This window comes from Kribbella sp. CA-245084, from assembly GCF_050942355.1.
GTDB lineage: Bacteria > Actinomycetota > Actinomycetes > Propionibacteriales > Kribbellaceae > Kribbella.
The window spans coordinates 4,627,485-4,738,670 of sequence record NZ_CP192053.1; the positions used below are offsets into that span (position 1 = coordinate 4,627,485).

The 111,186-nt window shown below is 68.3% G+C and carries 109 protein-coding genes, 1 tRNA gene and 1 riboswitch (2 of these 111 running past the window's edge); of the genes, 41 read left to right on the plus strand and 69 right to left on the minus strand.

The window, feature by feature from the left end:
• Positions 1-40: the 5' portion of a VOC family protein gene (locus ACQPYH_RS22225; RefSeq protein ID WP_130448344.1), read on the minus strand. Its footprint begins 377 nt before the window's first position; the window shows 40 of its 417 coding nt (coding positions 1-40); it begins with the start codon at positions 38-40; its stop codon lies off the left edge, out of view.
• A 181-nt stretch (positions 41-221) separates the two neighbouring features.
• On the minus strand, positions 222-884 hold the full coding sequence (locus ACQPYH_RS22230) for a CGNR zinc finger domain-containing protein (protein ID WP_432874484.1): 663 nt from the start codon (positions 882-884) through the stop codon (positions 222-224).
• A 51-nt stretch (positions 885-935) separates the two neighbouring features.
• Here ACQPYH_RS22230 and ACQPYH_RS22235 point away from each other — a divergent pair, with 51 nt between their 5' ends.
• Both ACQPYH_RS22235 and ACQPYH_RS22240 read left to right on the plus strand, forming a co-directional pair.
• Positions 936-2,135 (plus strand): MFS transporter, encoded by a 1,200-nt coding sequence (locus ACQPYH_RS22235; protein WP_432874487.1) that lies wholly within the window; start codon positions 936-938, stop codon positions 2,133-2,135.
• A 74-nt stretch (positions 2,136-2,209) separates the two neighbouring features.
• A complete protein-coding gene (locus tag ACQPYH_RS22240) occupies positions 2,210-3,664 on the plus strand; it encodes a beta-N-acetylhexosaminidase (protein WP_432874490.1) in 1,455 nt (484 codons plus the stop codon).
• Here ACQPYH_RS22240 and ACQPYH_RS22245 read toward each other — a convergent pair.
• Positions 3,661-3,936, minus strand: a complete 276-nt coding sequence (locus tag ACQPYH_RS22245) for a protealysin inhibitor emfourin (protein WP_432874493.1) — start codon at positions 3,934-3,936, stop codon at positions 3,661-3,663. The two genes, ACQPYH_RS22240 and ACQPYH_RS22245, sit on opposite strands and share 4 nt — an antisense overlap.
• Positions 3,937-4,350: 414 nt before the next feature.
• On the opposite strand from ACQPYH_RS22245, the gene ACQPYH_RS22250 reads away from it, so the two are divergent.
• Positions 4,351-4,560: a cold-shock protein gene (locus ACQPYH_RS22250; protein WP_134115893.1), complete on the plus strand. Its 210-nt coding sequence runs from the start codon at positions 4,351-4,353 to the stop codon at positions 4,558-4,560.
• A 71-nt stretch (positions 4,561-4,631) separates the two neighbouring features.
• Complete coding sequence (locus tag ACQPYH_RS22255) at positions 4,632-5,120, plus strand: DUF6328 family protein (protein WP_432874497.1); 489 nt, start codon at positions 4,632-4,634, stop codon at positions 5,118-5,120.
• Here ACQPYH_RS22255 and ACQPYH_RS22260 read toward each other — a convergent pair.
• The 9 genes from ACQPYH_RS22260 to whiA form a co-directional block, all read right to left on the minus strand.
• Positions 5,101-5,955: an LLM class flavin-dependent oxidoreductase gene (locus tag ACQPYH_RS22260; protein ID WP_432874500.1), complete on the minus strand. Its 855-nt coding sequence runs from the start codon at positions 5,953-5,955 to the stop codon at positions 5,101-5,103. The two genes, ACQPYH_RS22255 and ACQPYH_RS22260, sit on opposite strands and share 20 nt — an antisense overlap.
• Positions 5,956-5,965: 10 nt before the next feature.
• The gene (locus ACQPYH_RS22265) at positions 5,966-6,937 is read right to left on the minus strand and encodes an SMP-30/gluconolactonase/LRE family protein (RefSeq protein ID WP_432874503.1); all 972 of its coding nucleotides are present in this window, start codon (positions 6,935-6,937) and stop codon (positions 5,966-5,968) included.
• Positions 6,938-7,027: 90 nt separating this feature from the next.
• On the minus strand, positions 7,028-7,336 hold the full coding sequence (locus tag ACQPYH_RS22270; protein ID WP_202887965.1) for an RNA polymerase-binding protein RbpA: 309 nt from the start codon (positions 7,334-7,336) through the stop codon (positions 7,028-7,030).
• A gap of 64 nt (positions 7,337-7,400) precedes the next feature.
• On the minus strand, positions 7,401-7,634 hold the full coding sequence (gene secG / locus ACQPYH_RS22275; protein WP_130448352.1) for a preprotein translocase subunit SecG: 234 nt from the start codon (positions 7,632-7,634) through the stop codon (positions 7,401-7,403).
• On the minus strand, positions 7,631-8,449 hold the full coding sequence (tpiA, locus tag ACQPYH_RS22280) for a triose-phosphate isomerase (RefSeq protein WP_432874508.1): 819 nt from the start codon (positions 8,447-8,449) through the stop codon (positions 7,631-7,633). The genes secG and tpiA overlap by 4 nt, the downstream gene beginning before the upstream one ends.
• Positions 8,450-8,454: 5 nt before the next feature.
• Positions 8,455-9,648 carry a phosphoglycerate kinase gene (locus ACQPYH_RS22285; protein WP_432874511.1) on the minus strand — a complete coding sequence of 398 codons (1,194 nt, stop codon included), beginning with the start codon at positions 9,646-9,648 and terminating at the stop codon, positions 8,455-8,457.
• 95 nt (positions 9,649-9,743) lie between these two features.
• Positions 9,744-10,751, minus strand: a complete 1,008-nt coding sequence (gap, locus tag ACQPYH_RS22290) for a type I glyceraldehyde-3-phosphate dehydrogenase (protein WP_432874514.1) — start codon at positions 10,749-10,751, stop codon at positions 9,744-9,746.
• A gap of 203 nt (positions 10,752-10,954) precedes the next feature.
• A complete protein-coding gene (locus ACQPYH_RS22295) occupies positions 10,955-11,335 on the minus strand; it encodes a hypothetical protein (protein ID WP_432874517.1) in 381 nt (126 codons plus the stop codon).
• 91 nt (positions 11,336-11,426) lie between these two features.
• Positions 11,427-12,410: a DNA-binding protein WhiA gene (gene whiA, locus ACQPYH_RS22300; protein WP_137256843.1), complete on the minus strand. Its 984-nt coding sequence runs from the start codon at positions 12,408-12,410 to the stop codon at positions 11,427-11,429.
• Between the two features lie 138 nt (positions 12,411-12,548).
• Between whiA and ACQPYH_RS22305 the strand changes: the two genes are divergently transcribed.
• Both ACQPYH_RS22305 and ACQPYH_RS22310 read left to right on the plus strand, forming a co-directional pair.
• Positions 12,549-13,055 carry a SigE family RNA polymerase sigma factor gene (locus ACQPYH_RS22305; RefSeq protein ID WP_432874520.1) on the plus strand — a complete coding sequence of 169 codons (507 nt, stop codon included), beginning with the start codon at positions 12,549-12,551 and terminating at the stop codon, positions 13,053-13,055.
• Positions 13,052-14,497, plus strand: coding sequence for a hypothetical protein (locus tag ACQPYH_RS22310; protein WP_432874523.1), 1,446 nt, complete (start codon positions 13,052-13,054; stop codon positions 14,495-14,497). Before ACQPYH_RS22305 ends, ACQPYH_RS22310 begins: the two co-directional genes overlap by 4 nt.
• Before the next feature lie 4 nt (positions 14,498-14,501).
• Here ACQPYH_RS22310 and ACQPYH_RS22315 read toward each other — a convergent pair whose 3' ends face one another.
• The 3 genes from ACQPYH_RS22315 to uvrC are packed head-to-tail and all read right to left on the minus strand — an operon-like array spanning position 14,502 to position 18,336.
• Positions 14,502-15,443 (minus strand): gluconeogenesis factor YvcK family protein, encoded by a 942-nt coding sequence (locus ACQPYH_RS22315; protein ID WP_432874526.1) that lies wholly within the window; start codon positions 15,441-15,443, stop codon positions 14,502-14,504.
• Positions 15,440-16,306: an RNase adapter RapZ gene (gene rapZ, locus ACQPYH_RS22320; RefSeq protein WP_130448361.1), complete on the minus strand. Its 867-nt coding sequence runs from the start codon at positions 16,304-16,306 to the stop codon at positions 15,440-15,442. The genes ACQPYH_RS22315 and rapZ overlap by 4 nt, the downstream gene beginning before the upstream one ends.
• The gene (gene uvrC / locus ACQPYH_RS22325; protein WP_432874529.1) at positions 16,306-18,336 is read right to left on the minus strand and encodes an excinuclease ABC subunit UvrC; all 2,031 of its coding nucleotides are present in this window, start codon (positions 18,334-18,336) and stop codon (positions 16,306-16,308) included. The genes rapZ and uvrC overlap by 1 nt, the downstream gene beginning before the upstream one ends.
• 82 nt (positions 18,337-18,418) lie before the next feature.
• On the opposite strand from uvrC, the gene ACQPYH_RS22330 reads away from it, so the two are divergent.
• Both ACQPYH_RS22330 and ACQPYH_RS22335 read left to right on the plus strand, forming a co-directional pair.
• Positions 18,419-18,874 carry a DUF6194 family protein gene (locus ACQPYH_RS22330; RefSeq protein ID WP_432874532.1) on the plus strand — a complete coding sequence of 152 codons (456 nt, stop codon included), beginning with the start codon at positions 18,419-18,421 and terminating at the stop codon, positions 18,872-18,874.
• A 149-nt stretch (positions 18,875-19,023) separates the two neighbouring features.
• A complete protein-coding gene (locus tag ACQPYH_RS22335; RefSeq protein WP_432874535.1) occupies positions 19,024-20,253 on the plus strand; it encodes a S8 family peptidase in 1,230 nt (409 codons plus the stop codon).
• 44 nt (positions 20,254-20,297) lie between these two features.
• Here ACQPYH_RS22335 and ACQPYH_RS22340 read toward each other — a convergent pair whose 3' ends face one another.
• The gene (locus ACQPYH_RS22340) at positions 20,298-20,876 is read right to left on the minus strand and encodes a Rieske (2Fe-2S) protein (RefSeq protein WP_432874537.1); all 579 of its coding nucleotides are present in this window, start codon (positions 20,874-20,876) and stop codon (positions 20,298-20,300) included.
• A 215-nt stretch (positions 20,877-21,091) separates the two neighbouring features.
• Here ACQPYH_RS22340 and ACQPYH_RS22345 point away from each other — a divergent pair, with 215 nt between their 5' ends.
• Positions 21,092-21,988: a hypothetical protein gene (locus ACQPYH_RS22345; protein WP_432874539.1), complete on the plus strand. Its 897-nt coding sequence runs from the start codon at positions 21,092-21,094 to the stop codon at positions 21,986-21,988.
• A gap of 11 nt (positions 21,989-21,999) precedes the next feature.
• Here the strand turns inward: ACQPYH_RS22345 and uvrA are convergent, their stop codons facing one another.
• A complete protein-coding gene (gene uvrA, locus ACQPYH_RS22350; RefSeq protein WP_432874542.1) occupies positions 22,000-25,014 on the minus strand; it encodes an excinuclease ABC subunit UvrA in 3,015 nt (1,004 codons plus the stop codon).
• Positions 25,015-25,219: 205 nt separating this feature from the next.
• Between uvrA and ACQPYH_RS22355 the strand changes: the two genes are divergently transcribed.
• Both ACQPYH_RS22355 and ACQPYH_RS22360 read left to right on the plus strand, forming a co-directional pair.
• On the plus strand, positions 25,220-25,879 hold the full coding sequence (locus ACQPYH_RS22355; protein WP_432874545.1) for an MBL fold metallo-hydrolase: 660 nt from the start codon (positions 25,220-25,222) through the stop codon (positions 25,877-25,879).
• A complete protein-coding gene (locus ACQPYH_RS22360; RefSeq protein ID WP_432874547.1) occupies positions 25,876-26,412 on the plus strand; it encodes an N-acetyltransferase family protein in 537 nt (178 codons plus the stop codon). Before ACQPYH_RS22355 ends, ACQPYH_RS22360 begins: the two co-directional genes overlap by 4 nt.
• On the opposite strand, the gene ACQPYH_RS22365 is transcribed toward ACQPYH_RS22360, so the two are convergent.
• A complete protein-coding gene (locus tag ACQPYH_RS22365) occupies positions 26,399-27,343 on the minus strand; it encodes a S1C family serine protease (protein WP_432874550.1) in 945 nt (314 codons plus the stop codon). The two genes, ACQPYH_RS22360 and ACQPYH_RS22365, sit on opposite strands and share 14 nt — an antisense overlap.
• 109 nt (positions 27,344-27,452) lie before the next feature.
• Here ACQPYH_RS22365 and ACQPYH_RS22370 point away from each other — a divergent pair, with 109 nt between their 5' ends.
• Both ACQPYH_RS22370 and ACQPYH_RS22375 read left to right on the plus strand, forming a co-directional pair.
• Complete coding sequence (locus ACQPYH_RS22370; protein WP_432874552.1) at positions 27,453-28,001, plus strand: TetR/AcrR family transcriptional regulator; 549 nt, start codon at positions 27,453-27,455, stop codon at positions 27,999-28,001.
• An 80-nt stretch (positions 28,002-28,081) separates the two neighbouring features.
• Positions 28,082-30,256: an MMPL family transporter gene (locus ACQPYH_RS22375; RefSeq protein ID WP_432874556.1), complete on the plus strand. Its 2,175-nt coding sequence runs from the start codon at positions 28,082-28,084 to the stop codon at positions 30,254-30,256.
• A gap of 569 nt (positions 30,257-30,825) precedes the next feature.
• On the opposite strand, the gene ACQPYH_RS22380 is transcribed toward ACQPYH_RS22375, so the two are convergent.
• The 7 genes from ACQPYH_RS22380 to ACQPYH_RS22410 form a co-directional block, all read right to left on the minus strand.
• Positions 30,826-30,899, minus strand: a tRNA-Pro gene (locus ACQPYH_RS22380).
• 70 nt (positions 30,900-30,969) lie between these two features.
• On the minus strand, positions 30,970-32,337 hold the full coding sequence (der, locus tag ACQPYH_RS22385) for a ribosome biogenesis GTPase Der (RefSeq protein WP_432874559.1): 1,368 nt from the start codon (positions 32,335-32,337) through the stop codon (positions 30,970-30,972).
• Positions 32,330-33,058, minus strand: a complete 729-nt coding sequence (locus ACQPYH_RS22390) for a lysophospholipid acyltransferase family protein (RefSeq protein WP_432874561.1) — start codon at positions 33,056-33,058, stop codon at positions 32,330-32,332. The genes der and ACQPYH_RS22390 overlap by 8 nt, the downstream gene beginning before the upstream one ends.
• Positions 33,055-33,729, minus strand: coding sequence for a (d)CMP kinase (gene cmk / locus ACQPYH_RS22395; protein ID WP_432874564.1), 675 nt, complete (start codon positions 33,727-33,729; stop codon positions 33,055-33,057). Before cmk ends, ACQPYH_RS22390 begins: the two co-directional genes overlap by 4 nt.
• A gap of 32 nt (positions 33,730-33,761) precedes the next feature.
• A complete protein-coding gene (locus ACQPYH_RS22400; protein ID WP_432874567.1) occupies positions 33,762-34,826 on the minus strand; it encodes a prephenate dehydrogenase in 1,065 nt (354 codons plus the stop codon).
• Complete coding sequence (aroH, locus tag ACQPYH_RS22405) at positions 34,823-35,191, minus strand: chorismate mutase (RefSeq protein WP_130385491.1); 369 nt, start codon at positions 35,189-35,191, stop codon at positions 34,823-34,825. Before aroH ends, ACQPYH_RS22400 begins: the two co-directional genes overlap by 4 nt.
• A gap of 54 nt (positions 35,192-35,245) precedes the next feature.
• Positions 35,246-36,169, minus strand: coding sequence for a helix-turn-helix domain-containing protein (locus ACQPYH_RS22410; RefSeq protein ID WP_432874571.1), 924 nt, complete (start codon positions 36,167-36,169; stop codon positions 35,246-35,248).
• A gap of 65 nt (positions 36,170-36,234) precedes the next feature.
• Here ACQPYH_RS22410 and ACQPYH_RS22415 point away from each other — a divergent pair, with 65 nt between their 5' ends.
• Positions 36,235-37,089, plus strand: coding sequence for a phytanoyl-CoA dioxygenase family protein (locus ACQPYH_RS22415; protein WP_432874573.1), 855 nt, complete (start codon positions 36,235-36,237; stop codon positions 37,087-37,089).
• Here the strand turns inward: ACQPYH_RS22415 and ACQPYH_RS22420 are convergent.
• The 8 genes from ACQPYH_RS22420 to dop all read right to left on the minus strand — a co-directional run bounded on the left by ACQPYH_RS22420 (position 37,086) and on the right by dop (position 44,409).
• Complete coding sequence (locus tag ACQPYH_RS22420) at positions 37,086-37,928, minus strand: bifunctional 5,10-methylenetetrahydrofolate dehydrogenase/5,10-methenyltetrahydrofolate cyclohydrolase (RefSeq protein WP_432874575.1); 843 nt, start codon at positions 37,926-37,928, stop codon at positions 37,086-37,088. The genes ACQPYH_RS22415 and ACQPYH_RS22420 overlap by 4 nt on opposite strands.
• 19 nt (positions 37,929-37,947) lie before the next feature.
• A riboswitch (ZMP/ZTP riboswitch) is annotated at positions 37,948-38,033 on the minus strand.
• The gene (locus ACQPYH_RS22425; RefSeq protein ID WP_432874578.1) at positions 38,033-39,799 is read right to left on the minus strand and encodes a beta-N-acetylglucosaminidase domain-containing protein; all 1,767 of its coding nucleotides are present in this window, start codon (positions 39,797-39,799) and stop codon (positions 38,033-38,035) included. Its footprint overlaps the riboswitch before it by 1 nt.
• 32 nt (positions 39,800-39,831) lie before the next feature.
• On the minus strand, positions 39,832-40,254 hold the full coding sequence (locus ACQPYH_RS22430) for a nitroreductase family deazaflavin-dependent oxidoreductase (RefSeq protein ID WP_432874581.1): 423 nt from the start codon (positions 40,252-40,254) through the stop codon (positions 39,832-39,834).
• 22 nt (positions 40,255-40,276) lie between these two features.
• Positions 40,277-40,885 (minus strand): NUDIX hydrolase, encoded by a 609-nt coding sequence (locus ACQPYH_RS22435; RefSeq protein WP_432874584.1) that lies wholly within the window; start codon positions 40,883-40,885, stop codon positions 40,277-40,279.
• Positions 40,882-41,733, minus strand: a complete 852-nt coding sequence (gene prcA / locus ACQPYH_RS22440; RefSeq protein ID WP_432874587.1) for a proteasome subunit alpha — start codon at positions 41,731-41,733, stop codon at positions 40,882-40,884. Before prcA ends, ACQPYH_RS22435 begins: the two co-directional genes overlap by 4 nt.
• 36 nt (positions 41,734-41,769) lie before the next feature.
• On the minus strand, positions 41,770-42,612 hold the full coding sequence (prcB, locus tag ACQPYH_RS22445; protein WP_432874590.1) for a proteasome subunit beta: 843 nt from the start codon (positions 42,610-42,612) through the stop codon (positions 41,770-41,772).
• An 8-nt stretch (positions 42,613-42,620) separates the two neighbouring features.
• Entirely contained in the window at positions 42,621-42,830 is a 210-nt protein-coding gene (locus tag ACQPYH_RS22450) for a ubiquitin-like protein Pup (RefSeq protein ID WP_130448384.1), read from the minus strand.
• 58 nt (positions 42,831-42,888) lie between these two features.
• On the minus strand, positions 42,889-44,409 hold the full coding sequence (dop, locus tag ACQPYH_RS22455) for a depupylase/deamidase Dop (RefSeq protein WP_432874594.1): 1,521 nt from the start codon (positions 44,407-44,409) through the stop codon (positions 42,889-42,891).
• Positions 44,410-44,491: 82 nt separating this feature from the next.
• Here dop and ACQPYH_RS22460 point away from each other — a divergent pair, with 82 nt between their 5' ends.
• Positions 44,492-45,724, plus strand: coding sequence for a phosphotransferase (locus ACQPYH_RS22460; protein WP_432894458.1), 1,233 nt, complete (start codon positions 44,492-44,494; stop codon positions 45,722-45,724).
• On the opposite strand, the gene ACQPYH_RS22465 is transcribed toward ACQPYH_RS22460, so the two are convergent.
• The 7 genes from ACQPYH_RS22465 to ACQPYH_RS22495 all read right to left on the minus strand — a co-directional run bounded on the left by ACQPYH_RS22465 (position 45,714) and on the right by ACQPYH_RS22495 (position 54,044).
• On the minus strand, positions 45,714-48,347 hold the full coding sequence (locus tag ACQPYH_RS22465) for a serine/threonine-protein kinase (protein WP_432874597.1): 2,634 nt from the start codon (positions 48,345-48,347) through the stop codon (positions 45,714-45,716). The two genes, ACQPYH_RS22460 and ACQPYH_RS22465, sit on opposite strands and share 11 nt — an antisense overlap.
• Positions 48,344-49,108, minus strand: a complete 765-nt coding sequence (locus ACQPYH_RS22470) for a hypothetical protein (RefSeq protein WP_432874600.1) — start codon at positions 49,106-49,108, stop codon at positions 48,344-48,346. The genes ACQPYH_RS22465 and ACQPYH_RS22470 overlap by 4 nt, the downstream gene beginning before the upstream one ends.
• Complete coding sequence (locus tag ACQPYH_RS22475; protein ID WP_432874603.1) at positions 49,105-49,875, minus strand: PP2C family protein-serine/threonine phosphatase; 771 nt, start codon at positions 49,873-49,875, stop codon at positions 49,105-49,107. The genes ACQPYH_RS22470 and ACQPYH_RS22475 overlap by 4 nt, the downstream gene beginning before the upstream one ends.
• Complete coding sequence (locus ACQPYH_RS22480) at positions 49,872-50,180, minus strand: FHA domain-containing protein (protein WP_432874606.1); 309 nt, start codon at positions 50,178-50,180, stop codon at positions 49,872-49,874. The genes ACQPYH_RS22475 and ACQPYH_RS22480 overlap by 4 nt, the downstream gene beginning before the upstream one ends.
• A 269-nt stretch (positions 50,181-50,449) precedes the next feature.
• Positions 50,450-51,112 carry a 4Fe-4S single cluster domain-containing protein gene (locus ACQPYH_RS22485; RefSeq protein WP_432874608.1) on the minus strand — a complete coding sequence of 221 codons (663 nt, stop codon included), beginning with the start codon at positions 51,110-51,112 and terminating at the stop codon, positions 50,450-50,452.
• Positions 51,088-52,911: an AAA family ATPase gene (locus ACQPYH_RS22490; protein WP_432874611.1), complete on the minus strand. Its 1,824-nt coding sequence runs from the start codon at positions 52,909-52,911 to the stop codon at positions 51,088-51,090. The genes ACQPYH_RS22485 and ACQPYH_RS22490 overlap by 25 nt, the downstream gene beginning before the upstream one ends.
• On the minus strand, positions 52,908-54,044 hold the full coding sequence (locus ACQPYH_RS22495) for a hypothetical protein (RefSeq protein WP_432874614.1): 1,137 nt from the start codon (positions 54,042-54,044) through the stop codon (positions 52,908-52,910). The genes ACQPYH_RS22490 and ACQPYH_RS22495 overlap by 4 nt, the downstream gene beginning before the upstream one ends.
• 189 nt (positions 54,045-54,233) lie before the next feature.
• Between ACQPYH_RS22495 and ACQPYH_RS22500 the strand changes: the two genes are divergently transcribed.
• Entirely contained in the window at positions 54,234-54,815 is a 582-nt protein-coding gene (locus ACQPYH_RS22500; RefSeq protein ID WP_432874617.1) for an RNA polymerase sigma factor, read from the plus strand.
• The gene (locus tag ACQPYH_RS22505) at positions 54,812-55,588 is read left to right on the plus strand and encodes a hypothetical protein (protein ID WP_432874619.1); all 777 of its coding nucleotides are present in this window, start codon (positions 54,812-54,814) and stop codon (positions 55,586-55,588) included. Before ACQPYH_RS22500 ends, ACQPYH_RS22505 begins: the two co-directional genes overlap by 4 nt.
• Positions 55,589-55,594: 6 nt before the next feature.
• Here ACQPYH_RS22505 and ACQPYH_RS22510 read toward each other — a convergent pair whose 3' ends face one another.
• Together ACQPYH_RS22510 and ACQPYH_RS22515 are read right to left on the minus strand one after the other, a co-directional pair.
• Positions 55,595-55,933: a hypothetical protein gene (locus tag ACQPYH_RS22510; protein ID WP_432874622.1), complete on the minus strand. Its 339-nt coding sequence runs from the start codon at positions 55,931-55,933 to the stop codon at positions 55,595-55,597.
• Positions 55,934-56,003: 70 nt separating this feature from the next.
• Positions 56,004-58,865, minus strand: a complete 2,862-nt coding sequence (locus tag ACQPYH_RS22515) for a helix-turn-helix transcriptional regulator (RefSeq protein WP_432874624.1) — start codon at positions 58,863-58,865, stop codon at positions 56,004-56,006.
• Positions 58,866-58,992: 127 nt separating this feature from the next.
• On the opposite strand from ACQPYH_RS22515, the gene ACQPYH_RS22520 reads away from it, so the two are divergent.
• Positions 58,993-59,847, plus strand: a complete 855-nt coding sequence (locus ACQPYH_RS22520) for an alpha/beta fold hydrolase (RefSeq protein ID WP_432874627.1) — start codon at positions 58,993-58,995, stop codon at positions 59,845-59,847.
• 75 nt (positions 59,848-59,922) lie between these two features.
• Here the strand turns inward: ACQPYH_RS22520 and arc are convergent, their stop codons facing one another.
• The 4 genes from arc to ACQPYH_RS22540 form a co-directional block, all read right to left on the minus strand.
• Positions 59,923-61,668 (minus strand): proteasome ATPase, encoded by a 1,746-nt coding sequence (gene arc, locus ACQPYH_RS22525; protein ID WP_130448389.1) that lies wholly within the window; start codon positions 61,666-61,668, stop codon positions 59,923-59,925.
• A gap of 69 nt (positions 61,669-61,737) precedes the next feature.
• On the minus strand, positions 61,738-62,706 hold the full coding sequence (locus ACQPYH_RS22530; protein ID WP_432874631.1) for a tRNA (adenine-N1)-methyltransferase: 969 nt from the start codon (positions 62,704-62,706) through the stop codon (positions 61,738-61,740).
• Positions 62,707-62,746: 40 nt separating this feature from the next.
• On the minus strand, positions 62,747-63,901 hold the full coding sequence (locus ACQPYH_RS22535) for a M50 family metallopeptidase (protein ID WP_432874634.1): 1,155 nt from the start codon (positions 63,899-63,901) through the stop codon (positions 62,747-62,749).
• A 35-nt stretch (positions 63,902-63,936) separates the two neighbouring features.
• Positions 63,937-64,719 carry an intradiol ring-cleavage dioxygenase gene (locus tag ACQPYH_RS22540; RefSeq protein ID WP_432874636.1) on the minus strand — a complete coding sequence of 261 codons (783 nt, stop codon included), beginning with the start codon at positions 64,717-64,719 and terminating at the stop codon, positions 63,937-63,939.
• 121 nt (positions 64,720-64,840) lie between these two features.
• Here ACQPYH_RS22540 and ACQPYH_RS22545 point away from each other — a divergent pair, with 121 nt between their 5' ends.
• Genes ACQPYH_RS22545 through glpK (ACQPYH_RS22565) form a run of 5 tightly spaced genes read left to right on the plus strand, consistent with a single transcriptional unit; the run spans position 64,841 to position 71,420 of the window.
• Positions 64,841-65,728 carry a RecB family exonuclease gene (locus ACQPYH_RS22545; protein WP_432874639.1) on the plus strand — a complete coding sequence of 296 codons (888 nt, stop codon included), beginning with the start codon at positions 64,841-64,843 and terminating at the stop codon, positions 65,726-65,728.
• Positions 65,729-65,779: 51 nt separating this feature from the next.
• A complete protein-coding gene (locus tag ACQPYH_RS22550; protein WP_432874642.1) occupies positions 65,780-66,538 on the plus strand; it encodes an ABC transporter ATP-binding protein in 759 nt (252 codons plus the stop codon).
• Complete coding sequence (locus ACQPYH_RS22555; protein WP_432874644.1) at positions 66,538-69,060, plus strand: ABC transporter permease; 2,523 nt, start codon at positions 66,538-66,540, stop codon at positions 69,058-69,060. The genes ACQPYH_RS22550 and ACQPYH_RS22555 overlap by 1 nt, the downstream gene beginning before the upstream one ends.
• A 59-nt stretch (positions 69,061-69,119) precedes the next feature.
• A complete protein-coding gene (locus tag ACQPYH_RS22560) occupies positions 69,120-69,878 on the plus strand; it encodes an IclR family transcriptional regulator (RefSeq protein WP_130448396.1) in 759 nt (252 codons plus the stop codon).
• Positions 69,879-69,902: 24 nt separating this feature from the next.
• Positions 69,903-71,420: a glycerol kinase GlpK gene (glpK, locus tag ACQPYH_RS22565; protein ID WP_432874648.1), complete on the plus strand. Its 1,518-nt coding sequence runs from the start codon at positions 69,903-69,905 to the stop codon at positions 71,418-71,420.
• Between the two features lie 34 nt (positions 71,421-71,454).
• Here the strand turns inward: glpK (ACQPYH_RS22565) and ACQPYH_RS22570 are convergent, their stop codons facing one another.
• Genes ACQPYH_RS22570 through ACQPYH_RS22580 form a run of 3 tightly spaced genes read right to left on the minus strand, consistent with a single transcriptional unit; the run spans position 71,455 to position 75,607 of the window.
• Positions 71,455-73,167, minus strand: coding sequence for a glycerol-3-phosphate dehydrogenase/oxidase (locus tag ACQPYH_RS22570; RefSeq protein ID WP_432874651.1), 1,713 nt, complete (start codon positions 73,165-73,167; stop codon positions 71,455-71,457).
• Between the two features lie 58 nt (positions 73,168-73,225).
• A complete protein-coding gene (gene glpK / locus ACQPYH_RS22575) occupies positions 73,226-74,743 on the minus strand; it encodes a glycerol kinase GlpK (protein ID WP_432874654.1) in 1,518 nt (505 codons plus the stop codon).
• Positions 74,744-74,770: 27 nt separating this feature from the next.
• Complete coding sequence (locus ACQPYH_RS22580) at positions 74,771-75,607, minus strand: MIP/aquaporin family protein (RefSeq protein WP_432874657.1); 837 nt, start codon at positions 75,605-75,607, stop codon at positions 74,771-74,773.
• A 255-nt stretch (positions 75,608-75,862) separates the two neighbouring features.
• Between ACQPYH_RS22580 and ACQPYH_RS22585 the strand changes: the two genes are divergently transcribed.
• From ACQPYH_RS22585 to ACQPYH_RS22600, 4 genes are read left to right on the plus strand one after another with little or no spacing between them, the layout of a single operon-like run.
• Positions 75,863-77,122 (plus strand): alpha/beta hydrolase, encoded by a 1,260-nt coding sequence (locus ACQPYH_RS22585; RefSeq protein ID WP_432874660.1) that lies wholly within the window; start codon positions 75,863-75,865, stop codon positions 77,120-77,122.
• Positions 77,119-77,928, plus strand: coding sequence for an SGNH/GDSL hydrolase family protein (locus ACQPYH_RS22590; protein WP_432874663.1), 810 nt, complete (start codon positions 77,119-77,121; stop codon positions 77,926-77,928). The genes ACQPYH_RS22585 and ACQPYH_RS22590 overlap by 4 nt, the downstream gene beginning before the upstream one ends.
• A gap of 19 nt (positions 77,929-77,947) precedes the next feature.
• Positions 77,948-78,442 (plus strand): SigE family RNA polymerase sigma factor, encoded by a 495-nt coding sequence (locus ACQPYH_RS22595; protein WP_432874666.1) that lies wholly within the window; start codon positions 77,948-77,950, stop codon positions 78,440-78,442.
• A complete protein-coding gene (locus ACQPYH_RS22600; protein WP_432874669.1) occupies positions 78,439-79,614 on the plus strand; it encodes a hypothetical protein in 1,176 nt (391 codons plus the stop codon). The genes ACQPYH_RS22595 and ACQPYH_RS22600 overlap by 4 nt, the downstream gene beginning before the upstream one ends.
• Here ACQPYH_RS22600 and ACQPYH_RS22605 read toward each other — a convergent pair.
• From ACQPYH_RS22605 to ACQPYH_RS22635, 7 genes are all read right to left on the minus strand, one after another.
• Positions 79,599-80,621 carry an ABC transporter ATP-binding protein gene (locus ACQPYH_RS22605; RefSeq protein ID WP_432894460.1) on the minus strand — a complete coding sequence of 341 codons (1,023 nt, stop codon included), beginning with the start codon at positions 80,619-80,621 and terminating at the stop codon, positions 79,599-79,601. The genes ACQPYH_RS22600 and ACQPYH_RS22605 overlap by 16 nt on opposite strands.
• Before the next feature lie 52 nt (positions 80,622-80,673).
• Positions 80,674-81,744 carry an ABC transporter ATP-binding protein gene (locus tag ACQPYH_RS22610; protein ID WP_432874672.1) on the minus strand — a complete coding sequence of 357 codons (1,071 nt, stop codon included), beginning with the start codon at positions 81,742-81,744 and terminating at the stop codon, positions 80,674-80,676.
• Positions 81,741-82,754, minus strand: coding sequence for an ABC transporter permease (locus tag ACQPYH_RS22615; protein ID WP_432874675.1), 1,014 nt, complete (start codon positions 82,752-82,754; stop codon positions 81,741-81,743). The genes ACQPYH_RS22610 and ACQPYH_RS22615 overlap by 4 nt, the downstream gene beginning before the upstream one ends.
• Positions 82,755-82,849: 95 nt before the next feature.
• On the minus strand, positions 82,850-84,628 hold the full coding sequence (locus ACQPYH_RS22620; RefSeq protein WP_432874678.1) for an ABC transporter substrate-binding protein: 1,779 nt from the start codon (positions 84,626-84,628) through the stop codon (positions 82,850-82,852).
• 55 nt (positions 84,629-84,683) lie between these two features.
• Positions 84,684-85,676: an ABC transporter permease gene (locus ACQPYH_RS22625; protein WP_432874680.1), complete on the minus strand. Its 993-nt coding sequence runs from the start codon at positions 85,674-85,676 to the stop codon at positions 84,684-84,686.
• A 262-nt stretch (positions 85,677-85,938) separates the two neighbouring features.
• The gene (locus ACQPYH_RS22630) at positions 85,939-87,504 is read right to left on the minus strand and encodes an ABC transporter substrate-binding protein (protein ID WP_432874683.1); all 1,566 of its coding nucleotides are present in this window, start codon (positions 87,502-87,504) and stop codon (positions 85,939-85,941) included.
• Positions 87,505-87,570: 66 nt separating this feature from the next.
• Positions 87,571-88,224: an HAD family hydrolase gene (locus ACQPYH_RS22635; RefSeq protein ID WP_432874686.1), complete on the minus strand. Its 654-nt coding sequence runs from the start codon at positions 88,222-88,224 to the stop codon at positions 87,571-87,573.
• A 191-nt stretch (positions 88,225-88,415) separates the two neighbouring features.
• Between ACQPYH_RS22635 and ACQPYH_RS22640 the strand changes: the two genes are divergently transcribed.
• On the plus strand, positions 88,416-89,264 hold the full coding sequence (locus ACQPYH_RS22640; protein ID WP_432874689.1) for a PAC2 family protein: 849 nt from the start codon (positions 88,416-88,418) through the stop codon (positions 89,262-89,264).
• Here the strand turns inward: ACQPYH_RS22640 and ACQPYH_RS22645 are convergent.
• Positions 89,261-89,629 carry a MerR family transcriptional regulator gene (locus ACQPYH_RS22645; protein ID WP_432874692.1) on the minus strand — a complete coding sequence of 123 codons (369 nt, stop codon included), beginning with the start codon at positions 89,627-89,629 and terminating at the stop codon, positions 89,261-89,263. The genes ACQPYH_RS22640 and ACQPYH_RS22645 overlap by 4 nt on opposite strands.
• A 52-nt stretch (positions 89,630-89,681) precedes the next feature.
• On the opposite strand from ACQPYH_RS22645, the gene ACQPYH_RS22650 reads away from it, so the two are divergent.
• From ACQPYH_RS22650 to ACQPYH_RS22660, 3 genes are all read left to right on the plus strand, one after another.
• Positions 89,682-90,512 (plus strand): polysaccharide deacetylase family protein, encoded by an 831-nt coding sequence (locus tag ACQPYH_RS22650; protein WP_432874694.1) that lies wholly within the window; start codon positions 89,682-89,684, stop codon positions 90,510-90,512.
• A gap of 99 nt (positions 90,513-90,611) precedes the next feature.
• Positions 90,612-91,382 (plus strand): L,D-transpeptidase, encoded by a 771-nt coding sequence (locus tag ACQPYH_RS22655; RefSeq protein WP_432874697.1) that lies wholly within the window; start codon positions 90,612-90,614, stop codon positions 91,380-91,382.
• An 11-nt stretch (positions 91,383-91,393) separates the two neighbouring features.
• Positions 91,394-92,287, plus strand: coding sequence for a hypothetical protein (locus tag ACQPYH_RS22660; protein ID WP_432874700.1), 894 nt, complete (start codon positions 91,394-91,396; stop codon positions 92,285-92,287).
• Positions 92,288-92,330: 43 nt separating this feature from the next.
• Here ACQPYH_RS22660 and mshC read toward each other — a convergent pair whose 3' ends face one another.
• Complete coding sequence (mshC, locus tag ACQPYH_RS22665) at positions 92,331-93,551, minus strand: cysteine--1-D-myo-inosityl 2-amino-2-deoxy-alpha-D-glucopyranoside ligase (protein ID WP_432874702.1); 1,221 nt, start codon at positions 93,549-93,551, stop codon at positions 92,331-92,333.
• A gap of 101 nt (positions 93,552-93,652) precedes the next feature.
• Between mshC and ACQPYH_RS22670 the strand changes: the two genes are divergently transcribed.
• On the plus strand, positions 93,653-94,351 hold the full coding sequence (locus ACQPYH_RS22670) for a DUF6882 domain-containing protein (protein WP_432874705.1): 699 nt from the start codon (positions 93,653-93,655) through the stop codon (positions 94,349-94,351).
• Here ACQPYH_RS22670 and ACQPYH_RS22675 read toward each other — a convergent pair.
• From ACQPYH_RS22675 to ACQPYH_RS22685, 3 genes are read right to left on the minus strand one after another with little or no spacing between them, the layout of a single operon-like run.
• Positions 94,348-95,139 carry an SCO1664 family protein gene (locus tag ACQPYH_RS22675; protein WP_432874708.1) on the minus strand — a complete coding sequence of 264 codons (792 nt, stop codon included), beginning with the start codon at positions 95,137-95,139 and terminating at the stop codon, positions 94,348-94,350. The two genes, ACQPYH_RS22670 and ACQPYH_RS22675, sit on opposite strands and share 4 nt — an antisense overlap.
• Positions 95,139-95,714 (minus strand): DUF3090 family protein, encoded by a 576-nt coding sequence (locus ACQPYH_RS22680; RefSeq protein ID WP_432874711.1) that lies wholly within the window; start codon positions 95,712-95,714, stop codon positions 95,139-95,141. Before ACQPYH_RS22680 ends, ACQPYH_RS22675 begins: the two co-directional genes overlap by 1 nt.
• A gap of 12 nt (positions 95,715-95,726) precedes the next feature.
• The gene (locus tag ACQPYH_RS22685) at positions 95,727-96,440 is read right to left on the minus strand and encodes a histidine phosphatase family protein (protein ID WP_432874714.1); all 714 of its coding nucleotides are present in this window, start codon (positions 96,438-96,440) and stop codon (positions 95,727-95,729) included.
• A gap of 40 nt (positions 96,441-96,480) precedes the next feature.
• Here ACQPYH_RS22685 and corA point away from each other — a divergent pair, with 40 nt between their 5' ends.
• Positions 96,481-97,461 carry a magnesium/cobalt transporter CorA gene (gene corA / locus ACQPYH_RS22690; protein ID WP_432874717.1) on the plus strand — a complete coding sequence of 327 codons (981 nt, stop codon included), beginning with the start codon at positions 96,481-96,483 and terminating at the stop codon, positions 97,459-97,461.
• On the opposite strand, the gene ACQPYH_RS22695 is transcribed toward corA, so the two are convergent.
• Positions 97,458-98,285, minus strand: coding sequence for an undecaprenyl-diphosphate phosphatase (locus tag ACQPYH_RS22695; RefSeq protein ID WP_432874720.1), 828 nt, complete (start codon positions 98,283-98,285; stop codon positions 97,458-97,460). The genes corA and ACQPYH_RS22695 overlap by 4 nt on opposite strands.
• Positions 98,285-99,337, minus strand: a complete 1,053-nt coding sequence (locus ACQPYH_RS22700) for an LLM class F420-dependent oxidoreductase (protein ID WP_432874722.1) — start codon at positions 99,335-99,337, stop codon at positions 98,285-98,287. The genes ACQPYH_RS22695 and ACQPYH_RS22700 overlap by 1 nt, the downstream gene beginning before the upstream one ends.
• 51 nt (positions 99,338-99,388) lie before the next feature.
• Between ACQPYH_RS22700 and ACQPYH_RS22705 the strand changes: the two genes are divergently transcribed.
• Both ACQPYH_RS22705 and ACQPYH_RS22710 read left to right on the plus strand, forming a co-directional pair.
• The gene (locus ACQPYH_RS22705) at positions 99,389-100,330 is read left to right on the plus strand and encodes an aldo/keto reductase (RefSeq protein WP_432874725.1); all 942 of its coding nucleotides are present in this window, start codon (positions 99,389-99,391) and stop codon (positions 100,328-100,330) included.
• Between the two features lie 32 nt (positions 100,331-100,362).
• Positions 100,363-100,548, plus strand: coding sequence for a DUF5703 family protein (locus ACQPYH_RS22710; protein ID WP_130448421.1), 186 nt, complete (start codon positions 100,363-100,365; stop codon positions 100,546-100,548).
• Here the strand turns inward: ACQPYH_RS22710 and ACQPYH_RS22715 are convergent.
• Together ACQPYH_RS22715 and ACQPYH_RS22720 are read right to left on the minus strand one after the other, a co-directional pair.
• Positions 100,523-101,599, minus strand: a complete 1,077-nt coding sequence (locus tag ACQPYH_RS22715; protein ID WP_432874728.1) for a LuxR C-terminal-related transcriptional regulator — start codon at positions 101,597-101,599, stop codon at positions 100,523-100,525. The two genes, ACQPYH_RS22710 and ACQPYH_RS22715, sit on opposite strands and share 26 nt — an antisense overlap.
• 2 nt (positions 101,600-101,601) lie before the next feature.
• Complete coding sequence (locus ACQPYH_RS22720; protein WP_432874731.1) at positions 101,602-102,018, minus strand: ester cyclase; 417 nt, start codon at positions 102,016-102,018, stop codon at positions 101,602-101,604.
• Between the two features lie 95 nt (positions 102,019-102,113).
• On the opposite strand from ACQPYH_RS22720, the gene ACQPYH_RS22725 reads away from it, so the two are divergent.
• The 3 genes from ACQPYH_RS22725 to ACQPYH_RS22735 all read left to right on the plus strand — a co-directional run bounded on the left by ACQPYH_RS22725 (position 102,114) and on the right by ACQPYH_RS22735 (position 104,480).
• On the plus strand, positions 102,114-102,593 hold the full coding sequence (locus ACQPYH_RS22725; RefSeq protein ID WP_432874734.1) for a MarR family winged helix-turn-helix transcriptional regulator: 480 nt from the start codon (positions 102,114-102,116) through the stop codon (positions 102,591-102,593).
• A gap of 281 nt (positions 102,594-102,874) precedes the next feature.
• Positions 102,875-103,702, plus strand: coding sequence for an ABC transporter ATP-binding protein (locus ACQPYH_RS22730; RefSeq protein WP_432874737.1), 828 nt, complete (start codon positions 102,875-102,877; stop codon positions 103,700-103,702).
• Positions 103,662-104,480 (plus strand): ABC transporter permease, encoded by an 819-nt coding sequence (locus ACQPYH_RS22735; RefSeq protein WP_432874740.1) that lies wholly within the window; start codon positions 103,662-103,664, stop codon positions 104,478-104,480. Before ACQPYH_RS22730 ends, ACQPYH_RS22735 begins: the two co-directional genes overlap by 41 nt.
• Here the strand turns inward: ACQPYH_RS22735 and ACQPYH_RS22740 are convergent.
• Together ACQPYH_RS22740 and ACQPYH_RS22745 are read right to left on the minus strand one after the other, a co-directional pair.
• Positions 104,477-105,229, minus strand: a complete 753-nt coding sequence (locus ACQPYH_RS22740; protein ID WP_432874743.1) for a GNAT family N-acetyltransferase — start codon at positions 105,227-105,229, stop codon at positions 104,477-104,479. The genes ACQPYH_RS22735 and ACQPYH_RS22740 overlap by 4 nt on opposite strands.
• A complete protein-coding gene (locus ACQPYH_RS22745; RefSeq protein WP_432874746.1) occupies positions 105,177-106,394 on the minus strand; it encodes an MFS transporter in 1,218 nt (405 codons plus the stop codon). Before ACQPYH_RS22745 ends, ACQPYH_RS22740 begins: the two co-directional genes overlap by 53 nt.
• A gap of 73 nt (positions 106,395-106,467) precedes the next feature.
• On the opposite strand from ACQPYH_RS22745, the gene ACQPYH_RS22750 reads away from it, so the two are divergent.
• Genes ACQPYH_RS22750 through ACQPYH_RS22760 form a run of 3 tightly spaced genes read left to right on the plus strand, consistent with a single transcriptional unit; the run spans position 106,468 to position 110,445 of the window.
• Positions 106,468-107,328 carry a LysR family transcriptional regulator gene (locus tag ACQPYH_RS22750; protein WP_432874748.1) on the plus strand — a complete coding sequence of 287 codons (861 nt, stop codon included), beginning with the start codon at positions 106,468-106,470 and terminating at the stop codon, positions 107,326-107,328.
• 42 nt (positions 107,329-107,370) lie between these two features.
• On the plus strand, positions 107,371-107,985 hold the full coding sequence (locus tag ACQPYH_RS22755; protein WP_432874751.1) for a lysoplasmalogenase family protein: 615 nt from the start codon (positions 107,371-107,373) through the stop codon (positions 107,983-107,985).
• Positions 107,986-108,033: 48 nt separating this feature from the next.
• A complete protein-coding gene (locus ACQPYH_RS22760) occupies positions 108,034-110,445 on the plus strand; it encodes a glycosyl hydrolase (RefSeq protein ID WP_432874754.1) in 2,412 nt (803 codons plus the stop codon).
• On the opposite strand, the gene ACQPYH_RS22765 is transcribed toward ACQPYH_RS22760, so the two are convergent.
• Positions 110,442-110,747: a chorismate mutase gene (locus tag ACQPYH_RS22765; RefSeq protein WP_432874756.1), complete on the minus strand. Its 306-nt coding sequence runs from the start codon at positions 110,745-110,747 to the stop codon at positions 110,442-110,444. The two genes, ACQPYH_RS22760 and ACQPYH_RS22765, sit on opposite strands and share 4 nt — an antisense overlap.
• A 31-nt stretch (positions 110,748-110,778) precedes the next feature.
• A protein-coding gene (locus ACQPYH_RS22770; RefSeq protein ID WP_432874759.1) for a M20/M25/M40 family metallo-hydrolase crosses the window boundary here: on the minus strand, positions 110,779-111,186 show its final stretch. The gene runs 918 nt beyond the window's last position; only the last 408 of its 1,326 coding nucleotides appear in the window; its start codon lies beyond the right edge, outside the window; its stop codon occupies positions 110,779-110,781.

Sequence of the window (111,186 nt, forward strand, 5' to 3'; positions counted from 1 at the left end):
GCCCGGCAGTACTGCCCGGCTGCTCTGCCACCTGCGTCATTTGTCCTCCACATTCTGTTGCGTCAGCCTGCTTCCGAGTCTGGGGCAGGCCCGGCCAGGTCCCTCTGGTCGGAAGGCCCGGCCGCCTACGATGACAGGTCGGGGGGACAATTCGCACCTTTCGACACGCGTTCTCGACCAGTGAGCCGATCGCTGACAGTGAAGGTTCGCTCTCACTACCACTAAGACTGCGGTACGGCGGTAGCGCGCCGGCGCTCCCCGAGCTTCCGGATCTTGGCCCGGGTCCCGCAGTCCTCCATCGCGCACCAACGGCGGGAACCGTTCCGGCTGCGGTCCAGGAACAGCCAGCCGCAGCCGCCGTCGTCGACCGGACAGGCCCGCAACTGCCGCAGCTCGACGGTCCGGATCAGCTCGACCGCCGCCACCACCAGGCGGTCCGGAATGAGCTGCGCCGGCGACGTACCGACGATCAGCTCTGCGATGCCGCGTTCGCGCTGAGCATCCGGGATCAGCATGGAACGCGCGGCCGCCGCGGACCAGCGCAACATCAAGCGCTCGAAGGCGGATCCCTGGCTGCGCTTGACCCCACCCGTCGCGACGACTGCGCCGGCCGCTTGCGGCGCCAGCACGTCGTACGCCGCCTCGCGGATCTCCAGCGTCGCCCCGAGCGCCTTCGCGGCCAACTCCGGGGCGGAGCGCCAAGTGCCCTCGACGGCGCTGTAGTCACGCAGATCGATCAGCTCGATCCGGCGGCTCCAGTCGAGCAGTTCGGCCGGCGACGTGAGGTAGTCGTGCTCGATCGAGCCGCCTCGCACCCGCGGGGTGACCGTGTTCACCAGATCGAGGGCAGGGTGTCCGCCCACGACGCGAAAACTGTCGGACATGTCTGCGATGCTACCTCCATACGGAGTTTTACTGGAATCAGAGGAGAGATCATGCCCATCTCACCACGCCGGGCCACGGCGGCCCTGCTGATGCTCTCCGTCGGCACGTTCACCTACGTGACGATCGAAGTTCTGCCGATCGGCCTGCTCACCGTGATGGCCGACGACCTGCAGCGATCCCGCTCCCAGATCGGCCTCCTGGTCAGCGGGTACGCCGTGGTCGTGGTCCTCACGTCCATCCCGCTGACCCGCGTCACCGGGCGACTGCCACGGCGGACCGTTCTGGGCGGCACACTGGCGGTCGTGGCCGTCGCCAACCTGCTGGCCGCAGCTGCACCGACGTACGAGGTGCTCTTCGGCGCCAGACTGGTCACCGCGCTGTCGCAGGCGCTGTTCTGGTCGATTGCTCCCTCGATCGCGACCAGTCTGGTCCCGGAGGAGTTCCGCGGACGCGCAGTGGCCCGCATCTCGACCGGAGCGGCTCTGGCGTCGGTTCTCGGCGTACCGATCGGCACCTGGATCGGTGAGCACAGCAGCTGGCGGATCCCGTTCGTGGCAACGGCAGCACTGGGTGCCGGGCTGTGCGCGGCCGCCATGCTCCTACTCCCCCACGTCGAGGGCTCGGACGGCGTGGCCCGACGCGGCAGTGCACCCGACATGCGGCGGTACGTCGCTGTGGTGGTTACCGCGGCGATCGGGGTCACCGGCTTCATGACGTTCAACACCTACGTCACGCCGTTCCTGCTGGACATCAGCGGCTTCGGCTCCAACGCTCTCGGGCCGATCCTCCTGGCCAGCGGACTCGGCGGTGTAGCCGGAGCCGTGCTCGTAGGTCGACTGCTCGACCGCCATCCGTGGGGCGTGCTGGTGCAGGCGCTCGTACTGCTCAGTGCCGTCCTGCTCGGTCTGGCTGCCGTCGGACGGTGGCAGGTGCCGACAGTGGCCCTGATCGCCGTGGGTGGCCTGGCCTACAGCTCCATGGCCATCGCCCTGCAGAGCAGGACGCTCGTGGTCGCGCCGATGAACACCTCACTCGCCTCCGCCGGCACCAACTCGGCCTACAACCTCGGCATCGCCGCAGGTGCCTTCATCGGCGGCCTCCTCATCGACAACACCACGGTCCGCAGCGTGGCTCTCGTCGGCGGCCTGCTGCTGGCAGCCGCGACGCTGGTAGTCCTGAGCGAGCCCCTTCTGACCCGAAGGCCGGCCGGCCTGCCAGATGCTCACCGGGTATGCGAAGAGCCTGTCTGAAGCGCCACGACAGCTCTCGTCAGGAATTTTAAAGGGTCTTGACGAATTATTGGGCGGCGCGAACACTTTCGGTCATGATCCCGCAGCCCACGGCGCAGCAGGTGCTGGCCGATGAGACGTTCTTGCTGGAGGCCGACGCCACGATCGGCCTCCACGATCCCTCCGCCCAGCTGATCGCTGACCGGTTCGCAGCTCAGCTCCGTCGCTCTACCGGATACGCCCTGCCGGTCCAGGAAGGCACCGGCACGATCACGCTGTCCACCAACGGCCCGGAGTCCTTGGGCGCAGAAGGCTACGAGCTCCGCGCGGACGCGTCCGGCGTCACCGTCACCGCAGCCACCGCCGAGGGCCTCTTCCGCGGCGTCACCACGCTCCGCCAGCTCCTGCCCGCCAAGGCCGCGGCCGACACCGCTCAGGACGGCCCGTGGGAGATCGCGGGTACGACGATCTCCGACTCCCCGCGGTACGAGTACCGCGGGGTCATGCTCGACGTCACGCGGCACTTCTTCACCGTCGACCAGGTGAAGAGGTTCATCGACCTGGTGTCGCAGTACAAGCTCAACCGGCTGCACCTGCACCTGTCCGACGACCAGGGCTGGCGCATCCAGGTGGACTCCTGGCCGCGACTCACGGAGTACGGCGGCAGCCTGCAGGTGGGCGGCGGCGCCGGCGGCTACTACACGAAGGCGGAGTACGCCGACCTCGTCCAGTACGCCGCGGAGCACTACATCACCGTCGTGCCGGAGATCGACACCCCAGGCCACACGAACGCGGCGCTGGCGTCGTACGCCGAGCTGAACAAGGGCGACCAGGCGCCGGACCTCTACACCGAGACCGAGGTCGGCTTCAGCTCGTTCGCCATCGACAAGGACGTGACGTACACGTTCCTCGACGACGTGTTCCGGGAGGTGGCCGAGCAGACGCCCGGTGACTTCCTGCACCTTGGCGGAGACGAAGCACACTCGACCGAGCACACCGACTACTTGACGTTCGTGGCGAAGGCGACCGAGCTGGTCGTGAAGAACGGCAAGCTGGTGATGGGGTGGCACGAGATCGCCGACGGGCCGCTGCCGGCCGGCGCTGTCGTGCAGTACTGGGGCACCGAGGACCCGAAGGCTCAGGTACTGGCGCAGAAGGCGGTCGAGCAGGGCGCGACGCTGGTGCTCTCCCCCGCCAACCGGGCGTACCTGGACATGAAGTACGACGCTGAGACGCCGCTCGGCCTCGACTGGGCGGGTCTGGTCAGCGTCGAGCAGTCCTACAGTTGGAACCCGGCAACGCTGGTCCCCGACGTACCGGCGAGCGCGATCATCGGCGTCGAGGCGCCGCTGTGGACGGAGACGCTGGACGACCTGGAGAAGGTCGAGTACATGGTGTTCCCGCGGCTGCCGGGCATCGCCGAGCTCGGCTGGTCGCAGGAGTCCGCGCTCGACTGGACGGCGTACCGCGACCGCCTGGCCGAGCAGGGTCCGCGCTGGGAGGTGCTCGGGGTCAACTTCTACCGGGCGCCGGAGATCGACTGGCGTTAACGGCTGAGGATCCGGTCGAGCAGCCAGGCCGTGGTGGCATCGACGTCCTGCTCGGCCACGGTGTGGTGCGTGGCGTCTTCGTCCTGCGCGTCGCGCACCTCCAGCCGGTACACGTACCGGTCGGGCTGTGGCCGGCCGGAGCCCAGGTCCTTCGCGCCGAGCGCCCGGACCGCGTCCTCGAGCTTGGTCGCGTCGGGCTGGTCGCTGGTGTCCAATTCGCCCTGCTTGGTCAGCCCGGCGAAACCTCCGCTGCGGGTCACTGTCACGATCACGCTTGCCTCCTCCTCGCAGTACCTGTTCATGCCCGCGCGACACGCCGGGACGAATGATCAGAAAAATGCGTCCGCTACCCGGCGTACCGGTCATTTGTCCTTCGTTGCCATCGTGCCGCACCCGTCCGCCGCCGCGAACCAGCAGGTAGGCGCAGGATTTCGGGCTCCGGAGCAGCCCTCGCGGGGCCGCATCGGGGCGACCACAGAGCGTAACGGGCCCTGACAATCAGCGACACGTGTTTGTGGTCACCCCTACCATCACGCCGCAGAACGGCTACAGTTATGGCGTTGCAGTTTTGGACTCCCTGACTTTGCTGTGCTGCATGGCCGGTCTGTCGTCTGGGGCCTTTCGGCGACGCGTGATCCATGAGGTGTGGTTCACGGATTGTTATAAGCCATCGAGGAGATAGACAAATGGCTGTCGGTACTGTCAAGTGGTTCAACGCTGACAAGGGCTTCGGCTTCATCACCCCGGATGACGGTGGCGCGGACGTGTTCGCGCACTACTCGGCCATCCAGATGTCGGGCTTCCGCTCGCTGGACGAGAACCAGCGGGTCGAGTTCGAGATCACCCAGGGCCAGAAGGGGCTGCAGGCGGAGAACATCCGCGCGATCGGAACCTGATCACCCTTTCGTGAACCAGTAGAAGGGCCGTACACCGTCAGGTGTGCGGCCCTTCCGCTGTAATAGGGACTGTGACTGAGAGCCCGCGGTACGGCCGGCCTGACGAAGACGCCGGAGAACGGCTCGACCGGCAATGGAACGAACTCCTCCAGGAACTCCGGCTGGCCCAGACCGGCACGCAGATCCTGTTCGCGTTCTTGCTCAGCATCGCGTTCCAGAACCGTTTCCAGGACGCGGACAGCTTCACCCACGACGTGTACGCCGTCACGTTGATCGCGTCCGCACTGGCCGTCGGCCTGTTCCTCGCGCCGGTGTCGTTCCACCGGATCATCTACCGGCAGAAGCTCCGCGACCGCATGCTCCCGATCGCCAACCGGATGGCCATCGCCGGCATGCTCTTCCTGCTCGTCGCCATCGCCGGCGGCGTCCTGCTCGCCGCGGACGTCGTACTCTCCCGCCCCGTCGCGATCATCGTCACCGCCGTCGTCCTGCTGCTGTTCGCCCTGTTCTGGTACGTCGTCCCCGCGTGGGTCCGGCGTACTAACGGAGACGAGGAATGAGCTCGGTCGCGATTTCTTCCAGGACGTCCTCGGAGCCGCCGTACACGCCCTCCGCGCGCGGCCAGTGGGTGATGAGGTCGGTGAAGCCGAGGGCGGCCGCGCGGCCGGCGATCTCCTCGAAGGCGGCCGGGCTCGAGACGGCGTACTGCGCGCTATCCATCGACAGGTAGCGGTCGAGGTGGCGGCCTTCGAGGAGGTCGTCCAGGCGGTGGCTGAGGTCGGTGAGGGACGCGAACCAGGTGTCGAGGCTCGTCTTGTCGCCGCCGGTCGTCATCCAGCCGTCGCCGTGGTTGGCAGCGAAGCGGACCGAGCGCGGGCCGTTGCCGGCCAGGATGAGCGGGAGCCGCGGTTGCTGGACGCAGCCGGGCAGCGTGCGGCCGTTGCGCGTCTCGTAGTACTCGCCCTTGAAGTCGACGCCGTCGGTTGTCAGCAGAGTGTCCAGGAGTTGCACGAACTCCTCGTACCGGTCCTGGCGCTGCCGCGGTGTGAGGTCCGGGCCGCCCTGGATGGTCGCGTCCAGGCTGCCGCCGGCGCCGATCCCGCACAGGAACCGGCCGCCGGAGACGTCGTCGATCGCGAGGATGTCGCGCGTCAACGCCAACGGGTGCCGGAAGTTCGGCGAGGTCACGAACGTGCCGAGCTTGATCGTCGAGGTGACCGTTGCGGCCGCCGTCAGGGTCGGCGTCGTCCCGAACCACGGTGAGTCCTGCAGACCGCTCCAGGTCAGGTGGTCGTAGGTCCACGCGTGATCGAAGCCGTACTCTTCCGCCTGCCGCCACCGCCGTGCGGCGTCCTGCCAGCGGTACTCCGGCAGGATCGCAATCCCGAAACGCATGAGGGTCAGACTAGGGCGTCGGGAAGGTGGCCAGAGAACTGGTGCCGATGCTGCCCAGCCAGACCTTCCCGTCGCGCTCGCGCACGCCGGTCGGCATGTGGAAGTCCGGGTGCTTCGCGCGCAGGTCGTGGACCAGCTCGCCGTTCTCGCCGTACGCCTGGATCTCGATGATGTCGGCGGCCTTCGGCTTCAGCGCGTCCGGGAGGGCCCAGACGATCTTGCGGAGGACCGGCGGCTTGGGCAGCAGGAAATCGAGTACGGCGTTGCGCGGCGAACCGACCGCGACCCAGATCAGCCCGTCCGACCCGCGCGCGATGTTGTCCGGCAACCCAGGGATCGACGCGATCTGCACCGGCTCAGCGCCCTCGGTCGTCAGGTCCAGCTTGTACAGCCCGTACGTCGCCGTCTCGGCCCAGAAGAGGGTACGGCGATCGCTGCTGAGCGCCACGCCGTTCGGGAAGCCGCGGCCGGTCGCCAAGCGGGTGACCTCGCCGTCCGGCGTACGGCGGTAGACGCTGCCGGTGGTGGAATGCTCGAGCAGGTCGGCCATCCACTCGTCGATACCGAACCGGGTCGACGAGTCGGTGAAGTAGATCGTGCCGTCCTCGGTGACGTCGGCGTTGTTGCAGAAACGCATCGGACGGCCGTCAATATCGGACAGCAGCGTCGCGATCCGGTTGTCCTTGTCGAGGGTCAGCAGGCCGCGGTTCGCGTCGCAGATCAGGACCTTGCCGTCGGGCAGCCACTCGAGGCCGAGCGGCCGGCCGCCGGTGTCGGCCAGCGTGCTGATGGTCTTGCCGTCCGCGCTCACGCGCAGGATGCGGCCGTCGTACAGGCCGGTCAGGACGCTGCCGTCGTCGTCGATCAGCGTGTCCTCGGGACCCGCGCCGGGCAACGCGACAACGTCCACGTCGACGTTCTTCGGTTGCCGCACCGGCGGAGCGGGCGGCGGGGTCCAGCGCAGCGGCGCGATCGACGTCATGCCGCAGACCCTAGCGCGCTGCGTCGATCCACTCACACAACGCCACAGCCCGGACCGACGTGGTCGATCCGGGCTGAACGCAGTACTTGCTTAGAAGATGACCTCGCCGCGGGCACGACGGGCGCGCAGCTTCTCGAGTGCTTCGTCGAGGATCTCCTGGGCCTCCTGCTCGGAGCGGCGCTCCTTCACATAGGCCAGGTGCGTCTTGTAGGGCTCGATCTTCGGCGGCGGGGGCGGGTTGTTCACATCGGTGCTGGTCGGAAGACCGCACCGCGGACAGTCCCACTCCTCCGGGATCGAGGCCTCGACCGCGAACCAGGTCGCGGTCTCATGCCCGTTCGCACAGAAGAACACGATGCGCTGCCGGGGCGCGGTGTCGCCGCGCTCTGCCTCGCCCATCGGCCCGGCACCGACCCGGCTGCCACGAATCGCACTGCCACCACCAGCCACGGGAACCGACCCCTCAGCCGAGCTTGTAGAGCAGGCCGACCGCGACGATGCTGGCGAACCAGATCAGACCGACACCGATCGTGATCCGGTCCAGGTTGCGCTCCGCGACCGACGAGCCGCCCAGGCTGGACGACACACCGCCACCGAACAGGTCCGAGAGGCCGCCACCGCGGCCTTTGTGCAGCAGTACGAGCAGCGTGAGGAACAGGCTGCAGACGATCACGACGATCGAGAAAGCGAGAATCACGAGGAGTAGCCTAACTGAAGGTCCAGGTAACGGCAGATGCCGGCGAACTCGTCCGCCTGAAGGCTCGCACCTCCGACCAGGCAGCCGTCGACATCCGGTTGGGCCATGATGCCACTTGCACTGGCCATCTTCACCGATCCACCGTAAAGAATCCGTACCGAGTCGGCGACCGAGGGTGAGATCGACTCCTCGATCCGGCCCCGGATCGCGGCGATGACCTCCTGCGCGTCCTCGGGGGTCGCGACCTCGCCGGTGCCGATCGCCCAGACCGGCTCGTAGGCGATGACGAGCTTGCGGACGTCGTCCTGCTTGAGCCCGGCGAGCGCCGCGTCGATCTGGCCCACGCAGTGGTCGACGTGGCCGTTGGCCTGGCGGATCTCCAGGCCCTCGCCGACGCACACGATCGGGATCAGCCCGGCCTCGAGCGCCTTCGCGGTCTTGGCGTTGACCAGCTCGTCGGTCTCGTGGTGGTACTGCCGGCGCTCGGAGTGGCCGGTCAGCACGTACGTGCAGCCGAGCTTGGTGAGCATCGCCGCCGAGATCTCGCCGGTGTACGCGCCGGCGTCGTGCGTGGACACGTCCTGCGCGCCGTACTTGATCTTCATCCGGTCACCGTCGACCAGCGTCTGCACGCTGCGGATGTCGGTGAACGGCGGCAGCACGGCCACCTCGACCCGCTCGAAGTCGTGCTTCTTGTCCTGCAGCGTCCACGACAGCTTCTGCAGCAGGTGCACGGCCTCGACGTGGTTGAGGTTCATCTTCCAGTTGCCCGCCATCAATGGCGTACGGGCAGCTGTGGATTCAGGGGCAGCCATGGTGCTCAGTCCTCTTCCAGTACGGCGAGACCCGGGAGCTCCTTGCCCTCCAGGTATTCGAGCGATGCTCCACCGCCGGTGGAGATGTGCCCGAACGCATCGTCGGCGAAGCCTAGCTGCCGGACGGCGGCCGCGGAGTCACCGCCGCCGACGACACTCAGGCCGCCCACCTCGGTCAACGCCTGCGCGACGGCCTTGGTTCCGCCGGCGAACGCCGCCATCTCGAACACACCCATCGGGCCGTTCCAGAACACGGTCTTCGCGCCGGCGACCTCGGCCGCGAACGCCTTGCCGGAGTCCGGACCGATGTCCAGGCCGAGCTGGTCGGCCGGGATCGCGTCGGCCGCGACCACGGTGGCCGGCGAGTCGCCCTTGAACTCGGGCGCGACCACGATGTCGGTCGGCAGCACGATCTTGTCGCCGGCGTCCTTCAGGTAACCGCGGACGATGTCCAGCTGGTCTTCCTCGAGCAGGCTCTTGCCGACCTCGTGGCCCTGCGCCTTCAGGAACGTGAAGACCATGCCGCCGCCGATCAGCAGCTTGTCGGCCTTGGCCAGCAGGTTGTCGATCACCGCGAGCTTGTCCGACACCTTCGCGCCGCCGAGCACGACGACGTACGGACGGGCCGGCTCCTCGGTCAGCTTCTTCAGCACCTCGACCTCGGCAAGCACCAGGCCGCCGGCCGCGTGCGGCAGCTTGCGGGCCACGTCGTACACGCTGGCCTGCTTGCGGTGCACGACACCGAAGCCGTCGCTGACGAAGACGTCGGCCAGGGCGGCCAGCTCGTCGGCCAGCGCGCCGCGCTCGGCCTCGTCCTTGCTCTCCTCGCGCGGGTCGTACCGCACGTTCTCGAGCAGCAGGACCTCGCCCTCGTCCAGCTCCTGGACCGCCTCCTGCGCGCTCTCGCCGGTGACGTCGGTCGCGAAGTGCACGGTGATGCCCTCGGGCTGCAGCAGCTCGCCGAGCCGCTCGGCCACCGGGGCCAGCGTGTACGCCGGGTTCGGCTCGCCCTTCGGACGGCCGAGGTGCGCGGTGACGATCACCTTCGCGCCGGCCTTGGCGAGCTTGATCAGGGTCGGCAGCGAGGCGCGGATGCGGCCGTCGTCGCCGATCACCTCGTCCTTGATCGGCACGTTCAGGTCGGACCGGACCAGCACCCGCTGGCCCGCCAGGTCGCCGAGATCTTCGATGGTCTTCACAGTTCAGCTTTCTCGGGTGAACGAGCTTGCGTCCGAAGAAGCACCAGGCTCTCCGGACGCAAGCGGGGGAACATCAGAGTTGTGTCAGAGCTGTCTCAGAGCGAGGCGCCGACGTGCTTGACCAGGTCGACGAGGCGGTTGGAGTAGCCCCACTCGTTGTCGTACCAGCCGACGACCTTGACCTGGTTGCCGATCACCTTGGTCAGGCCCGAGTCGAAGATGCAGGACGCCGGGTCGGTGACGATGTCGGTGGAGACGATCTCGTCCTCGGTGTAGGTCAGGTAGCCCTTCAGCGAGCCCTCGGCCGCGGCGGCCTTGTAGGCCTCCTTGACCTCGTCGACGGTGACCTCACGGCCGACGGTGACGGTCAGGTCGGTGGCCGAGCCGGTCGGCACCGGGACGCGCAGCGCGTAGCCGTCCAGCTTGCCCTTGAGCTCCGGCAGCACCAGGCCGATCGCCTTCGCGGCGCCGGTCGAGGTCGGCACGATGTTCAGCGCGGCGGCGCGGGCGCGACGCAGGTCCTTGTGCGGGCCGTCCTGCAGGTTCTGGTCCTGGGTGTACGCGTGGATCGTGGTCATCAGACCCTTCTCGATCGTGAACGCGTCGTTGAGGACCTTGGCCAGCGGGGCGATGCAGTTCGTGGTGCAGGACGCGTTCGAGATCACGGTGTGCTTCTCGGCGTCGTACAGCTGGTGGTTCACGCCCATGACCACGGTCAGGTCCTCGTTCTTCGCCGGGGCGGAGATGATGACCTTCTTGGCGCCGTTGTCGGCGTGGGTCTTGGCCTTGGTGGCGTCGGTGAAGAAGCCGGTCGACTCGATCACCACGTCGGCGCCGACGTCGGACCACTTCAGGTTGGCCGGGTCGCGCTCGGCGAACGCCTTGAAGCTCTTGCCGCTGACGGTGATGTCGTCGTCGGTCGCGGAGACCTCGCCCGGGAAGCGGCCCAGGATCGAGTCGTACTTCAGCAGGTGAGCGAGAGTCTGGTTGTCGGTCAAGTCGTTGACGGCGACGACCTCGATGTCGGCACCGGACGCCTGCACGGCGCGGAAGAAGTTACGGCCGATCCGGCCGAAGCCGTTGATACCTACGCGTACGGTCACGGGACTACGTCTCCTCAGATCTGGCGTTCGAGCACTGCCCTACAGCCCGAACATTAGCCCAACAGCCCACCTGGCCAACTGGTAGCGTCCACATCAGACCACCACGACCCGCGAGTAGCCGTCCGAGCAGACCACCCCGACGTGCAACTGCCCCGGAAACCTTCCGGGGCAGTCGATTGAATACCAGTTGACCAGCTGGTGCGTCAGCCGAGGCCGAGCGCAGGCTTCGCGGCGCGCGCTCCCGCAGTGCTTTCCTTGGCTCCGTCGGCGGCCTGGTCGGGCTTGTTCACGCCGCCCAGCGGTGCTTGGCCGCTGTTCAGCAGGTCACGCGCGAACGCGACGTCGCCGGCCTGACCTACCCGCAGCGCACCGGCGACCTTGTCCATGCCGGTCTGCGGCCCTGTCTGCACCTCGTTGTCCGGCCAGGCCGCGCCGCCCGCTCCCGGATCGGCGACCATGTTGTTCTGGTTCTGCTGCTCGGCGGCCTTCCGCGTGGCCTCGGCCTGCATGCGCTCGACCTCGCGCTTGATGGCCTCTTGGGTGATCCTGTCCAGCGCCGCGGCTTCTTCTTCAGTGGTGCCCATCTGTCCTCATCTGTTCATTGGATGGAAACCCCGTAGGGCAATCCAAGCAACGCGATCAGGGCGACGCGGGTGGCAGTTGATAACGATCTGGTCAGGCCGGGTCGAGCATTTCCGGGGTCAGGTTGGCCTCGGTGTTGGGGACGCCGAGGTCGGCGGCGCGCTTGTCGGCCATGGCGAGCAGGCGGCGGATGCGGCCGGCTACGGCGTCCTTGGTGAGGGCCGGCTCGTGGAGTTGGCCGAGCTCTTCGAGGCTGGCCTGCTTGTGCTCCAGGCGCAGCTTGCCCGCGACCTGCAGGTGATCGGGTACGTCGTCGCCGAGGATCTCCAGCGCCCGCTCGACGCGCGCACCGGCCGCCACCGCAGCGCGGGCGGAGCGGCGCAGGTTCGCGTCGTCGAAGTTCGCCAGCCGGTTCGCCGTCGCGCGGACCTCGCGCCGCATCCGGCGCTCTTCCCACGCCAGCACGGACTCGTGCGCACCCAGCCGGGTGAGCAGCGCGCCGATGGCGTCACCGTCGCGGATCACGACGCGGTCGACGTTCCGCACCTCGCGAGCCTTCGAACCGATGCCGAGCCGCCGGGCCGCACCGACCAACGCCAGCGCCGCTTCCGGACCGGGACAAGTCACCTCGAGCGAGGACGACCGGCCGGGCTCGGTCAGCGAGCCGTGCGCGAGGAACGCACCCCGCCAAGCCGCAACGGCATCACACGAAGCACCGGACACGACCGCCGGCGGAAGGCCGCGAACCGGCCGGCCGCGGTTGTCCACCAGCCCGGTCTGCCGCGCCAACGCGTCACCGTCGCGGACCACCCGGACGACGTACTTCGTCTGCTTGCGGATGCCGGACGGGGAAATGACCACCACGTCCGACGGGTGCCCGAAGATCTCCGCGATGTCCTTGCGCAGCCGCCGGGCCGCGGCGCCGCTGTCGAGCTCGGCCTCCACGACGATCCGTCCGGACACCAGGTGCAGCCCGCCCGCGAACCGCAGGATCGACGACACCTCGGCCTTGCGGCAACACGGTTTCGTCACCTGAATACTGGTCAGCTCGGACTTCACCTGTGCTGTCATCGCCATGAAGGCCATCCTCCCACCCATGTCAAAGACCCTTGGACCACCAACGGCCCCGAGCGCCCGCGGTTACGGGCATCCGGGGCGCTGCAACCTTCGGGCGGGTTGATCGCGTTACCCCGCTGACATTGTGAGAGGAGGCGCATGAAGGCATCGGATGAAGCCGAGTTCACCGAGTTCGCCGCCGCCATGATCCGGCGGCTGCGGCGTACGGCGTACCTGATGTGCGGCGACTGGCATCGCGCCGAGGATGCCGCGCAGGACGCGTTGGTCAAGGTCTACCGCCGTTGGAACCGGATCGACCGCACCCATGGCCTCAACAGCTACGCCCACCAGTGCTTGGTCACGTCGGTCTTCGACCAGTCCCGCAAGCCGTGGCGGCGCGAGCGGCTCGTCGACGCCGACGACCATGCCGGCGTACTCGCGGACCCGGCCGGCTCGGTCGACGACCGGATGTTCGTCGTCGAGGCCCTGGCCGTGCTGCCGCCCAGCCAACGCGCGTGCGTCGTACTGCGCCACTACGGCGATCTCAGCCTCGAACAGACCGCCGCCGTCCTGGGTATCGGCGTCGGCGGCGTGAAGAGCCAGACCTCCCGAGCCCTCACCCGCCTCCGCGAGCTTCTCGACCAGACCGAAAGGAGCGCCCCGTGAACAACGACATCGAACACATGCTGGCGACCGCCGCCGACGACACCGACCGGCCGCTGAACACCGACGTCGACGACCTGCTGATCCGGGCCCGGCGCTCGGTCCGGCGTACCAGGATCGCGACGGTCTCCACCGCGGTCCTCACCACAGCCGCGATCGTCGGCGGCGTCGCCACCTGGTCCGCGACCCGTCCGGAGAGTCAGGAGCCGGCCGGTACGCCGACCGGTCAGACCATCACGATCGACGTCGCGACCGGGCGCATCATCGACAACGAGACAGGCAAGACGGTCGTACCGGCACCGCCGGCGAGCCCGTTGTCGGATGCGGAGGTACTGCGGCGCTGCATCCGGTACGACAACGGCTACCAGCACTTCCAGCACGCGCACCCGGGCAAGACCCTCGACAACGCCGGACCGGTCGACGCGCGGTGGAAGGTCGTCGTGAAGAGCGGCGATCAGTCCGTGCTGAACGCTCTGCTCCTCTCGCCGGACAAGTCGGTCGTTTCGAGCTGCACGATGAGCAGTCCGACGAAGCCGGACAGCTTCGCACGCACGAGTGCGGCGAACTTCACGACGCGGACTCAGTACCGAAACCCACAGACCGTGCAGGACGGACTCCGGGTACCGGTATCCGGCGTCACCCGAGTGCTGGTGGACATCGCCGGGGAAAGCAGTCCTCGTGAGGCTTTGGTCGGCACCGACGGCTACACCTCCCTCGGCCATCCCAGCAAGGACGCCAAGCTGATCACGCTGAACCGCATCCGGGGCTACGACTCGAGCGGCAAGAAGGTGTACGACGAGACGCCCAAACCATTCGCGGCCCCACCGCGGACGGTCGATCCGTCGGTGACCGTCAAGACCGCGAAGCCGGTCACGCCAGTGGTCGTACTCACGAAGGATCCGGAGACCGGGAAGCCGCTCGCTCCCCCGCCGCCGGTCAGTCCGCTGACCGATGAGCAAGTCACCACTCGGTGCGAAGGTGTCGACGAGATCTACTTCAAGGATCTCGACAAGGGCGGCGTGAACACCGACGACGCAGTGATCAAGGCCGCCGGACCCGTCTCGCGGGCGTGGCAGGTGGCGCTGAAGACAGGCACCGGGGACAAGCTGACGGCCTTGCTGATCTCGCCGGACCAGCGCGTGTACGCGTGGTGTCACATGCTGACGCCGACGGCCAAGGGTGCGTACGACTACACCCGCGGCGCGGTGCAGGCCAACGGGAAGTTCGCGCACTCGTTCGACTTCGCGATGGTGCCCGAAGGGGTAGCGCAGATCGTCGTCGACCTGCCGAACGGCCCGGCCCGGGCGCTGCTGTCGAACGGCTACTTCATCTGGGGCCTCACCGGCGGCAACTCCGGTCTCAAGAACGTCCGGGTTCGCGGGTTCGATGCCCAGGGCAAGCAGATCTACAGCCAGAAGCTGCAGCTGGACGTCGACTTCGACTGACGCGTCAGCTGAAGATCTCGCGGTAGACCTTCGCCAGTTTGTCCGGGGCGTGGTGCAGATCCCGCTCGTCGTCGGCGATATCGGCGATCACCAGCTCGGCCCCGAGGGATTCCGCAGTACGGCGGAGTGACTCGGGGTCGGGCACGTGGCCGGTGTCGGCGAGGACGACGTCGATGCGCAGGTCCGGCGCGTGAGCGGCCAGCACCTCGAGGTGGGTCTCGGGTGAGAAGCCGTCGGTCTCGCCCTTCTGCTCCCCCAGGTTGAGCGTCAGGAGCCGGCGGGCGCTGGTCAGCTCGAGACCGCGGCACAGCTCGGGGACCAGCAGATTCGGGATGACCGACGTGAACCACGAGCCCGGGCCGACCACGACCCAGTCGGCCTCGGCGATGGCGACGAGCGCCTCCGGGCACGCGGGCGGGTCGGCCGGATCGAGCGCGACGTCAACCACATGTCCCTCAGTGGTCGCCACCTCGGCCTGACCACGGATCTCGGTGATCGCCTCGGGATGCGCCGGATCGAGCCCGAGCACCCGCGCCGTGATGTCCAGCGGTACGGCGGACATCGGCAGCACCCGGCCTTGTGCACCGAGCAATCGAGCCACCCAGTCGAGTCCGTCGACCGCCTCGCCGAGCAGCTCCCACAACGCGACGATCAGCAGGTTGCCAACCGCGTGGTCGTGCAGCTCACCGTTGCTGCGGAAGCGATGCTGCAGTACGTCGGCCCACGTGCGGCCCCACTCGTCGTCGCGGCACAGCGCAGCGAGCGCCATCCGCAGATCACCCGGAGGCAGTACGCCGAGCTCCTGGCGCAGCCGCCCGGACGAGCCGCCGTTGTCCGCGACCGTGACGACCGCGGTCAGCTGATCGGTGACGTGCCGAAGTGCGGAGAGAGAGGCGGCCAAACCGTGTCCCCCACCCAAAGCGACAACCTTAGGAGATCGCGTCACTCACGCCCCAGATCCCGGTGTACGACCAAGGTCGGTGACCCCTTCTCGCGCAGCCTTCGGGCGATCTCCTCGGCCATCGCGACGCTGCGGTGCTTTCCCCCGGTGCAGCCGATCGCGACGGTGACGAAGCGCTTGCCCTCGTTCAGGTAGCCGCTCCGCAGGGTGTCCAGCACGTCCACGTAGTTCTGCAGGAACTGCTGGGCCAGCGGATGGCCGAGCACGAAGTCTGACACAGGCTTGTCCTGCCCGGTCATCGGGCGCAGGTCCGGCTGCCAGTACGGGTTCGGGATGAAGCGCATGTCCGCGACCACGTCGGCGTCGACCGGGATGCCGTACTTGAACCCGAACGACACCACGGTCGCGCGCAGCTCGGCGTTCTCCTCGTCGCCGAACGCGTTCACGATCTTCGCGGCCAGCTGGTGGATGTTCAGGCTCGAGGTGTCGATGACCAGATCCGCCCCGGCCCGGATGTCGCCGAGCAGCTCGCGCTCGCGCTGGATGCCGTCGAGCAACCGGCCCTCGCCCTGCAGCGGGTGCGGCCGGCGGACACTCTCCTGCCGGCGCACGATCACATCGTCGGAGGCCTCCAGGAACAGCGTCAGCGGGCGATAGCCCTTCAGCCGCAGGTCGTGGATGGCCGAGCTCAGCTCCTCGAAGAACAGGCCGGTCCGGACGTCGACCACGACCGCGAGCCGCGGCGCCGCGCCGGTGCCGATGACCTGCTCGACGAGCGTGGTGAGGAACATCGGCGGCAGGTTGTCCACGACGAACCAGCCGAGGTCTTCCAGTACGTCGGCGACGGAGCTTCGTCCCGCGCCGGACATGCCGGACACGATGATGAGGTTGCCGCCCGTGTCGTCCATCAGTTCTCAGTTCTCCCTGGGTCCCCGTCAGGCGCCCCGGCCGGCGCCGGGACGTCGTCGCCCAGTATCTCGCCCGTGGCCGTGTTGACCGACGGTGCCCGGCCGGTTTCCGCCTTCGTTGCGGCAGCGTTAACCGCCAGTACGACGGACTCGGCCAGCCGGGGCCCGAATCCGGGCAGCCCGGCGACCTCGTCGATCGTCGCCCCGCGCAACTTCTTCAGCGACCCGAAGTGCCGGAGCAAGGTCTTCCGCCGCACCTCCCCCAGCCCCGGGACCTCGTCGAGGGTGCTCTCGACCATCGACTTCGATCGCCGGCTGCGGTGGTGTGTGATCGCGAACCGGTGCGCCTCGTCCCGCAGTCGCTGCAGGAGGTACAGGCCTTCCGACGTACGGGAGAAGATGACCGGATCCTCCTCGTCGGGCAGCCAGACCTCCTCCAGCCGCTTGGCCAGACCGCAGACCGGAATGTCGCCGAGCCCCAATTCGTCCATCGCCTGGCGGGCCGCGGCGACCTGCGGCGGACCACCGTCGACCACGACCAGGCTCGGCGCGTACGAGAACTTCTTCGCCCGGCCCGTCTCCGGGTCGATCAGCGCCGCCGACGGGTCGTCGTCCTGGCTCATCGCGGCCCGGTCGTCGAGCAGCCGCTTGAACCGGCGGGTGAGGACCTCGGCGATCGAGGCGACGTCGTTCTGGCCGTCGACGCCCTTGATCACGAACCGCCGGTACTCGCTCTTGCGGGGCAGGCCATCCTCGAAGACGACCATCGAGGCGACCACCTCGGTGCCTTGCAGGTTCGAGACGTCGTAGCACTCCAGCCGCAGCGGCGCCTCCGGCAGGTCGAGCCCGGCCTGGATCTCCTCGAGCGCCTGGTTGCGGGTGGTCAGATCGCTGGCCCGCTTGGTCTTGTGCATGGTCAGCGTCTGCAGCGCGTTCCGCTCGACGGTCTCCATCAGCGCCTTCTTGTCGCCGCGCTGCGGGACCCGGATCGACACTCGCGCGCCGCGGATCCCCTCCAGCCACTCGGTCAGCGCCTCGGCGTCCTCCGGCATCATCGGGACGAGGATCTCGCGCGGGATCGCGTCGACCGACTCGTCGGCGTACATCTGCTGGATGAAGCGCGAGACGAGATCGCCGGTGGTCGCCGTGCCGTCAGCTTTGTCGGCGATCCAGCCGCGCTCACCGCGGATCCGGCCGCCGCGGACGTAGAAGATCTGCACGGCGACTTCGAGCGGGTCCTCGCTCAACGCGATCACGTCGGTATCGGTGCCGTCGCCGAGGACGACGGCGTTCTTGGCCAGTGCCTTCTCCAGCGCGGCCAGATCGTCGCGGATCTTCGCAGCCCGCTCGTACTCCAGCTCGGCCGCCGCGGCCTTCATCTCCTTCTCCAGCCGGCGCACGTACGTCGCGGTCTGGCCGGAGAGGAATGCAGCGAAGTCGTCGACGATCTGGCGGTGCTCCTCCTGCGTCACCTGGCCAGTGCAGGGCGCCGCGCATTTGCCGATGTACCCCAGAAGGCAGGGCCGGCCGATCTGGCGGTGCCGGTTGAAGACGCCCTTGCTGCACGAGCGCATCGGAAAGACCCGGAGCAGCAGGTCGACGGTCTCGCGGATCGCCCAGGCATGGCTGTACGGACCGAAGTACTTCACGCCCTTCTTCTTCTGGCCGCGGCCTACCATCACCCGCGGGTAGTCCTCGTTGAGGGTGATGGCGAGCCACGGGTACGACTTGTCGTCGCGGTACTTCACGTTGAAGCGCGGGTCGTACTCCTTGATCCAGGAGTACTCCAGCTGCAGCGACTCGACCTCGCTGGCGACCACGGTCCACTCGACCTTCGAGGCCGTCGTCACCATCGCCTGTGTCCGCGGGTGCAGGTTCACCAGATCCTGGAAGTACGACGACAACCGGGCCCTCAGGTTCTTCGCCTTGCCGACGTAGATGACCCGCCCGGCGGAGTCGCTGAAACGGTAGACGCCGGGTGAGTCGGGAATCGAACCCGGAGCGGGACGGTACGAGGACGGATCAGCCACCCAACCACCCTAGTTCGGGTCGCCGACAAATCCGGAATTCCGGCAAAGTCTTCATTCCTACTTCAATGACAGACTTGAAGGTATGACGATCGACGAACTGGATCGGATGATCCGCGCGTACGACGGTGTCCGGGTGCTCGAGGCCCAGGACGACCTGTTCTACCTCTACGACCCGGCCGCCGACCTCCCGCCGGAGCGACAGCAGCCGTTCGCCACCATTGTCACCGGCGACCACTACGAGAAGGTGTCCCGGCTCGACGAGCCCGGTGCGTGGCGGCTGAACATCGGGCTGACCAAGGCGACGTACACCTTGCTCTTCGGACCGGTGCCGACCGAGCGGGACGCCGACTGGGTGCTCGACTCAGCGCATGACTACACGGCACGGAACACGCTCATGCCGCACCCGTTCTATGCGTCCCAGTACTGGGTGGCGATCGTCAACCCGGTAGAGCTCGAGCCGCTCAGCTCGCTGCTCGACGAGGCGCACGAGTTCGCGGCTCGTAAGTACGCCAACCATCAGTCCCGCCAAACGCAGTGAACTTTGCAGTCGTGTTGCGGCTTGCCCCATAAGCCCGGTTTGACCCCCGGTTGGGATGAGCGACGTCTCTAGCGTGTGACCCAGGGTAGATGTGCAGGACCTTTGCGTGAGGCAACAAGGCCTTGCGCTGACTCGAGGGAGTTCCGCCCATGTCCCCATCCCTGAGCAGGCCGCGCGCTGTACTCGGCGCACTAGCGGCTTCAGCGCTCGCGGTCACCGGCATCGTCGCGTCGGCAGCCGGCAGCAATGCGGCACAGCCAACCCCGGCCGGTACTGCGTCCATCCGCGGCGCCGGCAGTTCGAACGCGATCCCCGGCAGCTACATCGTCGTACTCAACGGCCAGCGGTCGCAGGCGCAGACCCGGGTCACCACCCAGAGCCTGGCGGCGAGCTACGACGTCAAGGTCAAGGACCAGTACGACGCCTCGATCAAGGGCTTCTCGGCGAGTATGAATGAGGACCAGGCGAAGAAGCTCGCGGGTGACTCGCGGGTCGCGTTCGTGCAGCAGAACCAGAAGATCACCGTCAGCCAGGACGACCCGCCGTGGGGCCTGGACCGGGCCGACCAGCGCGATCTGCCGCTGGACAAGAAGTACGAGGCCTCGACCACCGCCGACAACGTGAACGTCTACGTGATCGACACCGGTATCTATGCCAAGCACAAGGACTTCGGCGACCGTGCGTCGGTCGGCACCGACACCGTCGGCGACGGCCAGAACGGCGTCGACTGCATGGGCCACGGCAGCCACGTGGCCGGCACCATCGCGGGGACGACGTACGGCCTGGCCAAGGGTGCGAAGGTGATCGCGGTCCGGGTTCTCGACTGCAAGGGCTCCGGCTCGACCGAGTCCGTCGTGGCCGGGATCGACTGGGTGACCAAGAACGCGAAGAAGCCGGCGGTGGCGAACATGAGCCTGGGCGGCGGCGCGGACGACGCGCTGGACGCGGCGGTCAAGGCTTCGGTCGGCGCCGGTGTCACGTATGCCGTTGCTGCTGGCAACGATAGCCAGGACGCCTGCCTGAGCTCGCCGGCCCGGGAGCCCTCGGCGATCACGGTCGGCGCGACCGACGACCAGGACCAGCGGGCGTCGTTCTCGAACTTCGGCAAGTGCGTGGACCTGTTCGCGCCTGGCGTCGACATCACCTCGGTCGGCATCACCGACCCGGACGCGACCGCGAAGATGAGCGGTACGTCGATGGCGACGCCGCACGTCGCCGGCGGCATCGCGCTCTACCTGGCCGACCACCCGGACGCCACCCCGGCCGACGTCGCGAAGGCGCTGGTCGGCAACTCGACGCCGGACAAGGTCGGCGACCCGGGCGACGCTTCGCCGAACAAGCTGCTGTACGTCGGGAAGGCCGATCCGGCCCAGTCCTGATCTAACGCAAAGGGCCCGGCCGGTAGGCCGGGCCCTTTCGCACGTCAGGCGGACTGAACGATGTTGCTGCCCTGGACGGCGACGTTCACCGCGGGCAGCGGCGACTGCGCCGGCCCGCTGGCCACGCTGCCGTCGGTGATCTTGAAGTGGCTGTTGTGGAACGGGCAGACGATCTGTCCGTCCTCGACCGAGCCGACGATGTTGCCCTGGTGCGTGCAGACCGCCGAGAAGCCCTTGTACTGACCAGCGGTCGGCTGGGTCACCACGACCTTGGCCTCGGTGAACACCTTCCCACCGCCGACCGGTACGTCGGACACCGGGCCGAGGACCGTCCCGGTGTTGGCCGGAGCGCTCGACGACGGGGCACTCGACGATGCGCTGGCGCTGGGAGTGCTCGCGGTGGGCGCGGAGCTGGAGCCGGTGGCCGACGGCGTCGAGGCGCCGCCGCCGGACGCGTCGTCGCTGCTTCCGCAGGCGGCGAGGATCGGGGCGCTGGCACCCACCAGCGCAGCCACCGCCGCGCAGCGGAGCACCGTCCTCCGGTCGCGCGTACCGTCCGCCGCTGCGCCGGGCGCGGCCTCGGTCTGCTGCGGGGTGGCCGGTGCCATCGTGTCATCGCTCATGAATCTGGACCTCCAGGAGCCTGCTGGTCGAAGTAGTTGAACGCTATATACCGAGTCAAACGACCGGATGACCCGAACGGTTCAACGACTCCAGGATTGAACTGCAGTTTGAAGGTTTGCTGTGAATCGGCTGCGAATCTGATGGGCGCCACCACCCGCCGGGGCACGCGTCGACCGGGTGCCTGACAGACTTTGGGCGTGGGGAAGGCCAAGGGATGACAGGAACGACGAACGACTCGACCGTGCTGAGGGCGATCGCGGACCTCGCGCCGATGTGGATGCCGGGCTGCGTCGTCGACACCGCCGAGCGCACGGTCGAGGTCGGCTGGGGCCGCGGCGCCCTGCAGATGTCCGCGGTCGTCGGGCTGGGCGAGATCATCGATCGGTGCAATCAGGTCCCACAGCAGCGCTGGGCCGAGCAGATCGAGGCCTGGCTCCGCGCCGTCGTCGCCGAGGGTGAGCTCGCGACCGAGGAGCACCGGTTCGGGGATGTCGCTGAGCGGCAGCGGGCGCTGCTCGTTCAACGCGGGTGGTCGGCCCGGACGGCCGGACCGGTGGCCGACGCGCTGATCCCGTTCGGGGACCATTTCGAGGTCGTGGTGTTCATCCGCACCGGCAAGGAGCTGCGGCGGCTGACCGTCGTACGGCGATCGATGCTCGGGCTCGGCGATCCGGCCGTGCCGTCGCCGGTACAGCTCACGCTGGAGCAGATCTCCGACCTGCGGCCGGTCGAGCACGACGGGTTCTCGGTGCTCAGCCGGGACGATGACCCGCTCGTGTCGATGGCGGTGGTCGATCGCGAGAATCTGCTACCGCAGGCGTCTCTCGGCCTGGGCGTACTGCTCGGCGTACCGCGGTTGAGCACGGTCGCTTTCTGCGCCGCGGATGCCGGGCAAGAAGCCGCGAACGAGCTGGCGAGGTTCGTCGCGGACACCTATCGCAACGCGCCTGACCAGTGCAGTCCGGACGTGTTCTGGCTGCAGGGCGACCGGATGGTCCAGGTGCCGGTCACGTTGGCCGAGCCGCCGACAGTCATGCTGCCGGCGGCGCTACTGCCGTCGCCGCGCCGTACCTGGGTCCGCCACCTCGTCCAGCAGCTGTTCCGCCGCTGACGAGGTGCTGGTCAGCCGGCGACGCGTTTCCGGGTCGCCGTCTTCTTGGCCGGCGCGGCCTTCTTCACCGCTTTCTTGGCCACTGCCTTCTTGGCCACGGCCTTCTTCGCAACCGCCTTCTTCGCTACGGCCTTCACCGGCGCTGCCTCGATGGCCTGCTTCCTCGCGCTCGGCTTCGCCGCCCGTCCCTTGAGGATCTCGGCCAGGAACTGCCCGGTGTACGACGCCGGGTTGGCCGCGACCTCCTCCGGCGTACCTTCCGCGACCAGCGTGCCGCCGCGGCGACCGCCGTCCGGACCGAGGTCGATCAACCAGTCGGCGGTCTTGATGACGTCGAGGTTGTGCTCGATGACCAGCACTGAGTTGCCCTTGTCCACCAGGCCGCTCAACACGTCGAGCAGCTTGCGGATGTCCTCGAAGTGCAGACCGGTCGTCGGCTCGTCCAGCACGTACACCGTCCGGCCGGTCGACCGCTTCTGCAGCTCCGACGCCAGCTTCACCCGCTGCGCCTCGCCACCGGACAACGTCGGCGCGGGCTGGCCCAGCCGGACGTAGCCGAGACCGACCTCGGTCAGCGTGGTCAGGTGCCGCGAGATCGCCGGGATCGCCGCGAAGAACTCCGACGCCTCCTCGATCGGCATGTCCAGCACGTCCGCGACCGTCTTGCCCTTGTAGTGCACCTCGAGCGTCTCGCGGTTGTACCGCGCGCCGTGGCACACCTCGCACGGGACATACACGTCCGGGAGGAAGTTCATCTCGATCTTCAGCGTGCCGTCACCCGAGCAGGCCTCGCAGCGGCCGCCCTTGACGTTGAACGAGAAGCGACCCTGCTGGTACCCGCGGACCTTCGCCTCGGGCGTCTCCGCGAACAGCTTGCGGACGTGGTCCCACACGCCGGTGTACGTCGCCGGGTTGGACCGCGGCGTCCGGCCGATCGGTGACTGGTCGACGTGGATGACCTTGTCGACCAGCTCCATCCCGGAGATCTTCGTGTGCCGGCCAGGCACCGTGCGAGCGCCGTAGATCTGCCGCGCCAGCGACGTGTACAAGATGTCGTTGACCAGCGTCGACTTGCCCGAGCCCGACACACCCGTGACCGCGACGAACACCCCGAGCGGGATCGTGACGTCGATGTCCTTCAGGTTGTTCTGCCGGGCGCCGTACACCGTCAGCTCACGGCCCTCGGTCAGCGGTCGCCGGACGGCGGGGATCGGGATCTCCCGGCGACCGGAGATGTACTGGCCGGTGATCGAGTCCGGGTGGTTGCGCAGATCCTCGACCGTGCCGGACACGACGACCTGGCCGCCGTGCTCACCGGCGCCGGGGCCGATGTCGACGACCCAGTCGGCGTGATCGATGGTGTCCTCGTCGTGCTCGACGACGATCAGCGTGTTGCCCAGCTCCTTGAGCCGGACGAGCGTCTCGATCAGTCGCCGGTTGTCCCGCTGGTGCAGACCGATCGACGGCTCGTCGAGCACATACAGCACGCCGACCAGACCCGAGCCGATCTGGGTCGCAAGCCGGATCCGCTGCGCCTCACCACCGGACAGCGAACCCGCCGGCCGGCTCAGCGCCAGGTAGTCCAGACCGACGTCGAGCAGGAACCGCAGCCGCTCCCCGATCTCCTTGACCACCCGCTCCGCGATCTGCTTCTCCCGCGGGCTCAGCTCCATCTGCACGAGGAAGTCGTGGACCTCGTCGATCGACATCGCGCTGATCTCCGCGATGTTCTTGCCGCCGAGCGTGACTGCCAGCGAGATCGGCTTCAGCCGCGCGCCGTTGCAGGCCAGGCACGGCACCTCGCGCATGTACTCCTCGAAGCGCTCCCGGCCGGTGTCGCTCGACGCCTCGGTGTGCCGGCGCTCGACATACGGGATCACGCCTTCGAAGCTGGTGTAGTACGACCGCTCGCGGCCGTAGCGGTTCTGGTACGAGACGTGGACCTGCTTGTCGTGGCCGGTGAGCAGCGCCTTCTTCGCCTTCGCCGGCAGCTCGCCGAACGGCGTGCTGGTCTTGAACTTCAGGTCCTTCGCCAGCGCGTCGAGCAGGCGCTCGAAGTACTGCGTGACGTTCTGCCCGGACCACGGCTGGATCGCGCCCTCGTCGAGCGACTTGGACGGGTCCGGAACCAGCAGCTCCGGGTCGACCTCCATCCGCGTGCCGAGCCCGGAGCAGACCGGGCAGGCGCCGTACGGCGAGTTGAACGAGAACGACCGCGGCTCCAGCTCGTCGATGGCCAGCGGGTGATCGTTCGGACAGGCGAGCTTCTCGGAGAAGCGACGCTCGCGGTGCGGGTCGTTGTCCGGCAGGTCGACGAAGTCCAGCACGAGCAGGCCGCTGGCCAGCCCGAGCGCGGTCTCGACCGAATCGGTGAGCCGCTGCTTGGCCGAACCCTTCACCGCGAGCCGGTCGACGATCACGTCGATGCTGTGCTTCTTCTGCTTGTCGAGCTTCGGCGGGTCGGTGAGCTGGATGGTCTCACCGTCGACGCGCGCCCGGGAGAACCCTTGACCGGTCAGCTGCCGGAAGAGGTCGACGTACTCCCCCTTGCGGCCGCGGACGACCGGGGCGAGCACCTGGAACCGGGTGCCCTCATCGAGCTCGAGCACCCGGTCGACGATCTGCTGCGGGGTCTGCCGCGCGATCGGCTCGCCGCACTCCGGGCAGTGCGGACGCCCGGCCCGGGCGAACAGCAGCCGGAGGTAGTCGTAGACCTCGGTGATCGTGCCGACAGTCGACCGCGGGTTGCGTGAGGTGGACTTCTGGTCGATCGAGACGGCCGGTGACAGCCCCTCGATGAAGTCGACGTCCGGTTTGTCCATCTGGCCCAGGAACTGGCGTGCATACGCCGAGAGCGACTCGACGTAGCGCCGCTGGCCCTCGGCGAAGATCGTGTCGAAGGCCAGGCTGGACTTGCCGGACCCGGACAGCCCGGTGAAGACGATCATGGCGTCCCGGGGCAGGTCGACCGAGACGTCCTTCAGGTTGTGCTCACGCGCTCCGCGCACGATCAGACGGTCAGACACAAGCTCACTCTCAGCCGTTCTCGAGGGTATCCGGGGCATGCCCCGTCATGCTAACGAGGCCCACCGACAAAAACTTCCGCCGCCGGATCCAGTGCACTGTCCGCGGGGCGTTTCGAAAGTATATTCGATCGCCGAGGGTGGTCTGCACAGCCCGCGCCAGTAGTGCAAGGATCGGCTCTATCACCGACATCCAGGGAGAAGGCGCATGCCGGAGTACCACGGGAACGTCAAGGTCGGCGGCCCGGCCCAGACCCACGAGCTGGCCCAGTTGATGATCACCAAGGTCGCCGTCGGGCCGATGAACAACAACGCCTACCTGCTGCGTTGCCGCCAGACCGACGAGCAGGTCCTGATCGACGCCGCGAACGACGCGGACACGCTGCTGCAGCTGATCGGCGACGGCGGCCTCGCACGCGTCATCACCACGCACCGCCACCAGGACCACTGGGAGGCGCTGGCGGAGGTCGTCGCACGGACGGGTGCCACCACGGTCGCCGGGCGGTACGACGCCGAGGGCATCCCGGTCCCGACCGACCAGCTCGTCGACGACGGCGACCACATCGCCGTCGGCCAGTGCAGTCTCCGCGTGATCCACCTCGTCGGCCACACCCCCGGCTCGATCGCCTTGGTGTACGACGACCCGGACGGCGCACCGCATCTGTTCACCGGCGACTCGCTGTTCCCGGGAGGCGTCGGCAACACCCAGGAAGACGCGGAGCGGTTCACGTCGCTGATCAACGACGTCGAGACCAAGCTCTTCAACGAGCTCCCCGACGAGACGTGGGTCTACCCCGGCCACGGCTCCGACACCACCCTCGGCACCGAGCGCCCGCACCTCGCCGAGTGGCGTGAGCGCGGCTGGTGAGCGGGTTCGCCGAATACGAACCGGGTGTCGCCCGGCAGACCGTCGACGTACGCGTGCGTCCAGGAGAGCTGCGTGACCTGGACGCGTGTGCCGAGCTGATCGTGTCGCGGACCCACGGGTCCGCGGCCGAGCGGCGCGAGCGGCTGGTGGCCGACCTCGCCAACCCGGACAAGTACATCGCCGTCGCGGTCGTCGGCGATGAGGTCGTCGGGTACGGCGGCGTGATCCGCCACGAGCTCAAACCCGACGATCCGCCGACGACCGCCCCGACGGGGTACTACCTGATCGGCCTGATCGTCTCCCCCGCCTGGCGACGCCACGGCATCGGCGAGCTCCTGACCCGGGACCGCATGCGCTGGACCGCCGAGCGCGCCGACGCCGTCTACTACTTCGCCAACCAGGCGAACGGCGCGATCCTCGACCTCAACAAGAGCTTCGGGTTCACCGAGGTCACCCGCGACTTCATCTTCCCGGGCGCCCCGCTCAAACCGGGCACCTGCGTCCTCCTCCGGGCCGGCCTCACCGATCAGTGAGCTCGGCGGGGTAGGCAATCACGTCGACCAGGGCGTTGTTGCGGATCGCGGTGATCTCCGTACGGCGGGCGATCGCGTCCTCGAACAGCTGCCGCTGCAGAGACTGAGCATCCCGAAGCGGTACGCCGTCCACCGCCAGCACCAGATCTCCTTCGCGGAGGCCCGCGGCGGCGGCCGGGCTCGCCGGGATCACCTCGACGACCCGGAGCGCCGTCCGCTGGTCGAACCGCTCAGCAAGTGACGGTCGAAGCGGTGCGGGCGTCGTCACGAGGCCGAGGTACGCGCGGCGTACGCGACCGTCGTGCAGTAGCGAGTAGATGATCCGGCGAGTCGTCGGGTTGATCGGGACGGCAAGGCCGAGGCCGATCCCGGCAACCGCTGTGTTGATGCCGATCACGCGACCGTTGCCGTCGGCCAACGCTCCCCCGGAGTTGCCCGGGTTCAGCGCTGCGTCGGTCTGGATGACGTCCTCGATGATCCGCTGTGCCGAACCGCTGCGCACCGGCAGCGATCGGCCCAGGGCGCTCACCACACCGGCGGTCACGCTCCCGGCCAGGCCGAGTGGGTTGCCCACGGCAACTACCAGGTTCCCGACCTTCAGGTGGTCCGCGTCGCCGTACTCCGGCGGGTCGGGGATCTCGCGGTCGGCCCGCAGTACGGCGAGGTCGGACAGCCGGTCGACTCCGACGATGCGGGCCTGCGCCGTCGTACCGTCGGCGAATTCGGCGGAGGCCTCCGAGCCGTCGCCGACCACGTGCGCGTTGGTGAGCAGGTGACCGTCGCCGGTCAGCACCACGCCGGAGCCGGACGAGTCGCCGCGCCGGCTGTGGATCCGCAGGCTCGCGACCCGCGGGATCAGGTGTTCGGCCACCCCCGAGACCACTCGGGAGTAGGCATCCAGTACGTCGTCCCCAGCCAGCTCATCCGCCATCGCGCCCGCCTCCTGGCTTACAACATTACACAGCAAATCCAGCGTGAACCGGACCACAATCCTGACCGATCGGTTGAAAACTGGCCGATCGGTCAGTCAAGATGCTGACATGGCAGTCACCACCCCCGCCCGGGAGCGGACCAGGCGCGAGATCGTCCGGCAGGCGATGCACCTGTTCCAGGCCGGCGGCTACAACGCGACGTCACTGCAGGACATCGCGACCGCGGCCGGCTGCTCGAAGGCGACGGTGCTGTACCACTTCAGCGGCAAGCCGGCCGTGCTCGCGGCCGTCCTCGAGCCCGCCGCCGCCGACGTCGCCGAGCTCGTCAAGGCCGCGGCCCAGCTGCCCCGGGCCGACGCACAGGAGCTCGCGATCCAGCGCTTCATCGATCTCGCCGTTGTGCACCGCGGCGTGGTCGACGTACTGCAGGACATCCTCCCGGTGATCGAGCAGATGCCCGAGGTCGGGCAGCTCGTCACCGACGGCATGCGCCTGACCGAGTACATGGCCGGCTCGGACGACCCGCTCGAGCACGATCTAGCGAAGTTCGCGATCAACGGTCTGCTCGGCGAGTGCCGGCATTCCGGCGAGCGTACCGACGACGACCTCCGAAGACTCTGCGACATCGCCCTGCGGAGACTGCTCCGCCGCGCCTGAGCCCTGACCCGCCCTCCGCCATCGAGCGGACGATCTCCTCTGCCCGTACGCCGTACCGAACCGAACGGATGCACTTCCCGATGGCCAATCTGCTGTACCGGCTCGGCCGGTTCTCCTACCAGCGCAGGCGGCTGGTTGCCGCTGTATGGGCGCTGTTCCTGGTCCTGCTGGGCGTCGGCGCGCTGACGCTGGGCGGCAAGACCGCGAACACGTTCTCGATCCCGGGCACCGAGTCGCAGCGGGCGCTCGATGCACTCAAGCAGGAGCTGCCGGCCGCGAGCGGCGCGTCGTCGACCGTCGTGGTGAAGGCGCCCGACGGCAAGACGCTCGCCGACCCGACCGTGAAGGCCGCAGTCGGCGCGACGGTTGCCAAGGTCGCCAAGGTGCCCGAGGTGATCGGTGCGGTCGACCCGTTCACCAGCAAGGCGATCAGCCCGGACGGTACGACGGGGCTGATAAGCGTCCAATTCGACAAGCCCGCCGATGAGCTGTCGCACGAGAGCGTCGACGGGTACGACGGTCTGAGCGGCCTGAGTTCGGGTGATCTCAAGGTCGTCCCGGGCGGGCAGATCAAGTCCGGCGTCCCGGAGATCGGTGCGACCGAGGTGATCGGTGTCGCGGTGGCGGCCGTCGTACTGGTCGTGACGTTCGGGTCGCTCGTCGCCGCGGGCATGACGCTGGTGACGGCGCTGCTCGGCGTACTGGCCGGGATGGCCGGCCTGTTCATCGTGACCGCGTTCACCGATGTCTCGTCGACGGCGCCGATCCTGGCGTTGATGCTCGGGCTTGCGGTCGGGATCGACTATTCGTTGTTCATCAGCTCGCGCCACCGGTCACAGCTGGGTGAGGGGATGGATCCGGAGGAGTCTGTCGCGCGGGCAACGGCGACGGCCGGGTCGGCGGTGTTGTTCGCCGGCGCGACCGTGGTGATCGCGTTGGCCGGGTTGTCGGTGGTCGGGGTGCCGTTCCTGACCGCGATGGGTCTGGCCGCTGCGGCGACAGTGCTGACCGCCGTACTCGTCGCTTTGACGCTGCTGCCGGCGTTGCTCGGCTTCGTCGGGAACCGGGTGCTGCCGCGGAAGTTGCGGAAGGCGCCGACCGCGGCTGTACACAAGGAGGGGTTCGGTTTCCGCTGGGGCCGGCTGGTGACGCGGCTGCGGGTGCCGATCGTTGCTGTCGGCATCATCGGGCTCGGGTTCCTGGCGATCCCGGTGAAGGACATGCAGCTCGCGCTGCCGGACGGCGCGTCCGCGGCCGCCGGCACCAACCAGCGGGTCGCGTACGACATGACCGCCGCCGCGTTCGGACCGGGCGCGAACGGACCGCTGGTGGTCGTTGTGCAGAGCAACGACCCGGCAACCTCGAACGCGGTGGCACAGCAGGTATTGGGCAAAGCACAGGGCCTTCCCGACGTCGTCGCGGCGCAGCCGGCCGCAGCAAGCCAGGATGGTACGACGCGGTTGCTGCAGGTGATCCCGAAGAGCGGACCGGCCAGCGAGGAGACCTCGGACCTGGTCAAGAACCTGCGCTCAGCGGTGAAGCCGCTCGCCACCGGTGACGCGACCATCTCCGTGACTGGGAACACCGCGGTCGGGGTCGACGTGTCGAACAAGCTTTCCGACGCGTTGCCGACGTACCTGTTCGTGGTGATCGGGTTGTCGTTCCTGCTGTTGCTGCTGGCGTTCCGGTCGGTGCTGGTGCCGTTGAAGGCGACACTCGGGTTCGTGCTGACGATCGGGGCGACGTTCGGGATCACGGTCGCGGTGTTCCAGCAGGGTCACCTGGCGAAGCTGGTCGGGATCGACTCCCCCGGTCCGCTGGTGAGCTTCCTGCCGATCATCATGATGGGCATCCTGTTCGGGCTCGCGATGGACTACGAGGTGTTCATCGTGTCCCGCGTCCGGGAGGAGTTCGTCCACGGCCGGCACGCGAACGACGCCACCGTCCAGGGCCTCGGCCACGGCGCCCGCGTCGTCACCGCCGCCGCTCTGATCATGGCCTCGGTCTTCGCCGGCTTCATCCTGGTCGACGACCCGATCATCAAGGCGATCGGCTTCGGCCTCACGATCGGCGTACTGATCGACGCCTTCGTGGTCCGCATGACGCTGGTCCCCGCGATCCTCAGCCTCCTAGGAGACCGAGCCTGGTGGTTCCCGAAGTGGCTGGACCGCATCACCCCCCGAGTAGACATCGAAGGCGAAACCCTGCGAGTCGACGAGGGCCCGGAGGCCAAGGAACTCGCGGGCGTGCGCTGACACAACTCGTGGGGCATCGGCAACCGCTGGTGCCCCACTACGCAACAGACTCGAAGCATCGCCCACGCGGTACGGCGCATACGTGTCTGCGTAGATGGAGGCTCGACCGGCCACTGACTGAGCTCGGGATGACATACAGACTTCCGTTGCCAAGGACAATGAAGAATAGGTCGATTTCTTCCGGGTCGTACGGCATCTTCGTGGCCGACTTGTCCGGCACGTAGGGCCGGCGTCCGATCCCGACCAGCCAGTGGCCGTCGCCAGAGCTGGAGCGGCAGCCCGCAGCATCTCTGGACGCCCAGGTAGCTTCAGTGGCTCTGCTACTGGGCAGGCTGAGCCAGACGGCTTGAGGATCGCGCAGTCCAGCCCCAAGCGCATCGCGTGTCCCTTGATGCGGACGCGGGACTCGGCGCCGTCGCTGACTCCCAGCGCGCGTGCGGCACCGCGCCACGAATGGTTCTCCGCCACCGCCTGGCGGAGGTCGTCGTCGGTCCAGGTTCGTCTGTCGCCTGAAGTCGTCATGGGCAAACGTAGTGAGGGGCACCGACAGAATCGGTGCCCCTCTCAGGTCGGGCTGACAGGATTTGAACCTGCGGTCTTCTGGCCCCCAGCCAGACGCGTTACCAAACTACGCCACAGCCCGAAACCCGCTCCGAGGAGCGAGCCGGAGTAAACCTTACCCCATCCGCAGGGGTCGTTCTTACCGGGTTGTGTCAGCGTTTCTTGTTCTTTTGGCGGGCTCGGATCTGGACGTGGACCGGGCTGCCGACGAAGCCGAAGTCCTCGCGTAGGCGGCGCTCGATGAAGCGCTGGTACGACGCCTCGATCTGGCCGGAGGTGAAGATCGCGAAGGTCGGCGGCATGGTCGTGGCCTGCGTGCCGAACAGGATCTTCGGCTGCTTGCCGGAGCGGACCGGGTGCGGGTGCGCGGCAACCAACCTGCCCAGGAACGCGTTCAGCTGACCGGTCGGGACACGGGTCTGCCATCCCTCGAGCGCCGCCTCGACCGCGGGCACCAGCTTCTCCATGTGCCAGCCGGTGAGCGCGCTGATGTTCACCCGCGGCGCCCAGCGGAACTGCACCAGGTCGCGGTCGATCTCGCGCTCCAGGTAGTAGCGCCGCTCGTCGTCCATCAGGTCCCACTTGTTGTACGCGATCACGAGCGCCTTGCCGGCTTCCTCGACCGCGTTCATGATCCGCAGGTCCTGCTCGGTGATCGACTGTGAGGAGTCGATGACGACGACGACCACCTCGGCCCGATCGATCGCCGCGTTGGTCCGCAGCGAGGCGTAGTACTCGTGGCCCTGGGAGTTCTTCACCTTGCGCCGGATGCCGGCGGTGTCGATGAACCGCCACTCCTTGCCGCCGAGCAGGATCAGCTCGTCCACCGGGTCGACCGTCGTCCCGGCGACGTCGCTGACGACGACCCGGTCCTCCTTGGCGACCTTGTTCAGCAGGGACGACTTGCCGACGTTCGGCTTGCCGACGATCGCGACCCGTCGCGGCCCGCCGAGCTCGCCGTCGCGCTCGGGCGGCGCCTCGGGCAGAGCCGCGAGCACGGCGTCGAGCATGTCGCCCGTGCCGCGGCCGTGCATCGCGGAGACCGGGAACGGCTCGCCGATGCCCAGGCTCCACAGGTTCATCGCTTCGGACTCGACGCGCTGGTCGTCGACCTTGTTCGCGGCGAGTACGACGGGCTTGCCCGACTTCCGCAGTACGCGGACCACGGCCTCGTCGGCGTCGGTGATGCCGACGACAGCGTCGACCACGAACAGCACCGCGTCGGCCGCGTTGATCGCGACCTCCGCCTGGGCCGCGACCAGGGCTGCCATTCCGACCGCGTCCGGGTCCCAGCCGCCGGTGTCGACGACCGTGAACTCACGGCCGGCCCAGTTGGCGTCGTACGACACGCGGTCCCGGGTCACGCCCGGAGTGTCCTCGACGACCGCCTCGCGGCGGCCGATGATGCGGTTGACCAGCGTGGACTTGCCCACGTTCGGCCGCCCGACGATCGCGAGCACAGGGAGGGGCCCGGTGTCCTCACGGTCGTGCGTCGGTACTTCGGTGGGCAGGTCAGTCATCAGGGTCCTTCTCGTCTCGCCAGCCCGGAAGAGGGTGGCCGGTTTCTTCGACGGCCGCCTTCACATGGGCGCGCAGCACGTCGCCGATGTGGTCGGCAACCGCCTGTACGTCGGAATGTCTCCTAGGAAAGGGTACGCGGTCGACGGCGAACGGCTCGCCATACACGACGTCGATGCGGCTCCCGGCGGGCGGGAATCCCTCGATATCGCCCCCGGGCAGCCTGGTCCCCATCAGCACGACCGGCAGGATCGGGGCCCCGGTCACCATCGCCAGGTACGCCACGCCGCTCCGGATCCGGCTGAAATCACCGGGTCCGCGGGTGCCTTCGGGGTAGATGTTCAGCACCCGGCCGTCCCGCAGCACCTGGATGGACCTGCGGACCGCCAGCATGTCGTACGTCGACCTGTCGACCGGGATCTGGCCGACCCGGCGCAACAGCGCGCCCTGGAGACCGCCGAACACCTCGATCTTGCCGAGCTGGTGCAGCATCCGCGGCGCGACCGCCCCGAGCAGCGGACCGTCCAGCAGACTCAGGTGGTTCGGCGCCATCAGCAGCGGACCGGTCAGCGGGAACCGGTCCTCGTGGTGGATGGTCAGGTTGTACTTGTGCAGGAAATACGGCTTCGCGAGCTTCCGCATCGGCAGCGCCAACCGGTACGGCAACGGCGGCAGATCATCGGTGCGGGGCAGATCCTTGTGCCCGGTGACTTCCGTCGTCATCGGTCCCGGCCTTGGGGGACGGTCTCCTTTGCGAGTCGGCTGATCGCGTCGACGACCTCTTCCAGCGTCATGTACGTCGAGTCGATGGTGACCGCGCCGTCGGAGGCGACCTGGAACTCCGACACGGTCGAGTCGTCGGCGTCGCGCCGGATGATCTGGTCCCGCAGCTGGTCGGCGGTCAACGAGCCGACCTCGGCGCCGCGGCGCGCCATCCGGGCCTCCTGGTCGGCGGTCAGCAGCACCTTCAGCTCGGCGTCGGTCGCGACCACGGTGGCGATGTCGCGGCCCTCGACCACGATCCCGCCGCTCGGCTGGGCGTTGTCGATGATCGACCGCTGCCGCCGGATCAGCTCCTTGCGAACCTCCAGATTGGTGGCGATCTTCGAGACCACCTCGCTGATCCGCGGCTCCCGGATCGCGGTGGTGACGTCGGTCCCGTCGGCGATCACGAACTGGTGGCCGGGGTCGGTGCTGATCTCCAGGCGCAGGTCCCGGGCCCGCTGCGCGACCGCGGCGGTGTCGTCCAGATCCAGCCCGTGCTCGACCGCCGACCAGGTCACCGCCCGGTACGTCGCCCCGGTGTCGAGGAACCGCAGTCCGAGCCGGGTGGCCACTCCGCGGGCGGTGCTCGACTTACCGGAGCCGCTCGGGCCGTCGACAGCGATGATCATGCCCCGAAGATTACCTTCGCACGGGGACAGAATTACCGGTGGACCACCCAGCCACGGTCCGTGAGTACGTCGACCAACTGGTCCACGGAGGCGGGTTTGACGGAGAGTTCGACCTCGCCGACCGGGCGGCCGGGGCTGTGGTCGATGCGGAGGTCCTCGACGTTGGCGCCGGACTCGGCGGCGTCGGCGAACAGCTTGGCCAGCTGTCCGGGGCGGTCGGGGATCGTCACCAGGACCGTGACCAGGTCGATGTGCGGCGTACCGTGCTTGCCCGGCACGCGGACCGCGCCGGAGACGCCCTGGCCGAGGATCGCGGTCAGCTCCTCGCCGGCCTCTTCCTTGCCTAGGGCAACTAGAAGGCGGTCGAGCTCGCCGCGGATCTGCTCCAGCAGGCCGGTCAGCGCACCGGAGTTCGCGGACACGATCTGGGTCCAGAGCGTGGGGTCGCCGGCCGCGATCCGGGTGACGTCGCGGACGCCCTGGCCGGACAGCTCGAGGTGGGACGACGGTGCGTCGGCCAGCGTCCCGGCAGCCAGAGCGGACATCAGATGCGGCAGGTGCGACACCCGGGCGACGCCAAGGTCGTGGTCCTCGACCGACATCTCGACGGTACGAGCGCCGGCCGCTTCGGCAAGGCGGCGTACCAGGTCGACGGCATCGGGAGAGCTCGTCTCGTGCGGGGTGATTGCCCAGGTGGCGCCGTCGAACAGGTCGGCTCGTCCGGCGAGCGGGCCGTTCCGCTCGGAGCCGGCCATCGGGTGACTGCCGACGTACCGGCTGAGGTCGCCGGTCAACCGGCGAGCGTCGGCGAGCGGCTTGGACTTCACGCTGGCCGCATCCGTCACCACTGCGTCGGTCTGCTGAAGCTGCTCCGCGATCACCGCGCCGACATGGTCCGGCGGTACGGCGACCACGACCAACTGCGGCTCGATCTGGACCATGCGCGAGCCCGCACCGATCCGCTCGGCCATCAGCGCGTTGTCCGGATTCCCGTCGACGAGCTCGACGACCACGCCCAGCCGGGCGAGCGCCAGGCCGATCGACGTACCGATCAGGCCGGTGCCGACGATGCGGACCGGACCCCGCAGTTCGCTCACTGGGCGCCGGTCAGGTCCGGACGGAGCGCTACGGCGCCGTGGAGGTAGACGTGCTGGATCTTGTCCCGGGAGCGCGGCGTCTCGGTGTGCACCATCAGCCGGACCACCCGAGGCAGCGCGTGCGGCACTGGGATCTCCTGCATGCACATCAGCGGTACGTCGGTCAGCCCGATCTGACGCCCCGCGACGGCCGGGAACTCCGAACGCAGGTCCGACGTGACGGTGAACAGGATGCTGATCAGATCCTCGTTCTCCAGATCGTTCGCCTCCAGGACCGCCTTCACCAGCTCCGCGGACCGCTCGAGCAGGTGCTCGCGCTCGTCCACGTCCAGCTGGGTGGCACCCCGGATCGCCCGTACCGCCACGTGCTCGCCTCCATGCTTCGTGTGTTCGTCTCCCCCAACCCTAGGCCAGGGCAGTCAAGGAGTGGACAGCCGTCTCGGATCGTGCTCACCCTGAGCTGCGTCGAGGAGGCGGCGGGCCAGCGGCAGCAGCCCGGCCTCGCGAACCGGTGCGAGTGGATCGGACAGCTGTCGACGGCGCCGGAAGGTCCCCGGCGGGTCGCCGTACGCCTGGGAGAAGCGGCGCGAGAAGTGGTACGGGTTGCTGTAGCCGCAGTCGGACGCGATCTCCCCGATCGTGGCGTTGGTCCGCTGGAGAGCGGTCGCGGCGCGAGCCAGTCGGATCAAATCCAGTGCGTACGCCGGTCCGCACCCATAGTGCGCCCGGAACAGTCGATGCAGGTGTCCCGCTGACAGGTTCGCCGCCGCGGCCAACTGCGAGACCGCGACGATCCGGGGACCGCTCCTCGCCCACACAGTCGCGACGTGGTCGACGAGGCGTCGGACGGCAGCCGGCATCTCCTCGTGTGACGAGCCGACCGGAGCGCTGACGAAGACCTCGAGCATCGTCGCCACCAGCCGGTCGCTATGGCCACGGTCAGGCGTCGGCACGTCCAGCAAGTAGCTGCACAGCTCCTCGAGCAAGCCCGGATCCGACATCGACCGCACCCAAGGCCAACCCGCCGGATCGCCGAGCTCACCGAAGTCCTCGATCTGGAAATGCACGTACGCATGCCGCGACCCGCGATCACAGTCCCAGATATAAGCGTCCCGATTGCTGCGCTTCGCGAGCGCCACCGTTCCCGGCCGCAGCTCGTGCTCGACCGTGGCCTGCAGGACGCCCAGGTCGTCGTACACCTCGGTCCGCCACAGCGCGGAGCCGTTGAGGATCCAGAGGATTTCGAAGTTCGGCAGCCAGCGCGGTCCGTACGTCGCTCCGGGAGCGTAGTCCGCGATCTGCACCAGCGAGTTCACGCTGATCACCGGTGGTCGCGATGTCACGAACAGATAGTAAAGCGCTTGTTCGCGACATTGGCCGGTTCTGCGTGCTCTGCGACGGTGGCTGGATGCATTTCACCGAGATCACCGATGAGCTGGTCGAGTCCTTCCGGCGGGACGGCTTCGTCGTCCTCGATCAAGCCTTGCCACCCGAACAGATCACCGAGCTTCACACCGCGGCCGAGCAACTCTGCCGAGGCGACCTCGGCAGGGTCACAGGCGCTCCGGCCACGGAATCCACCGAGGATGTCCTGCGCAAATACCTCTGCATCCACTACCCGCACAAAGTCTCCGACGCGGCTCTCAAAGCGCTGCATGCCCCGCGCGTCGTCGAGACCCTGACCGCTGTGATCGGGCCCAACGTCAAGGCGATGCAGTCAATGCTGTTCATCAAGCCAGAGGGCAAGCCGGGGCAGGCGTGGCACCAGGACGAGTTCTTCATCCCGACCCGGGACCGCTCCCTCACCGCAGCGTGGATCGCGCTCGACGACGCCACCGTGGAGAACGGCTGCCTGTGGGTGCTGCCCGGCTCGCACCGTCGCGGCGTCCTCTATCCCGATCGCGAGCAGGACGACCTCCGCTTCGACTGCACGGTCGAGGCGTTCGACTTCCCGTACTCCGACGACGACGCCGTCCCGGTCGAGGTTCCGGCGGGCTCGGCGGTGATCTTCAACGGGTACCTGCTGCACCGATCACTGCCGAACACCGGCCGGCACGGACTCCGCCGGGCCCTTGCGAATCACTACATGAGCGCCGAGTCACTGCTCCCGTGGCAGACCGTGCCGGCCGACGTACATGTCGGCAAGCACGACTACCGCGACATCGTGATGGTCGCCGGGACCGATCCGTACGCCTACAAGGGCATCGACGACGTCGCCCGGCCGCACTCCCGCCCCGACAAGGACGGCGGGTGCGACCGCTAACGCAGCTGTGCAGCGGCGGCGTCGACCGTCTGCTCGAGCAGGAGCGCGATCGTCATCGGCCCGACGCCGCCAGGGACCGGCGTGATCAGGCGGGCCACCTCGGCCGCCTCTTCGAAGTGCACGTCGCCGACGTTGCCCTCGTTGTAGCCCGCGTCGACCACGACGGCGCCCGGCTTCAACCAGTCGCCGCGGACAAAGTTCGCCTTGCCGACCGCGGCGATCACCACATCCGCGGTCCGGACCAGCTCGGGCAGGTCCCGGGTCCGCGAGTGTGCGTAGGTCACCGTCGCGTTCGATGCCAGCAGCAACATCCCGGCCGGCTTGCCCAGGATCGGGCTGCGGCCGATCACCACCGCATGCGCGCCTTCGAGTGGTACGTCGTACGCCGCAAGCAGCCGCATGATCCCGCCCGGCGTGGCCGAGCGGAACCCGGGATCCCCGAAGGCCATCGCCGCGAACGACAGCATCGTCACGCCGTCGACGTCCTTGCCCGGGTCGATCGCCTCGAACGCGGCCCGCTCGTCGATCTGCGCCGGCACCGGGTGCTGCAGCAGGATCCCGTGCACCTCGGGGTCCTCGGACAGCTTCCGGATCTCCGCGACCAGTTCGTCGGTGTTGGTCTCGGCCGGCAGTACGACGCTCCGCGACGCGATCCCGGCCTTCTTCGACCGGTTCTGCTTCATCCGCACGTACGTCGCGGACGCCGGATCGTCACCGACCAGCACGGTCGCCAGACACGGCTGGACGCCGTACTGCTCCTGCAGCGCGGCGGCACGCTCCGCCGCCTTGGCCACCATCGCGGCGGCGAGGTCGGTCCCGATCATCAACTCAGCAGTCATCTGCGCACTCCTCCTCGTCAAAGGGTGCCCAGGCGCGCGGCGAAAGCCGGATGGCAGACCGTTCCCCGGTGGTCGTCCACCTCAGCGCCAGTCGCGGTCCGCCCTTAGGATACCGGGCTGCCCGACCACCCCGCCTCGCCGATGAACCTGTCGGCCACCCCGTCGCCGATCCGGAGCGGGACCTTGCTGTGCGGGAGGCGGACGTCACGGATCTCGTCGGCCTGCGTGATCAGGTGCTCGATCTCGTCGCGGGCGGTCGCAACGTCCGAGGCGTTGCCCTCCGCCTGCGCCTCGAACACGCGCAGCGCCTGCCGCAACGCGCCGCCCCAGTAGAACGACGCGTCCAGCCAGGCGTCCGTCTCGGCTTCGAACTCCGGGTCGATCACGCCGCTGCGGATCTGGGCGGACGCGTTCTCGATCGCCTCCAGGTACGGCTCGAGGTCGGCGATCGCGCCGGCCAGATCGCCGCCGTCCCAGGTCGCCTTGAAGGCCGCGAGCTTCGAGGCGAGCACCGGCGCGTTGATCAGATGCAGCTTCCCGTCGTACGTCGTGAGGTCCGCGAACACCTCCAGCGCCGCGATCGTGGCCGCGTCTCCCCCGGCGCGCTCGGCGATCGCGCGATGCCAGGACGCGTCGGCGTCGTACGTCGCGGGTTTCCAGCCGAACTCGGCGAACGAGTACAGCGCGAGCTTGCTGGCCGCGGCCTGGTTCATCGGGTTCGAGATCACGCCGACGACGTGCTCGGCGAGGCCGGGCTCGCGGCCCGTGTACGCCGCGAGCAGGATCCGGCCGTGGGCGTAGTCGTTGACGGGGTAGTTGTCCCAGATCAGGATGTCGTGCCCGAACACTGCCTTCGCCGCGGCCGCTTGTGCGCTCGTGATCCGCTCGGGGACGACCGCAGTACCGGTCCAGTGCACGATCACGGCCGGATCGAGCTGCTCGCGCAACGCCTGCTTGTACGGCGTCTCTTCGAGGTCGTAGTACTCGGTCGGGACCATCTGCAGCGGAGCGACGTCGGGCTTGGTCGCGATCCACTCCCGCTGGACGCGGTTGCACAGGTCGGCCTGCGCCGCACCGGCCGCGCCACCGCCCGTGCCGTACTTCGTGGCGTCCTCGTCGGAGTGCCACTTCTCGTACTCGATGTCGTCGAGCGGGACGTTGAACACGCGGACCCCGAGCGCGTACAGCGCCTCGAACTTCGCGATCAGCGCCTGGAAGTCCTCGTCGGAGGTGTACGCGATCGACAGGCCGGGCGAGAGCGCGAAGGTGAAGTCGACCTTGTTGCGCTGCGCCCGCTCGATCAGCTCGCCGAGCTCGGCCAGTTTGTCGGCCGGGTACGGGTCGCGCCACTGCTCGCGGTGGTAGACGTCGTCCTTGGGCGCGTACTGGTAGGTGTTCATCTTGTGCGCGCCGAGATAGTCCAGGTGGTCGAGGCGGTCCGCGTGCGACCACGGCGTGCCGTAGAAGCCTTCGATCGAGCCGCGGTACGTCAGCGTCGGCCAGTCGCGGATCTCGACGCCATCCACATGACCGACATGGTTGCCCTGGACAAGCTGGTCGAGGGTCAGCGCCGCGTAGTACGTGCCGCGGGTGTCAACGCCGTCGAGGACGATCTGGTGGTCGCCGACGGCAACGACGTACCCCTCGGCCGGCAGACCCGCGGCCGGTTCGACGTCGAGCCCGGTGCCGCCGAGGTGGACCGTCACCGCGGCCTCGCCGTCCACGATCGTGGCGACGCCGGCCCGGGTCAGGGTGTCGCGGACGATCCGCTCGGCATCGGGATCGGTGGTCGGTCCGTGCACCAGGCCGACCGTGTCGCCAAGGTCGAACCCGTCCGGACGGCTGCTGGTCTGCTGAGGCTCAGGGGTCACACCCCTATCCATTCAGCGGGTGGACCTGCCCGTCAAGACGCCCGAGTCAGCTTGAGGACCGGGATGGTCCGGATGCCGGCAGTACGGACCTCGTACTCGCCGAAGCCCGGGTAGCGCCGCGCCTGCTCGGCGTAGATCCGGTTGCGCTCGTCGCCGGTCAGCTCGCCGATTGTCACCTTGTACGTCTCGGTGCCGACCTCGACGACGCCCTCGCCGGCGCCGATCAGGTTGCGGTACCAGTCCGGGTTGGTGGGAGCACCGCCCTTGCTGGCGAACACGTAGATGACGGCCGGGTCGTTCTCGTCGGCCAGGTACATCGTCGGCGCGATGTACTCCTCGCCGCTCCGGCGGCCGCGGTGGTGCAGCAGCGCCATCGGCGCGCCCTCGAAGTTGCCGCCGACCCTGCCCTCGTTCGCGCGGAACTCGTCGATGACGTTCGCGTTCCAGTTGCTCATATCGGATACCTCCGCAGTTCGCTCAAAGAAGTCCTGCGTGATCCAACGCGAGATAGGCGGCATCGATTCCGGTCATCGCACCCGGAGTACGCAGCTCGGCACGGAACGCGTCAACGGTCAGCTCGACCGGGACGCAGTCCTCGGTCTCGTCGAGCTGTTGTTTACCGTCGGGGCGGCAGCCGCGCGCGATCGCGACGTACTTGCGGAACGTCGAGGACGCGCCGGACCACTGCCAGCCGACGACGTCGAGCGTCTCGCAGGTGTAGCCGGTCTCCTCCTCGAGCTCGCGCGCACCGGCGACGGCCACCTCCTCGCCGGGCTCCACCAAGCCGCCCGGAAGGTTCGTGACGACCGCGTCCGGGCCGGCCCGGAACATCCGGATCGTGACGATCCGTCCGTCCGGGGTCAGCGGCAGCACGGTGACCCCGGACGTGACGCCGATCTCGGGGCCGAGGACGTCCCACTCGACCTCGCGGCCGTCGGGCATCCGGTACCGGCGCAGGCGCACGGTGAGGAACCGCCGGAATCCGGGCTCCTCGTCCAGCAGCTCCCACGGACCGGGGTCGGCAGGCCGAGACGACTCAGCCGCCACGGTGTCGGTGACGGCTGAGGTCTCGTGCTGGTCCGTCACAGGGGACGGTTGTCGTCGGGATCTTCCGGCGGAGCGATCGGTGCATCATCCGGCGGCGGGGCGATCGGCGCGTCCTCGGCCGATGCGCTGGTCTCCGCGGTGTCCGACTTGTCCTCCGCGTCGGCCGGCTTGGTGGCCTCCTCCGCGGGGCGGGACTCGGACAGGATGCTGGCCAGCGTCGCCTCGGAGATCCGCTTGAACTTGCGCACCTGGGTCCGGGTCCGGTCCAGGACCGCCACCTCGAGCTGGTCCGGGGTCAGCTGCCGGACCTCGGTGCCGTCGTGGCCCAGGGCATCCACCGCGAGCCGGAGCGCACCCGCGAGCGAGATGCCCTCGGAGTAGTGCTCGCCGATGTAGTCCGCGACCTGGTCGGCCGGGCCGCCCATCACGGCGTACCCCTGCACGTCGGCGATCGAGCCGTCGTAGGTGAGCCGGTAGACCTGGTCGTCGGACGGAGCGGCGCCGATCTCGGCGACCAGGATCTCGACCTCGAGCGGCTTCTCGCCGCCGGAGGAGAAGATCGCGCCGAGCGTCTGCGCGTACGCGTTGGCCAGCGCCCGGCCGGTGACGTCACGCCGGTCGTAGGAGTACCCGCGCATGTCGGCCAGCCGCACGCCGGCGATCCGCAGGTTCTCGAACTCGTTGTACCGGCCGACGGCGGCGAACGCCATCCGGTCGTAGATCTCGGCCACCTTGTGCAGCGCGGGCGAGCGGTTCTCGGCCACGAACAGGATGCCGTCGGCATATTGCAGCGCGATCGCGCTGCGGCCCTTGGCGATGCCCTTCCGGGCGAAGTCGGCCCGGTCCCGCATCAGCTGCTCGGGCGAGACGTAGAACGGAACGCTCATCGAAGGTGTCGTCCTCTATCAGTCGAAAGGCGGGGGTCAGGTCAGAGACGTCGCGGCAGGGCCGTCGGGACGCTGGTGCCGTTGGCTCCAGGCCGCGTCGACGAGCGCCGCCACCTCGTCCTCGGGCAGCCGCCGGTAACCGTCCGCGGTGACCACGCCGACCACCGGGAAGATCCGCCGGAGCATGTCCGGGCCGCCGGTCGCCGAGTCGTCGTCGGCCGCGTCGATCAGCGACTGGATCATCACCGTCACGCAGTCGGTCTCGGACAGGTCCTCGCGGTACAGCTTCTTCAGCGCGCCGCGGGCGAACAACGAGCCCGAGCCGACGCTGTAGAAGTGGGTCTCCTCGTACCGCCCGCCGGTCGGGTCGTAGGAGAAGATCCGGCCGCCGTTGATGTCGTGGTCGTACCCCGCGAACAGCGGCACCACGGTCAGGCCCTGCATCGCCATCGGCAGGTTGCCGCGGATCAGCGCGCTGAGCCGGTTGGCCTTGCCGTCGAGGCTGAGCGTCGCACCCTCGAGCTTCTCGTAGTGCTCCAGTTCGACCTGGAACAACCGGACCATCTCGATCCCGAAACCGGCCGAGCCGGCGAACGCGACCGCCGAATACTCGTCGGCCGGGAACACCTTCTCGATGTCACGCTGGGCGATGATGTTGCCCATCGTGGCCCGCCGGTCGCCGGCCATGATCACGCCACCGGGGAAGGTGGCCGCGACGATCGTCGTACCGTGCGGGACTTCGCTGGACAGGTCACCCGAACCCAGGGCCCGTCGTCCCGGCAACAGGTCGGGCGCGTGCCCGGCCAGGAAGTCCATGAACGACGAGCCACCTGGGGTCAGGAAGGCTTCCGGCAACCGGCCGGAGGCATCAGAAGTCATCGAGCGGTTCACTCCCCACCCTTTTGCACGAATCCGCGGACGAACTCCTCGGCGTTCTCCTCGAGCACCTCGTCGATCTCGTCCAGGATCGAATCGACGTCCTCGTCGAGTCGCTCTTTGCGCTCCTGGACGTCCTCCGACGCCTCGACCTGCTCGACCTCTTCCTCGGTCGACGAACGCTTGGGCTGCTTGTGCTGCTGCCCGCCGTCTTTCGCCATGACACACACCTCCTAGAACCGCTGGAGAGGTCGCCCAACCGACCTCTCTATAGCGACCCTACCCGGCGGCGCCCCCAGTAATGGTGCGAACCAGGTCACTGGCGGTGTCGCATTGGTCAAGAAGTGCTCCGACGTGCGCTTTCGTACCCCGCAACGGATCCAGAGTCGGGATCCGTTGCAGTGACTCCTTACCGGGCAGATCGAAGATCACCGAGTCCCAGGAGGCGGCCGCGACCTGCGGCGCGTACTGCTGCATGCAGCGGCCGCGGAAGTACGCCCGGGTGTCGGTCGGCGGGTGCGCGACCGCCATCCGGATCTCCTCGTCGGTGACGATCCGCTGCATCCGGTCGGATTTCACCAACCTGTAATACAGGCCCTTGTCCGGGCGGAGATCGGCGTACTGCAGGTCGATCAGGTGCAGCTTCGGGTCGTCCCACTCCAGGCCGTCGCGGTCGCGGTACTGCTGGAGCAGTTTGTACTTCGCGACCCAGTCGAGCTGGTCGGACAGCTTCATCGGGTCGATCGCGAGCTGGTCGAGGAGCTGCTCCCACCGGTGCAGGATGTCCTTGGTCTGCCGGTCCGCGTCGTCGCCGTACTTGTCCTCGACGTACTTGCGGGCCTGCTCCAGGTATTCCGCCTGCAGCTGGACGGCGGTGATCTTGCGGCCGTCCTTCAGCGTGAGCAGATGCGTGCAGGACGGGTCGTGGCTGACCTCGTGCAGCGCGGACACCGGACGGTCGACACCCAGGTCGTCGGTGAGCCAACCGTCCTCGATCATCGCGAGCACGAGCGACGTCGTACCGACCTTCAGGTACGTCGAGATCTCGGACAGGTTCGCGTCGCCGATGATCACGTGCAGCCGGCGGTAACGATCCGGATTCGCGTGCGGCTCGTCGCGGGTGTTGATGATCGGGCGCTTCAGCGTCGTCTCCAGGCCGACCTCGACCTCGAAGTAGTCGGCCCGCTGGCTGATCTGGAAGCCGTGCGTCGCACCGTCCTGGCCGATGCCGACCCGGCCTGCGCCGGTGACCACCTGACGGCTCACGAAGAACGGCGTCAGATGCCGCACGATCGACGCGAACGGCGTGGACCGGCGCATCAGGTAGTTCTCGTGCGAGCCGTACGACGCGCCCTTGTTGTCGGTGTTGTTCTTGTACAAGTTCAGCTGGGGAGCGCCGGGGATCAGCCGGGCCTGGCGCGCGCCCTCCATGATCACCAGCTCGCCGGCCTTGTCCCAGACCACCGCGTCCCGCGGGTTCGTGGTCTCCGGAGCGGAGTACTCCGGGTGGGCGTGGTCGACGTACAACCTCGCGCCGTTGGTGAGGATCACGTTCGCCAGGCCGGTCTCCTCGTCGGTGAGCTGGCTGGAGTCCGCCACCTCCCGGCTCAGGTCGAAACCTCGCGCGTCGCGCAGCGGGTGCTCCTCGTCGAAGTCCCATCGCGTCTTGCGCGCGAGCGGCTGCGTCTGCGCGTAGCCGTTCACCACCTGGCTCGAGGTCAGCATCGGGTTGGCCCCGGGCTGGCCCGGCACCGAGATCCCGAACTCGGTCTCGGTACCCATGATCCGCCGAACACTCATGCGAACGAGCCTACGCGGTAAGGGCGACTAAAGGTGTTGCTGTGTCCACAGGGTTACGTGTGAGACTGCGCCCGTGGACGAAATGGTGGCGATCCTGGACGAAGACAACCGTGTCACCGGGGCGGCGCCACGATCCGTGATGCGGCGCGACAACCTACGCCACTCCGCCACCGGCGTAGTCGTCCGGAATACGGCCGGTGAGATCTACGTGCACCGCCGTACGCCGATCAAGGACCTCTACCCGAGCCGGTACGACTTCTCCGCCGGCGGGGTCGTCGCGGCCGGTGAGGATCCGTTCCACGCCGTCGTACGGGAGCTGGAGGAGGAGCTCGGGATCGCGGGTGTCGAGCTGACCCGGTTGCCGGAGGGCGACTACGCCGACGACCACACGCAGTACCACGCGTACCTGTATACGTGCGTCTGGGACGGCCCGGTGCGTCACCAGCCGGAAGAGGTCGAGTGGGGTGCGTGGATGTCCCCCGCCGAGCTCGCCGCCAAGCTGGACGACCCGTCGTGGGCGTTCATGCCGGACGCCGTCGGCCTGCTCGGTGCGTTCGTCCGGAGTCTCGCAACCATCGACCAGGGCTGGGACAGCGACGCGTGGATCGAGGGTCCGTGGATCCACCGCTCCCCACGACGGCCCGCAGTACGGCCGCGCCTGCTGGCTGAGGCCACGCTCCTCCCCTGGCTCGCTCCGCAGCTGCCCCTGGCGATCCCAATGCCTGAGCTGACCGACAACGGCGTACGGCACTTGATGCTGCCCGGCTCACCCTTCACCGACGGCGGTACGGCGACAGGCCGCGAGCTAGGCGCCTTCCTGAAGGCCCTGCACGCTGTTGACCCGGTCGAAGCGGTCGCCCGCGGCGCCCTGGACGCCGCCACAGCGGATGCCGAGAAGGCGAGCTTCCTGGAGGACTGCAAGACGCAGATCGTGCCCCTGCTGCCCACAGAGGTCCGGGCTCCCGCACTGGAGTTGCTCGACCGCGTGGCCCGCGTCCGCACGTCATTGATCCACTGCGATCTGGGCCCCGATCACATCCTCATGACCGACGGCCAGATCACCGGCATCATCGACTGGACCGACTCGGTCATCGGCGACCCCGCACTGGACCTCTGCTGGCCCCTCAACGGCGCACCAGCCCCACTCCGGACCGGCCTGATCGAGGTGTACCAACCGACCCCTGACGAGATCGACCGCGCCGCAGACTGGGCCCGCCTCTCCCCCTGGTACGGCGTACACCGCGGCCTGCTCCTCAACCTGCCCAACGACGTCACCAACGGCCTGCGGGACATCGTCGCTCGTCTCAGCGAGTGAGGTCGGAGAGCTTGTACGTGAGCTTCTTCGATCTCGTCTCCACCGTGAAGACCGTCTTCGCGAGACTCGTGTTCTGCGTGACGTTGACCGAACTCGAGAACCCGCCGGCGTTCGGCACGTACTGCGGTGCTCGGAGGTTGAAGGTTTTCACCCGTCGCCAGCCGTCATAGAACTCGATCAGATTGCACGCGTCCGACGTACTCCCCTTGGTCCGGGCGGTGAAGAGCGAGTAGGCCTTGACCTCGATGTAACCGGCAGCGTTGACCCGCTCGATCGTCGTGGTGGCCGAGCCGCAACTGTAGTACTTGTCGTCGAACGGATACGGCGTCGTCTTCAGAAGCTCCGCGGTCACACGTTCCTGCTTGTTCCACTCCTGCTGCACATACGGCACGCCCCAATACCAGGCGGCACCCACACCAAGCGCGGCGGCGACAACCATCCCGACTCGCTGCCGCCACGGTCGAAGCAGGATGAACGCGGCCACCAGAACAGCCACCACCAGGCAGCCGGTGGCCCAGTCAGTCAGGAAGTAGGCACCGGTGCGCCTGGCGTCGACATCGAAGACGTCCGCCAGGTCCCTACGCGGCCAGTCGCCGCGGAGCAGATAGCGACCGATGAGCCAGGGCACGAGGACCGTTACACAGGCGCCGAACCCGAGCCCGACGGCGGTGAAGTCGGCACGCTTCCGCCTCTGGGCCACTGAGTCGCGGCCCTGGCGGTCTCTGTCCTTCTGAGCCTGCCTGGCCTCACGCTCGGCTTCGCCTTGCCGCCGCCGTTCCTCCACGCGCAATTGCTCGGCACGGGCCTCGTTCTCCCGCTTCTTCGCTGCGATCCGTTCGAACCACGCCGGGAACACGAGCGAAACGCAGGCGGCCTCCACGAGCACTTCCACATTGAGCTTGGCGGGCAGCAGCGCCTTCAAGTATTGCGTCCGCGAGTGCTCCGCCTTGGGTGCCTTGCCGAGCAACTCCCGCGCCCGGTCCCAGATCCGATGTCTCGCCTTCTCGGTGAGCGCCGCCTCCAGCAGCGTCCCTTCCAGCGCCGGTACGGCGTTCTGCACAAATTCGGCGACGTCCGTGGTGGCCCAGAGTCCGGTCTGCAGGAGTCCACTATCGATGCTGCGCCACCACATCGTCAGCAGCTCGTCCGCCCGGGACAACAGCGGCTCTTCGGCATGGTGGCCGACCACCGACAGCACCGACGAACCTCGCATCTCGCGGACCCACTCGACTGCTGCGTTGTCACCGGTCTTGGCGACCCGGATCGCCTCGGTGAGACCTGATGTCGACAGCTCGCGGCCCCGGAACGAGGGTTCGTGCTCCGGGTCGAGCAGCAATTGGAGCTCGACCGCCGCCCGGCCCGGCGATGTCTGCCCGGACCGGACCGCATCGAGGATGTCGTCAGCACCGTCGCCGACCGACGTCTCATGCAGCCACGAGCGCAGGTCCGACACCCGGACTCCGGCGAGATGGTCGCGCGCGATCATGAAGTTCTTCCGGATCGCCCGGGCCAATTGCTCGGGCTCTGTGCACTCGGCGCCGGCGAAGTGGTAGGCCTTGCGGGCGCGCCGCTGACTGGTCGGGACCCTGTTCGGCCAGTGCGTCGTGATCGGGGGCGAGCCACCGGCCAGCCACTCGTCCACCTGCGCCCACGACCAACGCCCGTCGGCCGGGGAGAGGAGCCCGTCGAGCAGGAGCCTCCAGCGCACGTCCGTGACATCGTCGTACGACCAGGACTGGTCCATGTACGCGGCCCGCACCCGGAGCTCGCTCAATACACCGTCTCCACCCGGAGTCGCATGGAGATGGCGACCGGTCAGAAGCTCGTGGGCAATGACACCGAGACCCCACCAGTCGTTCGCCTTGTTGCCCTTGCCGACGCTGCCCTCCGGCGAGGTGTAGATGTAGGTGCCGGCGATCGAGCCGATCGCATTGGACAGCACCCCGATTCGCGCCAGACCGAAGTCAGCCAGCACGCAGTCCAGCGGGGCCTCGGTGCGGACCAAGATGTTCTGCGGCTTGAGGTCACGGTGGCACACACCCAGCGAGTGCACGTGATCGAGCGCCTGGCCGACCTCACGTACGACATCGAGCACGAAGCCGGACGACTGTGCCCCTCCGCCCCGACGGTTGACGACATCCTCCAGGCTGCCGAGCGGGAAGAACTCCTGAACCTCCCAGATCTGGAATTCGTCCGATTCGAGTCTGAACCGCAGCACGTGGTCGTCGTCGGCTCCCGTCAACGGCTCGATCGCGTCCCGGTCGAGGACCTTCGACGCATCCGGCCGGTAGATCTTGATCGCGACTTCGGTGCCGTCGGCGCGGTCCCGGAACAGTACGACGTCCGCCTGCGCGCCGCCCGACGAGAGTTCGCGCACGTACTCGTACCGCTCCTCGACAGCCGGTGGCGCCAGGAGCCGGCGGCGCGACGCCGGCCGGACCGGCTGGCCGCCGTCCGACTCGTGCCTGGTGGGGGGAGCACCGCTGACGAACTCATGAGCAGTCGCCGGGACGTGGCCGGCACCCTCGTGGGTCGTCGCCGGCGGGTGGCCCACCCCTTCGTGTCGGGTGGCCGGCGCATCGAGGTGCTCGGGCTCGTGCCGGGTCGCACGCGGTTCGGTCATCGGGACACCCCACTGGTAGAAGATTTCCGGAGCCGGACGAACCCGGCGACGACCAGGGCCAGCATCGCGACGAGCGGCTTGTTCCACGACTCGTTCACGGTCAGGGCAACGTCCGTGACGGTGACGGCGGCGGCCATCAGAACGACCACGATGTCCACGTCGAACAGGCCGAGGAGGAAACATGCCACACATGTGACACCCAGGTACGTGAACTGTCGCCACAGCTCGACGTCGCGCAGGTCCGCACCACCCGGACTCGCCATGAACGCGACGATGTCAACGATGGCGAAGTACACCTGGAACCGGCGCGCCGAGATCAGCCTCGAATGCCCTCCCCGCAACGCACCGAACAGATAGCACGCGGACAGCAAGCCCAGCATGAGATACCGGTAGCCGATGGTGCCCGGCGGTCCGTCGGCAAACTCGGCGATCGTCGATAAGGTCGCCATAGCGCAGATGAAGGCGAGTCCGCTGTCCACCAGCCCGACCGTGTCGGGCCGCCACAGCCAGCCACAAAAGAGTCCGAGGACTACGCCGGCAACGAAGACGGAGTTCCCGAGCCTTCCGTCGTCGAAGAGCGTGCCTAGAGCGAGTGCGCCGAGAATCAGGGACGGCCACAACGATCTGTCCTCGTACCTGCGCAGGAACGACCACGTCCGGGCATGGAGCTCCTGGCCGCCGCGCAGGGGCCGGGAGCCTCTGATGACCCAGGCCATGATGCCGAGCATCCAGAGCAACGCGAGGACGATTTCCGCGGTCATCGGCCCGTCCCCGTCGCCTCGGTCGGGACAAGATCGAGGATTATCACCGACACGTTGTCCGGCGCACGGCGTTTCAGCGCCGCCCCGATCAGCGCGGTCACCGCCTTCTCCGCCTCGCCCGGCCGACCGATCGGTCCACCGAGGAGTGAGCGCAACTCGTCCGCATCGACGACATCAGTGAGACCGTCGCTGCAGATCAGTAGCCGAACGGGACGGGCGATCCGGTACGTCGTGACCGCGGGATCCGGGCTGGCCGTGAACATCGACAAGCTCTGCGTCAGGACCGTCGCACCCTCGCGATGCGGGTCCGGCCGCCGGTCCGGCATGGTGAGTTCGCCTACGGAACCTTCGGCGATCCGGAACACCGCGCTGTCCCCGACGCTGAACACGCTGAACTGCGTCGCCGTCACCGCCACCCCGGCGACCGTCGAACCGAGGCCGCGCAGCCCATGGACGTCGTCCGACACGGTTCGGACCGCACGGGCGGCCGCCTCGACACGCTCGGTGATCGTCTTTGCCTCGACGTCCGGCCAGTGGCACGACGCCAAGGTCGCCGCCGCCAGACGAGATGCCACCGAGCCGCCCGCGTGTCCGCCCATGCCGTCGCAAACGGCAACGACGTACGGCGGTTCTCCGGGCTTCAGGTTGACGCCGTCGGCCCGTCTCACGTCCCGCGCAGACACCCAGCCGTCCAGCAGCAGGCAGTCCTGATTCTCCGTCCGCACCCGTCCGACGTCGGTCCGAGCTGCGACCCGCAGGATCGTCATGCCTGACCTCCCGCGACCACGTCGATCACCACGACGGCCGTCTTCCCGAGGTGCACCTGGTGCTCACCGGGCCCCAACGTGAGCGGTACGCGGGACACCGGCAGACCGTCCACCCTCGTACCGTTGGTCGAGCCGATGTCGACCAACGTCACGCCGGTGTCCTCGACCGCCAGTTGGGCGTGACGTCGCGACACGCCGTCGTACTGCGCCAGGTTGCCGGCGATCCGAGCATCCGGGCTCTCTCGTCCTATGACCACGATCGCGCCCGGCCTGACCCCGACGGAGTCGCCGTCGGGGAGCAGCAATCGAACCGTGGAGATCCATACGGGAGCTGCGCCACCCAGAGGCAGCAGCGGAACCGGCTGCGTGCACCGTGGGCAGACCCTCACGCCGGCTCCGTAAGGCTCCGCACACCACTCGCGCGGGCAGATCCCTGTCTGGGCCGCACTGAGAGCCTCTGGCACCACCTCAGGGCGCCCGAGCGGTTCGGGCGTCGCGCCGGTCAAGTTCGTGATGCAGACCGGACAGATGATCAGGCTCGCGTCGAGCCCGCCCGTTCCGCAGACACGGCACGTCACGGTCGCCATGACACCCCCGCAAGATTGAGTCCTCGCCGTTCAAGGCCGTTCGCGAAGTTGTCCAGGTCTCCTCGCGCCGGAAGTCCGACCAGGAACACCGACCCCTGGTCAACGGCAACCTCGAGTTGGGCTCCTTCAGCCGCCTGCCAGGCCTCGTAATACGCGCGTACGGCGGGCGATCGGTAGGTCACCGTTTGGTTGCTGGAGGCCAGCAATCGGCCGGCCGCGGGAAGATCACGCCGAAAGGGCCCCGCGACGATGCAGTCAGCCTGGGCGACGAGTCCAGGCGCCGCCCGCGCAGCGGCCTGGTACGTACGACCCGTAAACACCAGCACTTCCACCGGGGTCGGGTCGAGCCGCTCACGGACCTGTGAGACAAGTTCAGCCAGGGCATGCGGCTGACTTGTCGGCTCACCGCCGGTGATCGTCAGGCCATCCAGTTCGCCGTCCCGAATCTGTTCGGCCAGGCGTTCAGCGACCTCGTCGGCTGGAAGCGCGAAGCCGCCTGCCGGATCCCAGGTGTCCACGGAGGCACACCCGGCGCATCCGATCTCGCAGCCCTGGACCCACAGGGCGACCCGCCGGCCGGGGCCCAGAACCGTGACCGGGGCGAGAATCCTGGCGATCCGCAGGCTCAGACCAGCTCCGCTGTGAACCATCCGCCCTCCTCCCTGGCCAGCGACTTCACGATGGCCGCCGTCCTACCCGGCGGCAGATCGAACAGTGCTCGAGCCAGCGGGTTGACCAAGGTGGATTCGACGGCCCTGCCGATTCCCCGGCCGCCCTTGGACAGGTCCGCGACGGCCAGCTCGACGACATCCCGCCGTACCTCGTCGGAGAGGGTCAGTGCCAGACCGTGCTGCTCAGCCACGCGCTCGATCACATTGCCGATGAACTCGTCCGCCAGCTCGACGGCGGTCTCCGGATCGATGTAGTCGAAGACCACGATGTTGTCGCCGATCCGGCCGAGGAGCTCCGGCCGGTGGATGGTGACCGTGAACTCGTGCTCGATCGCCTTCTTCACGGCCGACTCGAGCTCGGCGCCGACCAGGACCGGTTCTCCCGGCACCAGTTCCGGCACGCCGAGGTTCGAAGTGAAGACGATGATCGCCTCGCCGAAGTGCACGGTGTCGCCGCTGCCGTCGGTCAGCCGGCCGTCGGAGAGGATCTGCAGGAATTTGTCCAGGATCCGTGGATGGGCCTTCTCGACCTCGTCGAACAGCACTACGCAGAACGGCTGCTGGCGGACAGCATTCGTCAGCTCACCGCCCTCGCCGTGGCCTTCGTAGCCCGGCGGCGATCCGATCAGTCTCGCCTCCGAGTGATCGGCGGAGAACTCTGACATGTCGAACCGGACGTATGCGTCCTGGTCGCCGAAGACGAGATGCGTGATGCGCTTCGCGAGCTCGGTCTTGCCGACGCCGGTCGGGCCTGCGAAGAACAGGATTCCGCGCGGACCGGTCGCACCACCGCCGCGCTCAGCGCCGGTCATTCCGGTGTTCGACCTGATCAGGATGTCCAGCGCATGCCGGACCGCGCGGCGCTGCCCCTTGACCTCCTCGGCCAGCAGCTTCTCGCCATTCCGGATCCGTTCACGCAAGTCCTGGTCTGCCCACGGGTTCTCCGTCATTCCGATCCGGTACGCGCGGACCGCGTCGTCGATCCGCTCTGGCCCGAGGCTCTGGTCCAAGGCCAGCTGGGTCGTCGCGATCATCGCGTGCAGCGACATCCCGGCCGATCGCTCCGCGAAGCGGGCGGCAGCGTCCTCGAGTGCCGGGGCGGACATCCGACCTCCACCAGGCATCGAGATGACCAGATTTCTGGCCAACCGGAGGCGGGCTCCCAGGTCCGGCTGCGGAACCGAGATCTGCCGGATGCCCTCAGACCCTCCAGTCAGCCAGGGCGGCAGGTCGGCGGGGCGATCCACCAACCACAGGAAGGGGTTGAAGAGCCCGCTCGTCCGCTGATTTCCCGTCACGATGGGGAGCGCGTCGTGGATGGCGGCGAGCGCAGCCTGCATGAAGGCGTGCTCCGCGTCGGTCGGAGGCGTGCCGGCTGGGCGCCACTGGGACACGTAGTCGATGGTCAGGGCGAGGCGCACGTCGCGGCAGGACATCAGCGCACGCAGGATCGCCGTCAATTGATCCGGCCCGACCGGCCTACCATTCGGCTCGCTGTTCAGGCCAGTCACCTGGGCCACCAACCGGCGAGCGGCCGGGTCGTTCGGTACGACCTGAACACCCACCGGTGTGTGCCGAACGATGGCCGCATAGCCACTGCGTCGCAGCGTGTCCCACAGCGCCTGGTGGAGATCCAGCGGCATCCATTTCCCATCCGTACCAGGCACCAAGTAGCGATCCCGGAGGTTCCCGTGAAGGACGTACGCCGGTGTGACGGTCAGTGAGGAGTCGATCTCCTGCAACCAGGCCGGGTGGTTGTCCAGTTGCCGTGGACTCATCGCTGCAGCCTCCGCACCTTCGGACTTGTCACGGCTGCCGTCTGCCGGGCATGACGGCGGACCGGCAACTCCCCGGGCGGTGTGCGGTAGATCAGCTCTGTCGGTACACCGCGACTCTGCAGCCCGTCGCGCAGCTCGTCGACCGCATCGCACGACGAGGTCTCGAAGGCGAGGTCGTCCCGCTCGTCACTGTCCTCGAACGCGACGGGAATCGTGCGCATGCCGTCGGTGTCGGCCGGGAAGACCAACTTCAGGCCATGTCTCGGCCAATCGGGACCCGACGCTGTGGCGATCGTCGTCCCACCGGCCGGTTCGACATCGACGGCGTATCCCATCTCTCGAAGCACGGCCGTCGCCTGGTCGAGCGCGAAGCGCCGGTCGGCGGCCTTCACACGTCTGAGATCGACTTCCTGGAGTTCGCGTGCCGCGGCCTCGACGTCGCCGCCAGGCAGGCGGGCAACGATCGCTCGTGCCTCATCGCCCTCAGCTGTCGCAGCGTCGAGCAGTACGGCGTACTGGTACTTGAGCTCTCGGGTCCGCTGCTGCCGACGCTCCTCCGCGCGCTGACGCTTCACTGCCTGACTGATCCTGGTCTCGAGCTCGGTGAGGAAGCTCTGTGCCTTGGCTGGCCCGGACGCGTCGTCGGTGACCACGGCCGCGAGTTTCTGGAGGTCGGCACGAACCGACTCGTCGAGGCCGAGTGCCAGGTCGAGCACGGCCTCGACACGAGCCGCCAACCGCTCCGAGGCTTCGGAACGAACCTGCCCTCGCGACCTCTCGCGAGCTGTGCCGCGGAACCTGATCTTCGGCAGCGCGACCTGGAGCGCTTCGATCTCCGTCGCGAGGGTCCGGCGGGCCTGATCTGTCCGTGCCTGCGCGGCGGCGACCGATAGCGCCTGCTCTTCGGCTGCGAGAGCGATTTCAAGTCCCCGCAGTCGGTCGAGATCGGCGACATCCCGTTTGCTGATCTGAGTGGCCCGCACTTGTGCCGCGACGGTCTTTCCGACGGAGGCCCGCGCCACCCGTACAGAGGCCTGTCTTGCCATCACCCTGGCTGTAGCAGCCTCGACAGCACGGCGCCGCAACTCTGCGGGGCTCACGACCTGATAGTCGAAGCCCGTGGATCCGCTCATGGTGCCCCCTCCGATCCCCAGCGACACCGTCATCTGACGGACAGCGGCCTCCAGCGCCCGATGCCGGAGGGGATCACAGCAATGAACGGTCATCACGAGATACTGAATCGGCCCCGATGCAACCATCCGCCGCGTGGCCGGTCACTAGAGGGTGTGAAGATCACCCTGACTGACGATACGGAGCCGGCTATGGCTACGGGATCCGACCAGGAGCTCTGGGAGCGGTTGCGCGTCGGGGACCATTTCGCGCTCGGCGAGCTGTTCGACCGGTACGCGGACGACGTACGTGCGTTCGCGTTCAGGCGTACGGCCTCGTGGAGTACTGCCGACGATGTGGTCCAGTCGACGTTCCTGAGTACCTGGCGGCGGTTCCAGCGCAATCCACCTGGCCGGCTGACCGGTCCCAGCGCCCGCGGCTGGCTGCTGATGGTGGCCGGCAACGAGTGCAAGAGCCTCCACCGCACGGCGAGCCGGCTGCGCAGACTGCTGGACCGCCTGCCCGACCCTGGGCCCGGCAGCGACCATGCCCCGGAGGTCGCCCGCCGGCTCGACGACGAGCGCCAGATGTCGGCCGTACGCCGCGCCGTGGCCAAACTCCCGCGGCACGAGCGCGAGACCCTCGAGCTCGTCGTCTGGTCCGGTCTGACGATGGCCGAGGCCGCGGACGCCCTCGGCGTACCGGTCGGGACCGTCAAGGCCCGGCTCCACCGCACCCGTCGCCGCTTCCCCGACCTGCTCAGCCGGGTCGCCCTCAACGAGGAGCTCTCATGAACACCGATCTCGAACCGCCGCGCGTCCCCCCGTTAAGCGCCGCCGAGCGGTCCCGTCTCCGCAACCAGGTGATGGACCGGGCGCGGCCCGTGGAGAACCGGCCGAGCCGCCGCATGATCGCCCCGGTGATAGCTGTCGCAGCCGTCGCAGCCGCTGTGGCCGGCACCCTCGTGATCACCAACCGGCCCCCGGCCGACCCCGGTGTCGCCGCGCCGGCGACGGTAGCCACCTCCAGCGGACTCGGAGTCGTATCTGACGCCGACGCGATCGCAGCCTTCACGAAGTCGTGCGAACGCCGCCAGCACTCCCTGCTCAAGCGGCCGTTCCGGATCGTCTGGGCGCGACGGGTACCGGCCGCGAATCCCGGGACCACCGACATCCTGATGATCGTCGAGGGATCCGGAACGTCGGGCATCTCATCCTGCTTGTCCCCCGGCGGAAGCGGCGGATGGCAACGGGACAAGTCGGGGTGGATCGAGCCGCCGGCTCAGAAGAAAGGCCTCACCGGCCTCAGCGGCGGCACCTCCTCGGTGTCGACGCCGAAGCCGATGTCCCGGATCTGGATGCTCTACCGGGTCCGTCCGGAGATCGCCCGGATCGAGTCGCGCCTGGTCTGGAAGGGCGTCACGAGCCCCTGGCAACCCGGATACGTCGACCATGGCTACGCGTACGCGGACAACCGGCTGGCTGTGGTCGTCCCTGCGAGCACAGTGCGCCAGGAGGTGCGAGCCTACGACGCACAGGGCCGGCTGCTCCCGTACCAGCCGAAGTAGCGCGCGTCAGCGGCGGCGGGACATGGTGCGGGCGAAGTTGATGCTGACCAGGCCGAACCAGGCGATCAGCACGCCGAACGGGCCGATCATGGCGGCCGAGATCGCGGTGATCGGGATCGCCGCGACGATCGACACGATCGCCAGCGCCAGTCCGCCGGGGTCGGTCTCGCGGCTGGGATGCCGTCGCGGGGCCGGCTCGGCGTACGGGCTGACGTGTCGCTGGACATCCCGGGCATCGAGCTTCTCCAGGAAGCTGTCGATGATCTCGTTCTCGTACTCCGGCCCCAGTTCCTGCCGCGCCGCAACCGCGGCCCGCAGGTCCTTCCGCACCTCATCCGTCGCCATAACAGCAAGCTAAGGCCGCCGGACCGCCGTACCAATCGGGGAAACCCCCCGATCGCACCGGGGGTTTTGTCTACCCCTCAGGGACAACGAGACCGCCGCTGGACACTCGATGGGCGATCGCAGCGGCCTCGATCCGGTTGGCCGCGCCGAGCTTCTGCAGGATGTGCGACACGTGGACGCCAACCGTCCGGATGCTGATCACCAGCGTCACCGCGATCTCGCGGTCGGTGCAGCCGCGGGACAGCAGCGTCAATACCTCGGCCTCGCGTGCGGTCAGCCCGAGAACCTGGTCAAGCCCTTCGGCGGATTCAGCCTCGGCCGGCGGGATCGCGATCCGCAGGCGGGCCAGGCCAGCGAGCAGTTCGAGCTCTCGCCGCACCGGACGCGCACCGACCCGGACCGCGATCTCGTAGGCCGAACGGGCCGGAGTGCTCGCCTCGGCCCGCGACGCTCCGGCCGCGACCAAGGCCTCCGCCTGGCGCCACTGACAGTAGGCGGTGAACGGTGCGCGGCCCAGGTGCGCCCAGCGGTCCGCGGCGTCGGCCCACAGTCCGGGGCCGGCGACCCCGCGGGTGCGCCGGTACTCGGCCTCGGCCAGCCCCAGCCAGGCGCTGCTGACCGGCGTCACCGGTGCGGCGTCCGCGGCAGCACGGCGGGCGGCAGCGATGAGTTCATCAGCGCGGTCGAGCACGCTCCGCTCCGCGTCGGCATCACGTCGCGTCCTGGCCACCGCGGCAAGCTCAGCCTGCGCCCGCAACCCTTTTGCACAGAACCACACTCGAAGCTGTGCGGCCTTGACGGACCCCATCGATTCCAAGGCCGCGTCGGTGTGATCCGCGGCGTCGCCCCACCGCCGCTCCCACAGCGCGAGTTCGGCCAGGCCGACGTCGTAGATGCCCAGCCCGCGGTCCGGGCGCAGCGTCTCGAGCGCGGCGTCGAGGTGTTCCCGGGCCGCGACGAAGTCGCCGCGGCCGACCTCGAGATCGGCTCGAAGCATCAGCAGCATGTACGGAAAGCTCGCCATCGTCGACCGCAACGTGGCCGTGCTCAGCTCATCGGCCTCGTCCCACTCGCCCTGGGCGAGCAGCGCCTCGATCAGATTCGAGACCAGTACGGCGCTGGCAATGCCGTACCGGTGGATGGCCTCCAGACCCTGGCGGCCGACCTGGACGGACTCCCGCAGCCGACCGAGCATCGTCAGGGCATCGGTCAGATTGGCGTACACCTGATCCAGCCCGATCCCCTCGCCGATCTCCTCGGCCAGTCGCAGCGCCTCGCCGAGGTCGGACAGGCCCTCCTCGGCCCGGCCCAGGTAGACGAGGTCGGCGCCTCTCACGGTCAGCGCCCGAACCAGAGCCTTACCGGCACCGGCACCGGCACCGGCGTCGCGGGCCAGCGCCAACGCCTCCTCGGCCAGCCGCACGGATGCCGCGTGGCGCCAGGCGACCATCAGGCCGCCGGCGAGTGAGGCGACCACGTACGCCCGATCCGGCAGTGGCTCGGCCGGTGCGAGCTCGACGGCCCGCTCGAGCGCCGCGAGTCCGGCCAGGTCGCTGCCGACCTCGTGGAGGTACTCGCCCAGGCAAACCTGCAGCAGCGCCGCCCGGCGCCGATCGCGGACGTCGGTCAGGTGGATCGCGCGCCGGGCGAGCTCGACCGCCCGCGGCGCCTCGCCGGTCTCGCTGGCGAGCTCAGCCGCCCACGAACAGATACCGCCCAGTTCGGACCCGGTGAGCTCGGCCGCGTTCGCCACCGCCGGCCACAGCGAGATCGCTCTCTCCAGATGAGCACGTGCCTCCGCGAGACCGGCGACGGCCACAGCATCGCGGGCGGCGGCGACCGACGCCGCGAGCGCCTCCGCCGGTCGCCCCGCGGCTGCCCAGTGCGGTGCCAGCTCGGCCGGTGCGGTCGCGCCATTGCGCGCAAGCTCACCGGCGAGGTGTTCGTGGATCTCCTCACGCTCGCCCGGCAGCAGGGTCGCGTACACCGCCTCGGCCAGCAACGCGTGCCGGAACCGAAAGCTGCTCGTCGCCGGTTCGGCGACCAGCACGCCGTGCTCGACCGCCTGCCGCAGCGCTGCGCGAACATCCTGCTCGGGCATCGCGGCGACCGCTCGCAGCAGCGAGTATCCGACCTCCCGGCCGGCGGCCGAGGCAATCCGGACAACGGTCCGGGCCTGCTGGTCGAGCCGGCCGACCCGTTGCAGCAGGAGCTCACGCAAACCTCGCGGCAGACCACCGTCGCCGGCTGCGGCGATCAGCTCCTGCGCGAAGAACGGGTTGCCCTCGGACCGGACCACGATCGCGTCAGCGTCGGCAGCGGCCCGGGGCGGAACCGCGTAGGCCGCGACAAGTGCGGCCAGCTCGTCGCGGTCGAGCGGCCCGAGGTCCACGAGCAGAGCCGATCCCGAACGCCGTACTCCGTTGGCGAGCCGGAGCATGCGCTCGGCCGACGACTGCTCGTCGGCCCGGTACGTCGCCACCAGCAGCAGAGGCCGGTCGTCGACGTACTGCGCGAGGTACACCACGAGATCGAGCGTGGATGTGTCCGCCCAGTGCAGATCTTCGAGGACGAGCAGCACCGGCGCGGACGCCGCCCGCCCTGTCAGCAGGCCCAGGATGTTCTCGAAGACACGGAACTGCTGGCCGTCTGCCCGCGGGAGGTCACCGACCGGACGCAGCGCCTGCGCGAACGGCTGGTACGGCAGTTCGGTGCCGACCAGGTCGATCGAGCGCCCGAGCAAGACATCGAAGCCGGCGCTCCGGGCGCGGGCGGACAGCTCGGACGTCAGCCGCGTCTTACCGATCCCGGCCTCGCCCGCGATCAGGACCGTCCCGCCACGGCCGGCCCGGGCAGCGTCCAGCACGCCCTCGAGCGCCTCGAGTTCACGGGCGCGCCCGACGAAGACATCGTCGCCCGCGCGGGCCTTCATCTCGTCAGTATCGCGCCGCCGGCATCGGATACGTAGGTGGCGAAGCAGGGATACGTAGCCCGTTCCCGATGCCGGCCCCGCACCGCCCGGCGACGATCGAGTCGACCGAACGAACCAAGGAGGGGCCATGACCACAGTCATCGAGCAGCCGACGATCCACACCGTCCGGGGCGGTGGCGGTCTAAGGCTGCACGTCCGCGAATGGGGCCAGCCGGACGGGCCGCCGATCGTGTTCATCCACGGCCTGTCGCAGAGCCATCTGTGCTGGCAGAAGCAGTACGAGAGCGCGCTGGCCGGCGAGTTCCGGCTGGTCGCGTACGACCTGCGCGGTCACGGCATGTCAGCGGCGCCGCTGGAGCAGGACCACTACACCGACGGCCGCCTGTGGGCCGACGACCTCGCCGCAGTCATCGAGCAGTTGCGCCTCGACCGGCCGGTAGTGGTCGGCTGGTCGTACGGCGCGTTCGTCATCTGCGACTACGTCCGGGCCTACGGCGAGGACCGGATCGGCGGGATCGACTTCATCGGCGGCGCGGTCCGGCTCGGTCCGGCGGCGTTCGGCACACTGATCGGCCCCGGCTTCCTCGACAACTTCGCCGATCTGGTCGCCGACGACCTGCCGACCAACATCCGCGGGGCACGCGGTCTGATCAAGGCCTTCCCGGCCACCCCGTTCACCGCCGACGACACGGAGCTGCTGCTCGCGGCGAGTATGACCGTCCCGGCTCGGATCCGGGCCAACCTGGGGGCCCGTGAGATCGACGAGGACGACGTACTGCGGAACCTCACGGTGCCGCTGCTGGTCACCCATGGCCGGGCCGACACGGTCGTGCTCCCGGCGATGGCAGAGCACGTGCTGGCGACCTGCCCGACCGCCGAGGCTGCCTGGTACGACGAGACCGGGCACACCGTGCATCTGGAGCAGCCCGATCACTTCAACCGTGAGCTCGCCGATCTGACGCGCCGCGTCGCAGTGTCCTGAGCGTCGTTCCAGGTTCCTGCCAGAGACGGACGACCGCCCCCGGACCAGCAGGTCCGGGGGCGGTTCGCGGTTGTCTTACAGGTACTGACCGGTGTTGGTCGCGGTGTCGATCGAGCGACCTGGCTCGGTGCCCTGCTTGCCGGAGATAAGCGTGCGGATGTAGACGATGCGTTCGCCCTTCTTGCCGGAGATGCGGGCCCAGTCGTCCGGGTTGGTGGTGTTCGGCAGGTCCTCGTTCTCCTTGAACTCGTCCACGCAGGCCTGGAGCAGGTGCTGCACCCGCAGGCCCTTCTGGTTCTCGTCCAGGAAGGCCTTGATCGCCATCTTCTTCGCCCGGTCGACGATGTTCTGGATCATCGCGCCCGAGTTGAAGTCCTTGAAGTACAGGACCTCCTTGTCACCGTTGGCGTAGGTGACCTCGAGGAAGCGGTTCTCGTCGGCCTCGGTGTACATCCGCTCGACCGTGCGCTGGATCATGCCGTCCACACACGCCTGCCGGTCGCCGCCGAACTCGCCGAGGTCGTCGTCGTGCAACGGCAGCCCTCTGGTCAGGTACTTCGAGAAGATGTCCCGGGCCGCCTCCGCGTCGGGGCGCTCGATCTTGATCTTCACGTCCAGCCGGCCGGGCCGCAGGATCGCCGGGTCGATCATGTCCTCGCGGTTCGAGGCGCCGATGACCAGGACGTTCTCCAGACCCTCGACACCGTCGATCTCGCTCAGCAGCTGCGGAACGATGGTGTTCTCCACGTCGGACGACACACCGGATCCGCGGGTGCGGAACAGCGAGTCCATCTCGTCGAAGAACACGATCACCGGCATACCCTCGGAAGCCTTCTCCCGGGCCCGCTGGAAGACCAGGCGGATGTGCCGCTCGGTCTCACCGACGTACTTGTTCAGCAGCTCCGGACCCTTGATGTTGAGGAAGAACGACTTCTGTTCGGCCACCCCGGTCCGCTCGGCGACCTTCTTGGCCAGCGAGTTCGCCACCGCTTTCGCGATCAGCGTCTTGCCGCAGCCCGGCGGGCCGTAGAGCAGCACGCCCTTCGGCGGCTTGAGCTCGTGCTCCAGGAACAGGTCCTTGTGCAGGTACGGCAGCTCGACCGCGTCCCGGATGGCCTCGATCTGGCCGGCCAGGCCGCCGATCTGGGTGTAGTCGATGTCCGGGACCTCTTCGAGCACCAGCTCCTCGACCTCGGACTTCGGGATCTTCTCGTAGACATAACCGGAGCGGGGCTCGAGCAGCAGCGAGTCGCCGGACCGCAGAGCGATGTCGAGCAGCGGTGAGGCGAGCCGCACCACCCGCTCCTCGTCGGCCTGCGCGATGACCAGCGCCCGCTCGCCGTCGGCGAGCAGCTCCTTCAGCATCACCACGTCGCCGACGACCTCGAACTCGCAGGCCTCGACCACGTTGAGTGCTTCGTTCAGCATCAGTTCCTGGCCGAGCCGGAGCGCGTCCAGGTCCACCGACGGGCTCGCCGCGACCCGGAGTTTCCGGCCGCCGGTGAACACGTCCAGCGTGTCGTCTTCGTTCCGTCCGAGGAAGGTGCCGAATCCGGACGGCGGTTGCGCCAGCCGGTCGACTTCCTCCTTCAGGGCGATGATCTTCTCTCGCGCCTCCCGCAGCGTGTCGGCCAGCCGCTCGTTCTGAGCGGTGACACTCGCCAAGGAGGCCTGTGTTTCGGACAGCCTGCTCTCGAGCGACCGGCTGTCTGCCGGGTGCTCGAGCAGCCGTCGTCGCAACGCCGCGACTTCGGCCTCCAGGTACCGGACCTGGTTACGCAGTTCTGCCGCGGTAGGACTCTCGTCTCCAGCCACGATCATCACCTCACCATGTGGGGCTCGACCCTATGGACCTTACCCAGAAAACCTCGCCGGGCAAGCTGAATCCCATCACGTGTCGGTTGCGGATGAACCAGTTGCCTTCGGCATGTCGTCGGTTGATTCCGAACGGGCCTCTTCGCGACGGGGCCCGAGGTAATCGTCGCCGTACGCGCCAGGCGCGGGGCGTCGCTTCTTCCGAGGTGCCTGCACCCCGTGCGCCATCCTTCGTGCTGTGACCAGGAAGGCGGTGTGACCTTGCATCCGGTGGCCCGGACGAACCGCAAGCCCTTCTACATGCCAGTCTCGCACGAGTGACTCCCACGCGCGCGGCTCAGTGAACTCACCGTGTGCCCTCAGCGTCTCTACGAAGCGGCTCAGCTGCGTCGTGGTGGCCACATAGGCACAGAACACCCCACCGGGTGAGAGAGCCTCAGCGACGACGTCAACGCACTCCCACGGCGCCAGCATGTCGAGGACGACGCGGTCCACGTCCTGCTCGTTCAGCTTCTCGACCAGGTCCCCGACCTCGAGCCGCCACGCCGGATGCTCGGCGCCGAAGAAGCCGGTGACGTTCTTCCGGGCGACCTCGGCGAAGTCCTCCCGGCGCTCGAACGAGATCACCTGTCCGTGGATCCCGACCGCCCGCAACAATGCCGTGGTCAGCGCGCCGGAGCCGGCGCCCGCCTCGACCACCTTGGCACCCGGGAAGATGTCGGCCATCGTCACGATCTGGGCCGTGTCCTTCGGGTAGATCACCGCCGCGCCGCGCGGCATCGACACCGAGTAGTCGGCCATCAGCGGGCGAAGAGCGAGGTATTCGACGCCGCCCTTGGACCTGATCACGACCGCGTCCGGGCCGTCGATCAGGTCGTCGTGCGCGATCCCGCCCTTGGTGGTGTGGAAGATCTTCCCGCGCTCCAGGTTGACCGAGTGCCGGCGGCCCTTGGAGTCCTGCAGGGTGATCCACTCGCCCTCCTGCAGCGGTCCGTGATGGACCCCGGAGTACGCCTGGTCGGGAAAGTCACGCAAGTCAGCCATAAGGCGCTCACCTTAACTTTCGGTCACCGCAACCGAGTAATCAGCGCGAGCGGAACGCGCGTTCCACGTCCGCGGTCGCGAGGACGCCGTACACCGCGCCGCTCGCGTCGAGGACGAGGTACTCCGAGGCGGGGTGCTCGCGCAACGTGGCGAGGATCTCCTCGCCGGTGTCGTTGACGCCGATGATGTGGCCCGCGCCGATGGCGGTCGAAACCTCGCTGACACTGGTCCACGGCCGCTGGTTCGGGGCGACCGCCGCGACCGCTGTCTCCGACACCAGGGCGTGCGGCTTCCCGTCGCCGTCGATCACCACGACCGCGCCGGCCTGGGTCTGGCCGGCCAGCCGGACGGCTTCGGAGATCGGCGTACCGGAATGTACGGCGACGGCGCGGCGGGCCAGCGTCCGGACCTGGAGGCTGGGCAGTTTGTTCCGCAGCCGGGCCTGCATCAACGAGGCGGTCGAGCCGGTCCAGAGGAAGAAGCCGACCAGCAAGGCGATGATGAAATCGATCATCGACGGTTGCCAGCCCCAGAACTGTTCGAGCAGGACCGGCACCGCCATCACCGAGAGCGCCAGCAGCCGCCCGGCCCACGCGGCCACGATCGTGCCGGTGTGCATGTTGCCGGTGAACTTCCAGACGATCGCGCGCAGCACCCAGCCGCCGTCGAGCGGCAGACCGGGCAGCAGGTTGGTGACGCCGACGATCAGGTTCGCGATGCCGAGCTCCCACAGGGCGACGTACCCAACGCCCTCGTCGAAGGCCCGGGACCCGAGGTACGCGAGCCCGCCGACGACCAGTGACGCGATCGGGCCGACCACCGAGACGGCGAACTCCTCGAGCGGCGACTTCCGCTCGCCCTCGATATGCGTGCCGGCCGCGAAGAAGCCGAGGTTGATCTCCGAGACGCCGATGCCGAACCGCAACGCCATCAGCGCGTGCGCCAGCTCGTGGATCAGGATCGACAGCGTGAAGGCGACGACGAACGCGAACGCCGCGGCATACCGCCAGCCGCCGAGCTCGGGGAACTGCTGCCCGATGATCGCGGCGAACCCGACCGCGAGCAGCATCGCCACCGGCAGCCAGGTGAAGCGCATCGTCAACCGGATCCCGCGGATGCGACCCAGCACCCAGGTCCCGGGCGGTGGAGGGCCGGCCGGCTGGGCGGGGTTCTGGGGATCTCGCGAGTCTGGCATCAAGCCAAACCTACTTTGCCTTCGGTAACTCCGTGCTACACACCCACCGTCAGAGCCGCGATGTATCCCTGATCGACATCTCCCGTGACCGTGGCCAGCTGATGTACGCCGTCGTCGTCGCCGAACACGTTGTCGTTCTCGAGCGACGTCCGGCTGAGGTTCTCCGCGCTTCCGTCGTACCCGTCGGCGGCGTAGACGGCGCTGCACGCGTCCTTCGGGAGGGCGAGCTGCGACGTACGCGTGATCTGGCCGGCCTTCGTCGCGTCGTCGATGCTCGGGTAGACCTCGAAGTGGATGTGCGGCCAGCGGCCCTGGTACGCCGCGGGGAAGATCGTGGTGAACGTGACCTTGCCTTCGGCATCGGCTGATTGGACGCCGCGGAGGTAGTTCTCCTCGGTCGCGCCGTCGGAGTACAACGAGTAACGGCCCTGGGCGTCGCAGTGCCAGAGGTAGATCGCGGCGCCTTCGAGCGGGCTGTCCTTACCGGCGTCGAGGATGGTCAGTTCGACAGCGAGCGGTACGCCGGTGGCCTGGCCGGACGCTGTGCCGAAGGACTTGGTGATGTCCTTGCGGACGATGCCGGACTGGTTGAGGACATTCGGCCCGTTGGAGCCGTCGCCGGGGAACGGACCGCCGGTCTCCTGCGGGATCTCATCCACGTCTGAGGAACCAGTAGACGTGGGCGTGTTCTTGTCCGAGCAGCCTGCGACGACGACCAGGCCGGCGCCTGCGACCAGGCCGAGGAAACGACGGCGATGAAGCGTCGCGAGGTCGTAGGTGAGCCCGCGGTCGTGGTTCGGCGGTGGCTGACGGGTCATACGTCAAGGGTCGCGCGTCCGGCCGATGATCCGCCGAAAGCCGGCTGGGAGTTTGCTGGGTTTTCCACAGGGCGGAGTGGGGTGCGCGCGAAGTGTCGGTGGTTGTGCCTAGGGTTTCGGTATGAGCGTTGCAGCTGTAGTCGATCCGCATCAGCACTCGCGTGGGGCGTTGTCGCCGTCACGGGCGGCGGATTTCATGAGCTGCCCGCTGAAGTACCGGTTCCGTGTCGTGGACCGGTTGCCGGAGAAGCCGTCGGCCGCCGCGGTGCGCGGGACTGTCGTGCACGCCGTGCTGGAGCGCTTGTTCGACCTGCCGCGCGGGGAGCGGACGCTGGAGCAGGCGTCGGAGATGCTCGAGCCGCAGTGGCAGCGGATCCTCGAGGAGGAGCCCGAGGTCGCCGAGCTGTTCGCCGAGGACGCGAGCGGCGACGAGTTGGCGAAGTGGCTCGCCGAGGCACACCAACTGCTCGGCAAGTACTTCACCCTCGAAGACCCCAACGCCTTGGAGCCCGCCGAGCGCGAGCTGTACGTCGAGACCGCCCTGGACTCAGGTCTCGTGCTGCGCGGATATGTCGACCGTCTCGATGTCGCGCCGACCGGTGAGATCCGGGTCGTCGACTACAAGACCGGCCGCTCGCCGTCGGAGTTCTTCGAGGCCAAGGCCCTGTTCCAGATGAAGTTCTACGCGCTCGTGCTGTGGAAGCTGCGCGGTGTCGTGCCGGCCATGCTCCAACTGGTGTATCTGGGCAACGGCGAGATCGTCCGCTACATCCCCGACGAGGCCGACCTCCGCGCCTGCGAGCGCAAGGTCTCCGCGCTCTGGATCGCGATCACCCGCGCCCTCGACTCCGGCGATTGGCGTCCCAGCCCCGGCCCGCTCTGCGACTGGTGCGACCACAAAGCCATCTGCCCTGCCTGGGGCGGCACGCCTCCGCCCCTCCCGACCCGCTCGGTCGAAGAGGTGGCTGCCGAGTCGGCCGGCATCGACCTGATCACAGTCGACGGCTGATCCCCCACCTCCACCCCGCCGGAGGAACCCTCGGTCGATACGGTTCGTCGCATGAGCGTGGCTGATGTGGCGGTTCGGGCGGTCGGGGTGTGGAAGGTGTACGGCGGTGGGCAGACGCAGGTGGATGCGCTGGCCGACGTGAGTGCGGACTTCGGGAAGGGCCGGTTCACCGCGATCATGGGGCCGTCCGGCTCCGGGAAGTCCACGCTGCTGCACTGTCTCGCCGGACTGGACAAGCCGTCGGACGGCAAGGTGCTGCTCGGTGAGGTCGACCTGACCACACTGCCCGAGAAGCAGCTGACCCACCTGCGCCGGGACCGGATCGGCTTCGTCTTCCAGGCGTTCAACCTGGTCCCGACCCTGACCGCGCTCGAGAACATCACGCTTCCCCTCGACCTGGCCGGACGGAAGCCTGATCAGGAGTGGCTGACCACGGTGATCGACGCGATCGGCCTCAGCGACCGCCTGAGCCACAAGCCGGCCGAGCTTTCCGGCGGCCAGCAGCAGCGCGTCGCCTGCGCACGGGCTCTCGTCTCGCGTCCGGACGTCGTGTTCGCGGACGAGCCGACCGGCAACCTCGACTCGCGCTCCTCGGCTGACGTCCTCGACTTCCTCCACCGCTCCGTCCGCGACTTCGGCCAGACCGTTGTGATGGTCACGCACGACCCGAGCGCCGCGGCGTACGCCGATCGGGTTCTGTTCCTGGCCGACGGCACGCTGCAGTCCGAGCTGCTCGACCCGACCGCCGAGTCGGTGCTCGACACGATGAAGAAGCTCGAAACGGCCCTGCCTGAACACGTGGCCGGCTGATGTTCAAGCTCGGCCTCCGCTCGGTCCTCGCGCACCGGCTCAGATTCGTCCTGTGCACGCTCGCCGTGACACTGGGCGTTGCGTTCGCCGGCGGCGCGATGGTCTTCACCGACACCCTTTCGCACGCGCTGAAGAAGAACTTCGCAGTGAGTACGGCGGACATCACCGTCACGCCGTCGTCCCCGATCGAGACCGGCACGGACCGCCCCGCGACGTTCCAGTCCGAGGTCGCGGACCGAGTCGCCGCCGTACCCGGCGTGGCGAGCGCGATCCCGCAGCTGATGGTCAGCGACGTCGAGATCCTCGGTCCGGACGGGAAGAAGGTCGAGAACTACGGGCTGACCAGCTTCGGAGCCGCGTGGCCGCGGGAGGTAGCGACTGCGCCGTTCAAGCTGGTCGACGGCACCCCGCCCTTCGGCGGCAGCCAGCTGGCGCTCGACGAGTCGACCGCGAACCGGGCCGGCTACGACATCGGTGACCAGGTCAGGATCGTCACGCCGACCCAGGCACTCACCGCGACACTGACCGGGACTACCACCCCCGCCGTCGCAGGTGCCGCCGCGGGCGCGCCGCTGGTCACCTTCGACGGTGCGACAGCTCAGCGCTTGCTGCTCGGCAAGGCGGGCTGGACGTCGGTCACGGTTGCGCTCAAGCCAGGGTCCGACGCCGACACCGTCGGCAAGGCGATCGCGACGACCATCGGCGACTCGGTAAAGGTCCGGACCGCGAAGCAGGTCTCGGCCGACGGCCGGCACGACCTCGACACCACCTTCGGCGGCTTCAGCACCGTGCTCGTGCTGTTCGCGTGCCTGGCGTTGTTCGTCGGCACGTTCCTGATCGTCAACACGTTCGCGATGGTCGTGGCGCAACGATCGCGTGAGCTCGCGATGCTCCGGGCGATCGGCGCATCCCGCGGTCAGGTCACCAGTTCGATCGTCGCCGAGAGCGCCATCATCGGCTTCCTCGGCTCCACGCTCGGCCTGCTGATCGGCATCGGCGTCGCCGTGGCGATTCGCTTCACGTACGAAACGCTCGACCTGCGCATCCCGACCGCGTCGCTCCAAGTCACCCCGACCACGATCATCGCCTGCTACGTCATCGGCATCGGCGTCACGATCGCCGCCGCGGCACCGGCTGCCCGAAGGGCCGGGAAGCTCCCCCCGATCGCCGCGATGCGCGACGACGTCTCAGTGCCGGAACGCTCGCTGCTGGTCCGGATCCTGATCGGCGCCTTCGTGCTGTTGATGGCCGTGCTGTTCTACGCGATCGGCCTGAACACCGGCGGCCTGCCGGGCGTCGTACTCATCGTCCTCGGCGCGGGCACCGCCGTCATCGGCATCGTGATGCTCAGCCCGCTCCTCAGCCGGTACGTCGTCCGCGCGCTGATGTACCCGTTCGGCCGCACGGCACCGGTCACGCTCGGCCGCCGCAACGCCGAGCGCAACCCACGCCGTACGTCGGCCACCGCGTCCGCATTGATGATCTCGGTCTCGCTGATCAGCGGGCTGATGGTGATTGCGGCGTCGGCGAAGGCCTCGATCAACGAGAACATCGCCGAGGCGCTCGGCACCTCGCAGATCCTCATCACCACCGACGGCACGCCGGCCTTCAGCACGCAGGTCGGCGACCGGACGGAGAAGGTCGCCGGCGTCCGGTCCGTGCATCGCGTCCGGACCGAGACCGGCAAGGTCGGGAAGACGAACGTCCAGGTCACCGGGATCAGCGATGGCACGCTGGACGGCCCGATCACGACGAAGTTCGACTCGGGCTCGGCGGCCGCGCTCGGCTCGGGCCAGGCGCTCCTCCCCCGCAACCTGGCGACCACGCTCGGCGTGACCGTCGGCAAGACCGTTGAGTTGGCCACCGCGACCGGCACGCACAAGCTGACCGTCGGCGGGATCGTCGCACCGAACAGGCAGCTCAACGCGGTGATCGTCTCGCTGCCGACGTACCAGACCATCGGCGGCACGACCAGCGACAACCTCCTGTACGTCGAAGTTGCTGACGGCAACCAAGTGGGCCAGGTCCGGGCCGATATCCTCGGCCGGCTGACGAAGGACTATCCGTCGATCCAGGTCCGTGACCAGCAGGCGTACGCCTCTGCGGCGCGCGAGCCGGTGAACGGCGTACTCGCTGCGGTCGGCTTCCTGCTCGTGCTCGCGGTTCTGATCGCTCTGCTGGGCATCGTGAACACGCTCGGACTCGGCGTGGTCGAACGGACTCGCGAGATCGGTCTGCTGCGGGCAGTCGGGATGGACTCGCCGCAGCTGAGCCGGATGCTCCGGGTCGAGTCGATCGCGATCACGATGCTCGGATCGCTGCTGGGCTTGGCGCTCGGTGTCGGTGTCGCGGCCGCGATCCAGTCGGCGATGGTCGACAACGGCCTCGGCGTCCGTGACATCCCGGTGCTCCAGCTGGTGGCAGCCGTCGCGGCGGCGATGCTGTTCGGCGTACTCGCTGCGGTCTGGCCGTCACGCCGTGCGAGTCGGCTGAATGTGCTGCGGGCAATAGCTGCGGAGTGAGCACTGCAGTGAACTCCTGAGGTGAAGCCATACCAGTGATTCACAGGTAATCTGCCGTTGTGCCGGGGACTGTGCAGTCGATCGAGCGGGCCGCGGCCGTGCTGCGACTTCTCGCCGCCGCGCCTGACGGCTTGGGGGTCGCCGACCTCGGCAACGCACTGGGGCTGGCGAAGACGACCGTGCACGGAATCCTCCGGACGCTCCACCAGGTCGGCTTCGTCGAGCAGGACCACAGCGGCGCGCATTACCACCTGAGCGACGCGTTCGGCCGGCTCGGCGAGAGCTACCTCGATCCGAACGAACTCCGCAGCCGCGCGATCAACTGGGCCGACTCGCTCGCGTCCCGCAGCGGCGAGGTCGTTCGGGTCGGCCGTCTGGTCGAGGGCAAGGTCGTCGTGGTGCACCACGTGTTCCGGCCCGACGACAGCGACCAGGACCTCGACGTCGGTACGACGCTTCCTCCGCATGCGACCGCACTCGGCAAGGCAGTTCTCGCGTACGACGCCAGCGGGGCCTCCCGACCGCACAAGCTCGAGGCGTTCACCACCCGGACGATCACCGACCCGGCCCGATTGGCCGAGGAACTCGCTGCAGTCCGAGCCCGCGGGTGGGCCAGCGAGTTCGAGGAGCACACGGTCGAGCTCGCGAGCATCGCTGCCCCGATCCGCGGCCTGGGCGGCCTGGTCGTCGGCGCCGTCGGCCTCGCCGGCCGGGTCGAACGCATCTGCGACAGCCGCCTCCGCCACCGCGCCGACCTCGTGACCATGGTCCGAGCCACCGCCGAAGCCATCGCCCGCGATCTGCGGGAGGACGCATGACCGGCGTGATCGGGGGGTGGGGAGATGGCTGAGCAGTACGTGGCCGCCGTGGATCAAGGGACGAACTCGACGCGGTGCATCCTGTTCGACCGGCGCGGGCGACTGGTGTCGGTGGCGCAGCGCGAGCACCACCAGCTCTTCCCGCGGCCCGGATGGGTCGAGCACGACGCCGGCGAGATCTGGAACAACGTCACCCGGGTGGTGCCCGGCGCGATCAGGCAGATCGGCGCCTCGCGGTCCCAGATCGTTGCCATCGGCATCGCCAACCAGCGCGAGACCAGCCTGCTCTGGGACCGGCTGACCGGCCGGCCGATCGGGCATGCCGTGACCTGGCAGGACACGCGGACCGACCGCCTCGTCACCGAACTCGCCGGCACCGAAGGCCCGGACCGGTTCGCCGAGTTATGCGGTCTCCCGTTGACGACGTACTTCTCGGCGCCGCGGATCAAGTGGATGCTCGACCACACGCCCGGTCTGCGACAGCGCGCCGAGCGCGGCGAGATCCTCTTCGGCACGATGGAGAGCTGGCTGATCTGGAACTTCACCGGCGGCGCGAAGGGCGGACTGCACGCCACCGACGTGACCAATGCGAGCCGCACGATGCTGATGAACATCGAGACGCTCGAATGGGACGACCGGCTGCTCGAGGCGTTCGACGTACCGCGGGCGATCCTGCCGGAGATCCGCCCGTCGTCCGGGGTCTTCGCGACCGCGACCGAGGTACTGCCCGGGGTCCGGATCGGTGCGGCGCTCGGCGATCAGCAGGCCGCGCTGTTCGGGCAGACCTGCTTCAGCGCCGGTGAGGCGAAGTGCACGTACGGCACCGGATCGTTCCTGTTGCTGCACACCGGGCAGGAGATCGTCCGGTCGAAGCACGGGATGCTGACCACGGTGGCGTACCAGATCGGTGACCACCCCGCGTCGTACGCACTGGAAGGCTCGATGGCGGTCACCGGCTCGCTGGTGCAGTGGTTCCGGGACGGGCTCGGGATGATCCACACCGCGGCAGAGATCGAGACGCTGGCGCGCACGGTGGAGGACAACGGCGGCGCGTACATCGTGCCGGCGTTCTCCGGGCTGTTCGCACCGCACTGGCGCAGCGAGGCGCGCGGCGTGATCGCCGGCCTGACCGGTTACATCACCAAGGGCCATCTGGCCCGCGCTGTCCTCGAAGCGACCGGCTTCCAGACGCTCGAGGTCGTCGACGCGATGAACGCCGACTCCGGTATCGCGCTGACCGCACTCAAGGTCGACGGCGGGATGACGGCGAACAATCTGCTGATGCAGTTCCTCGCCGATCTGCTCGACGTTCGCGTCGTACGCCCGATGGTGACCGAGACCGTTTCCCTCGGTGCCGCGTACGCCGCCGGGCTGGCGGTCGGGTACTGGCCCGACCTGGAGGGATTGCGGAGCAACTGGCACCGCGCAGGCCAGTGGATGCCGCACATGGACCCAGCCCGCCGCAAAACGGAGTACGCGAACTGGCAGGCCGCCGTCCAACGCACCTTCAACTGGATCCGCCCCGAGGACCAGGAGCTTTAGGGAGGACCGGCTCAGGCCGGTCCTCCGCGTGAGCTCAGGCCGGGGAGACGATGTCCGGGGCCTCGAGGCGGACCTTGTCGGCGGACTCGTCGTCGGGCTGGTCCTGCGAGTCGCGTTCGGACTGGACGCGCTGGGTGTAGAACGAGACCTCGCGCTCGATCGTCGCCTGGTCCCAGCCGAGGATCGGCGCGACCAACCGGGCCGCTGCCTCCGCTGCGCCGACGCCGCGGTCCCAGGCCTCGATCGAGATCCGGGTCCGCCGGGCGAGGATGTCGTCGAGATGACGAGCGCCCTCGGCCTTGGCGCCGTACACGATCTCCGCCTTCAGGTAGTCCTGCGTGCCGGGCAACTGCTCGCCCAGCGACGGGTCCTCCTCGACAAGCTTCAGTACTTCGTCGACCAGCGCGCCGTACCGGTTCAGCAGGTGCTCGATCCGGGCCACGTGCAGACCGGAGCGCTGCGCGATCAGGTGCCGCTGGTTCCACAACGCGTGGTACCCGTCGGCGCCGACCAGCGGGATGTTCTTCGTGACACTCTTCGGCACGCGCCCGTCGAGCGCGTCCGCGGCCGCGTCGATCGCGTCCTTGGCCATCACCCGGTACGTCGTGTACTTGCCGCCGGCAACTACCACGAGGCCCGGCGCCGCATGCGCGACGACATGCTCGCGGGACAGCTTCGACGTACTCTCCGACTCACCGGCGAGCAGCGGCCGCAGTCCGGCGTACACGCCCTCGACGTCCTCGCGGGTGAGCGGTGTCGTCAGTACTGCGTTCACGTGGTCGAGCAGGTACTCGATGTCCTTGCTCGTCGCGGCCGGATGCGCCTTGTCCAGGTGCCAGTCGGTGTCCGTGGTGCCGATCAGCCAATGCCGGCCCCACGGGATGATGAACAGCACGGACTTCTCGGTCCGCAGGATCATCCCGGTGCTGGACTGGATCCGGTCCTTCGGTACGACGAGGTGGATGCCCTTCGACGCGCGGACGTGATACTGGCCGCGCTCCCCCACCATCGCCTGTGTGTCGTCGGTCCAGACGCCGGTCGCGTTCACGACCTGCTTCGCGCGGACCTCGAACTCGCGACCGCTCTCCAGGTCCTTCGCCTGGACGCCGGTGACCCGCTCGCCCTGACGCAGGAAACCGGTCACCTTCACGCGGTTCGCCACATGTGCGCCGTACGACGCGGCTGTGCGCGCGAGCTCCATCGTGTGGCGGGCGTCGTCGACCTGCGCGTCGTAGTACTGCAGCGCGCCGATCAGCGCGGACTTCTTCAACGACGGGACCAGCCGCATCGCGCCGCGGCGGGTCAGGTGCCGGTGGAGCGGCAGCCCGGCGCCCAGGCCCGAGCTGACCGCCATACCGTCGTACAGCGCGACGCCGGAGCCGGCGTAGAACCGCTCCCACCAGCGGTGCTGGAGCGGGTACAGGAACGGCACCGGCTTGACCAGGTGCGGTGCCAGACGCTGCAGGAGCAGACCGCGCTCCTGCAACGCCTCGTGCACCAGTCGGAAGTCGAGCATCTCCAGGTAGCGCAGGCCGCCGTGGATCAGCTTGCTGGACCGGCTGGAGGTGCCGCTCGCGAAGTCGCGCGCCTCCAGCAGTCCGGTGGTCAGACCCCGGGTCGCGGCGTCGAGCGCCGACCCGGTGCCGACCACCCCGCCACCGATCACCAGGACGTCCAGTTCCCGTCCGTCGGCCATCGCGTCGATCGCGTCGGCCCTCGCTTGCGGTGACAGAGCCACTACACCCACTGTGCTGTTCCTTCCGATTTCAGTTACTACAGCTACTACTGCCTACAAGTGCCCTTGATCAGTCGACGTCCACCCAGTCCAGTGTGCGCTGGACCGCCTTCTGCCAACCGGCGTACCCCGCGGCACGCTGCTCGTCCGACCACTGCGGCTCCCACCGCTTGTCCTCGTTCCAGTTCTGGACGAGTTCTTCCTTGGTCTTCCAGAACCCGACCGCGAGACCGGCCGCGTACGCCGCACCGAGAGCCGTGGTCTCCGCGACGACCGGCTTGCTCACCGGTACGCCGAGGATGTCGGCCTGCATCTGCATGGCCAGCTCGTTGGCCGTCACGCCGCCGTCGACCTTCAGCACGTCGAGCGTCACGCCCGAGTCCTTCTCCATCGCGTCGGTGACGTCCTTGCTCTGGTAGCAGATCGCTTCCAGTGTTGCGCGCGCCAGGTGAGCGTTGGTGTTGAACCGCGACAGCCCGACGATCGCCCCGCGTGCGTCGGACCGCCAGTACGGAGCGAACAGCCCGGAGAACGCGGGGACGAAGTACACGCCGCCGTTGTCCTCGACCTGCTTGGCCAGGGTCTCGATCTCGGCCGCACCGGAGATGATGCCGAGCTGGTCCCGCAGCCACTGCACTGCGGACCCGGTCACGGCGATGGAGCCCTCGAGCGCGTAGACCGGCGCTTCGTCGCCGAACTTGTAGCACATCGTGCTGAGCAGGCCGGCCTTCGACCGGACCAGCTCGGTGCCGGTGTTCAGCAGCATGAAGTTACCGGTGCCGTAGGTGTTCTTCGCCTCGCCCGGGTTGAAGCAGACCTGACCCACGGTCGCCGCCTGCTGGTCGCCGAGGTCACCGGTCAGGCCGACCACGCCGCCGACAGGACCGTTGGCCAGCGTCTCGCCATACATGTTCGGGTCCGACGACGGGCGGATCTCCGGCAGCATCTGCCGCGGGATGTTGAAGAAGCCGATCAGCTCGTCGTCCCAGTCGAGCGTCTCGAGGTTCATCAGCATCGTCCGGCTGGCGTTCGTCACATCGGTGATGTGGACGCCGCCCTCGGTGCCGCCGGTGAGGTTCCACAGCAGCCAGGTGTCGGTGTTGCCGAACACGGCGTCACCGGCCTCGGCGGCCGCGCGGACCCCGTCGACGTTCTCCAGGATCCACTGCACCTTGCCGGCCGAGAAGTACGTCGCCGGCGGCAGTCCGGCCTTCTGCCGGATCACGTCGCCCTTGCCCTCACGCTCCAGCGCGGAGGCGATCCGGTCGGTCCGGGTGTCCTGCCAGACGATCGCGTTGTAGTACGGGCGACCGGTCTTGCGGTTCCACACCACCGCGGTCTCGCGCTGGTTGGTGATACCGAGCGCGGCCAGGTCGCTCGCGTGCAGGTTGTTCGCGTTCAGCGCGGTCCGGATCACCGAGCTGGTCCGCTCCCAGATCTCCAGCGGGTTGTGCTCCACCCACCCCGCCTGCGGCAGGATCTGCTCGTGCTCCAGCTGGTGGATGCCCACCGCGTTGCCGGAGTGGTCGAAGATCATGAATCGGGTGCTCGTGGTGCCCTGGTCGACGGCACCGACGAAGTCAGCCATGGAAGTTCCTCTCCTTACACAGGGGTTTCATGCGCTCGTGTTCTCTTCCGGGATGCGGCCCGGCTCCTCGTCCTCGTCCGAGATCGGCAGGAACCGGCCGACCAGCAGGTCGTACAGCAGAGCGCCGAGCAGCGCGCCGAGGATCGGCGCAACTATTGGTACCCAGAAATAGAGATCACCCCACTGGTCCTTGAACGCTCCCCCGTATCCGGTCAGGAACGACGCCAGCCGGGGTCCGAAGTCGCGGGCCGGGTTGATCGCGTATCCGGCGTTGGTGCCCCAGGCCATACCGATGCCGACCACTACGAGGCCGACGATGAACGGCGCCAGGTTCGCGGCCGGCGCGGTGTTGCGCAGGTCGGTGATGGCCAGGATCAGCAGCATCAGGATCGCGGTACCGATGATCTGGTCGCGGAAGCCGCCCCACAGATGGACCCCGAGCTCGGTGCTGCCGTTGCCGGGCAGCGTCGAGAACACGATCTGGCTCTTGCGGGTCAGCCCCGGGTCGAACTTGTTGAGTGCCTCGGTGTAGTTCCAGCGAACCACGAGCGCCGCCAGGAACGCCCCGAGGAACTGCGCCAGCGAGTACGGCAGCACCTTCCGCCAACTGAACCCGCGGAACGCCGCCAGGGCGATGGTCACCGCCGGGTTCAGGTGCGCGCCGGTCATCCGGCCCGCCACGTAGATGCCCATGGTCACACCGAGACCCCACGCCCACGCGATCGAGTCGTGGTCACCGATCCCACCCGCCACCACCTGCGCGACCACGCCACAGCCGAACAGGATCAGGATGAACGTGCCCGCGAATTCCGCGGCACACTCCCCCAGAAGGGTTTTCGCTTTGACCGCTTCGGTCGTAGCCATACCGAACCTCCCTTCCCCGCCGTGACGACCACGGCTGGCTGGAATCTAAGAGCCATAACCACCCCTGACAACGCCCCCCGTTCGACATTGTCGAACGGCGATCCCCACCCTGTGAGCTGCGACACACGGTAATCTCCTGATCACTCAACGGAACATGCCAACCGAGTGTTGATGTTCGGCGTCTCGCCTGTGGGTCTACTCGGCTTCTGGAGGGGTTGGATGAGGGTGTCGCTGCTTGGGGGATGGTTTCCGGCGGTGCTGGAGGTGGTTGCGGCCGGGGTGTTGATCGCGGCCGTGGGGTGGCGGGATCGGCGGTGGCGGTTGGGGGTGGTGCCGGTTGTTGTGTTGGGGGCGGCGTTCGTGACGTTGTTCGCGGCGTACCCGGGGGCCGCGTTGGTCGGGCTGACGGATCCGTTGCCGTTCGCGGTGTGGTTGTGGTTCGGGCTCGGGGTTGGTGCGTTGATCGTGCTGGGGGCCGGGTGGCGGACGGCACGGTGGTGGCGGCGGGGTACGGCGGTGGTCGCGGCGGGGCTGGCGGCGTTGGTGTGTGCCAACGCGATCAATCAGTTCGTCGGCTACTACCCGACGATCGACTCCGCGGTGAACGACTGGACGGACACACCGCTGCCGGGTCAGGTATCGATGTCGGGCCTCGCCCACACGGCCGGTACGACGAAGCTGCCGCCGGCGGGGCGGCTGGTCGCGGTGAACATCCCCGCGACGTACAGCCACTTCAAGCACCGGCAGGAGCTCGTGTACCTGCCGCCGATCTGGTTCCACGGTGACCACCGGCCCGCGCTGCCCGTCGTCGAACTGATCGGCGGCGAGCGCGGCGGTCCGGGCGACTGGGTGCGACTCGGCAACGCCGTACAGGTGTCCGACGCGTACGCGCACCGGCACCACGGGTACGCGCCGATCCTGGTCTTCGTCGACGCGACCGAGCGGTTCGACAACGACACCGAGTGCGTGAACGGCCCGCGCGGGAACTCCGCCGACCACCTCGACCAGGACATCCCGCAGTACGTCGAGAAGATGTTCGGCGCCTCGCACGACCCGCGGCAGTGGGCCGTCGCCGGATTCTCGATGGGCGGCACCTGCGCCATCGACCTGGTCGTCGAGCACCCGGACGTCTTCGACCACTTCGTCGACATCTCCGGCGACCTCGCGCCGTACACGACCACACCCGCGGCGAGCCTGCACGACCTGTACGGCGGCAACGTCGCGCTCGAGCGGGCCAACGAGCCGCTCCTGGTGATGCATGCCCACGGCAAGTACACGGACGTCAACGGCCTGTTCCTCACCAGCACCCAGGAGCTGCGGCACCAGCACGAGGCCGAGGAGCTCTCGACGGCCGCCGCCAAGGCCGGGATCTGGTCCCGGGTCGAGATCTCGCCCGGCACGCACGTGTGGCAGTTCGCGGCCCCGGCCTTCGCGTCGGCCTATCCTTGGCTGGCGAACCAGCTCGCGCTTCCGCCGAGCCCCCATCACCGAACGAGGCACACGAAAACGGCGTGATCCAGACACTCCGACGACTCGCGATCGGTCTGGTCGTGCTGACGATCGTCACCGCGATCAGCAGCGCCGACACGATCAGCGAGGTCCTCCGGCCGCAGCCGCAGGCTGCCGGTCAGGTCCGGGTCGTCGCACTCGGGGACTCTGTCACGTCCGGTCACAACTGCAACTGCTCCGCGTTCCCCCAGATGTACGGCGACCTGCTCCACGACCGCTCCGGCGGATCCGTGATCGTGAACAACCTCGGCGTCGCCGGGATCGACTCGAACGGTCTGCTGCAGCTGCTCAACCAGCGCAACTCCCCCGCCGAGCAGGCCACCGCCGCGGCGAGCGTCGTACTGATCACGATCGGCGCGAACGATTTCGGCGACCACCACGACGACGTCACCAGCGGCCAGTGCACGGGCGACTGCGTGTCCGACGAGTTCGAGCAGCTGCAGGTGAACCTGGGCAAGATCCTCGACCGCATCCACGTACTCCGGGCCGGCCTCCCGACCACGATCCTGATGACCGGCTACTGGAACGTCTTCAAGGACGGCGATGTCGCCAAGCGCCAGTACACCCCGAGCGGCCGGATCGCCAGCGACCAGCTCACCGTCCGCACCAACGCCGCGATCGCCGCCGCGGCCCACGCGGACGACGCGACGTACGTCGATATCTACACCCCGTTCGAGGACAGCACCGACATCACCGGCCTGCTCGCCTCCGACGGCGATCACCCGAACGCGGCCGGCCACGCCCTGATCGCACGGACTCTCCTCGCCGCAACACCCAACCCTTTGGCGCCGTCCCCACGTCAGGGAAGGTAGATCGACCGAGGGGAACCAGATGAGCTTCGCGGACTTCGCGACCAGCCGGCACGGCGCGCTCTACCGCTACGCCTACCTGCTCGCCGGCGACCGCGGTCTGGCCGAGGACCTCGTCCAGGAAGCCCTGGTCAAGACGTACGTCGGCTGGCACCGCCTCCGCGACCCGAACAACGCCGAGGCCTACACCCGCCGCGTCATCACCACGACCGCGATCGGCTGGTGGCGGCGTAAGTCCTGGCGCGCCGAGCTCCCCAACGACGACGTACCGGACCGTCCCGCCGACCCGGACGACGTCACCGCCCGAGTCTGGCTGTGGCACGAACTACAGAAACTCCCGCCCCGGCAACGGGCGGCGCTGGTACTGCGGTACTACGAGGACCTCACCGAACCGCAAACAGCCGAGGTGCTCGGCTGCAGCGTCGGCACCGTGAAGAGCCAGGTCTCCGACGCACTCAAGAAGCTCCGGACCCGTCTCGGGTCCGACGTCGTGCTGAAAGCAGGGATGACGGAATGACCGACCTCCTCCGGGACACCCTCAACGAGCACGCCGACGGCATCGAACCGCCGCCCCTCGACCTCGACGGCATCGTTGCTGCCGGCAACCGGCAGATCTCCCGCCGGCGGGCCCTGACCGTCCTCGGCGGCGCGGTCGCGACGGCAGCAGTAGCCGTCGGCGGTGCGGCCGTCATCCGGCCCCGCGAGCACCGGCCCCAACCGGCCCGCCCGGCTCCGTACGTCGAGCGCCGCGCGGTGACCTTTGCGCTCGGCAACACGATCCACTACGGCAGCGACGTCATCCCGGTGCCGTCCAAGCACATCAACGCCTTCGTCCAGACCGACGCCGGCTTCGTATTCCTTGACGAAGGCAACAACATCCACCTCGCCGACCACGCCGGGGTCCGCGCCACCGGCAAGGGCGCCTGGACCCTGACGGCAGATCACCGCGGCAGCTTGGTCGCGTGGATCGAGGGCTTCAACGACCACTTCGAGTCGGTGGTGTACGACGTCTCAGCGAACCGCGAACTCGTCCGCACGCCAGTCGGCAACGCGATCCCGGCCGGCGCCAGCCTCGTGCGCGGACCAAGCATCGTCGCGATCGACGGCAACACGGCGTACTTCGGCACGCTCGAAGGCCTGTACCGCTGGGACATCAGCGCGAACAAGGGTGAACTGCTGGCCGACGTATCACCGGTCGCAGTGCGGACCGTCACGGCGGGCCAATTGGTGTACCAGCAACCGCTCGAGCAACCACTCACGGGTCACACGCTCAAGGTCGGACCCATGCTGACCAGCGGAGTCAGGACCACGTTCAGCGGCGAGCAGGCGTTCCTGTCGCCCGACGCGAAATACCTGGTGACCCAGCCGGAGGACGCCCAGCCGGGCATCCAGCCCATCTGGTCCGACCTCCAGTTCTTCGGCGTGACCGCCGCGATCGGCGGTGAACTGCCGCGCCGCGCCTACCGGGCCTTCAGGTTCGGTCAGTGGCTCGACAACACGACCTTCACCGCGGCCGGCGTGCAACAAGGATCTCGGACCCAAACGGTGGACCTGCTCACGATCAACGCGCAGACCGGCGCGCACACCGTTGTGGCGCCGGAGTTCTCCACCTACACCTTCAGCAAGACGGCACCGCGAACGCCTCCGTTCGCACTGCCGACCGGCGCTCCGATCTACGACTTGGGCTGATCTGCCGCAGCGGCGGGCGTTTCCGTGCCCTGGTTCTCGGGGAAGTGGCAGGCGGTCTGGTGGCCGGGGGCCAGTTCGACCAGCGGCGGCTCGACGGCCTTGCAGATGTCCTGGGCCTTCCAGCAGCGGGTGTGGAAGCGGCAGGCCGGCGGCGGGTTGATCGGGCTCGGGACGTCGCCCTGCAGCCGGATCCGCTCCTGCTTGCCCTTCCGCTTGGTGTCCGGGACCGGGACCGCCGAGAGCAGCGCGACCGTGTACGGGTGCATCGGCTTCTCGTACAGGCTCACGCGGTCGGCTAGCTCGACGATCTTGCCGAGGTACATGACCGCGACCCGGTCCGACACGTGCCGTACGACGGACAGGTCGTGCGCGATCATCACGTACGTCAGGTCGAACTCTTCCTGCAGGTCCTCGAGCAGGTTCACGACCTGGGCCTGGATCGACACGTCCAGCGCGGACACCGGCTCGTCGGCCACGATCAGCTTCGGCCGCAGCGCGAGCGTGCGGGCGATACCGATGCGCTGCCGCTGACCGCCGGAGAACTCGTGCGGGTACCGGTTGTAGTGCTCCGGGCTCAGACCGACCAGCTCGAGCAGCTCCTGCACGGCCTTCTTCACACCGTTCTCGGTCTTCACGTTCTGCAGCTTGAACGGCGCGCCGACGATCTTGCCGACCGTGTGCCGCGGGTTCAGCGAACCGTACGGGTCCTGGAAGATCATCTGTACGTCGCGCCGCAGCGGCCGCATCCGGCCCTCGCTGAGGTGGCTGATGTCGCGGCCCTCGAAGACGATCGAGCCGTCGGTCGGCGTCTCCAGCCGGGTGAGCAGCCGGCCTGTCGTGGTCTTGCCGCAGCCGGACTCGCCGACCAGCGACAGCGTCTCGCCGCGGGTGACGTTGAAGCTCAGGCCGTCGACCGCCTGGACGGCGCCGACCTGCCGCTGCAGGATGCCCTTGCGGATCGGGAAGTGCTTGACGAGGCCGGTGACCGACAGGATCTCCTCGCCCATCTTCGGGGTCTTGGGAGTCTGCTCGGAGTCAGTAGTAGTCACAGTCGTCCCGTCACAGGTTCGGCTTGATGTCGGTCTCCCACGCCTGCTGGCGGTTCTGCGGGGAGAGATGGCAGGCGACCATGTGGCCGTTGCCGATGTCGAGCAGCTCCGGGCGCTCGGTCTCGCTGGCGCCGCCGTTCAGGTGCGCGTAGTTGCAGCGCGGGTTGAACGCACAGCCCTTCGGGACGTTGATGAGGCTCGGCGGCGTGCCCTTGATCGGGATCAACCGCTCGGTGCGCTCCCGGTCGATCCGCGGCATCGAGCCGAGCAGACCCCACGTGTACGGGTGCTGCGGCTCGTCGAAGATCTCCTCCGCGGTGCCGTACTCGGCTGCGCGGCCGGCGTACATCACCTGGATGTCGTCGGCCAGCTCGGCGACCACCCCGAGGTCGTGGGTGATGATGATGACGGCCGAGTTGAACTCGCGCTGCAGGTCCCGGATCAGGTCCAGGATCTGTGCCTGCACGGTGACGTCGAGGGCCGTCGTCGGCTCGTCGGCGATCAGCAGGTCCGGGTCGCACGACAGCGCCATCGCGATCATCGCGCGCTGCCGCATACCGCCGGAGAACTGGTGCGGGTACGCGTCGACGCGCCGGTCGGGCTGCGGGATGCCGACCCGGTCGAGCATCTCGATCGCGTGCTTCTTCGCGACCTGCTTGCTGACCTGGTTGTGCACCCGGTAGGCCTCGATGATCTGGTGCCCGACCGTGTAGAACGGGTGCATCGCCGACAGCGGGTCCTGGAAGATCATCGCCATCCGCTTGCCGCGGAGCAGCCGGACCTCTTCGCGGCTCGCCGAGACCAGGTCCTGACCGTCCAGGAAGATCTCGCCGCTGATCCTGGCCACACCCGGCGGGTGCAGACCCATGATCGACAGGCTCGTGACGCTCTTGCCGGAGCCGGACTCCCCCACGATGCCGAGGGTCTTGCCCCGCTCGAGCTTGAACGAGATCCCGTCGACCGACTTCACCACGCCGTCGTCGGTCGGGAAGTGCACCTTGAGGTCGCGTACGTCGAGGAACGCGTCGCCGCGCTCCACCCGCTGGACGGAGTCCTGGACTTCTTCGATCGGCTCGGTCACGAGATCCGCACCCTCGGGTCGACGACGGCGTACAGCAGGTCAACGATCAGGTTGGCCAGCACGATGAAGAAGGCGGCGACCAGGGTCACGCCGAGCACCTTGGGCAGGTCGTTCGCCCGGAGCGCGATGACGGCGTACTGACCGATGCCCGGCAGGGAGAACGTGGTCTCGGTGAGGATCGCGCCGCCCATCAACAGGCCGAGGTCGAGACCGAAGATGGTCAGGATCGGCGTCAGCGCGGACCGCAGCCCGTGTCTGAGGACGACGTCCCGCTCGGTCAGGCCCTTGGCCCGCGCCGTCCGGACGTAGTCCTCGTTCATCGTCTCGAGCATGCCGGCCCGGGTCAGCCGGGCGTACGCCGCGGCGTACAGGAACGCGAGCGTCGTCCACGGAAGTATCAGGTCGTACGCCCACCAGATCGGATTGGTTTCGTCGAGTGGGTTCGTGCCGCCCTGTGCGGTCCAGCCGAGGCCGTAGCTGAAGATCGACAGCGACAGCAGACCGGTGAAGAAGATCGGCAGCGAGACACCGGCAAGCGCTACCGACATGAGTGATCGGTCCAGCACCGAACCGCGTCTCAGCGCCGATATGACACCGGTGCCGACGCCGGTGACGAGCCAGATGAACGCCGCACCACCGGCCAGCGAGGCGGTGACGGGTATTCGCGACACCAGGTCCGGCCAGACCGGCTGCTGGGTCAGGAACGAGTAGCCGAAGCACGGCGGCGGGCAGTGCTCGGTGGACGGGCCGTAGTTGTAGTCGGTGCCGACGACCAGACCCTTCACGAAGCGGCCGTATTGCACGTAGAGCGGATCGGTGAAGCCGAGCCGCTCCGCGGTCTGATGGATCTGCTCCTTGCCGACACTGCGGCCGACGTACCGCGAGGCAAGGTCGTCCGCCGTGGCACCCCCGACCCGCGGGACCAGGAAGAAGATCGAGAACGTGACTGCCGTGACGATGAAGAGCAGGACCACTGCCCCGATCAACCGGCGGACGAGATATGCGAGCACCGTGCGCGGCGTGGTGGCCGGTGATCATCGCTGATCACCGGCCACCGTCAGCCTTCACCTACCTCTGCTGGCGAAATGATGGTTGTTCAGAGCAACTACTTCTGCGCGAGCCCGATCGCCGCGTAGTCGTACATGTTCTGACCGTCGTTGCTGAAGACGTTGGCCAGTGTGTCCGGACGGTACAGCAGGCCCTTGGCCCAGATGCCCGGCAGCGCGGCCGCCTGCTCCATGACCTTCTTGTCGACGTCGACCCACAGCTTGTTACGAGCGGTCTCGTCGGTGGTGGACATCGCCTTGTCGATCAGCTGGTCGACCTCGGGGATGCGGATACCCAGGTTGGTGTTACCACCGGTGTCCCGGATGACCCGGCTGTCGACGATCTGGCTCAGGAAGCCGAAGCCGTCGTTCCAGTCGGCGCCCCAGCTGTAGACGATCAGGCCGAGACGGTTCGCCTTCGCGAAGTCCGGCTTGCCGGCGTACAGCTTGGTGTAGTCACCGGTCGGGTAGGGCTTGGTGGTCAGGTTGATACCGACCCGCTTCAGCGACTGCTGCAGCGTCTCGGCGACCGCCTTCTCCTTGGCCCGGTCGGTGCGGTAGGTGATGTTGATCGCGAAGCCGTTCGGCTGACCGCACTGCTTCAGCTCGTCCTTGGCCTTGTCGACGTTGCCGTTCTTGTCGGTCAGGAAGCCGTAGTCGTCGAAGCTCTCGGCTCCGGTGACGCCCGGCGGCATCAGGTTCGTCGCGATGTCGCCGCCGATCGGACCGCCGTACGCGCGCTGGTAGCCCTCGTGGTCGGCGGCGTAGAGCACGGCCTTGCGGCAGTGCACGTTGTCCAGCGGCGCGACCTGGCTGTTCAGCACGGTCCAGTTCAACCGCGGCGCCGGCACGTTGTCGGCGTGCGCCTTCAGGTTGGGGTCGGCGAGGATCTTCGCCTGGGTCTCAGGCTGGACGCCGGTACCGGCGAGGTCGACGTCGAGGTCACCGGCGAGCAGCCGGTTGTCGATGTCCGTGCCCTCGACGTTGTACGCGATGGTGATCTTGTCCGGCAGCGCCTTGCGGCCCGAGTCCGGGTCGGTGGACGCGTCGTACTGGTCGTTGCGGACCAGGTCGAAGCCCTTGTTCGAGTCGTAGGTGCCGAACTTGTACGGGCCGGTTGCGATCGGGTGTTCCTTGTACTTCGCGCCGGTGTCCTTGGCCTGCGGCACCGGAGCCGTCGACGGCAGCTGCGCGAAGTAGTCGAAGCTCGCGAACGGCTTGCTCAGGTGGAACACGATGGTCTGGTCGTCCGGCGTCTCGATCGCCTGTGCGACGCCGGCCAGCGACTTGTCCTTGTAGACGCTGTACCCCTTCGGGACGCCCTTCAGGAAGTCGTTGAAGTACGTCGGGCCGTTCGGCAGCGTGGCCTTGTCCAGCGAGCGCGCGACGCCGTACTTCACATCCTTCGAGGTGACCGGCGTGCCGTCCTCGTACTTGATGCCCTTGCGGAGCTTGTACGTCCAGGTCATCGCGTTGTCACTGGGCACACCAGGAGCCTCGGCCAGGTCCGGCACCGGCTTCGCACCCTCGGCGCCCGGCTTCGCCGCGAACGTCATCAGCGGACGGACATAGTTGCGAACCAGGTTCCAGGACAGGCCGTAGTAGGTGTCACCGGGGTCAGTGGAGTCCCACTGCTCGGTGATCGCCATCCGCAGCGTGCCACCCTTTTTGTCGCTCGGGTTGAAGTTCTTGCCGACGGCCGCGTTGAACTCGGCCTTCGCCGAGCTCCCACCGGTGGACCCCCCGCCGGGCGTCGCCTTGGGTCCCCCGCAAGCCACCAGGCTTAGGGCGACGGCCGCACTGACGGCGGTAACCGTCGTGATGCGATTCCATCTCATCTCTTGTTGCACCCCTTTTTTCGTGAGAGCCAGGCTCCCTGGTTGGAGAGAAGTCCTAGCGCGACCGCGGGTCGAGCGCGTCGCGCAGCCCGTCGCCGAACAGGTTGAACGCCAGCACGGTGATGAAGATGGCCAGACCCGGCGAGATCATGTACCACGGGTCGACGGCGTACCACTTGGCGGCGATCGACAGCATGTCTCCCCAGCTCGCGGTCGGCGGACGGACGCCGACGCCGAGGTAGGACAGACCGGCCTCGAAGAGCACGTTGGTCGGGATCAGCAGGGTCGCGTAGACCAGGATCGGGGCGATCAGGTTCGGGAGCAGCTCGGTGAACAGGATGTACGGGCGGCGCGCGCCGAGGCTGCGAGCCGCGTCGACGAACTCGCGCTCACGCAGTGACAGCGTCTGACCACGGATGATCCGGCCGATGTACGGCCAGCTGAAGAAGCCGATGATGAACACGATCAGCCCGACCCGCAGCGAGTCGCCGCTGAGTCCGAGGATCGAGTCCGGCACCGCGCCGACCAGCGCCAGCGCGAACAGCACCAGCGGGAAGGCCAGGAAGATGTCCATCAAGCGGCTGATCAGCGAGTCGACCCAGCCGCCGAAGTACCCGGCGACGATGCCCATCACGACGCCGATCACCACCGACATCAGCGTCGCCAGGAACGCGATCAGCAGCGAGATCCGGGCCCCGTAGACGATCCGGGCGAAGATGTCGCGGCCGTTGAGCGGCTCGATACCGAGCGGGTGGTCCCAGCTGATGCCGCCGAACCGGCCGAGCGGCACCTGCCGCGACGGATCGACCAGGTCCTGGTGGAAGTCGTTCGGGGTGACGCCGACGAGCTTGCACAGCAACGGCGCGAAGATCGCGACCAGAATCAGGAGCACCACGACGACCCCGCCGGCGATCGCGACCTTGTCGCGCTTCAGCCGCATCCAGGAGATCTGCCACAGCGATCTGCCCTCGATCTTGCCGACGCCCTCGAGGATGGCGTCAGGCTGGGCCGACGTTGCTCCGGGCTCGACCTCGAGTGGCGCACTCACGCGATAGGTCCCCCTGACTGGTTCGGTTTGAACAGGAACGAAATCCCGTATGGCTGCGGCCTTAACCTGCCGCCATTACAGCGCGGAGTCAAACGCGGAAAGTGCTGCGTTGCCCGATCGTGATCGTCAGGAAATCGTCCCGTATCGTGGACGTTCCGCAGTAAACCACGGTGTCGCACCCACGGTCGCCGGGACCTCGCCAACCGTTACTGCCATGGCATTTTTGTGTCAGTGCCGTGATCAGGGCGATATTCGCCCGGTTTCAGCGCCTCATCCCGGAGAAGTACACGAACGACAGCGGATCGATGGCCGGCTGGACGTTCTCGACGTCGTTGTGGGCGACCACGGCGACCCTCCCCTGCCAGCTCGGGATCACCGGGACCTCTCGCGCGATCACGGTCTGTAGCTGACCGATGAGCTCGTCGCGTTTCAGCCCGTTCTGCTCGGTCCGTTGTTGCTGCAGCAGCTTCGTGGCCGCTGCCGAGCGGTACCCGTTCTGGAACGGAACGTCGGTCACGAACGGCGCGAGATAGTCGTCGGCGTCCGGGTACTCCGGGATCCAGCCGAACTGATACATGTCGTACGCCCCGGCCTTCGCGGCCTGCTGGTACTGCGGCCACTCGGCGCTGCGCAGGGTCACCCGGAACAGCCCGGACGCCTCCAGTTGACGCTTCAGCTCGAGTACTTCGGCCTTCGCGCCGGTGCCGAACTGCGTCGGCGTCCAGCCGACCGTCAGCGGGACCGGCGCGGCGATGTTCGCGGCCTTGAGAATCGCCGCGGCCGCCGTCTTGCTCGGCTGCTTGTACTCCGTCTTGAACGCGTCGGTGTGACCGCCGAACCCGGGCGGCACCACGGAGTACAGCGGCGACACGTGGTCGCCGTACGCCTTCTTCGCGATCGCCGGGCGGTCGATGAGCTGGGCGACCGCCTGCCGGATGGCCGGCTTGCGGGCCAGCAGCGACTTCATCTGGAAGGCGAAGAACCGGATCTCCGCCGAGTTGGTCTCGACCACCTGCACCTGGTCGGACTTGCGCAGCCTGTCCAGCAGGCTCGGACCGAACCCGTGGAACGCGACGTCCGCCTTGCCGGAGGTGACGGCCTGGTAGAGCGCGGTCGAGTCCTTCAGTTGGCTGATCGTGACGCCGTCGTTCTGCGCCGCCCGCGGACCCTTGTACCCGGCGAACTTGGCGAGCGTGATCTCCGCGCCGGGTTTGTACGCCGCCAGCTGGTAGGGCCCGCTGCCGATCGCTTTCCCGTCAAGCAACTTGTTCGCCGGGTAGGACTGCTCGTCGACGATCGACGCGGCGGTAATGGTCAGCAGGTACGGGAGCCGGGCGTCGGGGCTGGTCAGGTTGAACACCGCGGTCAGGTCGTCCGGAGTACTCACGGACTTCACCGAGGAGAACAGGTGCGCCGCTCCCCCGGGCGCCTTCAGCCGCACCATCCGGTCGAAGCTGAACTTCACGTCCGACGACGTCAACTCGTGCCCGTTCGGGAAGGTCAGGTGTTCCTTCAGGCTGCACGTGTACGTCGTCGGCGAGTCGAACTGGCAGTCCGCCGCGTCCGGCACCGGGGTCGGTTTGTCGGGCAGGATCGTCAGCAGCGTCTGGTACAGGTTCGCCTGGACGGTGCGCGAGCCGACGTCGTACGGGCCGGCCGGGTCGAGCGAGGTGATCGAGTCCGTCGTCGCCACGCGCAGCAGCATCAGCTTCGGCGACGACTCCCCCGGGTGCGGCGCATTGTCGTCCGGCTGACCGCAGGCAGCCAAAGACACCCCCAGGGCACCCACCGCCACGGCCGCCGACATCCGGCGCACCCACTCACTCACCGTCTCACCTTCCCCAGCCCGTTACCCCAAACAACGCACCCGAAGGGCCCAAGTGACGGTAGCTGGTCAATGGAGCAGGGAGCGCAGGGACTCCGGGGTGAGCGGTTCGAGAGACTTCACCACGAGGCGGCGGGGCGCGTCCGGGATGGAGATCCACTGCGGTACGGCGACGACGTACGCGCCGGCCGCCGTACCGGCCTGGGTGCCGGTCATCGAGTCCTCGATCACGACGCAGTTGGCCGGGTCGACGCCGAGCTTGGCCGCGGCGGTCAGGTACGGCTCGGGGTTCGGCTTGCCGAGCGTCACCTCATCACCGGCGACGATGACGTCGAACGGGTCCGGCGGTAGGTGCAGGAGAACGGCGTCGATCATCTGCCGGTACGACGCCGAGACCAGCGCGCACGGCACATCTTCCTTGCGCAGTGCCTGCAGCAGCTCGAGCGCGCCGGGCTGGAACGTGACCTCCCTGCGGAGCGCCACGATCACCTCGGAGAACATCCGGTCGGCCAGCTCTTCGGCGGTGATCACGCCGGCGGGGATGCGCGCCATCCAGACCTGGACGGCATCGCGCAGGTCGCTGCCGATCAGGGTCATGCAGTCGTCCATCGTCCAGGTCGCGCCGAGCTCGGCCAGTAACTCGAGCTGGACCTCCGCCCAGACCTTCTCGGAGTCGACCAACGTCCCGTCCATGTCCCACAGCACTGCTTGCAGGGCCGGCAACTACCGCTCCTCTACGTCGTTCGCTCAGATCAGATCGGTTCTATTCTCCCTGGTCGCGCCAGGTCCGGACATTTCGGGTCTCACCGACACGTTCCGCTGGGCGTGAAACCGGGCACACGTGTCCGCCGGAACACGTAGGCTGGCAGTCCGGTTTCCCGCCGGATTGCCTACAGACGACAGGGGGCCTGCGAGTGGTTGACCTCGCGAACCTGAGGGACCCGGTCGTGATCGCCGCGTTCGAGGGCTGGAACGACGCGGCGGAGGCGGCCACCGGAGCGGTCGACCATCTCGTCGACGAGTGGGACGCGGAGCTCGTCACGGCGATCGACCCCGAGGACTACTACGACTTCCAGGTGAACCGTCCCCAGGTCGGCCTCGACGAGGACGGCGTACGGCGGTTGACCTGGCCGACGACGCGGATCTACCTGGCCCGGCCCGACGACACCGGCCGCGACGTGCTGCTGATCCGCGGCATCGAGCCGAACATGCGCTGGCGTGCGTTCTCCCGCGAACTGCTCGAGATCGTCGACGAGTCCAACGCGCAGATCGTCGTCGTGCTCGGCGCACTGCTCGCCGACTCGCCGCACACCCGCCCGATCCCGGTGTCCGCAACGTCGTCCGACGCGGAGCTCACGGCGTCGTGGAGCCTCGAGGCGTCGACGTACGAAGGCCCGACGGGCATCACCGGCGTCTTCGCCGACCTGTGCACCACGCTCGGCGTCCCGTCGGTCTCGATCTGGTCGGCCATCCCGCACTACATCGCCGGCACGCCGTGCCCGAAGGCCTCACTCGCGTTGCTCGGCAAGATCGAGGCGCTGCTGGATCTGGCCATCCCCGAGGGTGATTTGCCGGAGCTGTCCCGCGCGTGGCAGCGCGGCGCCGACGAGCTCAGCGAAGAGGACCCCGAGGTCGCGGAGTACGTGCAGTCCCTCGAGGAGCAGCGCGACACCGCCGACCTCCCCGAAGCCACCGGCGAGGCGATCGCGGCCGAGTTCGAGCGCTACCTCAGGCGCCGCAACAAGAACCACCCGAGCGACTAACCCGGCATCTCGCGCGTTGCGGTGGTGATGACGTCGTCGAGTACGGCGCGGGACGTGGTCAGGTCGGCGATCATCTGGTCGATGCGGTCCCGCTCGGCGGTCAGCTCGGTGACGAGCTCGGGCGTGGCCAGCTCGTTCGGCCCGCCGTCCGGGTCCCGCATGCACGGCAGCAACTCGGCGATCTTCTTGCTGTGCAGCCCGGCAGCGAAGAGCTCCTGGATCAGGATCACGCGATCGACAGCACGTTCGGCGTACTCACGCTGGCCGCCAGTCGTCCGCTCGGACACGAGCAGGCCCTGCACTTCGTAGTACCGCAGCGACCGCACACTCACCCCGGCCCGCTCCGCCAGCTCCCCGATCCGCACGCCGCCTCCAGGACTTGAACCTGACACTGATGTCAGACTTTACCGTCCCGGTATGACGCTCTACGAGTACAGCCCGATCACCGAACGACCCGCCCTCACCTGGCCCGACGGCAAGCGCGTGGCCTTTTATGTCGGCCTCAACATCGAGCACTTCCTGCCCGACGAACCCTCCACCAGCATCTGGCCGATCGACGTCAAACCCGACGCACTGAACCACGGCTGGCGGGAGTACGGCGCTCGTGTCGGCGTCTGGCGGATCATCGACATCCTCGACCGGTACGGCGTGCGCGCGAGCGCTCTCGTCAACTCGATGGTTGCCGAGCGCAACCCGCAGCTCATCAAGGCCGGCGTCGAACGCGACTGGGCCTGGCTGGCCCACGGGCAGACCAACTCGATCCTGCACACCGGCTACGAGCCCGACGAGGAACGCCGCATCCTCACCGACATCACCAGCACGATCGAGACCGCCACCGGTAAGCGGCCGAAGGGCTGGATGGGGCCGGCGCTGACCGAGACCCACAACACCCCGGAGCTGCTCGCCGAGCTCGGGTACCGGTACGTCCTCGACTGGACCAACGACGATCAGCCGTACCGCCTCAACGTGCCCGGAATGCTCAGCGTCCCGTACACCCTCGAGCTCAACGACCTCGGCCTGTTCCTCCGCGGCCTGTCCGGCCCCGACTTCCTCCAGATGGTGAAGGACCAGTACGACGTACTGCGTGAGGAGGGCGGCCGGGTGATGGCGCTCGCGCTGCATCCGTTCGTGATCGGGCAGCCGTTCCGGGCGAAGTACCTGAACCTCGCACTGGAGTACATTGCCGCGCAGAGCGACGTCTGGCTGACCACGAGTGACGACATCGCCGCCTACTACTCGACCACGTAACCCGGCCTGGCATGGCGCGTTGTTACTAATGGGTTTATTCTCGTCCGGATAACTGGGGGGTGACGGCGCGCCGTCACCGGGAGCACGGGGAGTAACGACATGCGCAACGAGCGGGGCGGTACTTCGATCCCTGCCCTCGCTGTGCTCGTTCTGCTCGGCATCGTCGCCGCGGTCGGCATCTTCGGTCACAAGACGAAGCATGTAACCGTCGACCTCACCACGCTGACGGCGTCGACCACCGCCACCACGATCGCCACCGCTCCGCTCGACACCCAGCCGTTCTCCGGGACCAATGGTCTGGTCGTCCACCCGCGTGCCGAGGCGGCACTGTTCACCGCCCCGGACGCCGACGCGTTCGGGAAGATCGCGCCCACGCAGTTCGGCCAGACCTGGCTGCCGGTGGTCGAGCAGACCGATGGCTGGGTGCGCGTCCTGCTCCCCTCCAAGCCCAACCGATCCACCGGCTGGCTCCAGGACGAGGACCTCGACCGCGCCTCCTCGTCGTACCTGGTCCGCGTGCACACCAGCTCGCGGACCATCGAGCTCTTCGACAAGAACAAGAGCCTGGGCACCTGGAAGGCCGGAGTCGGCGCGAAGAAGACGCCGACGCCGCCCGGCCGGACGTTCCTGCTCGGCTCGATCATCGACCACAAGCGGTCGGCATCGCCGATCGTGCTCCCGTTGGGTGCGCACAGTCCCACCTTGGACACGTTCGGTGGCGGACCTGGTACGGTCGCGATCCACGGCTGGCCGAATCCCCACGTCTTCGGGGCGGCGATCAGCGCGGGCTGCGTCCGGGTGCCGAAGACCGCCCTCGCCGATCTGCAGAAGGTTCCGCTCGGGACGCTCGTCCTGATCGACAGCAAATAAGGAGATTCCGTATGCGACGACAGTTGACTCCGACGATTCTCACGGCCGCGGCCGTGGCAGGCGTCGTGACGTTCAGCCTGGTCGCCAGTGCGCCGGCCGGCAACGCCGCGGCCCGCCCGTCGTCGGCGTACGCCGTGAGCGCGGAAGGCCAGGTGCCGATCGCGAAGACGCCGTACGCCGAATCGCTCGACGGGAAGCGGCAGACGACGTCCGCGCTGGAGCTCCCGAAGAACCCGCTGCTCTCGGTCCGGGCCGGTACGGCGACCGCGGGCAACGACTCGGCGTCGGTCGAGCTGTTCGACATCGTCGTCGGTCCGGACATCCTCAGCCAGGTGCAGATCCCGCCCGAGCTGAAGCAGCAGTGCGCGAGCCTGCCGAAGACCGGCGCGGACGACCTGCCGCTGCCGGATATCGCGCTGCCCGACCTCGGCCTGCCGCTGCCGAAGCTGAGCACCAAGGACCTGCCGGTCAAGAACCTCCCCGACCTGTGCAACCTGCTGCTCAACCCGCCGAGTTCGCTGCTCGCCATCGACTCGCTCAACGTCTACTGCTCGGGTGATTCCGGCGGCGTCGACCTCGGTGCGGTGACGCTGCTCGGCCAGACCCTGAAGCTGCCGAGCACCAAGCAGGGCGCGTCCTTGCCGTCGAACCCGCTGGCGGCCATCAGCGTCAACAGCCAGGGCAAGCACTCGGACGGCTCGTTCACGATCACCGGCCTGAGCATCAACCTCGGCGGCGGCACCGAGGTCATCAACCTTGCCTCGGCCACCTGCGCCAAGCCGGCCGCCAAGCCCAAGCCCACCCCGAAGCCGACCCAGCCGGACGTCCAAGCTCCGCCGGTCGACCACGTCCCGGCGGCGCCGGTTCCGACCCCGGTCAAGACCCACCAAGCCGTCACCGGCTGATCATGTGAAAGGCCCCGACCGGCTTCGGTCGGGGCCTTCTCAGTTAGAGCTTCACACCCAGCAACGCGTCGACTGCCAGCGCGATTAGTGCAGGCGCTTCATGGTCGTCGCCTTCGCTCTCCGCCCAGGCATCCACGGCAGCCAACGCAGCGACCGTGTCCAGATCGTTCGTGAGCGCCGCCCGCAGGGCATCGACCGCTGCCGCACCATCAGGCCCGGACCCGCGGCCAACAGCGCCACGCCACACGTCCAGCCGTTCCTGCGCCGACGTCAGATCGGTCGGCATCCAGAACCAATCGGTGCGGTAGTGATGCGTGAGCAGCGCCAGCCGGATCGCCATCGGATCCGCACCCGCGAGCCGCTCCTTCGACACCAGCACCAGGTTGCCCTTGGACTTCGACATCTTCTCGCCGTCCAGCCCGACCATCGCCTGGTGCACGTACGCCCGCGCGAACGGGTGCTCGCCGGTCGCGACCTGCGCACCGCTCGCCGACATCTCGTGGTGCGGGAAGATCAGGTCCGTCCCGCCGCCCTGGACGTCGAACGTCATCCCGAGGTACTTCAGCGCGATCGCCGAGCACTCCACATGCCACCCCGGCCGGCCGCGTCCGAGCCCCGAGTCCCACGAGGGCTCCCCCGGCCGCTCGTGCCGCCAGAGCAGGCTGTCCAGCGGATCCTGCTTGCCCTCGCGATCCGGGTCGCCGCCGCGCTCCTCGAACAGCTCCCGCATCGTCTCGCGGTCGTAGTTCGACACACCGCCGAACAGCGGGTCGGTCTTCACCGCGAAGTACAGATCGCCGTCGACGGAGTACACAGCGCCGGCGCGGCGCAGGTCCTCGACCGCGTCGGAGACCAGGTCGATCGACTCGACCACGCCGATGTAGTGCTGCGGCGGGATCACCCGCAACGCGGTCATGTCGTCGCGGAACAGCTGGATCTCCTGCGCGGCCAGATCGGTCCACTCGACGCCGGTCGCCGTCGCCCGTTCGAGGAGCGGATCGTCGACATCGGTGATGTTCTGCGTGTAGTGGACGTCGTACCCACTGTCCCGCCACATCCGGTTGATCAGGTCGAACGTGACATACGTCGCCGCGTGACCCATATGCGTCGCGTCGTACGGCGTGATGCCGCACACATACATCCGCGCCGTCGCGCTGTCGACGGGCGGCACCTCGACCAGGCCGCGGGAGGCGGTGTCGTAGAGGCGCAGCCGCCGGGCCGGCCCGGGTACGACCGGGATGTCTGGTTTCGTCCACGCCTGCATGTGTCGGAGCTTATGCCAGTCCGATTTTCAATGACGCGACACGGTTCCAATCTGTGGTCCGTCCACCGGCTGGCCCCCTGGTCCCGCTAACGTCGCGAACGATGAGCGCTGACTTCGGTTCCGACTTCCAGGCGTACGGCGGCTGGATCGCCGCGGCCGCGATCCAGCAACAGGACCTCTTCAACGAGGTGGTGGGCCCCGGCTCGTTGCACGCCGACCTCGACGCGCGGACGCTCACCAGCGACCGGACTGCCCTCGGCGGCGTCTCGCTGCTCGGCAGCTTCTCGCACCAGGACAACACCTGGCTGTGGGGCTGGGCGAACCCGGGCTTCGGCCCGGACGCGCCGGCAGTCGCGCCGACCGTCGCGATCCGGCAGTTCGGCGGCAGGCACGGGATCGACGAGTTCACCACCGGCAGCCTGGACCTGAGCGGGTTCCCGCAACCGGCGCAGGCCGCGATCACGCTCGCGATCACCGCGGGCGCCGTACTCGCTGGTCGTGGGGTCTGGTCGACCGCGATCAACGAGGGTCGCGGGCAGGTGTATCTGCATGTCGCCGACGAGCAGCTGCCGCTGGCCGAGTTCGATGCGATTGCCACGCCGCGGCTGCTGATGACGGCTGTCAGCGTGTTCCCGTCCGACCATCGGCAGGTTGTCCGCGGGTACTTCCAGCACTTCGGCCTGCCGTACGACGAGGGGTCCGACGCGATCCGCGGTACGGCGCCGAACGGCAGCGTCGTCCTCGCGACCTTCGACGACCTCGGCCGGATCGGCAACGTGAACGTCGAGCCGAAGGTCTAGAACGCGGGCCAGGGAATCGCGGGCCAGTCGTCGCTCGGATACGGGAAGGTGCCGGTCTTCAGCAGGATCGCGCAGCGCTCGCGGGTCGCGGTCAGCTCGACCGTGGTGATCAGCTCGCACATTTGTTGCCCGAAGCCACCAGCGAGCTGATCCGCCAACCGGCGTACGTCGTCCAGCAGGTCGGCCGGGATCGGATCGCCGGCCCAGCCCCACAGGACCGTGCGGAGCTTGTCGTCGGCGTTGAACGTGACGCCGTGGTCCACGCCGTACACCCGGCCGTCGCCCGGGTTCAGCACGTGGCCGCCCTTGCGGTCGGCATTGTTGACCACGGCATCGAAGACGGCCATCCGCTTCAGAGCGTCGTTGTCCGCGTGGACGAGCGTGACCGGGTTGTGGCGGCCGTCGAGCGCCTCGAGTACGCCGACCCAGCCCTTCGGCACGCGACCTTGCGGAACGATGTCGACCAGCTCGGTCTCCGCGGGCCCGAGCTCGGCCTCGTCGATCCACAACTGCACCATGCCCTCGCCAAGCGGACCGTCCCGCAGCAGCGTCGGCGGCACGACCGACCAGCCGAGCGTCTCGGAGACGACGTACGCCGCGAACTCGCGCTGCGCCAGCGTGCCGTCGGGGAAGTCCCACAGCGGCCGCTCACCCTCGATCGGCTTGTAGACCACGGTCGCGGTCTCGCCGTCCAGGCTGACCGAGCCCTGGTACGTACCGTTCGAGGCCGCGACGAGGCGACCGTGCAGTGACAGCTCCCCGCGGGCGAGCAGGTCGGGATCAGTCATCATTCCGGCAGGTGTCGGCGGTAACCGTTGGCCCGCGGGCAGATGTGTCCGTCCGCGTCGATCGGCCGGCCGCAGAACGGGCAGCTCGGGCGGCCGGACGCGACCAGCGCGACCGCGCGCCGGGCGAACGCCCTGGCCTGCTCCTCGGTGATCCGGACGATGAACACCTCGGCGTCGTCGGACTCCATCGCGGCCGTGACCGGATCGGTCTCCTCGAGGTCGGCCTGCTCACCGGTGACGACCGCGAACACCTCGATCACCACGCGCTCGGCGTCGGCCTCCCAGGCCAGCGTCATGGTGCCGGCCCGGAACTCCTCCTCGATCGGCTGCTCCAGCGGCGAGGTGTCGTCGGCGGCGGTCTGCGTCACCGGATCGCGGTCGAAGCGCCGGGCAACCTCGTCCAGCATCACGTCGAGCCGCTCCGCGAGCGCCATCACCTGTTCCTTCTCGCACGCGACCGACGTCAGCCGTTGCCCGGCCCTGGCCTGCAGGAAGAACGTCCTCGCACCGGGCTCCCCCACGGTGCCGGCGACGAACCGCTCGGGGTCGTCGTAGGTATGTACAACTCGCGCCATATCTAGACCCTATTACCGTCCGCCGACTACTGCGTCCGAGGACTGCTTCTTGGGCTTGCCTTTCGCTGTCGGCTTAGGAACCAGTGACGCCAGCTCGCTGCCGGAGTCGTTCAGGCGGACCAGGAACGGGCGGGTCGCGGTGTAGGTGATGATCGTGGTCGACGCCGTGTCCACAACGATCCGCTGGAACGTGTCCAGGTGCTGGCCGAGCGCATCCGCCACGATCGCCTTGATCACGTCGCCGTGCGAGACCGCGACCCAGATCGCGTTGTTGCCATGGGACTTGGCGAGCTCCGCATCGTGCGCTCGTACGGCGTCGACCGCGCGCTGCTGCATCCCCCGCATCGACTCGCCGTTCGGGAACGTCACCGCCGACGGGTGCTGCTGGACGACGGCCCACAGCGGATCCTTCGCCAGGGTCGCGATCTTCTTGCCGGTCCAGTCGCCGTACCCGCACTCGGTCAACCGCCGGTCGGTTGCCGGACGCAACACGTGCTCGGGATGGTGCTCGGCGTGGTGCTTGGCGATCGCTGCGGCGGTCTGCCTGCACCGCTCGAGCGGCGAGGTGACGATCGCGGCCAGCGGCAGCTCGGCCAGCCGCTCCGCCACCGCCTCGGCCTGTTTGATGCCGGTCTCGTCCAGCTTCACACCGAGCGTGCGACCAGCCAGCGTGCCGGACGTATTCGCGGCACTACGGCCGTGACGGACCAGAATCACCGTGGGCATGGTGAGCACGTTATCCGGTCCGGCAAGTCGGGGTGCCATCATGGGTTACGTGATCGTGGACTGCGGGGTGTACGCCGAGGGGGAACGGCGGGATCTGCCCAAGGATCCCGAGACCGTTGCCCAGGCCATCGACGACGACCACGACTCGTTCGGGTGGATCGGGCTGCACGACCCGTCGGACGCCGAGATGGAGCGGGTGCAGCGGCTGTTCAACCTGCACGACCTTGCCGTCGAGGACGCGCTGCAGATCCACCAGCGCCCGAAGGTCGAGCGGTTCGGCGACATGATCCTCGTCGTACTGCGGACCCTCTGGTACGTCGACGAAGGTGACGCGGTCGAGACCGGGCAGGTGACCGCGTTCATCGGGGAGCGGTACGTCGTGACCGTGCGGCACGGGGAAGGCGGTGAGCTCGCCACCACGCGGCACGAGCTGGAGGAGCGCGCGTCAATGCTCGGGCATGGGCCGGCCGCCGTACTGTGGGCGATCTGCGACGCGATCGTGGACCAGTACGAGACCGTCGCCGAACAGGTCGAGTTCGACGTCGACGAGATCGAGAGCTCGGTGTTCTCGCCCGAGCGGACCAGCGACGCGGAGCGGATCTACCGGCTCAAGCGCGAGGTGCTCGAGATGCGGCGGGCGATCGATCCGCTGCGCGAGCCGATGGAGGAGTTCGCACACGGCGTCGCCGGCCTCGGGCCGAAGGCAAGCCCGTTCTTCCGCGACGTCGCCGACCACCTCACCCGCGTATCCGAGCAGACCGAATCCATCGACATCCTGCTCCAGTCCGCGCTGAACGCACACCTCGCGCGGGTGTCCGTCCAGCAGAACGACGACATGCGAAAAATCTCAGCCTGGGTTGCCATCGCGGCGGTCCCGACGATGCTGGCGGGCATCTACGGCATGAACTTCGACAACATGCCAGAACTCCGCTGGCACTTCGGCTACTACGCCGTTCTCCTCCTGATGGCCGTCGTCTGCTCCACCATGTACGCCTTCTTCCGCAAGGTCGGCTGGCTCTAGGTAGCGGTGATTGTGCTGGTTGCCAGCAGGATGACCAGGACGATACCGAGCAGGATCCGGTAGAAGGCGAAGACCTCGATGGTGTGTTTGGCGACGAAGCGGAGCAGCCAGGCGATCGAGGCGTAGGCGACGATGAAGCTGACGACCGTGCCGACGAGCAGAGGTACTGCGCCTACGTTGCCGTGGAGCGCGTCCTTCAGCTCGTAGACGCCGGCGCCGACGAGCGCCGGGATGCCCAGCAGGAATGAGATCCGGGTAGCCGCGACTCGGTCCAAGCCTCGGATAAGGCCGGCGGAGATAGTGGCGCCCGAGCGGGAGATGCCTGGAATCAGCGCTAGGCATTGGACCAGGCCCATGACGAGCGCATCGACGAAGGTGATGCGGGTCAGCGGGCGTTCCTTGGTGCCGATGCGTTCGGCGGCGACCATCACGATCGACCAGCCGATCAGCGCGGCGGCGACCCACCACAAGCTGCGGAGGGGGCCGGAGATGAGGTCGCGGGCGAGGAAGCCGACGATCACGATCGGGACCGAGCCGACGATGACGTACCAGCCCATGCGGTGGTCGAACTCGCCGCGGTGTTCGGGGTTCGCCAGGCCGCGGACCCAGGCGACCGCGATGCGCGAGATGTCTTTCCAGAAGTACAGGACGACCGCGGCGATCGCGCCGACCTGGATCACCGCGGTGAAGCCGGTGATCGACGGGTCGTCGATCTTCAGGCCGAGCATCTTCGACACGATGGTCAGGTGCCCGGTGCTGGAGACCGGGAGGAATTCGGTCAGGCCCTCGACGATGCCGAGGATGATGGAGTCCCAGATCGTCATCAGCCCGCGACCCCGGACAGCTCGAGCGCCTCGGCGGCGGTGTGCAGGTCGGCGATCCGCTGCTCGACGGTCGACGCGAACGGCGTCAGCGCGACAGTCGTCGCCCCGGCCTCGGCGTACGCCGTGAGCTTCTCGGCCATCCGCTCCTTCGAACCGAGCAGCGAGATCGAGTCCAGGAACCCGAACGGTACGGCGGCCATCGCCTCGCGGTGCTTCTTGTCCAGGTACAGGTCCTGGATCTGCTTGGCCTCCTCGGCGTACCCCATCCGGATCGCGAGCGCGTTGTAGAAGTTCTTCTCCCGGCTGCCCATGCCGCCGATGTACAGCGCCGCGTACCCGCGGACCGGATCAGCCGCGACCTGCAGGTCGTCCCCGGTCATCAGCGGCGTGGTCACCACCACGTCGAAGTCGTCGAGGCCGAGCTGACGGGCTTGCCGGCCCGCCTTGATGTGCGTCAACTGCTCTCCCAGGTAGGCAGGATCGTTCAGGATGCCGAGCCAGCCGTCGGCGATCTCGCCGGCCAGCTCGAGGTTCTTCGGACCGACCGCCGCCAGGTACACCGGCACGTGGTCGCGGATCGGCCGCACGGTCAGTTTCAGCGCCTTGCCCGGTCCGTCGGGCAGCGGCAAGGTGAAGTGCTTCCCCTCGTACGCGACGGTCTCACGCCGGAGGGCCGCGTTCACGATGTCAACGTACTCACGGGTCCTGAGCAGAGGCTGAGAGAAACGGACGCCGTGCCACCCCTCCGAAACCTGCGGCCCCGACACGCCGAGACCCAGCCGGAACCGGCCGTTCGACAGCCGGTCCAGCGTGGCCGCGGTCATCGCGGTCATGGCCGGTGTCCGGGCCGGGATCTGGAAAACGGCCGCGCCGACATCGATTGTGGTGGTCTGGGCGGCGATCCAGCTGAGCAGCGTGGCCGCGTCCGAGCCGTACGCCTCCGCGGCCCAGGTGACCGCGAAGCCGAGTGCCTCGGCCTCCTTCACAAGCCTCAGGTGATCGAGGTGGTCGTCGCCGCCGAAGACGAAGCCGATGTTGAGTCCGAGTCGCATGACTGGCGAGCCTAGCGAGAGGTTGTCGGTAGGCCGCAATAGGCTCGGGTCATGCAGCAGCGCTATCTCGGTCACAGTGGACTGGCGGTGAGCAGGCTCGGCCTGGGCACCATGTCGTGGGGCCGGGACACGGACGAGCATGAGGCGCGCGAGCAGCTGGCGGCATTCGTCTCCGCGGGCGGGACGCTGATCGACACGGCCGCGGCGTACGGCGATGGTGACAGCGAGCTGCTGATCGGGTCGCTGCTCGGCGACGTAGTGGACCGTGACGACCTGGTGATCGCGACCAAGGCCGGGTTCAGCGTCCGCCGGGGTGAGCGGATCACCGACACCTCCCGCGGCGCCCTGCTGCGCGACCTCGAGGGCTCGCTCCGCCGGATGAACGTCGACCACATCGATCTCTGGCAGCTGCACACCTGGTCCGACGACGTCCCGCTGGAGGAAACGCTCTCCGCGCTGGATCACGCGGTCAACTCCGGCAAGGTGCGGTACGTCGGCATCTCGAACTACGCGGGCTGGAAGTCCGCCCGGGCCGTGACCTGGCAGCAGGCGTGGCCGGGCCGCGCGATCCCGGTGTCGAACCAGGTGGAGTACTCGCTGCTCGCCCGGGACGCGGAGGTCGACGCACTCCGCGCCGCCGCCGGGCTCGGGATCGGGGTCCTGGCCTGGTCCCCGCTTGGCCGCGGTGTGTTGACCGGTAAGTACCGGACGGGCATCCCGGCGGACTCCCGGGCGGCGTCTCAGCATCTGTCCAGATTCGTCGACCCCTACCTCGACGCGCGGGCTTCAGGCATCGTGGAAGCGGTTGCCCGGGCAGCGGACGGGCTCGGCTGGACCCCGCTCGAGGTCGCGCTGACCTGGGTGCGGGACCGGCCCGGCGTGTCGGCGGCCATCGTCGGAGCCCGGACTGCGCTGCAATTGAAGTCGGTGCTCGGAGTGGAGGAACTCACCCTGCCGCCCGCGATCGCGGCGGCGCTGGAGGATGTTTCTTGAAGGTGTTGTTGTTCAGGTAGTCGGAGGTGCGGATGGCCGAATACGAGCTGCAGCAGTTCGAGGTGTCCAGGACGGAGTCCCGCGGTGCGGTGCGCAGATTGCTCACCGAGCACGCGGAGTACGGCGGGTGGGAGCTTGCCCGTCTTCGTCGCTATCCCGACGGCACCCGCCGCGTCTGGCTCCGCCGCCGCATCATCCGCGTGATGCGGACCCTCTGAGCAACACACTCACCAGCTCGCGTCGGCTCCCGACGCCGACCTTGTCGAACGACGCCCGCGCGTGCTCCTGCACGGTGTGCGGTGACAGGCACAACCGCTCGACGATCTGCCGCGTGGAGTAGCCGCGCAGCAAGAGCTCCGTGACCCGCTGCTGAGCCGGCGTGAGTCCGTGCAGATCGAGCAGCAAGGACCCCAGCTGACCCGGTGTGACCGGCTCCATCACGACGACAATCTGCCCGTCATCTCCGAGGCTCGATGCCTGAAGCTGTAACCAGTCGCCGGCCCGCGTCCTGACCTTCACCCTCGCGGTCGCCTGGTCGACCTGCATCCGCGCGGCCGCCGACCGGACGGCGACGGGCAGCGCCTCCGCCGACCCGAGCTCCGCGAGCCAGTGGTCCGCCTCGGCGCTCGACGACCGCAGCCGGAGGCGGGTGTCCAGCACAACCACTCCCGGCCCGACCCGCCGCCCACCGGCATACCATACGGTATGGTCTGTCGGGCTCGGGTCGGGTTCGTGCGGCTCGAAGGCGGTGGGGCGCAGTCCGAGGCGCAGGCCTTCGGCGAGGTGGGGCGCCAGGCGGCGTACGAGCTGGATCTCCTGGGTGGCGAAGCCTGACTCTGCGGTTTCGCGGTGTAGGCAGAGGACGCCCCAGCAGCGGCCGTTCGACATCAGGGCGGCGCGGAGTTCGTCGCCGAGACCGAGCGGGCGCATCAACTCGGCGTACCGCGGGCTGCTCCCCCAGTCGCCCTTCGTCGCCTGGCCCAGCGACCGCACCGGATCGCGGCCGCCGGCCAGTACGGCGAACTTGTTCACGTCGTCCTGCCCGAACTCGTTCGCGATGAACTGCTCGGTGATCGCGCCGAGCGGCTCGTCGACCATCGCCGACGTGAACAGCACCGTCGCCGGGTCCACCGTCGCGAAGAACGCCGCGTCGACCGTCAGCACACCCCGCAGCCGCGCGAGCACCTCGGACCGCAACTGATCGGCGTCCAGCCCGGCGTAACAGCGCTGGATCAGCACCTCAAGGCGATCCATTCCCCCCGCCCCCATGATCAGGATGCTACGCCCAGTTGCCGGAGGAAACCGAGGTCGTCGAGCCGGCCCCACCGTTCGACGATCAGGCCGTCCCGGAGCCGCCAGATGTTGATCCCCGGCAGGCTGACGGTCTTGCCGGTCGGCGGCACGCCCATCACCTCGCCGCGCTGCGTCCCGCCGGCCGTGAACCGCTCGACGACGACATCGCCCTCCGCGATCAGCGCGTGCAGGTCGCTGTGCCAGTCCGGGAACGCGGCTCGCATCATCTTGGCCGCGTCCCGCATCCCCTCCCGGTCCGCGGTGACGCCGAACGGCGGGTCGTTGTTGATGAAGTCCTCGGCCAGGTGGGTGTCCACGGCGCCGAGGTCCCCTTTGGTGAACAGTCCGTCGATGAAGTCCTTGACGACGGTTTTGTTGCTCTCTGTTGTGCTCATGCCTCGATCGTGCGCGGGGTTCTTCACCCGCAGTACCCCGATTAGTTGGGGTTCTGCCGATGAAATATCTCTGCGACAGAGGTAATCTCGAAGATGTGACCGAGACTCTCGCCGAGGACCTGCTGGCCGCGATCGGGCTGGTACGCCGCCGGCTCCGTCGTTCCGCGGGGCGGCCGTTGGCGCTCAGCACGCTGACCGGCTCGCAGGCGGAGCTGGTCCGACTCGTCCGGCGCAATCCGGGCATCTCCGTCGCCGAAGCCGCCGCCGAGCTCGGTCTCGTCGCGAACACCGTGTCGACCCTCGTCGGCCAGCTCACCGAGCGCCGCATGCTGCTGCGCGCACCCGATGAGACGGACCGCCGCGTCGCCCGCTTGACCCTGACCGAGCCGGCCCGCGAGCAGGTCGAAGCCTGGCGCGACCGCCGCGCCGCCCTGGTCAACGAGGCCCTCGACGGTCTCGCAGGCGAGGACCGAGACGCCATCCGAGCCGCCTTACCGGTCCTCGCCGTCCTCGCGGAGAGGCTACATCCGGACCAGGAAGCCCAGATGTCACACGCACACGGCGCCTTCAAATGACACGAAGGAGCGCGTTTGACGTCCTCCACCGCCCGAAGGCGGAGGATTCCAACCCCTGCGGGTTGAGGTTTGCGGTTCACGGCCGTGCCTTACTGCGCAAGAAGGCTCCCCGCACTGCCACGGCCCGCCCGGCCGTGGTTGCTGCTTGTACTTCGACTGCTGACTGCTTGCTTATCGCAGCCAGGGAGAACGCTACCTCGCCCGACCGACAAAACCTGAAGGGAGGGAGATGGCGTCTGTGCAGCTCGGTCAACGGACCGGGATCCAGCGCCATCAAACCTATGAGTGCCGAACCCGCGTCACCATCAGTGCCGGCCGCAGAGATCACCGGGCTGAGTCACCGGTTCGGCGATCATCTCGCGGTCGACAGCCTTGACCTGACCGTCGCGCCCGGCGAGTGCTTCGGTCTGCTCGGTCCGAATGGCGCCGGCAAGACCACCACGCTCCGGGTGCTCAACACGCTCTATCCGCCGCAGTCGGGCACGGTCCGCGTCTTCGGCCTCGATGTGCGCAGGGATGCCATGTCGGTACGTCGGATGCTCGGCTACGTCCCGCAGCAGCTGTCGATCGAGGGCGCGCTGACCGGCCGCGAGAACGTGTCGTGGTTCGCGCGGCTGTTCGACGTACCGCGGCGTGAACGGGCCGCGCGCGTGGCCGAAGTACTGGAGATCGTTGATCTGACGGATGCGGCGGACCGGCTCGCGTCGACGTACTCCGGCGGGATGGTACGACGCCTCGAGCTTGCGCAGGCGCTGGTGAATCGGCCCGCGCTGCTCGTGCTCGACGAGCCGACGGTCGGGCTGGATCCGGTCGCGCGGGACTCGGTGTGGGCGCGGGTTCAGGACATGCAGGAGCGGTACGGGATGACCGTGCTGCTGACCACGCACTACATGGAGGAGGCCGACATCCTCTGCGACCGGGTTGCGTTGATGCATCTCGGCCGGCTGCGGGCCCTCGGCTCACCGACTGATCTGAAGGCCGAGCTCGGTCCCGAGGCGAGCCTCGAGGACGTGTTCCGCCACCACACCGGCGAAAGCCTCGCGGCTTCGGAGAAGGGAGGCCTGCGCGATGTCCGTGGCACCCGTCGCACCGCCCAGCGCATGGGTTGATTCGCGGCCGCGAGCGGCGCTCCGGCTGTTGTCCAGGATCGGCACGTTCTGCCTGATCGAGCTGCAGAAGCTGCGGCACGACCGGACCGAGCTGATCACGCGCGCGATCCAGCCGATCCTCTGGCTGGTGATCTTCGGCCAGACGTTCAGCCGGATCCGCGCGATCCCGACCGGCAACGTCCCATACCTCGACTACCTCGCGCCCGGCATCATCGCTCAGTCGGCGCTGTTCGTCGCGATCTTCTACGGCATCCAGATCATCTGGGAACGCGACGCCGGCATCCTCACCAAGCTCCTCGTCACGCCCAGCCCTCGCTCTGCTCTCGTTGCGGGCAAGGCGTTCGCGGCCGGCGTCCGGACCATCTCGCAGGCGATCGTGGTCATCATCGTCGCCGCGCTGCTCGGCGTCAGCCTGACCTGGAACCCGCTGAAGCTGCTGGCCGTGCTCGTGGTCGTCGTACTGGGTGCAGCGTTCTTCTCGTGCTTGTCGATGACCATCGCCGGCCTGGTACTGCGCCGCGACCGCCTGATGGGTATCGGCCAGGCGATCACGATGCCGCTGTTCTTCGCGTCGAGCGCGCTGTATCCGATCGCGATCATGCCCGGCTGGCTGAAGGTCCTGAGCCACGCGAACCCGCTGACCTACGAAGTAAGCGCCCTCCGCGGCCTACTCATCGGCCAACCCACCAACTACCTATTGGACTTCGGTGTCTTGATCGTTGCCGCGATCGCGGGCATCTGTGCGGCGTCGGCGTTGCTCAGCCGCCTGGCGCGTTAGAGGTCGTGGCGGACCCAAACGTTCGGTTCGACGTAGACGGCGTGGTTGTGGCGGACGTCGACGTGGACGGGGACCAGGGCCTTGGGTACGACGACGTCGCCGGTCGTGTCGAACGGGAGATCCGTCCATCCGCGCCACTCGTCGAGCGTGCCGGCGATGACCATCGAGCGTGGGGCGACCTCGAGGATCGTGCCGCCGGCTTTGACGTGGACTCGCAGCCAGGGATCAGCCGGTAGACCGTCCGGCCGGCTTTGCTCGACGTACTCCGTCATTGGTTGGTGCGGGTCGGTCTTGCCGTTCGGGCGGACCGGGGCGTAGAGGGTGGTGTGGCCCTTGGCCTTGACCGCCTGGCGCATCGCGTCGAGCATCGCGTGGGACAGCCCGCGACCCTGATGCGAGGGACGGATCAGGATCTCCAGAGCGCTCGACACGTTCGGCTCGCGGTCGTGACGCAGGTCGGCGAAGCCCCACTGCAGGACCCGGTCCCAGCCGTCGGCCGGCAGCTTCGGACGGTCCTCGTCCGGGTAGACGAACGGGATGCTCCGGCCGTGCGCGACCGGCTCGTCGTCCTCCGTCGCGACCAGGCACTGGTCGGGGAAGTTCGCCGCCACCTGGCCCATCAGCGCGTTGCCGATCGGGTCGTTGAACATGAACTTCGGCCAGGTGTCGGCGAACTCGTACATCCGCTGGAGGTACTCAGGCCGCTCGGCCAGCGTGGTGATCACGATCGCTCGACTGTTCTCTGGCATGTTCCGCAGTCTGACACCGCACCAGGACGGTCAGCGACACAATTGCAGTGACGAGTCCGGCGCCGACCAACGTGTGCTCGGCGCCGAGCGTGGCGATGATCGGGCCGCCGCACAACATGCCCGCCGAGCTGCCCGCATTCGTGACGACGGTCTGCCCCGACAACAACGCGCGCCGATCGGCACCCGATGACTCCCGGGCGATCAATTGGGAGATCGCCGCATTCCCCACGGCGACGGTCAGGCCGGCGCCCGCTCCCAGCACGGCGATCGCCGGCGGTGTCGTCCACAGCCCCATGCCCACGAAGCACAGACCGACACTGGCCCACGCGATCGAAGCGAGCGGCACTGGTCTGACCCGTCGGATCACCGCCAGCGAAGCGGCCGAACCGATCAGCGAGCCGACGCCGTACCCGGTCATGCCGGCGGCCAGGTAGATCCCCGGACGCCCGCGGTCCTCGCCGAGGATCGACAGGCCGAGACTGAACGCGAACCACATCACGCAGCCGGTGCCGCGGACGATCCAGCCGTGGAGAACGCTCGGCCGGCCTTCGAGGCTCGCCCGGATCGACGGCGTCGCCGTACCGTCGGGGGCCCGCTCTGCCCGCACCGTGCAGGCGAGAAGACCGGCTACGAGTACTGCGACGGCCTCGATCCACAGCAGACCGTTGGTGAGGCCGGTCGACACGGCCAAGGCGCCGGCCGAAGGGCCGAGCAGCATGCCGATCCGGCGCAGACCGTCCTGCCACGTCAGCAGTACGACGGCCTGCCCCTCGCGCCAGCGGTCCCCGGTGTCGGCCAGGAGCGCTGATCGGCCCGGACTCGACAACGCATCGCCGAAGCCGAGGAGCAACCCACTCAGGACGAGCAGCCCTGGCGTGAGCAGCCCAACCTCGGCCGCTGCCGGTACGGACGCGAGCGCGAGCGCGGAGATCGCCGCGACCACCGCGAGGCGCGGACCGGAATCCACCCATTGGCGGGCCTTTCGCGCCCACCACGGCGACAACAGCATCGGTACGCCCGCGACGCCGCCGACCAGTCCGGTCGCGGCGACTGAACCGGTCTCCCGCAGGATCACCAGCGGTAGCGCGATCTGTGTGAACCGGAGCGCGAAGTCCGCCACTCCGCCCCCGGCCAGCAGCGCGATCGCTTCGGTCCGGGCCTTCATACCCTTGATTCTTTGCGAATCCGGCCCGCTCAGGTAGCCGTCGAGAGTTGGGTGATTGCCATAGGCTGAACCTATGGCCTCATTACCCGCCGTCGAGGATCTGCGTCTGGTCCAGGCGATCAGCCGGACCGGCGCCGTCGCCACCGCCGCCCGTGAGCTGCGCATCTCGCAGCCGTCGGCGTCGCAGCGGCTGAGCCGGCTGGAGCGGACCTGCGGCGCCAAGCTCTTCGAGCGCGACACCCGCGCCGCCCGGCCGACCTCGGCCGGCGCCGAGCTGAGTCGCCGCGCCGACCACATCCTGCGTCACCTCGAGGAGGTGTACGACGCGACCCGAGCGGCAGCGACCGGCCAGCGCCTGGTGATCGGCACCTTCGGGGGCCTGTCGCCGATCCTGTTCCCCGTCCTCGACGCCGCGCTGCCCGACCTCGACATCGAGCAGCAGGTCGACCACGGGCACTTCCTGGTCGAGCGTGTCGCCGAGGGCACGATGGACGCTGCCTTCATCGCGATCGCCGAGCAGATGACGCTCCCCCGCGGCACCGTCGCCCGGCGGATCGGCTACGACGACCTCGTCCTGTTCGTCCCGTCCGGCGCCCGGCCGCCTGGCCGCGGCCGGCAGCCGCTCAAGGGGCGGCCGATCGTGTTCGCGACCTACGATCGCGGGGTCGACGAGATCCATGCGCGCCTGGTCGCCCTGGGCGCGACTCCGCGCCGCGGCGTCAACCTCGGCACCACCGTCGCCATGGCCCGCCGCCGCGCCCACTTGGCCCTGGTTCCTCGCACCGCCCTCGCCACCGAACTCCGCCCGGGCGAACACCTAGCGACCGCGCCGTTCCGCTACCGCCTCACCCTCTCCGTGGTCACCACCCCAACCCCGCCCAAGTCCCTCATGGCCCACCTGCCCGACCTCCGCGCCACGTTGAACTTGTCGTGAACACCGGTGAGTCGGGCTGCTCGAGGCGGCAGACTCGGGGGTATGAACCTGGGGCGGTTGGCGCGTGGGCGGCGGGTGTTGGCGGGGTTCTGGGGTGCGACGGTCGTGCAGGTCGCGGCCGTTGCCTTTGACGTCAACATCCTCAAGCAGGCCAGCAAGGCGACGCTGATGCCGCTGCTGTGGCAGTGGTCGCGGACGCAGGATGCACCGCCGCTGCTTCAGGCGGCGTTGCTAGCGTCTGCGGCTGGGGATCTCTTGCTCGAGACTGATGCGCAGTTGGCCGGGATCGCGGCCTTCGCGGCGGCGCATGCGTGTTACCTCGCGGTGTTCCTCGCCAACCCGGCGCAGCGGTCGTGGCGGGTGCTCGCGGCGTACGCGGCGCTGTGGGCAGCCTTGATCGCGGTCCTGTCCCCCGGGCTCGATGGCCGGCGGGTGCCGGTGGCGGCGTACGCGTTGTTGCTCACGGCAACTGCGGTCGCGTCGCGCTGGCACAACTCGCGGAGCGGCGTCGGCGGCGCACTGTTCCTGATCTCGGACGCGTTGATCGCGCTGCGGATGTCCGGGCGGGACTTCCCGGGCCGCGGCGCGCTCACGATGTCGACGTACGCCGTCGGTCAGTACCTGCTGACCTCGGGCGTGACCAAATCTGACCGGTAGTGGTCATCCTCGTTGACCCTGCGCCGCGTGCGCTGTGGGGTGAAGGGTATGGCGACCGTCGACGACGTACGACGACAGTTCCGGAACCCGCCGCCCGAGGGGCGGCCGATGATGCGCTGGTGGTGGTTCGGACCGTCCATCGAGCGAGACGAAATCGACCGCGAGCTGGCCGCGATGGCCGCCGCGGGACTGGGTGGCGCCGAGGTCTCGTTCGTCTATCCGATGGGGCCTGTGACTGCTTCTTTCGGCTCACCGGAGCTGCTCGAGTTGGTCGGGCACGCTGCGCGGACGGCGCGATCGCTCGGGCTGCGGTTCGACGTGACGCTCGGCAGCGGTTGGTCGTACGGCGGCCCGCACGTCGGGACCGCGCATGCCGCGCGGCAGTTGCACTGGGATCGGCGGGAGATCGGCGCGGCGGCGTACGACGTACCGATCGTTGCTGCCTGGCCCGGTGACGAGTTCGTCGCGGCCTTCGTCGGCGAGGGAGGGCTCGGCGCGCCGTCGTCGTACGTCGAGGTGCCGGTGCGCGACGGAGTGATCGAGGTGCCGGCCGGCGGTCAACCGCGGGAGGTGTTGATCGCGACGTCGCGGGTGACCGGGCAGAACGTGAAGCGGGCCGCAGTCGGTGCGGAGGGGCACACGCTCGATCACTACTTGGCGGCTGCGGCTTTGGAGCACATCCGCTGCGTGGCGGAGCCATTGTTGAAGGCCGCGACGCCGGAGCTGCTCGGGTCTGTGTTCTGCGACAGCCTCGAGGTGTACAAGGGCGACTGGACGCCGGGGATCTTCGAGGAGTTCGCCAAGCGCCGGGGGTACGACCTGCGGCCGCGGCTGTATGAGCTCTTCGTCGACAGGGGTGAGTGGAGGCAGCTGCGGATCGACTTCGGGCGGACGCTGTCGGAGCTGTACGAGGACAACTTCCTGAAGGTGTTCCAGCAGTGGGCGGCCGGGCACGGCGTACCGTTCCGCATCCAGAGCTACGGCGAACCGCCGGCGACGATGAGCAGCTACCGGTTCGCGGACATGTTCGAGGGCGAGGGCTGGGGCTGGACGCGGATCCCCGAGACTCGCTGGGCGTCGTCGGCCGCGAACATCTACGGTCGGTCGGTCGTGTCGGCGGAGGTGTGGACCTGGGTCCACTCGCCGTCGTTCCGCGCGACGCCGCTCGATCTCCAAGGTGAGGCGCACGAGCATTTCCTGTCCGGCGTCAACCAGCTCATCGGCCACGGCTGGCCGTACTCGCCGTCGAACGGACCCGGCCTCGGCTGGATCTTCTACGCCGCCGGCACCCTCGACGACCGCAACCCATGGTGGCCGGTGGCAACCGATCTGTTCGCCTCACTCCACCGCCTCTCCTGGCTCCTCCAGCAAGGTACGCCGGTCCGCCCGGTCAAGATCTACATCCCGGCCTCAGACGCGTACGCCGACACCGGCGTCGACGAACCGAACAACCTGTACCGCGTCGTACGCCGCCTGATCCCCGAAAGCATTCCCCGCACCATCCGCGAGGCGGGCCTCGACTTCGACCTGATCGACGACGACGCCATCTCGGTCGTGGATCCCGCTGACGTCCCGCTGATCGTCGTACCAGAAGGAGCCACGACGCCTCCGGACACCCAGCGTTGGCTCGACGCTGTGGTTGCCTCCGGCGGGCAGGTGGTCACCGATCCTGCAGAACACTTGCCGACGGCACCGATCACACCACCTCCCGGCGTCGGCGTCGTCCATCGCCGCCTCGACGACGGCGACTTCTACTTCGTCGCCAACACCGGGGCCGAGCCTCGCACGCTGACCTTCGATGAGCCGATGGACCACTGGACCACTCACGAGCCGGTCACCACGCTCACGCTGCACCCCTACGAATCCGCCGTCCTGTCCCCGACCGCCGCGACCGCCACCGTCGCGCCTACCGACCAACTTGTCGGAGAGGTCCAGGGCAACTGGTCGGTTGCCTTCGACAACAACATTCGCTCCGTCACGCTCCCCCATCGCTGGGAGGACGACCCGGAGCTGGCGACGTACTCCGGCTCTGCCGCCTACGAAGTCGAGCTGCAACTGGAGCAGACCGACGGCACCGTCTTTTTGGACTTCGGCCCCGGCGAGCCCGTCGCCCCCGACAGCGAGCCGTATCTGCCGAGCAACTCCTACCGCGCTCTCATCACCCCGCCGGTAGGCGTCGCCGCCGAGATCTACCTCAACGACACGCCATGCGGCACGCTCTGGGCTCCGCCGTACCGCGTCGACCTCACCGACGCCGCGCGGGTGGGCGCCAACGTCCTGCGCATCGTCGTACACAACACAGCGGCGAACGCGCTCTCCGCCGACCAGCACCTGCTGGAAGCGGCAGCTGACGTGACGGCGCAGTTCGGGCGACGGTTCGACCTGCAGCACGTCGAACACGCGGCCGACTACCTCAACTCCGGCCTACTCGCCGTACCGACGATCATCCGAACCAGCTAGTCCGCGGCGCGCGCCTCGGCGAGGCGTTCGTGGTGATGGATGACCTCGGCGATCACGAAGGCGAGGAACTTCTCGGCGAAGACCGGGTCGAGACCGGACTCCGCGGCGAGCGCGCGGAGCCGGGCCACCTGCGCCTGCTCGCGGGACTTGTCGGCCGGCGGCATCCCTGTCCGGGCCTTGAGAGCACCGACCTGCTGGGTGCACTTGAAGCGCTCGGCCAGCAGATGGATCAGCGCGGCGTCGATGTTGTCGATGCTGCTGCGGAGCCGGGTGAGCTCCTCGGGGGCGTTCTCTGCCGTCACGCTCTTACCTTCCCAGGCCGCCGGTCCGAGCTCACGCCTGATCCAGGAAGCGGTCCAGCACCCGCGAGCCGAATTCCAGCGACGCCGTCGGCACCCGCTCGTCGATGCCGTGGAACATGCCCATGAAGTCCAGGTCCGGCGGCAGCTGCAATGGCACGAACCCGAAGCACCGCACGCCGAGCCGGCTCCACGACTTGGCGTCCGTACCACCCGACATTAACAGCGGAGCCGTGCGCGACTGCGGGTCCTCGGCAGCGAGGCACGCCTTCATCGCCTCGACCAGCCCGCCGCTGAACTCGGTCTCCAGCGCGATGTCGTTGACGACCGTCTCCCGCTGCACCTTGTCGCCGAGCAGCTCGTCGATGGTCGCGTAGAACTCGTCCTCGTACCCGGGCAGGAAGCGACCATCGATGTGCGCCTCGGCGTCGCCGGGGATCAC

Bases quoted from the DNA above. Each gene is read 5' to 3' on its own strand.
- ACQPYH_RS22230 (WP_432874484.1), bottom strand. From the start codon at position 884: ATGTCCGACAGTTTTCGCGTCGTGGGCGGACACCCTGCCCTCGATCTG.
- ACQPYH_RS22235 (WP_432874487.1), top strand. From the start codon at position 936: ATGCCCATCTCACCACGCCGGGCCACGGCGGCCCTGCTGATGCTCTCC.
- ACQPYH_RS22240 (WP_432874490.1), top strand. From the start codon at position 2,210: ATGATCCCGCAGCCCACGGCGCAGCAGGTGCTGGCCGATGAGACGTTC.
- ACQPYH_RS22250 (WP_134115893.1), top strand. From the start codon at position 4,351: ATGGCTGTCGGTACTGTCAAGTGGTTCAACGCTGACAAGGGCTTCGGC.
- ACQPYH_RS22260 (WP_432874500.1), bottom strand. From the start codon at position 5,955: ATGCGTTTCGGGATTGCGATCCTGCCGGAGTACCGCTGGCAGGACGCC.
- ACQPYH_RS22265 (WP_432874503.1), bottom strand. From the start codon at position 6,937: ATGACGTCGATCGCGCCGCTGCGCTGGACCCCGCCGCCCGCTCCGCCG.
- ACQPYH_RS22270 (WP_202887965.1), bottom strand. From the start codon at position 7,336: ATGGGCGAGGCAGAGCGCGGCGACACCGCGCCCCGGCAGCGCATCGTG.
- tpiA (WP_432874508.1), bottom strand. From the start codon at position 8,449: ATGGCTGCCCCTGAATCCACAGCTGCCCGTACGCCATTGATGGCGGGC.
- ACQPYH_RS22295 (WP_432874517.1), bottom strand. From the start codon at position 11,335: ATGGGCACCACTGAAGAAGAAGCCGCGGCGCTGGACAGGATCACCCAA.
- whiA (WP_137256843.1), bottom strand. From the start codon at position 12,410: ATGGCGATGACAGCACAGGTGAAGTCCGAGCTGACCAGTATTCAGGTG.
- ACQPYH_RS22305 (WP_432874520.1), top strand. From the start codon at position 12,549: ATGAAGGCATCGGATGAAGCCGAGTTCACCGAGTTCGCCGCCGCCATG.
- rapZ (WP_130448361.1), bottom strand. From the start codon at position 16,306: ATGGACGACACGGGCGGCAACCTCATCATCGTGTCCGGCATGTCCGGC.
- ACQPYH_RS22330 (WP_432874532.1), top strand. From the start codon at position 18,419: ATGACGATCGACGAACTGGATCGGATGATCCGCGCGTACGACGGTGTC.
- ACQPYH_RS22335 (WP_432874535.1), top strand. From the start codon at position 19,024: ATGTCCCCATCCCTGAGCAGGCCGCGCGCTGTACTCGGCGCACTAGCG.
- ACQPYH_RS22340 (WP_432874537.1), bottom strand. From the start codon at position 20,876: ATGAGCGATGACACGATGGCACCGGCCACCCCGCAGCAGACCGAGGCC.
- ACQPYH_RS22345 (WP_432874539.1), top strand. From the start codon at position 21,092: ATGACAGGAACGACGAACGACTCGACCGTGCTGAGGGCGATCGCGGAC.
- ACQPYH_RS22355 (WP_432874545.1), top strand. From the start codon at position 25,220: ATGCCGGAGTACCACGGGAACGTCAAGGTCGGCGGCCCGGCCCAGACC.
- ACQPYH_RS22365 (WP_432874550.1), bottom strand. From the start codon at position 27,343: ATGGCGGATGAGCTGGCTGGGGACGACGTACTGGATGCCTACTCCCGA.
- ACQPYH_RS22370 (WP_432874552.1), top strand. From the start codon at position 27,453: ATGGCAGTCACCACCCCCGCCCGGGAGCGGACCAGGCGCGAGATCGTC.
- ACQPYH_RS22375 (WP_432874556.1), top strand. From the start codon at position 28,082: ATGGCCAATCTGCTGTACCGGCTCGGCCGGTTCTCCTACCAGCGCAGG.
- der (WP_432874559.1), bottom strand. From the start codon at position 32,337: ATGACTGACCTGCCCACCGAAGTACCGACGCACGACCGTGAGGACACC.
- ACQPYH_RS22390 (WP_432874561.1), bottom strand. From the start codon at position 33,058: ATGACGACGGAAGTCACCGGGCACAAGGATCTGCCCCGCACCGATGAT.
- cmk (WP_432874564.1), bottom strand. From the start codon at position 33,729: ATGATCATCGCTGTCGACGGCCCGAGCGGCTCCGGTAAGTCGAGCACC.
- ACQPYH_RS22415 (WP_432874573.1), top strand. From the start codon at position 36,235: ATGCATTTCACCGAGATCACCGATGAGCTGGTCGAGTCCTTCCGGCGG.
- ACQPYH_RS22420 (WP_432874575.1), bottom strand. From the start codon at position 37,928: ATGACTGCTGAGTTGATGATCGGGACCGACCTCGCCGCCGCGATGGTG.
- ACQPYH_RS22430 (WP_432874581.1), bottom strand. From the start codon at position 40,254: ATGAGCAACTGGAACGCGAACGTCATCGACGAGTTCCGCGCGAACGAG.
- prcA (WP_432874587.1), bottom strand. From the start codon at position 41,733: ATGAGCGTTCCGTTCTACGTCTCGCCCGAGCAGCTGATGCGGGACCGG.
- prcB (WP_432874590.1), bottom strand. From the start codon at position 42,612: ATGACTTCTGATGCCTCCGGCCGGTTGCCGGAAGCCTTCCTGACCCCA.
- ACQPYH_RS22450 (WP_130448384.1), bottom strand. From the start codon at position 42,830: ATGGCGAAAGACGGCGGGCAGCAGCACAAGCAGCCCAAGCGTTCGTCG.
- dop (WP_432874594.1), bottom strand. From the start codon at position 44,409: ATGAGTGTTCGGCGGATCATGGGTACCGAGACCGAGTTCGGGATCTCG.
- ACQPYH_RS22460 (WP_432894458.1), top strand. From the start codon at position 44,492: ATGGTGGCGATCCTGGACGAAGACAACCGTGTCACCGGGGCGGCGCCA.
- ACQPYH_RS22465 (WP_432874597.1), bottom strand. From the start codon at position 48,347: ATGACCGAACCGCGTGCGACCCGGCACGAGCCCGAGCACCTCGATGCG.
- ACQPYH_RS22470 (WP_432874600.1), bottom strand. From the start codon at position 49,108: ATGACCGCGGAAATCGTCCTCGCGTTGCTCTGGATGCTCGGCATCATG.
- ACQPYH_RS22475 (WP_432874603.1), bottom strand. From the start codon at position 49,875: ATGACGATCCTGCGGGTCGCAGCTCGGACCGACGTCGGACGGGTGCGG.
- ACQPYH_RS22485 (WP_432874608.1), bottom strand. From the start codon at position 51,112: ATGGTTCACAGCGGAGCTGGTCTGAGCCTGCGGATCGCCAGGATTCTC.
- ACQPYH_RS22490 (WP_432874611.1), bottom strand. From the start codon at position 52,911: ATGAGTCCACGGCAACTGGACAACCACCCGGCCTGGTTGCAGGAGATC.
- ACQPYH_RS22495 (WP_432874614.1), bottom strand. From the start codon at position 54,044: ATGAGCGGATCCACGGGCTTCGACTATCAGGTCGTGAGCCCCGCAGAG.
- ACQPYH_RS22500 (WP_432874617.1), top strand. From the start codon at position 54,234: ATGGCTACGGGATCCGACCAGGAGCTCTGGGAGCGGTTGCGCGTCGGG.
- ACQPYH_RS22505 (WP_432874619.1), top strand. From the start codon at position 54,812: ATGAACACCGATCTCGAACCGCCGCGCGTCCCCCCGTTAAGCGCCGCC.
- ACQPYH_RS22510 (WP_432874622.1), bottom strand. From the start codon at position 55,933: ATGGCGACGGATGAGGTGCGGAAGGACCTGCGGGCCGCGGTTGCGGCG.
- ACQPYH_RS22515 (WP_432874624.1), bottom strand. From the start codon at position 58,865: ATGAAGGCCCGCGCGGGCGACGATGTCTTCGTCGGGCGCGCCCGTGAA.
- ACQPYH_RS22520 (WP_432874627.1), top strand. From the start codon at position 58,993: ATGACCACAGTCATCGAGCAGCCGACGATCCACACCGTCCGGGGCGGT.
- arc (WP_130448389.1), bottom strand. From the start codon at position 61,668: ATGATCGTGGCTGGAGACGAGAGTCCTACCGCGGCAGAACTGCGTAAC.
- ACQPYH_RS22530 (WP_432874631.1), bottom strand. From the start codon at position 62,706: ATGGCTGACTTGCGTGACTTTCCCGACCAGGCGTACTCCGGGGTCCAT.
- ACQPYH_RS22535 (WP_432874634.1), bottom strand. From the start codon at position 63,901: ATGCCAGACTCGCGAGATCCCCAGAACCCCGCCCAGCCGGCCGGCCCT.
- ACQPYH_RS22540 (WP_432874636.1), bottom strand. From the start codon at position 64,719: ATGACCCGTCAGCCACCGCCGAACCACGACCGCGGGCTCACCTACGAC.
- ACQPYH_RS22545 (WP_432874639.1), top strand. From the start codon at position 64,841: ATGAGCGTTGCAGCTGTAGTCGATCCGCATCAGCACTCGCGTGGGGCG.
- ACQPYH_RS22550 (WP_432874642.1), top strand. From the start codon at position 65,780: ATGAGCGTGGCTGATGTGGCGGTTCGGGCGGTCGGGGTGTGGAAGGTG.
- ACQPYH_RS22555 (WP_432874644.1), top strand. From the start codon at position 66,538: ATGTTCAAGCTCGGCCTCCGCTCGGTCCTCGCGCACCGGCTCAGATTC.
- glpK (WP_432874648.1), top strand. From the start codon at position 69,903: ATGGCTGAGCAGTACGTGGCCGCCGTGGATCAAGGGACGAACTCGACG.
- glpK (WP_432874654.1), bottom strand. From the start codon at position 74,743: ATGGCTGACTTCGTCGGTGCCGTCGACCAGGGCACCACGAGCACCCGA.
- ACQPYH_RS22580 (WP_432874657.1), bottom strand. From the start codon at position 75,607: ATGGCTACGACCGAAGCGGTCAAAGCGAAAACCCTTCTGGGGGAGTGT.
- ACQPYH_RS22595 (WP_432874666.1), top strand. From the start codon at position 77,948: ATGAGCTTCGCGGACTTCGCGACCAGCCGGCACGGCGCGCTCTACCGC.
- ACQPYH_RS22600 (WP_432874669.1), top strand. From the start codon at position 78,439: ATGACCGACCTCCTCCGGGACACCCTCAACGAGCACGCCGACGGCATC.
- ACQPYH_RS22605 (WP_432894460.1), bottom strand. From the start codon at position 80,621: ATGGGCGAGGAGATCCTGTCGGTCACCGGCCTCGTCAAGCACTTCCCG.
- ACQPYH_RS22620 (WP_432874678.1), bottom strand. From the start codon at position 84,628: ATGAGATGGAATCGCATCACGACGGTTACCGCCGTCAGTGCGGCCGTC.
- ACQPYH_RS22650 (WP_432874694.1), top strand. From the start codon at position 89,682: ATGACGCTCTACGAGTACAGCCCGATCACCGAACGACCCGCCCTCACC.
- ACQPYH_RS22655 (WP_432874697.1), top strand. From the start codon at position 90,612: ATGCGCAACGAGCGGGGCGGTACTTCGATCCCTGCCCTCGCTGTGCTC.
- ACQPYH_RS22660 (WP_432874700.1), top strand. From the start codon at position 91,394: ATGCGACGACAGTTGACTCCGACGATTCTCACGGCCGCGGCCGTGGCA.
- mshC (WP_432874702.1), bottom strand. From the start codon at position 93,551: ATGCAGGCGTGGACGAAACCAGACATCCCGGTCGTACCCGGGCCGGCC.
- ACQPYH_RS22670 (WP_432874705.1), top strand. From the start codon at position 93,653: ATGAGCGCTGACTTCGGTTCCGACTTCCAGGCGTACGGCGGCTGGATC.
- ACQPYH_RS22675 (WP_432874708.1), bottom strand. From the start codon at position 95,139: ATGACTGATCCCGACCTGCTCGCCCGCGGGGAGCTGTCACTGCACGGT.
- ACQPYH_RS22680 (WP_432874711.1), bottom strand. From the start codon at position 95,714: ATGGCGCGAGTTGTACATACCTACGACGACCCCGAGCGGTTCGTCGCC.
- ACQPYH_RS22685 (WP_432874714.1), bottom strand. From the start codon at position 96,440: ATGCCCACGGTGATTCTGGTCCGTCACGGCCGTAGTGCCGCGAATACG.
- corA (WP_432874717.1), top strand. From the start codon at position 96,481: ATGGGTTACGTGATCGTGGACTGCGGGGTGTACGCCGAGGGGGAACGG.
- ACQPYH_RS22695 (WP_432874720.1), bottom strand. From the start codon at position 98,285: ATGACGATCTGGGACTCCATCATCCTCGGCATCGTCGAGGGCCTGACC.
- ACQPYH_RS22700 (WP_432874722.1), bottom strand. From the start codon at position 99,337: ATGCGACTCGGACTCAACATCGGCTTCGTCTTCGGCGGCGACGACCAC.
- ACQPYH_RS22705 (WP_432874725.1), top strand. From the start codon at position 99,389: ATGCAGCAGCGCTATCTCGGTCACAGTGGACTGGCGGTGAGCAGGCTC.
- ACQPYH_RS22710 (WP_130448421.1), top strand. From the start codon at position 100,363: ATGGCCGAATACGAGCTGCAGCAGTTCGAGGTGTCCAGGACGGAGTCC.
- ACQPYH_RS22715 (WP_432874728.1), bottom strand. From the start codon at position 101,599: ATGGGGGCGGGGGGAATGGATCGCCTTGAGGTGCTGATCCAGCGCTGT.
- ACQPYH_RS22720 (WP_432874731.1), bottom strand. From the start codon at position 102,018: ATGAGCACAACAGAGAGCAACAAAACCGTCGTCAAGGACTTCATCGAC.
- ACQPYH_RS22730 (WP_432874737.1), top strand. From the start codon at position 102,875: ATGAGTGCCGAACCCGCGTCACCATCAGTGCCGGCCGCAGAGATCACC.
- ACQPYH_RS22735 (WP_432874740.1), top strand. From the start codon at position 103,662: ATGTCCGTGGCACCCGTCGCACCGCCCAGCGCATGGGTTGATTCGCGG.
- ACQPYH_RS22740 (WP_432874743.1), bottom strand. From the start codon at position 105,229: ATGCCAGAGAACAGTCGAGCGATCGTGATCACCACGCTGGCCGAGCGG.
- ACQPYH_RS22745 (WP_432874746.1), bottom strand. From the start codon at position 106,394: ATGAAGGCCCGGACCGAAGCGATCGCGCTGCTGGCCGGGGGCGGAGTG.
- ACQPYH_RS22750 (WP_432874748.1), top strand. From the start codon at position 106,468: ATGGCCTCATTACCCGCCGTCGAGGATCTGCGTCTGGTCCAGGCGATC.
- ACQPYH_RS22755 (WP_432874751.1), top strand. From the start codon at position 107,371: ATGAACCTGGGGCGGTTGGCGCGTGGGCGGCGGGTGTTGGCGGGGTTC.
- ACQPYH_RS22760 (WP_432874754.1), top strand. From the start codon at position 108,034: ATGGCGACCGTCGACGACGTACGACGACAGTTCCGGAACCCGCCGCCC.